Source organism: Bradyrhizobium sp. AUGA SZCCT0431, from assembly GCF_018131065.1.
GTDB lineage: Bacteria > Pseudomonadota > Alphaproteobacteria > Rhizobiales > Xanthobacteraceae > Bradyrhizobium.
This window is the reverse complement of the sequence record NZ_JAFCLR010000005.1, coordinates 55,854-171,196: the sequence shown is the minus strand read 5'-3', so window position 1 is coordinate 171,196 and position 115,343 is coordinate 55,854. Positions and strand designations below refer to the sequence as shown.

Genomic DNA, 115,343 nt, shown 5'->3' with positions numbered 1-115,343 from the left:
CGGTGCGGCAGAACGTGGTCTATCCGCTCAAGCATCGCAAGATTTCGCGCGCCGACGCCCGCCGCAAGGTCGGTGAAGCCCTCGAACTGGTCGGCCTGTCGGAATATGCCGAGCGCCCGGTGGTGGCGCTGTCCGGCGGCCAGATGCAGCGCGTCGCCTTGGCGCGCAGCATCGTCTACCGGCCGCAATTGCTGCTGCTCGACGAGCCGCTGTCGAACCTCGACGCCAAGCTGCGGCTACGTTTGCGCGACGATCTCCGCGTCATCCTGAAGCAGACCGGCATGACCGCGCTCTATGTCACCCATGACCAGGCCGAAGCCGTGGTGCTCGGCGATCGCATCGGCGTGATGCGCGACGGCAAATTGCTGCAGATGGATACGCCGGACGCGATCTATAACCGGCCGGCGGATTTGTTCGTCGCCAATTTCACCGGCGCCACCAACGAACTTCCGGGCACGTTGGTATCGCGCAACGGCGAATTTGGCACGGTCGATTTCGGCGACGGGCGCCGCGGCGAGGTGGCGTTGCTGCATTCGCTGGGCCCGGACGAGAAGGTGCGCATCGCGTTGCGGCCGGAGAACATCACCATCGGCCAGCACAACGGCGCCAACACCTTCCCGGCCCGCGTGCTCGATCGCCGCTACCAGGGCACGCAAACCGCCTATGGCATCGAATTGTTCGGCCGCCGGCTGGAGGTGGTCGAACTCGGCACCGCCGCACGGCATCAGGTCGGCATTGAGACCCCGGTGTCGCTGCCCCGCGAAAGCTGCTGGGCCTATCGTGACACCGGGCCGGTGTCGTATGAATAGCGGCCCGTCATTGCGAGCGAAGCGAAGCAATCCATAGTGCGGCATGCTGAGAGGTGGATTGCTTCGCGGAGCCTGTCATCGGGCGCGCATTCGCGCGATCCGTTGGCTCGCAATGACGGCTAAATCTACCCGCTCGGCCCCATCCCCAAACTCCCATAAATCCGGCGCGCATAGGCGCCAAACTCATCCGTGGTCTTGATCGGCAGATCGCGCGGAAACGGCAGGTCGATCGGGAAGTACTCCGCCATCCGCGCCGGGCCGGCGGTGAGCACCGCGCAATGCGAGGCGAGGAACACGGCTTCCTGGATGCTGTGGGTGACGAAGATGATGGTCTTGCCGCTCTCGCGCCAGATCCTCAGCATTTCCAGGTTCATCTGTTCGCGCGTCAGGGCGTCGAGTGCGCCGAACGGTTCGTCCATCAGGATCAGTTTGGGGTCGTGGATGAAGGCACGCGCGATCGCGGTGCGCTGCTGCATGCCGCCGGAGAGTTGCTGCGGATATTTGTCCTCGTAACCGGCAAGGCCCACGAGATTGAGCAGATCGCGGGCTCTGGTGCGCGCGGCCTTCATCGGCAGGCCGACGATTTCGGCCGGCAGCAGCACGTTGTCGAGAATGGTGCGCCACTTCAGCAGCAATGCCTGCTGGAACACCATGCCGATATCGCGCGCGGGGTCGAACGGCGTTTTGGTATTGCCGATCTTGATGGTGCCGCCGTCGGCTTCGTGCAGCCCGGCCAGAATCTTCAGCACCGTGGTCTTGCCGCAGCCGGATGGGCCGACCAATGACACCAGCTCGCCCTCGCTGACGTCCATTGTGACGTCGGAGACGGCCAGAAACTCCGTACCTTTCGAGCGGTAGACCTTGCGAACGTTGCGCAGGCTGATGAAGGGCTCCTCCGCCGTCATGCCAGCCATTTCTGTAAGTAGTCGGCGACGAAGGCGTCGTCGGAGAGATCGGAGTGCTCGCGGCAGACGCGGTCGATCTCCTGCATCTGGCCGGGGCTCAGCCCCTCGGCCGGATCGAGGCACCACAGCCCCCGCATCAGCCCCTGCCGCCGCAGGATTTCGTGGCAGCCGGCGATGCAGCCGTGGAAATTATTGGCAACGTCAAAGAACGCGCTGTTGCAATCGGTGACGCGGGCGTCGAGTGCCAATAGGTCCGCCGGCACGGCGTCCTTGCCCCGCGCGGACTTGCACATCTCGAACTGCTTGATCGCGGCTGCGGTCCACACCGACCAGTGGCCGAGCAGGCCGCCCTTGAAATAAGTGCGGGTGGTGACGCCCTTGTCGCGCAGGTCGAACGGCAGCATGAGATCGAGCAGGATATGGTCGTCATTGCCGGTATAGAGCGCGACGCGGTCGAGCGCGCCGGCCGCGGCCACGCCCCGGAGCACGTCGAGGGTGCGGTAGCGGTTGAACGGCGCGATCTTGATCGCGATGACATTGTCGATCGCCGCAAATCGCCGCCAGAAGTTCGCGCTCAGGATCACGCCGCCGACCGCGGGCTGAAGATAGAAGCCGACCAGCGGAATCTCGCGCGCCACCGCCTCGCAATGCGCGATGATCTCGTCCTCGGAGGCCGACTTCATCGCGGCGAGGCTGAGCAGGCCGGCGTGGTAGCCGATGCCACGCGCAATCTGCGCTTCCGCAACGGCTTGCTGCGTCGGACCGGCGAGGCCCGCGACCATCGCGAGCGGCCGCTTGGTCCAGTCGGCCGCGGTCTGCGCCGCCAGTTCCAGCACGGGCTTGTAGAGTCCGACATCGCGGATCGCGAACTGCGTGGTATGGACGCCCACCGCAAGGCCACCGGCGCCGGCATCGATGTAGTAGCGCGACAGCGCGCGCTGGTGCCTAGTGTCGAGCGTGCGGTTGGCATCGAGCGCCAGCGGATGCGCGGGGATCACCGTGCCGTCGGCAATCAGTTTTCGCACCTCGGATTTGATTTCGCTGTGGTGCATGAAAATCCCTATCCAAATTCCGGGCCGGCGACCGCGAACGGCAATTCCCCGGCCAGCATGGTGGCGCGGCCGAACCGCATGCGCTGGAACGGCCGCTCGATGGTCCAGCCGGTGTCGGTGAGGCCGCGCAGGAAATCTTCCTGCGAATGCACGGCGTCAAGCAGCCACGGGCCTTGCTCGGATCGCACGATGGTATCGACCAGCGTCAGCGCGCTGTCGTGGGCCTCGGCAAATACAGGGCCGATATGACGGGCAGTGCGGCCGTCGCGGACCAGCGCAACGGCGTTGCCTGATGATACCATGAGGGAACCGGCGCGGCCGCCGAACTCGGTCAGCAGCGGGCCGCGTTCGAACCCCATGGCGTTGACATCGCGCGCGATGAAATCGGCGACGCTGCAGGTCGACAGTGATTGCGCGGCGCTCACGCCTTTCGGAGCTTCCAGCCGCAGCCGCCGCAATTGCAGCGTCGGTGTGAAGCCGAGCGGCCCATAGACGTTGGCTCCATCAGGCGTCGCGTCGAGCCACGTCGTAAGGCCGAGCTTTGTCGCGGCGTTGAGGCAGGCGTCGACCAGCCGGGTCGCGACACCGCGGCGGCGCCAGCTCGCGGTCACCAGCACCATGCTGATCCAGGCGTTGCCGGCGGAGTAGGGCAATAGCGCCGCGGTCGCGACCAGTTGCTTGCCGTCACGCACCCCGAACACGATTCCCCTGCTCAGGAAAAACCGCCAGTCGGCCTCGTTCTGGTTCCAGTGCGCCTCCGTCGACAACAGCAATCCAGCCGGCGCATCGCCGACGCCGAGTTCGATGAGCTCGATGTGCTCAGTACCGGCCATCGCGCACCTCATATTTGGTGGGCTTGCCGAGGCTCGGCATCGACCGCGACACCCAGTCGGCGGTCCAGCGGATCAACTGATCGGTATCGACAACAGGCAGGCCGAACAAACTTACGGCTTGCGACGTGTTGGTCAGCCACGCCGTCGGTTCTTCCTTGCCGGTGATGACGGGCGCAATTCCAAACCGTTGGCCGAATTTGGCGGCGAGATCGCGCACGGCGAGAATTTCGTGGCCGCTGACATTGATCGGCGACGTTGGCGTGTCACAATGCGCGAGGCAGCGCAGCGCCTGCGAGGACGCATCGCCCTGCCAGATGAAATTGACATGGCCGAGGCTGACGTCGATCGGCTTGCCCTGCAAGACCTTGCTCGCAATGTCGTGCAGCACGCCGTAGCGCATGTCGATCGCGTAGTTGAGCCGGAACAGCCGGCCGGGCGTCGAATGCTTGCGCGAGAAATATTCGAACATGCGCTCGCGCCCGACGCAGGATTGCGCGTATTCGCCGGGCGGATTTGGCGCAAGGTCCTCGTCGGCGCCTTTGCCGCTCACAGGTACGAAGGGATAGACGCAGCCGGTCGAGAACGCCACGATCCGCGAATCCGCAAAAGCCTGCGCCACCAGTGCCGGGACGTGCGAATTCATCGCCCAGGTCAGCGACAAATCGCCTTCGGCACCGAATTTGCGGCCGGCCATGAAGATGATGTTCGGAATCTTGGGCAGCGCCTTGATGGCGGCCTCATCGAGCAGGTCGCAATTGATCGTTTCGACACCGCGGGCCTGCAGCCAGTCCTTGACATCAGGATCGCTGAAGCGTGCGACGCCGATAACCCGCCGGTCAGGTGCGGCGGCCTTGGCGAGCCCCGCCAGCGTCGGCCCCATCTTGCCCGCAACGCCCAAAACCATGATGTCGCCGTCGACTTTGCGCAGGTCGTCGATCAGCGCCTGGCTGGGACGGCACAGCAGTTCGTCGAGGGCGGCGATATCCGGAATCGTCTCCGGCAGGTGGTTGCGTGTCAGCAGCATGCCTGTTCCCTTGTCTTATTGCAGCCTGACGTCACGGACCACGAACAGCCGCTCGAGGCCGAGCACCAGCCCGTACAGCGCCACGCCGAGCAGAGTCAGAAGAATGACGGCCATCACCATCGCCGGCGTATCGAGCGAGGCCTGCACCTGAATCATGAGGTAGCCGAGCCCGCGCTCCGAGGCGATGAACTCGCCGACGATGGCGCCCGCGACCGCCAGAATGGCGCCGACCTTCATGCCTGAAAATACGTAAGGCAGCGCGCCCGGCAGCTGGATCTTCCGGAACAGCGTCCAGCGCGAGCCGCGCAGCGATTTCACGAGATCCAGCAGATCGGGCTCGACCTCGCTCAGCCCCCGCGCGGTCGTCAGCAGGATCGGGAAGAAGCAGATCGAAAACGCGATCAGGATGTTCGGAAAGATGCCGTAGGAGAACCAGACGATAAACAGCGGGCCCAGCGCCACCTTCGGGATCATGTTCAGTGTCACGAACAGCGGCAGCAGCAGCAGGCTGATCAGTGGCGACCAGGTGAACATGACAGCCAGCATGACGCCGACCAGCGCGCCGAGGCAGAAGCCGCCGAGGATTTCTGCCCCCGTCACCCAGAGGTTGGAGAGCCAGGCGTACTTGGCCGACGTCAGGGTCGAGAGTGCGGCCAGCGGCGAGGGCAGGATGAATTTTGGCACCTGGAAGGCGTCGACCAGCACCTGCCAGAGCACGATCACGGCCAGATGCGCGATCAGGATGATCGCCACCGTCCTCGCCGATCGCCCTGCATCGCCAGACACTGTGCATTCCTTGTTGGGGCGCGTCCGGTTCCCGGCCGCGCGGTGGCAGTCTATCCCGGGGTGTCCTAGGTTTCAACCATCTGGTTGATTAGGTCCCTCTGCTGTCGTCCCGGCCTTGAGCCGGGACCCATACGCCGCGGCCCATCGATTTAAAGCGCTGACGTCAGATACCTTCGGTAGCAACATCCGCCGCGGAGTATGGGTCCCCCGATGCGCAATTGCGCATCTGAGCTCTAGGCCGGGACGACAGACCCTCACGGCCGCAGCGACTGCATCACCAGGTCGACCACATGCTTGCGGCGGGCTTTCCGGGCCGTCGGGCTCGACAGGTCCTTGCCGAAGATCGCCGACAGGGTCGGCGTGTTCGAAAAGTAGAAATAGCTCAGCCCCGCGATCGAAATGTAGAGATGCACCGGATTGATGCCCTTGCGGAACACGCCGGCGCGGACACCCTCGCTGAGGATGGCCGACACAAGACTGACCAGCGGCGAGTGCATCGCCTCGAGCTTGCGGGAGCCGCGCACATGGCGGGCGCCGCCGCGGTTTTCGTCGTTGAGCAGCACGATGAAGTCGGGATGGGCGGCGAGGTGGTCGAACGAGGCCTCGATCAGCCGCTTGATGGCCTGCTGCGGCGGCAGGCCCTCGAGGTTGAGCTTGCGTTCCTGGGCGCGGATTTCCTCATAGACCCTCTCCAGCACCGCCAGATACAGCGCGTCCTTGTCGCCGAAGTAATGATAGACCAGCTGCTTGTTGACGCCGGCGCGGGCCGCGATCTCGTCGACCCGCGCGCCGGCGAGGCCACTATCGGCAAATTCACGGCGTGCGGCCGTCAGAAGCTTCTCCCGCGTCGCGGCCGGATCGCGCCGCTTTGGCCTGGTGCTATCAGCTCGTCTTATAGGCATTTCCAACCAAACAGTTGACAATTCGTCTCGTCCTTGTTGCATTGGTAGCGTCACGGGCGTGCAACGACAAGGTCGGCCTTGCGATCGACGACTTGTCGATGACCGGTCTGCAAACCAGGAGAGATGCCATGAAGGGCTTGAAGATTGCGTCACTGGCGCTTGCGCTTGCCGTCCAGGCGGCTCCCTCTCATGCCGGCGAGGCCGTCAACCTGATCCTGAACTGGGCGCCGACCGCGGACCATTCGCCGTTCTATTATGCCAAGGCGCAGGGCTGGTACGAGAAGGCCGGCATCGATCTCACCATCGAGACCGGCAAGGGTTCCGGCGTGTCGTCGCTGAAGGTCGGCTCCGGCGGTTCGCCGTTCGGCATCGCCGATCTCGCGACCATGCTGGTGGCGCGCAGCAAGGGCGCCGACGTCGTGGCGCTGATGAGCATCTACGCCAACACCGGGCAGACGTTTTACTGGCTGAAGAGCTACGGCGTGAACGGCGCCAAGGACTTTCCGGGCCACAAGATCGGCAATCCGCCCGGCGACGCGTCGCGGGTGATGTGGCCGGCGTTCGCCAAGGCCGCCGGCATCGCGCCCGACGCGGTCAGTTTCGTCAATGTCGGGCCTACCGCCAAGATCGCGGCGCTGAAGAGCCATACGGTCGATATCATCAGCGATTTTTACAACGAACACGATCTCAAGGTGATCGAGTTCGGTGCCGACCTCGGCTACGTCAACTGGAAGGACATCGGGCTCAACCCGTACGGCAACTCGCTGATCGTCAACGGCGCCTATCTGGAAAAGAATCCGAAAATTGCAGATGCGTTCGTCAAGGTCAGCCAGAAGGCGTTCGCCGCCTGCGTCGCCGACGTCGCGCCCTGTCTGAAGGCGCTGCTTGATGCCGCGTCGGGGCTCGACAAGGAGAACCAGGAACGCCAGTGGGAGCGCATCAAGTTCCTGATGACGGACGATTTCACCACCACCAAGGCGCTGGGCTGGATCGACGCCGAGCGGATGAAGAAGGACTATGAACTGGTGCAGACCTATCTCGGCATGGAGAAGCCGTTCGAGGTCGGCAGCGCTTTCTCGACCAAGATGCTCGACACGAGTATCAAGATGGATGCGAGCAAGGTGAAGAAGTGACGCGGAAGCGCCCGGTTCTCACCAATAGTCATTGCGAGCGAAGCGAAGCAATCCATAGCGCGGCAAGCTGATGCATGGATTGCTTCGTTGCTTCGCTTCTCGCAATGACGCGGTGGGCTTCTCAGGTATGCTCACTAGCGTCATCATTCAAACCTAATTCCAGCCGTTCGCATAACTCCGCAACCACCCTCTGCGTGGTCGCAAGATCCTTCAGGCTGACGCCTTCGGCGAGCGCATTCACCCACGGCACCTGAAGTTTTGTCGCAGCCTCAAACGCTTCCTTTCCCCGCTTTGTCAGCACGACCAGATGCGCGCGGCGGTGGTGCGGGTTGGGCTGCAGCTCGAGCAGGCCCTCATCCCGCATTTCGTTGACGATGCGCTGAACGCCCTGACGGTTGAGTCCCATGTTGCGCGCCAGCCACGCCACGGGCTGCGGCCGCTCGGCCAGCGCAATGGCGCCCAGCACCTGCCAGCGCGCGCTGGTGAGCTCGAGACCGGCGACGAGCCGGTCGCCGGCCAGCAGCAGCCGGCCGTTGAGCCGGAATATGGCCAGGATCAGCCCCGTCAGGGCCTGTCCGGCTGGCGTATGTGGCTTGCTTCTCATTGGCAATGAGTATACAAAATGACAACATATTGTCAATATGGGAGTGCGTAATCATGCTCATCGGACAACTGGCCACCGTCGTCGCCGCCGCCTTCGCCGGCGCAGCCTTCTTCATCAATTTCGCCGAACAGCCGGCGCGTCTGCTGCTTGATGACAGGAGCCTGCTGACGCAATGGAAACCCAGCTATGCGCGCGGCTTTGCGATGCAGGCGAGCTGCGCCGTGATATCGGGAATTTTGGGATTGACCGCGGCGTGGCAGACCGGCGATTGGCGTTGGACCGTCGGCGCGATTCTCATGCTGGCCAACTGGCCCTACACGTTGTTCGGCATCATGCCGACGAACCGCAGGCTGAATGCCATCGCCGCCGCCGATGCCGGCCCGGAATCGCGCCGACTGATCGTGCATTGGGGAGGGCTGCATGCCGTGAGAACCGCGCTCGGCTTCGCAGCGACCGCAGCCTATCTCTGGGCGCAGCACTGACGCCTTGTTGATCTCCTGGTTGATCTTTTCGCCGTGCGGACGCTTACTGCGTGTCGGCTACGGGGTATATCGGCAGCAGATCAGAGGCAATTTCGGATGACGGTCACGGACGAACCGCAAAACCTGCGCAGCCGCGCTTTCGACAAGGAGCAGCTGCGACGGAAGTATATGGAGGAGCGCAACAAGCGGCTCCGCGCCGACGGCAACGACCAGTACATCGAGGTCAAGGGACAGCTGGGGCATTATCTGGACGATCCCTATACGCCCGTCACCCAGCGCGATCCCAAGACCGATCACGTCACCTTCGCCTTCATCGGCGGCGGCTTTGCGGGCCTTGCCACCGCCGCGCGGCTGACGGAAGCCGGGATCAAGGATATCCGCATCATCGAGAAGGGCGGCGATTTCGGCGGCACCTGGTACTGGAACCGCTATCCCGGCGCGCAATGCGATACGGCCTCAATGGTCTATATGCCTTTGCTCGAAGAAACCGGGCACATGCCATCAGAGAAATACGCGCACGCGCCGGAAATCCTCGCGCACTGCCGGCGCATCGGAAGGCAATATAGCCTCTACGACAACGCGTTGTTCCATACAGAGGTCACCGATCTGAAATGGGATGAAGCGCATTCGCGCTGGATCATCACCACCAACCGCGGCGATGCCTTCACGGCGCAATTCGTCGGCATGGGCACGGGCCCGCTGCACGTGCCAAAACTTCCGGGCATTTCGGGCATCGTGGCCTTCAAGGGACATTCGTTCCACACCAGCCGCTGGGATTACGATTACACCGGCGGCGATCCCTCGGGCGCGCGCATGGACAAGCTCGCCGACAAGCGCGTCGGCATCATCGGTACCGGCGCCACCTCCGTGCAGTGCGTGCCGCATCTCGCCCGCGCAGCCAAAGAACTCTACGTGTTCCAGCGCACGCCGTCTTCCGTCGACGTCCGCGCCAACGCGCCGATCGATCCGGAATGGTTTTCGGGGATTGCCACGCCCGGCTGGCAGCAGCGGTGGCTGGAAAACTTCACGGCCAACCAGGCCGGCGGCAATGCCGAGGAGGATCTGGTCCAGGACGGCTGGACCGACCTGTCGCGGCGGATCCGGGCCAAAATCATGCAGCTGCCGCGCGAGCAGCGCATCCCCAAAAACATGCTGGCGGCGTTTGAGGATTCCGATTTCGAAAAGATGGAGGAGATCCGATCCAGGATTGACGCCATCGTGGGCGACCGCGAGACCGCGGCAAAGCTCAAGGCCTGGTACCGCCAGCTCTGCAAGCGGCCGTGCTTCCACGACGAATATCTGCAGGCGTTCAACACGCCGGGCACGCACCTGGTCGATACCGACGGCAAGGGCGTCGAGAAAATCACCGAGAAGGGCGTCGTCGTCGGGGGCAAGGAATACCAGCTCGACTGCATCATCTACGCCTCGGGCTTTGAGGTCGGCACCGAATACAGGCGGCGATCCGGGTTCGACATGGCGGGCCGGGGCGGCGTCAAGCTGTCGGAGCATTGGGCCGAGGGGATGCGATCCAAGCACGGTATCCACGTCCACGGTTTTCCGAACGCCTTCTTCGTGCAGCCGACGCAGGGCGCAAACCTGATCTCCAACGTGCCGCATAATTTGACCGAAGCCGCAAAGACTATCGCCGTCATGGTCAAGCACGCACAGCAAAACGGCTTCAGGCAGATCGAAGTCACCAGGGAGGCCGAGGACAAATGGGTCGAACTGCTGTTGACCGGCGCCGGGCGAATGATCGGCGCGCCCGACTGCACCCCCGGCTATTACAACAATGAGGGGCGCGAACCCGGTCCGGCGGCCAAACTGAATGTCGGCCATCCCGCAGGCCCGCTGGCCTATTTCAAACATATCGACACGTGGCGCAGCAATGGTGAGTTCGAAGGGTTGGAGTTCCGCTGAAGCTGTTCCCGGATTCTGTTACGACGCGAGGGAGTGAACGAGTATGACCCAAACAACAAGTGCGGAAGCACCGAAGGAAACTCCCAAGCAAGCTTCCGCGCCGGTCATTGCGCAGCACGCGGCGACGCTCAAGGCGCTGCCGTTTTCGGACACGCGCGATTTCGACGATGCGGCGCGGGGCTTCCTCGGCACGATCGAAAACGCGAAGGTGACCTCGCCGCAGGGCAGGGTGGTCTGGAGCCTCGAGCCCTATGGCTTCCTTTCGGCCGAAGAAGCGCCCGCGACCGTGGATCCGAGCCTGTGGCGGCAGTCGCGCCTCAACATGCATCACGGCCTGTTCGAGGTGGTTCCCGGCGTCTATCAGGTGCGCGGGCTCGACATCGCCAACATGACGCTGATCGAGGGCGACAGCGGCGTGATCGTTGTGGACACGCTGACCTCGATCGAGGGCGCCCGCGCCGCGATGGAATTGTACTTCCAGCATCGGGGCAAGCGTCCGGTCATGGCCGTGATCTTCACCCATACCCACACCGACCATTGGGGCGGGGCGCGCGGCGTGCTCGACGACGAAACGCTCTCACACGGCCGGGTGCCGATCATCGCGCCGAATTTCTTCATGGAGCACGCGGTCTCCGAAAACATCATCGCCGGGCCCGCGATGCTGCGCCGGGCGCAGTATCAGTTCGGGCCGCTGCTGGCCAAGGGCGTGCACGGGCAGGTCGATTGCGGTCTCGGCAAGTCGATGGCGGCGGGATCGGTTGCGCTGCTGCGCCCGACCGACCTGATTATCGCAACTGGCGACAAGCGCACCATCGACGGGCTTGAGTTTGAATTCCAGATGGCGCCGAACTCCGAGGCACCGGCGGAGATGCATTTCTTCATCCCGCGCTACAAGCTTTTGAATCTCGCGGAGAACTGCACGCATAATTTCCACAATTTGCTGCCGTTCCGCGGCGCCGACGTCCGCGACGCGCTGGCCTGGTCGAAATATCTCGGCGAGGCGCTGCAAATGTGGGGCGGCAAGGCCGATGCGATGTGCGGCCAGCACCATTGGCCGGTGTGGGGCCATGAGCGGATCGACACCATGATCCGCCAGCAGCGCGATCTCTACAAGTTCGCGCATGACCAGACCATCCGCCTGATGAACCACGGCCTCACCGCGGCCGAAATCGCCGAGACGATCAAACTGCCGGCGAGCCTCGACGGCGCCTGGCACGGGCGCGGTTACTACGGCCATATCAGGCACAATGTGAAGGCGATCTACCAGAAATATCTCGGCTGGTACGACGCCAATCCGGTCAATCTCGATCCGCTGCCGCCGGTCGAATCCGGCAGGAAATATGTCGAGTATATGGGCGGCGCGGACGCGATTCTGGCGCGGGCCGCGAAAGATTTCGCTAAAGGCGAGTTCCGCTTCGTGGCGCAGGCCGTCAGCCATCTGGTGTTCGCCGATCCCGACAATCAGGCCGCGCGCGCGATGCTGGCCGATACGTTCGAGCAGCTTGGCTATGCCTCGGAAAGCTCGACCTGGCGCAACGCCTATTTGTTCGGCGCGCAGGAATTGCGGCTGGGCATGCCGAAGGTGCCGGCACGCGCGGCGATGCCGCGCGAAACGCTGGCCGCGCTGCGCACCGAGCAGCTATGGGACGTGCTTGGCGTGCGCCTCAACGGCCCCAAGGCCGAAGGCAAGCGCATCGTGCTGAACTGGCATTTTACGGACACCAACGAAAACTTCGTGCTCAATCTGGAGAACAGCGCGCTGACTTACGTGGCGGGCGCACAGGCGGCGGGCGCCGATGCGACGTTCACGCTGGCGCGCAGCGTGCTCGACGGAGTCATCGCCAAGCTGACGACGTTTCCGGAAGCGGTCGGCAGCGGAGCCATCAAGGTCACCGGCAATCCGATGCGGCTTGGTGAACTGATGATGCTGATGGATGAATTTCCGCGCATGTTCGAGATCGTCGAACCAAAACGCGCGGCGGTGACCTGAGAGGCCCGCCGGCGCCGCGTTAAGTATCGGTCGAGGCGGCGTTCGCCCCGGCTTCGGGACTCGACGCGCCGCCGGGTCACCCCGGCGGCGACTTACTCAATCTGCGAAGTCAGTAGAGGGTTATCGGCCACCGCCGCCGCCACCACCACCGCCGCCACCACCGCCGCCTGCATTGAGCATGGCATCTTCGCGGCTACCGAAGGCATGGTGACGCGGGGGAGTTGGTTGTCGCTTGGAGCGTCCCTCCTCCTGGTAGAACGAGGTACTCCCACAACCCAGCTTCGGCGATGTTTCGTCACAAACCCGGAGCGAAAAAGCGCTGGCGCTGGTGGTTGCCAGGGCGCTGATTGCGACGAGGCCGGCGAGAGCGGCCAAAGATAATTTCGACTTCATCGACATCTAAAACTCTCCATTTCTCGGTTCGGCGAAACCGGAATGGTTCGCACATGAGTTCGACGATGCCGGATGGAAAGCGGTTCGAGCGCGCCACCTAAAAAAGTGCTTTGAACCATGTGAGGACCTGCTGCGACGGTGTCGCCGGCCCCCTCCGGGAAGCGGCGCGGCCGGGTGCAGGGTATGCGGCGGGAAGGTGCTTCCGGGGACCGACTATCGGGCGTCGGGGCTGATCACGCGCCGTGTGGTCAACAGCGCTGCCGGCAATCGCACTCAGGCGCTAGCGTGCGAGCCCACCGTCTTGCGATACAGCGCGTTATAGAGCGAGGCCGAAAGATCCCAGCTAAAGGACCGCGCCATGGCGCTGCGGCGCATCAGGTCGAGGCGGTCCTTCGCCATGAAGGCATCGAATGCGCGGCGCACGCCGCCGAGGAAGGACTCCGCCGAAGGCTGCGAGAACAGGAAGCCGGTCTCGCCGTCCTTGATGGTCTCCGCCAGCCCGCCGGTCTGGTGACCGATCGGCAGCGATCCAAACCGCTGCGCATACATCTGGCTCAGTCCGCACGGTTCGAACCGCGAAGGCATCAGCGTGAAATCGCTGCCGGCGAAAATTCGCCGCGCCTGTCCATCGTTGAAACCGATAACGACGCCGATCGCGTCCGGCCTGCGGCGATGCGCATCGACCAGCGCCTGTTCGATATACGGCTCGCCGCTGCCGGTGACGACGATTTGTCCGCCGGCCTCGACGATCGCGTCGGCGGCGGACAGAACGAGGTCGATGCCCTTTTGATGCACGAGGCGGGCGACCAGACCGAAGATCGGTCCGCGCGATACCGCAAGACCAAACTGCTTGCGGACGTAGTCGGCGTTGGCTTGCTTGCCTTGCCAATCGCCGGCGCCGAACTGCTGCGCCAGTTGCGCGCAGGCGCGCGGATCCCAGCTTTCGTCGATGCCGTTCAGGATGCCGGTCAATTCCGAAGCGTCCGAGCGTTGCCGCAGCAGGCCCTCTAGCCCGCAGCCAAGCTCGCGCGTCGTGATCTCTTTTGCGTAGGTCGCGCTGACCGTGGTCAGATGCGAGGCGTAAACGATGCCGCCCTTCAAGAACGACATCTGATCGTAGAATTCGAGACCGTCGATGTGGAAGGAGGCTTCGGGCGCGCCGATCCGCCGCAGCGACTCCCGCGGAAACAGTCCCTGATAGGCCAGGTTGTGAATGGTCAGGATCGAGGGGACCTTGACGCCTTTCCAGGCGAGGTAGGCCGGTGCCAATGCAGCCTGCCAGTCATTGGCGTGGACCAGATCCGCTGCCCAATTCTTGTCCAGACTGCCTGCGGCGAGTTCGGCCGCCGCAGATGCAAATCGCGCGAAACGGATGTCATTATCCGGCCAGTCGCGTCCGGATTCGTCGCCGTAGGGATTACCCGGCCGGTCGTAAAGTTGTGGGCACAACAGTACATAAACTGGCAGGCCGTCTCGCGTCGACGCCCGGCCGAGCGAGCAGGCCGGCATCTCGGCCAAAGGCGCGCATTGCCCAACGATTTCAATGTGGGTGAACTGTTCGAGGATGTCCCGGTAGCCGGGCAACATGATCCGGACGTCGCTCCACGGGCGCAGCGCCCGGGGCAGGGCGGCGGAAACGGCGGCAAGACCGCCCACCCGGACGAAGTCATCCATTTCCGTGGTTACGAACAAGACCTTCAAGGAACGCCCTCGTACCAACCTGAACTATGACTTATGCAAGAAAGGGTCCAATTTTGATCTACGGCAATGCGCCAGATAGCCGGTGGTTCCTAGAGAAACGCTTCCATGCCGTGGCCGCGCAATTTAGGGTCATGCCGCGCCAGGAAAACCAAAAGGCGAACGAGAAGCCGCAAGGCCGAGGGAGCTTTGAGTATGACCATAGATAATCCAGATGAGGGGAATTTGACAGGGAGCTTCGCCGGCCTGCGCGTTATAGATTTTTCAACCACGATCGCCGGACCCCACTGCACGCGGATGCTCGCCGACATGGGCGCCGAGGTCATCAAGATCGAAACCGTCGAAGGCGAGACGATGCGGACCCGCCCGCCGGTGCGGAATCTTTGCAGCACCGCGTTCGGGCAGCTCAATGTCGGCAAGAACAGCCTCGTGCTCGATCTGAAATCGCCCGAGGGAGTGGAGGCGGTGCGCCGGCTGGTGGCGAACGCGGACGTGCTGGTCGAGAATTTCCGCCCCGGTGTGATGCGGCGATTGAAGCTCGACTACGCTTCACTGCACGCCCTCAATCCGAAACTGATTTACTGCTCGATCTCCGGCTACGGCCAGACCGGGCCGTCGGCCGAACTGCCGGCCTATGCGCCGGTGATTCACGCGGCCTCCGGCTATGAGATGGCGCATCTGGCCTATCAGCCCGGGCGCACCCGGCCGGACTATTGCGGCATCTATCATGCCGATGTGCTCACAGGCGTCTACGCGTTCGGCGCGATCTCGTCGGCGCTGTATCAGCGCGCTGGAAGCGAAAAGGGCCAGCACATCGACGTTTCGATGCTGGAATCGATGCTGAGCCTGACGTTGAACGAATTGCAATGGTCGCAATTCGAGGTCAAGGCGACCCAGCGGCCGATGTTCGGGCCGATCGAAACCTCGGACGGTTATGTCATGGTCGCGATCGCCAGCGAAAAAACCTTCCAGAGCCTGATGAAGGTGATCGGTCATCCCGAGTGGGTCAGCGACCCGCGCTTTGCGAAATATTCCGATCGCCGTGAAAACTGGGCCAGCCTGATGGAGGGCGTCGAGGCGTGGTCGCGCGCGGTGACGACCGAGCAGTGTCTCGTCGCGCTCAATGAGCACGGCGTGCCGTCATCGGCCTATCGCACGGTGGCCGAGGCGCTGAAGGATCCGCAGATCGCCCATCGCGGCGCGTTGGCGGAGGTCCAGGATGGCGGCGGCAGCTTCAAGGTCCTCAATCTGCCGTTCCGCATGTCGGGCGCCAGGGTTTCTGCCGCGAAACGCATGTCGACGCTTGGCGAGCATACGCGTGCCTATCTGAAAGAGACCGGCCTGTCGGAAGATGAAATCGCGGCCTTTGCCGGCAAACCGCCGAAGTCGGCGCGCGGTTGAGGGAAATCGCGCTTCGGCGAAGAGGCTTGAGCCTGCGGCTTTTCATCCCGCCTCGCGAACGGTCTTGCCCGGGGCTGCGATTCCAGACAATCTTACCGTCAGCCATCGACGATCCGGAACACCGGACGGACGACACTTTGGGAGGGAGCATCCATGACAGCTGCGATCCGTTCGAGCGCGCTTGCGCGATTATTTCTTGTGGCGGGATTTGCGATCTCGCTCTGCGCTGTTCCCGCCAACGCGCAGAAGAAGGGCGGCAGCATCACGATGGGTCTCGAACTGGACATTGCCGGTTTCGATCCGCTGAAGGTCGGTGTGTTCGATACGGCCGCGAGCACCGCGGCGGCGGCGATTTTCGACACGCTTACCTATCTCGATGACCAGGGCAAAGCGCAGCCCAAGCTCGCGCTGTCCTGGAGTTCCTCCGAGGACTTCAAGACCTGGACCTTCAAGCTGCGGCCCGGGGTCAAGTTCCACGACGGCACACCGTTCAACGCCCAGGCGGTCAAGGAAAATTTCGACCGTCAGAAGGATCCGGCCAACAAGTGCCGTTGCGCGTTCTACATCTCTTTCATCAAGGATTTGCAGGCGCCTGACGAACTAACAGTCGTCTACAATCTGAACGATCCGTCGGTGAATCTGCCCGCGATCATATCGCCTCCAGGTGTGAACTTCGTGGTTCAATCGCCGACGGCGTGGAAGACCAAGGGCGACGACTACAATCGCAATCCTGTCGGCACCGGCCCCTATATCCCGAAATCATGGACGGCGGGCGACCGCATGGTGCTCGAAAAAAATCCGGATTACTGGGACAAGGGCAAGCCCTATCTCGATCGGATCATTTTGAAGCCGTTGCCGGATGCGCAGTCGCGCTTCGCCAGCCTGCAATCGGGTGAGGCCGACATTATCTGGGACGATGAAGCTGATGCGGACAACATTCAGAAGGCACAAAAAGATCCCAAGCTTACCGTCCATACCTTTGCCGGGTCCGGCGCCGCGGTCGCCGCCTTCAACACCAAGGTAGCGCCGTTCGACGACGTCCGCGTGCGCCAGGCGCTGGTGATGGCGCTCGATCGCAAGAAGATGTCGCAGGCGCTTACCAATGGCCTGGCGCGGCCGGCCACCAACCCCTACGGCGACGGCTCATGGGTGAAGTGCAAGGATGACGGCGCGCTTCCCGAAGACGCCGAGAAGGCCAAGGCGCTGATCAAGGAATATGGCAAGCCGGTCGAATTCAAGATGCTCGTCACGGCGACACCGCGCGGCCGCGCCACCGGCCAGGTGCTGCAGCAGTTCTGGAAACGGGTCGGCGCCAACATGGAAATTGAACAGGTTGACCAGGCCACGGTCCCGCCGCGCGCCTTCATGCGCCAGTTTCAGGTCACGCCATGGCGGATCGTCGATCTCGCCGATCCCGACGTCCAGATGTATGCCAATTTCCGCACCGGCAGCCCGCTCGCGCTTGCCAATTATTCGAACCCGGAACTCGACAAATTGCTCGAGCGCGCGCGGGTCACCGCCGACCAGGAAAAGCGCGCCGAGGATTACTGCGCCATCAGCCGGCTGATCAACAAAGAGGCAATCTGGTACTGGACATTCCAGAACACCTATTACGCGATGTCCAGCGCCAAGGTTAAGGGCTTGCCCAAGATGTACAGCGGAGTGGTGGACGTATCCCGCGTCTGGCTGGACTAGCAGCGCATGCTGGGTTTCGTCGCGCAAAGGCTCCTGTATCTCGTGCCGGTGCTGATCGCGGTCTCGCTGCTGACATTTCTGATTGCGGCGCTGCTGCCGGGCGATCTCGCCTACACGATCCTCGGCGATCAGGCGACTCCGGAAAAGGTCGCGGCGCTTCGCCACGACATGGGGCTGGATCGGCCGATCTGGGAGCGTTACTTCGGCTGGCTCGGCAATGTCCTGCAGGGCGATCTGGGGCGATCCTTCCGTACCGGGCAAACCGTGTTGCAGGCGGTGACCGAGCGGCTTCCGATCTCGCTGGAACTGATGATCCTGGCCCAGGTCATGGCGCTCGCGATCGGCGTTCCCCTGGCGATCATTTGTGCGGCGCGCAGCGGCGGCCCGTTCGACCGCTTCATGACCGGCACCGCGTTCGGCATGCTTTCGGTGCCGACTTTCCTGTCGGCGATCCTGCTGATCTATCTGTTCGCGGTGGAACTGCGCTGGCTGCCGGCGACCGGCTACGTACCGTTCGGTGAAGATCCTGCCAGGAACCTGCGGTTCATGGTGCTGCCCGCATTGACGCTGGCGCTCGCCGAATGGCCCGGGATCATGCGCGTGCTCCGCTCCGACATGATCGCAACCCTGCAGGAGGATTATATCGCGCTGGCCAAGGCCAAAGGGTTGAAGGCGTCGCGCATCCTGTTCGTGCATGCTCTGAAGCCTTCATCGCTCACGCTGGTCACGATCACCGGAATCAATATCGGGCGATTGATCGGCGGCGCCGTCATCGTCGAGACGGTTTTTGCGCTGCCGGGAATTGGCCGGCTCCTGGTCGGCGCCATCACCACGCGCGACCTCATCATCCTGCAGGGCGTGGTGCTGCTGGTCGGCGCAGGATTCGTGCTGATCAACTTCATCGTCGATATGCTCTACGCCATGCTCGATCCGAGGATCCGCCATGGCCACGCTTGAACTCGGCATCGACGCGTCAGTTGCGGAAGCCCCGGCGCGGCGTGGCCGCCGGCTCGGACCGCTGTTCTGGATGGCGATCGTCTGGATGATGTTCGTGTTTGCGGTGGCGATCTTCGCCGACGTTCTGCCGCTACCGAGCCCGACCGACATGGACATGCTGGAGAAGCGCGCGCCGTTCTCGGCAGAGCACTGGCTTGGCACCGACGGCCTTGGTCGTGACGAACTCGCCCGGGTGATCTACGGTGCGCGGATATCGCTCATTGTGGGGCTGTGCGCGCCGATCATCGGGCTTACCTTCGGCGGCGCGCTCGGCCTGCTGGCCGGCTATTTTCGCGGCAGGTTCGAGTCGGTGGTGGTCGGCAGCATGGATGTGCTGCTGGCGTTTCCACCGCTGATCCTGGCGCTGGCCGTGACCGCCTATCTCGGGCAATCGATCCTGCATTTGACCTTCATTCTCGGCTTGCTCGGCGTTCCCGCCTTCATGCGGGTGGCGCGGGCAACAACGCTGACATTGGCGCGCCGCGAATTCGTCATCGCGGCGCAGGCGCTTGGCGCGACGCATACGCGCATCCTGCTGCGCGAATTGCTGCCCAACGTCATGCTGCCCTTGTTTGCGTTCTTCCTGCTCGCCGTCGCCATCACCATCGTGGCCGAAGGTTCATTGTCGTTCCTGGGCCTCGGCGTGCCGCCGCCGATATCGAGCTGGGGCAGCATGATCGGGGAGGGGCGCGAGAGTCTGGAGATGGCGCCCCGGCTGGCCTTCATTCCCGCAATCGCGATGTTCCTGACCGTATTGTCCTTTAACCTGGTCGGCGACACGCTCCGGGCGCTCACCGATCCCCGTCAGGGCGCGCTGTGACCGAGGGTACCCTGCTTTCCGTCGAGGATGTCATCGTCGATTTGCCGACGCCGCGCGGCAATCTGCGCGCGGTGGACCATGTCGATCTCACCGTCGGCGCCGGGCGGACGCTCGGCGTGGTCGGCGAATCCGGTTGCGGCAAGACCATGCTGTCCCGCGCGATCCTGCAATTGCTGCCGAAAAAGGCAAAGCTCTCCGGCCGCGTGATGTTCGATGGGCAGGATCTGCTGCAGCTCTCACCGGAGAAACTGCGCAAGCTGCGCGGGCGCTCGCTGGCGGTCGTGTTCCAGGACCCGATGACCTCGCTCAATCCGGTGCTGACCATCGGCACCCAGCTGATCGAGACGCTGCAGGAGCACCTCGAGCTCGATATGCGGGCGGCGACCAAACGCAGCGTCGAGTTGCTCGCCGCGGTCGGCATTCCCGCGCCGGAGCAGCGGCTGACGCAGTATCCGCATCAGCTGTCGGGCGGCATGCGGCAGCGGGTGGCGATCGCGATCGCGCTGTCGTGCGAACCGAAGCTGCTGATCGCGGACGAGCCGACCACCGCGCTCGATGTCACGATCCAGGCGCAGATCCTCGATTTGCTGGCGCGCGAACAGCGCCGCCGCCATATGGCGATGATCCTGATCACCCATGACCTCGGCGTCGTCGCGGGCCGCACTGACGAAGTCGCGGTGATGTATGCCGGCCGCGTGGTGGAGCGTGCGCCGACGCCGGCCTTGTTCAAGAAAATGCGGATGCCCTATACCGAGGCGCTGCTTGCCGCGCTTCCAAAGATCGACGCCGCGCCACATACGCCGCTGCCGGCGATCTCGGGCCGTCCACCCGATCCGACCCGGCCGCTGAAAGGCTGTTCGTTCTCGCCGCGCTGCCGCTATGCGTGGGCCCAATGCCATGTCGAGAAGCCGCGGCTTGAGGAAGCGGACACGCCCGGTCACCAATTTGCCTGCTTCCGTCCGATCGACACCAGCGCGGGTGCCGGCGCATGATGCAGCAAGCCTCACCCGCCAACGGTCCGTTGCTCGACGTGAACAATCTCGTCGTCGAATATCCCGTCGGCAACAAGATCGTGCACGCGGTATCCGGCGTGTCCCTGCAGATCGCCCGCGGCGAAACGCTCGGGCTGGTCGGCGAATCCGGTTGCGGCAAGTCGACGCTCGGCCGCGCGGTGCTGCAACTGCGCCGGCCGGTTTCGGGCCGGGTGCTGTTCGACGGCCAGGACCTCACGGCGATGCAGGGCGATACGCTGCGCCTGATGCGCCGGCGCGTGCAGCTGATCTTCCAGGACCCGATCGCATCGCTGAACCCACGGCGGCGGATCGGCGATATCATCGCCGAGCCGCTGATCATTTCGGGCGTCAAGGATGCGGCCAAACGCCAACAGCTCGTCGACGAAGCGCTCAGCGCCGTTGGTCTTGATCCGGCGCTCGTGGTCGGACGGCTGCCGCATGAATTCTCCGGCGGGCAATGCCAGCGCATCTGCATTGCGCGCGCGCTGGTGCTCAATCCGGAATTCATCGTCTGCGACGAGCCGGTCTCCGCGCTCGACGTTTCGATTCGGGCGCAGATCCTCAATCTGCTGGAGGAGATGAAGGCGCGCTATGGCTTGACCCTGCTGTTCATCGCGCATGATCTGGCCGTGGTGAAGGCGGTGAGCGACCGCGTCGCGGTGATGTATCTCGGGCGGCTGTGCGAGGTCGGTCCGTCCGAGCAACTGTTCGCAAAACCGGCGCACCCCTATACCGCGCTGTTGATCGAGGCGATCCCGGTGCCAGATCCCGACGTGCGCCCCGCCGAGACCGTGCCGGTCGGCGAGCCGCCATCGCCGATTTCGCCGCCGTCAGGCTGCCGTTTCCGGACCCGCTGCCCCAGAGCGGATCAGCGATGCAGCGACGAGGTGCCGGAACTACGCGCCGTGGGATCGGGGCAGTTCGTGGCTTGCCATTATCCGCTGATCTGAATATCGGAAGGTCGCGTTTGTCTCGACTGGATGGACGTGGCAATGTCATCCCGAGAAAATGTCCGCCGGAAAATGCCTGTTCAAGAACAAGAATGACGGGAGAGAAACGATGAAGAGTTTCCAGGTCGCCGAGTTCAACGCCCCCCTGAAAGAGGTCGATCATCCGACGCCGGAGCCCTCGGGATCACAGGTGTTGATCAAGGTGAAGGCCGCCGGCGTCTGCCACAGCGATCTCCACATCTGGGAGGGCGGCTACGATCTCGGCCACGGGCGCAAGCCGCTGTCGCTGAAAGACCGCGGCGTCTCGCTGCCCCGGACCATGGGCCACGAGACCGTCGGCGAGATCCTGGCCTTCGGTCCTGACGCCAAGGCCGCGACCGGTGGTCTCAAGGTCGGCGACGTCACGCTGGTCTATCCCTGGCTCGGCTGCGGCAAATGCGAGACCTGTGTCGGCGGCGACGAGAACATGTGCGTCGTCAAGCCGAATTCACTCGGCGTCTATTGCGATGGCGGCTACGCCGATCACATGACGGTGCCGCACCCGAAATATCTGCTGAATCTCAACGGGCTCGATCCCGTCACCGCCGCGCCCTATGCCTGCTCCGGTGTCACCACCTACAGCGCGCTGAAAAAGGTCGAGAACGTCCTGCATACGCCGATCGTGATCTTCGGTGCCGGCGGCCTCGGCCTGATGGCGCTGTCGCTGCTGAAGGCGATGGGCGGCAAGGGCGCGATCATGGTTGATATCGACGCGCGCAAACGCGAAGCGGCCGAGGCGGCAGGCGCGCTTGCAACCGTCGACGGCAAGGCCGCTGATGCACTGGAGCAGCTGCAGAAAAAAGCGGGCGGGCCGATCCGCGCGGTGATCGACCTCGTCGGCAACGCCCAGACCACGCAACTCGGATTCGACTGCCTGACCAAGGGCGGAAAGCTCGTGATCGTCGGCCTGTTCGGCGGCGGGGCGACCTGGGCGCTGCCGCTGATTCCGATCAAGGCCATCACGATCCAGGGCAGCTATGTCGGCAATTTGCGCGAAACCCAGGAATTGCTCGATCTGGTCCGCACCAAGAAGATTGCGCCGATTCCGGTAACGACAATGCCGCTCGCGAAAGCCAACGAGGCACTGACCGATTTGCAGAAGGGCAAGTTGGTGGGCCGCGCGGTGCTGACACCGTAGGCCCCGAATTGCCCTTCGTCATTGCGAGGAGCGACGAAGCAATCCATCCTTCCCTTTGTGGCCCAATGGATTGCTTCGCTTTGCTCGCAATGACGCCAATACAGTAAGGAATTCCCATGTCCGCCAATAACGCACTCCACATCGCCGTACTCGGCGGCGATGGCATCGGCCCTGAAGTGATGGCCCCGGCGCTCGAAGTCTTGCGAAAGATCGAGGCGACAACGGATATAAAATTTCGCTTCACCGACACGCCGGCTGGCGCCAATAATTATCTGGCGACGGGAAAATCGATGCCGGACAGTACGGTGCGGCTGTGCGAAGAAGCCGACGCCATCCTGCTCGGCGCCTGTGGTCTGCCGTCGGTTCGCTACCCCGACAACACCGAGATCGCGCCGCAGATCGAACTGCGCATGCATTTCGATCTCTATGCCGGCGTGCGCCCGGCGCGGCTGATTCCAGGCGTGCCGAGCCCGATCGTCGGCGCCGATCAGAAGGGCATCGATCTTGTTCTGATCAGGGAGTCCACCGAAGGCCTGTTCGCGTCGATGGGCAAGGGCGTCGTGACCGATACCGAGGCGCGCGAGACGCTCGTCATCACCCGCAAGACCTCGGAACGGCTGTTCGAGTTTTCGTTCCGCCTCGCCGAACGCCGCAAGGCGCGCGGCCGTGCGAATGGCGGGCTAACCTGTGTCGACAAGGCAAATGTGTTCAGGGCGTTCGCGTTCTTCCGCGGGATGTTCGATGAGGCCGCCAAGCGCCACCCTGATGTCAGGGCCGAACGGGTTTACGTCGATGCCTGTTCGCTCATGATGGTGAAGCGTCCCTGGGATTTCGACGTCATGGTGACGGAGAACATGTTCGGCGATATTCTTTCCGACCTCGCTGCCGGCCTGATCGGCGGCCTCGGCATGGCGCCATCGGCGGATATCGGCGACCGCCACGCGGTGTTCCAGCCCTGCCACGGCACGGCGCCCGATATCATGGGGCAGGGCAAGGCCAATCCAACGGCCATGATCCTTTCGGCGGCGATGATGCTGGATTGGCTCGCCGACAAGCACGGTCTCGAGAACGTCGCCGAAGCCGGCGAGCGCATCGAGCGCGCGGTCGACAGGGCGTATGCGGATGGAATCAAGCCGATGGAATTCGGCGGCGGCAACGGCACCGCGGATATCACGAAGGCGGTGCTGGCGGCGCTTTAGGGAATTTCGTCATTGCCTGCAACAAATGCGAAGCGTTTGTGCAAGGGAGCGCAGCGATGAAGGAATCCATTCTTTTTTTTGCTGCGACATGGATTGCTTCGCTTCGCTCGCAATGACGGAATAGGGCGGCTGCCGCTCCCGTTACTTGCCCTTGAACTTCGGCTTGCGCTTTTCCATGAACGCAGTGCGGCCCTCGCGAAAATCCTCAGAGTCCATGCAGGCGGTGCCGATCTGCTTGATCGCGTCGATGTCGCGATGGCTTTCGTCTTTCAGCACCTCGGCGATGGTGACCTTGGCGGCCTTGATCGCGAGCGGCGCGTTGCCGGAAATCGTGCGCGCGATCTCCATGGTCGCGTCCCACAAATCAGGCCCGGGCAAGACGCGATCGACCAGGCCGATCCGCAGCGCTTCGGTGGAGTCGATCCGCATGCCCGTATACATGATGAGCCGCGCCCAGGACGGCCCGACCAGCGAGACCAGGTGCTTGAGCCCGTCATAGCCATAGGCGATGCCGAGTTTGGCGGCGGGAATGCCGAACTGGCTGTTGTCGGCCGCAAGGCGGATGTCCGCCAGCATCGCGACCTGCATGCCGCCGCCGAGGCAGAAGCCCCGGATGCAGGCGATCGTCGGCTTCGGATAGTCCGCCAGCAGCGCGCGTTGCGCGGCGCTGCGCCTGGAGTAAGCCTCGGACGCTTCGGCGTTGTGGCGGGTCTTTTCGAACTGGCTGATGTCGGCGCCCGAGACGAACGCCTTGTCGCCAGCGCCGGCCATGATCACGACGCGGGTTTCGGGATTGTCGCGCAATTCGATCAGCGCGCTGCCGAGCCCTTCCCACATCTCGAGCGACATCGCGTTGCGCTTCTCGGGATTGTTGAAGGTGATGACCCCGACGCCGTCGCTGACGCTCTGCAGGATCTTGCCGTCGGCGTAGGATTTCTCGGTGCTCTTGAGAACATCTAGCATCGGTTGGGTTCCACTTCGGGTCCAGGAATCGATGAAGCGGGCCGCGCTATGGCTTGGTCCGCCGGCCGTGGTGAAAAAAATCATCAGGTGCGCTCGGCTGTCGTGCCACGGTTCGGCGATCCCGGGCAAGGTCTGGAATCACGCCCAATCCTGCCATGCGTTTTCGCTGTGGCGTGATATGGTGGTTCGCAACAGACAAGAAGAACGACTCTCGGGAGGAATGCATGCCGTTGACGCGCCGTGAAGCGATTGCGGGATGCGGCGGCGGGCTGGCCTGGCTGGCCGTTTCGCAGGCGCAGGCTCAGGCGGCCTATCCCAACCGGACCATCAAAATGATCGTGCCCTATCCGCCGGGCGGCACCACCGACCTGCTTGGCCGGCTGGTCACCGACCAGCTCAGGAGCGGCCTGGATGCGACCGTCATTGTCGAGAACAAGCCGGGGGCCGGTACGACGCTGGGCGCGGACCTGGTCGCAAAGTCCGAGCCCGACGGCTACACGCTGTTGATGGCGACCTCGACCACGCTCGCCATCAACAAGACGCTGTACAGGAAATTACCCTATGACCCCACGAAGGACTTTGCGCCGATCGGCCTTGTGGCCGGCGTGCCCTTTGCGCTGATCATCAATCCGATGATCCCGGCCAAGACGCTGCCGGAGTTCATCGCCTACGCCAAATCAAAACCGGGCCTCAGCTACGGCTCGGCCGGCAATGGAAGTCCGCAACATCTCGGCGCCGAAATGCTGAAGTCATCAGCCGGAATCGATGTCCGCCACGTGCCGTATCGCGGCAGCGTACCGGCGATGCTCGATGTGATCGCGGGGCATATCCCCTTCATGGTGGTGGACCTGCAGCCGGCGCTGCAACAGATTCGCGAAGGCAAGGTCAGGGTGCTCGGCGTGACGACGCCCAAGCGCGTTTCGATTGCGCCTGATATTCCCACCCTTGCCGAGGCGGGCCTCGCCGGCTTTGAACTGGTGGCTTGGCAGGGCGTGGTCGCGCCGGCGGGCACGCCGCGGCCGATCGTCGATGCATTGGCGGCGCAACTCGCGAAGCTGATGGTTGACGCGCCAACGCGGGAGAGGTTGATAAAGCTTTCGCTGGAGCCGCTGCCGCCATCGACACCGGACAGTTTTGCCGCCTACATCGGCACCGAGGTCGAGCGCTGGGCCGTGATCGTCAAGAACTCCGGCGCCGAACTCGAATAACAAGAAGTTAACTGCCAAGAATTCCTCTGCCAAGAAGTCCTCTGTAATGGCTCCCTTGCAAGCGCACGGTCAGTGTCCGACATGAATGACACCAATGTGCTGATCGTTGGCGCCGGACCGGTCGGGCTCACGCTTGCGATCGATCTGGCGTGGCGGGGCATCGACGTGACGGTGGTGGAAACGCGGGCGCCCGCGGCGCCGCCGGAGCCGAAATGCAACCACGTCGCCGCCCGCACCATGGAGATCTTCCGCCGGCTGGGCCTCGCCGAAACAATCCGCAATGCCGGATTGCCCGCGGATTATCCGCACGACATCAGCTACCGCACCTCGTTTACCGGGCAGGAGCTGACGCGGATTCACATCCCCTGCCGGCGCGACCGCTTCACGGCAACCGATGGCCCGGACTGCAACTGGCCGACGCCGGAGCCGCCACACCGCATCAACCAGATTTTTCTGGAGCCGATCCTGTTTGCGCATGCGGCGGCGCAATCGCGCATCCGCATCATCAATCGGACCTCGGTCGAGGACGTCGTGGTGGAAGACACCGGCGCGCGCATGAGCTTGCGCGACCTCGACACCGGCGCCGTGAGAACGGTGAATTGCCGTTACCTGATCGGTTGCGACGGCGCGCGCTCGATCGTTCGCAAGGCGATCGGCGCCGAATTGTCCGGTGATGCCGTGATCCAGCGCGTGCAGTCGACCTACATTCGCGCACCCGGGCTGATCGATCGCCAGCAGAGCGAGCGGGCGTGGGGCACCGGTGCCATCAACCCGCGCCGCTCGGGCATGGTGTATGCGATCGACGGCCGCGAGCGCTGGCTCGTGCATAATTACATGAAGCCGGGCGAGGGCGGTTTCGACGAGGTCGACCGCGATGCCTGTCTGCGTATCATCCTCGGCGTGGACGATGATTTCAACTACGACATCCTCTCAAGGGAAGACTGGTACGGCCGCCGGCTGATCGCCAGCAAGTTTCGTGATCGCTGCGCCTTCATCGCCGGCGATGCCGCGCATGTCTGGGTGCCCTACGCCGGCTACGGCATGAACGCAGGGATTGCGGACGCCATGAATCTGTCGTGGCTGCTGGCGGCGCATCTCAACGGCTGGGCGCCACCCTCCATCCTCGACGCCTATGAGGCGGAACGCTGGCCGATCACCAGCCAGGTGTCACGGTTTGCGATGTCGCATGCGGAAGCCGAAATTCGCCGCCGAGGGGCTGTGCCAGCAGACATCGAGGCGGCGGGTCCGGAAGGCGAGCGCGTGCGCAAAGAAATCGGCCGGCTCACCTATGAGATCAACGTCCAGCAATATGCCTGCGCCGGCCTCAATTTCGGCACCTATTACGATCGCTCGCCGATCATCGCCTATGACGGCACTGAGGCGCCGGCCTACACGATGAGCCTCTATACACCCTCGACGGTCCCGGGCTGCCGCACGCCGCATTTCCGGCGCGCCGATGGCAGTTCGATTTACGACGCCATGGGCGAGGGGTTTACGCTGTTGAGGTTCGATTCAGCCGCAGACGTCGCGGCGCTCGAGGCGGCGGCTCGCGTGAGGGGTGTGCCGCTTGGGGTGCTCGATGTCGAGGGAGCGGACATTGCCACCGATGATGGCAACGGTCTGGTGCAGTCGGGTCTGGTGTTGTCGCGGCCGGACCAGCACGTGGCCTGGCGGGGCGTTCGGGTGCCGGACGATCCGCTTGGGCTGATCGATCGTGTGCGCGGCGCCGGAAGCTAGAGCCGTTTCGGTTCTGACGGAGTCGCAACCGGGCTCTATTGTCGAAGGCGTGGATTTGTCGACGGCGTGGTTGTTGGAGGCGTGGTTTTTCGCGGCGTATTTTTCTGACGCACACTTTTTTGACGCATACTTTTTTTCACGCGTGTTCGTCGCGCGAACCGGCCCCCGGTCCGCGCGAAAACACCAGGCAACCGATCAGTCTTCGTTCGCTGCGATCGATTCCATCAAGGACACCAGCTGACGTTGTACGGTCTGGTCCTTGATCTTGCTGTAGGCTCGCAACAACCGCAGGCTGAAAGCGCTGTCGAGGAACAGCAGGCTCTCGACCTCACGCGCCTTGCCGTCGCCGTCGTAGAAGAAGGTGACGGGCACATCGAGCGCGGTAGCGATCTGCTGAAGACGAGCTGCGCCGACACGGTTGACGCCCTTCTCGTACTTCTGGACCTGCTGGAAGCTGACGCCGAGCTTGTCGCCAAGCTCTGCTTGCGAGATCTTCTGCTCAACACGCCGCAGGCGAATCCGCTTGCCCAATTCAATGTCGGGTTTGCCGGCACTGCGCTGCTTCATCTTCTTTGCTGCTGATGTTTTCATTCTGGTTTTACCGTCCTTCGATCGGGAAACCCTGAGCGATTAGGCCAGGGGTTCATCCGCATTTACCGCGTTAAGTTCGTCTGGATCGTGAGTTCGTCGTTAGAACCACGGGATATCGAGTGATTGCGGGATGGCAGCCAACGCATTTGCGCATTGGAAACACCCTGATACCGGCGTCGTCGGCTGCCTCCAGCCATTGGCGCCCGGGGCATAATTTAGCAAAACCCCGCACCCCTACATTTGGCAAACTATTCGACAAACTACAACCACCGCGAGTTCACTTGCCACAGATTTTGGGAGCATACTTACCGTGTAGCGCCTGTGTACCCGGTACTTCTACGGATATTTGTGGCGGGTTGTGGGCCGATGAAATACCTCTTCAGGTCTACACGAGGACTTCCCGTGGCTTGTATCGCGCGCATGCCTCAACCGTGATATTTAGAAAAATACAGCACGGTCGATACGATTTTCAAATCGATAGCGCGCTGGACAATTGAGTAAAACTTCGGGATCATCAGGTCAGGCTCTCACACGATCCATTGCGTGACAGCGGCCGAATTATTTTGGGTGCCTTTTCGTGGAGAGGCTCATGAAGCGACGATCTGGACCGCCTCCAATCTACCTTGCAAGCTCGGGAACTGACAAAATGCCGGCGGCCCATTCAGAAGAACGATTGCTGTCGCTCCTCGCAACGCTGGAGGAATGTCGGGCGTTTCTGATGGATAAGGCCAGCGCGGAGACCGCGAGATTGCTGTCACTGGCCATTCTCGAGCTTCGGATGGAACTGCATCGGGTGACGGATTCCGAACTCAAGGCATTGTGCGACCTGATGGTGACGGATGCTCAGGCTGCGCAAAGCACCAAGGCCGCACCAGGCCCGCGGTTGCCGCCTTATCTGAAGCTCATCAAATAAGCGCTGCCTTCGGCCCGATAGGCCTGCGCAAAAATTCCCCGACCGGTCGAACTGCACTGCGCCTTGGCCGGTGCGACTCGTTGTCGCTCTTTGGTTGCGGGCAACCCCATCCCGGCTCCAGCCTGCGATGACATCCACCGGATAGGCCCTTTGAACACGCGCCGCGGCTTGTGGCGGTCGAAATCGCCGTCCGCTCAAGTCTCCTGCTCGAGCGCCGCGGTCACCGTGCAGACGACGCCGCGCGGCAGAAAGTCGACCGTGGCTTCGCCGCCGAGCTGGTCTCGCGCGCTGCGCTCGATCAGGCGCGAGCCGAAACCGCGCTGCACCGGCGCAGAAACGTGCGGACCGCCGGATTCGGTCCAGATCATCCGAAGTTCGCGGCCATCGCTTTGCTCGATGATCTCCCAATCCAGCGCAACGGTTCCACTGTCGTTCGACAGCGCACCGTATTTTGCGGGTTTGCGGAACAGCTCCGCATAGAGCGACGGCGATGCACGCTGGCTGATGGTATTCTGCAGGTTCGGCACACGCGCGAAATTGATGCCTTCGCCGTCAAAAATCGAGATCGTCCAGTCCTGGCCCGGAAGCTGCTGCTCGATCATGGCCTGAAAAATCTCGATCGGCGGGCTGAACGATATGTCGTAGAGCGCCTCGCCGTCGCGAATGACCGGCACTTCGACCGTCACGATCAGGCTTTTCTTGACCACGCCGGTGAACAGGTTCGAGTAGTGCGGAGGCTTGGTCGCGAAGACCTTCTCGACAATGTCGAGGTTGTTGCGCAGCTGAAGAGCGGCGGTGTCAGTCGTGACCGAGGAGAACAGCTGGCGCCCTTCGCGGTCCGCCACCAGCACCACGCCGTCCCTGCCGTATTGCTCGAGAAAGCCGGTGACGATGCGCCGGAAACCGTCGAAGTCGCGGTCCCGCAACGCGTTGGTCAGCGACAGCACCTGGAGCAGCGGAGCGGCGGCCTGCGTGGTGCGCCGCATCATTGCGTACGCTGCAGCACTATGCTGTTCGATCCGCGCATTGGAATTAGCTTCCATCACAGCGCTCTTTTGAATACGCTCGGAAAATTGCAAGCCGCAACGTCGGCAAAGCTCACGACCCGGTACAAGGGCGGAGCACAGGGAGGGACAACATGAAGCGCAGAACAGTATTGGCTGGGCTCGGTGCGACAGCGGCCGCGGGCGTTCTTGGAATGCCATCCATTTTGAAAGCGCAGGCGCCAGTCACGCTGAACGGCGCCGTGCAGTTCAACGACGACCACGCGTTTACCAAGGCGCTGGTTCGGTTCGAAGAGCTGGTGAAGAAGTATTACGGCAAGCCCGTCAATTTCACGCTGCACAAGAACTCGTCCCTCGGTCTCGAGAAGCAGTATTTCGAGTACATGTCGCAGGGCAAGGCGGTCGATTACGGCATCGTCTCGCCGGCCCACATGTCGACCTTCGCCAAGGCGGCGCCGTTCATCGATGCGCCCTTTGTGTTCAAGGGCATCGACCACATGAACAAGGTCGTTGAAGCGAATATCCTGGCGCCGATCGCCGACGAAGTCGCCGCGAAGGCCGAGGTGGTGCTGGTCGGCTACTCCGGAGGCGGCATCCGCAACATCTTCGCCAACAAGCCGCTCAGAAATCTGGCCGACATCAAGGGCCTCAAGGTGCGTGTACAGGGCGCGCCGATCTGGTCGAAGACGTTTGCCGCCGCCGGCATGTCTCCGACGGTCATCGCCTATAACGAGGTCTACAACGCCATCCAGAATGGCGTGATCTCCGCCGGTGAGAACGAAGCCGCCGGCGTCGAGGCGATGAAGTTCTATGAAGTGGCACCGCACCTCAATCTGACCCAGCACGCGGTGTCGATCCGCCCGATCTGCTTCTCGGTCAAAACGCTCAAGACCCTGCCCAAGGATCTGCAGGACGCCATCATGAAGGCGGGCAAGGAGGCCGGCGACTTCGGCCGCAAGCTCGAGTCGAGTGAGGAAGTCATCAAGCTCGACGCGCTGGAGAAGGCGGGCAAGCTCAAGCGCGTGCCGTTCGAGGAGCGCGACGCCATGAAGAAGCTCGCCGATCCCGTGATGGCGACCTACGCCAAGGAAATCGGCGCCGAGGGCATCTTCGAAAAAATCAACATCGCCTAGAGCATGATCCGGAAAAGTGGGTACCGGTTTTCCCTCGCGACAAACGCGGAACGCGTTTGCGCGGAGATCATGCTCAAATAAGACAGCTGCGCGTCGCAGACCGGAGTTTCGGGGCAAGCTTCACCGCTTGCCCCGTTTGATGAGTGTTACCGCGCGGGGGCGCCAATGACCGAACTGCCGATCGATTTCAACCCGTCGCTGTGGCGGCGGCTAACGCGCGCCTATGGCAAATTGCTGGAAATCCTGCTGGCGGCCTGCGTCGGAATCCTGGTCATTCCCGTCACGCTGCAGATCATCTCGCGCTATACGCCGTTCATCCCGTCCTACATCTGGACCGAGGAAATGGCGCGGTTCCTGTTCGTCTGGACCATCATGATCGGGGCCATGGTCGGCGTCAGGGAGGCGCAGCATTTCGAAGTCGATGTGTGGCCCGATTTGTCGCGGCGCTCCGAGGCTTTGGTACGGATCCTGGCGCGCCTCGGCATCCTGGCGCTGGCGCTGGTGTTCGTGTGGGCGGGCATCGAGTTCACGCGCTTCGCCTGGAACAGGACGTCGGAGCTGGCCGATCTGCCGCTCTGGCTGATTCACGTCGCATGGCCGGTGGCAGGCTTCACATGGATCGCGTTCGCGGGCGAACAGATCGTCGATGAAATGCGAATCCTGATGGGGGCTCAGCGATGAGCGGCAGTGTTCTCTCCTCCGGCGAGGCCGCGCTGGTATTGTTTGGCACCTTCATCGGGCTATTGATCATCCGCGTGCCGGTCGCGTTCGCGCTCGGGCTCGCCTGCCTGCCGGTCCTGCTGATCGAGCCGCGGCTGTCGATGATGATGCTCGCGCAGGAAACCTTCAACGCCTACAATTCCTTCATCCTGCTGTCGGTGCCGTTCTTCCTGCTGACGGCGAACCTGATGAGCATCGGAGGCATTACCGACCGCCTGGTGGCGCTTTCGCGCGCCATGGTCGGGCACTGGCCAGGCTCGCTGGCGCAGATCAACGTGGTGCTGTCGGTGTTCTTTGCCGGCATCTCCGGCTCCTCGACCGCGGATGCGGCGAGCCAGTCGAAGATCTTCATCGATGCCCAGACCAAGGAGGGCTACGACCTCTCGTTCTCGATCGCCATCACCGCGGTGTCGGCGGTGCTCGCGGTCATCATCCCGCCGTCGATCCTGATGATCGTGTGGGGCGGGCTGATCTCGACATCGATCGCGGCGATGTACCTGGCCGGTATCATCCCGGGACTGTTGATCGCGGGCGCGCAGATGGTGACCGTGCACGTCTATGCGGTGCGCCGCGGTTATCCGACCTATCCAAAATCGAGCTGGGTGGAGATGCGTTGTGCGCTCTGGCGCTCGATTCCAGCGCTGATCACGCCGTTCATCATCGTTGGCGGCATTCTGCTCGGCTGGTTCACCGCGACCGAGTCCGCCTGCGTCGCGGTGCTGTATTCGGTAGCGCTCTCGGCTTTCTTCTACCGGGAAACCGGCGCGAAGGAACTCTACAGGGCCTTGCTCGATACCGGGCGCCTCGCCGGAGTCGCGCTGTTCTGCGTCGGCACCGCCAGCGCGTTCGGCTGGCTGCTTGCCTATTACAAGATCCCGGAGGCGCTGCTCGCCAACGTTTCGACCTGGGGCATGGGACCGATCGCGGCGGGCTTCTTCATCGCCTTCTGTTTTCTGGTGGTCGGCTGCTTCCTCGATGCCATTCCGGCGATCGTGATCGTCGGTACCGTGCTGGAGCCGCTGGCGCGGTCGGTCGATCTGCACCCGGTGCAGTTCGCGATCATCTCGATCGTCTCACTGGCGTTCGGGCTGGTGACGCCGCCGTACGGGTTATGTCTGATGATCGCGTGTTCGATTGCCGGCGTAAGGCTGCGCTATGCGCTCAAGGACACCGTGATCATGCTGGTGCCGATGCTGCTGGTGCTGGCGGCGCTGATCATCTGGCCCAACGTATCGCTGTTCCTGCCGCGGCTGATCGTGCCGGAGATGCTGAAGTAGCCAGAAGTACCGCAGGGCCCTGACACAAAATATCGAAAACAACCCCATGCAAAGTAGAAATGGGGCCTCGCTCACGGCGCGCATACTACTGCTTGTATCCGGGGCACGAGAAGAAAGCTGGTCCGTCGCCGCGGTCCATCCCCCGCCGCGGCCGCGCGGCGGGGTCAAGCTTCCGCCTAGAGCCTTTTCCGTTCCGATTGAATCGGAACGGGGCTCTAGATTCATAATTTGACGCGTTTTCTTGACGCGAACCGGTGTCCACTTCGCTGGAAAACGCTTTAGAGATTGCTGTCGGTGATCGCCGAATACACCAAAGTGCGCAGCTCGCGCCGCAGCGGATAGGCGCTCGACGGCAGCACCTGCGTCATGAAGATCGTGATCAGTTCTTCCGCTGGATCGATGAAGAACGACGTCGTCGCCGCACCGCCCCAGTTGTATTCGCCGGGGCTGCCGGGAATCAGCGTCTGCGCCGGATGCATGGTGACGGCAAAGCCGAGACCAAAGCCGATGCCGTTATAGGCGGCTTCGCTGAACAGCGAACGCGACATCGCTGGCAGGTCCACGCCGCCGGGCAGATGGTTCGACGTCATCAGCTTGAGCGTCTTCGGGCCGAGCAGCCTGACGCCGCCAAGCTCGCCGCCATTGAGTAGCGCCCGGCAGAAGGTGAGATAGTCGGCCGCCGTCGAGCACAGGCCGCCGCCGCCGGAGATGAGGGAGGGCGGCGACAGGAATGAACTGGTCGCCGGATCGTCCTGCAGCGTCAGTGTGCCCTTGCGATCGCCAGCCAGCGGGTTGAAGCCGCCTTGCGGATCGGCGGAATAACAGGCCGCGAACCGATGTGCCTTGTCTGCCGGCACGAAGAAGTCGGTGTCGTTCATGCCGAGCGGATTGAAGATGCGTTCCTTCAGGAACTGCTCGAACGGCATGCCGCTGATCTTGCCGATCAGATAGCCGACCACGTCGGTGGCGACCGAATAGTTCCAGCCTTCGCCCGGCGAAAATTCCAGCGGGATTTTGGCGAGGTCCTCGATCATGCTTTGCAGCGTGCCGGCCTTGATGACCTCGCCGATCTTGTTCTCGCGATAGGCGGCGTCGACATTGGAGCGCTGCTGGAAGCCATAAGTAAGACCCGAGGTGTGCCGCAACAGGTCCACGATCAGCATCGGCCGCGACGGCGGCCTGGTCAGGAAGGCCGGGAAGGTGCCGGCCTGGAACACGCCGAGGTTCTTCCATTCCGGAATGTATTTATGGACGGGCTCGTCGAGCGCGACGCGGCCCTCTTCGAGCAGCATCATGAAGGCCACGCTCGTGATCGGCTTGGTCATCGAATAGATGCGGAAGATGGTGTCGTCCTTGACCGGAACCTTGCGCTCGATGTCGGCAAAGCCCTGCACGGTCGAGTGCACGACCTTGCCGCGGCGGTAGATCAGGACCTGCGTTCCCGGGAAGCGGCCGGCGTCGATGTAGCGCTGCTTGAGATGGTTCTCGAGACGGTCAAGCGCCGGCTTCGACATTCCGGCAGACTCGGGCGAGGCGGGGGTGGGGGCTAACATCGGGGCTGATCTCCGGCTGGCGAGGGAGCCTTGATAGCCGAAAAGTGTGCCCCGTTCCAACCGCCCCTGCTTACCCCGGCCGGAACCGTGGTGTAGGCTTTCGGCTGCCCATCGCGCACCCCGCAGGACAGCCAAAATGCCCCAATTCAACGAGACCGAACTAACCGCCGCCGTGATCCGCAGCTTCGAAGACACGCCGGATCCGCGGGCGAAATTCCTGCTGCAGGAACTGGTGAAATCGCTGCACGATTATGTCAGCCGAACCGATCTCACCTTCGAGGAGTGGGAATATGCGATCGATTTCCTGACCCGGACCGGTCAGAAGTGCACCCCGATCCGCCAGGAGTTCATCCTGCTCTCCGACGTGCTCGGGGTCTCGATGCTGGTCGACGCCGTCAACCACCGCGAACGCGAGGGCGCCACCGAGACCACCGTGCTCGGGCCGTTCTATGTCGGCGAACACAAGGTGATGCCGCACGGCACCGACGTCTCGGCCAATTTGCCGGGCGAGCGGATGTTCGTGCAGAGCCGCGTCACCGACCTCGCGGGCAAGCCGCTGGCGAATGTTCCTGTCGATATCTGGCACGCCGACGACGAGGGCTATTACGATTCACAGAAGGCGTCTTATGCCACGGAGGGACCCTCCTCGCGGGCGCGCTTCGTCACCGATGCGGACGGCCGGTTCTTCTTCCGCACCATTTTGCCGTGCAGCTATCCGATCCCGACCGACGGTCCGGTCGGCGAAATGATCATCCAGACCCGGCGGCACGCGATGCGGCCGGCGCATGTGCATTTCCTGGTCGATGCGCCCGGCTATCAGCCGCTGATCACCCATGTGTTCATGGAAGGCGACAAATATCTCGATTCCGACGTGGTGTTCGGCGTCAAGGACGAACTGGTCGCGAAGATCGAAAAACGCACCGACGCGGTCATGCCGGACGGCAAGCCCGCGGCCGCACCGTGGCACCTGATGACCTACGAATTCAGGATGAAACCGGGCGATGGCGCCGCCCCAAAACCGATGATGGCCAAGACGACTGACAAGGCCACCGAGCACGCCTGAAACCACTGTTTTTGTACCTGCTCAATTCTTGTGCGCCGCACAAGAATTGAGCGAATCGCAAATTTAGAATGCGACTAGCTATCCTTCGGCGTCACCTCGCCAAATCATCAATTAATTGAAATAATTAGGCTTTTTTCGCTGAAAAGGGCTTGGCACGAAGCTTGAATAGTTAGTGCCGACGCCATTGATGCCGTCCCTTGAGACCACTCATCCGAATTGTATCGCCGCCATTCCGGGGCCTCCCCGGAACGCGCCTTTTTGCGCCTCGCGCGGCGGCACCAATCGGACGGCCCCGTTCATACGCAAAGGAGCGCGATACAAATGACGAAGCCCACCCATCCGACCTCACGCGGCCTCAGCCGCCGCCGGCTCCTGAAAGCGACCGCTGGCACGGCGGCGTTGCTGGCCGCGGCCAGGCTGAATTTCCCGGCCGGCGCTTTCGCGCAAGGGGCGGGGCCCGAAGTGAAGGGGGCCAAGCTCGGCTTCATCGCGCTCAGCGATGCCGGCGCTTTGTTCGTGGCCAAGGACAAGGGCCTGTTCGCCAAACACGGCATGCCCGATGTCGACGTGCAGAAGCAGGCCTCCTGGGGCACCACGCGCGACAACCTCGTGCTGGGCTCGGAAGGCAACGGCATCGATGGCGCGCACATCCTGACCCCGATGCCGTATTTGATCTCGGCCGGCAAGGTGACGCAGAACAACCAGCCGACGCCGATGTACATCCTGGCGCGGCTCAATCTCGACGCGCAGTGCATCTCGGTCGCCGCCGAATACGCCGATCTCAAGGTCGGGATCGACGTCAAGTCGTTCAAGGAAGCACTGGAAAAGAAGAAGGCTGCCGGCAAGCCGATCAAGGCCGCGATGACGTTCCCGGGCGGCACGCACGATCTGTGGCTCCGTTACTGGCTCGCCGCCGGCGGCATCGATCCCGACAAGGACATCGAAACCATTACGGTGCCGCCGCCGCAGATGGTCGCCAACATGAAGGTCGGCACCATGGACTGCTTCTGTGTCGGCGAGCCCTGGCCCGGCCAGCTCGTGCATCAGAAGATCGGTTACACCGCGGTCAACACCGGCGAGATCTGGAACAAGCACCCCGAGAAGTCGTTCGCGATGCGTTCGGCCTGGGTCGACAAGAATCCGAAGGCTGCGCAGGCCATCACCATGGCGATCCAGGAGGCGCAGCAATGGTGCGACAAGATGGAGAACAAGGAAGAACTCGCCACCATCATGGGCAAGCGGCAGTGGATCAACTGCCCGGTTGAGGACATTCTCGATCGCGCCAAGGGCAAGTTCGACTATGGCACCGGCAAGGTGGTCGAGAACTCACCGCACATCATGAAGTACTGGCGCGACCACGCCTCCTATCCGTTCCAGAGCCACGATCTCTGGTTCATGACCGAGGACATTCGCTGGGGCAAATTCGAGCCCGGCTTCGACTCCAAGGGACTGATCGCCAAGGTCAACCGCGAAGACATCTGGCGCGATGCCGCCAAGGCGCTCGGCGTTGCGGCGGCGGATATTCCGACCTCGAAGTCACGCGGCAAGGAGACCTTCTTCGACGGCAAGGTGTTCGATCCGGAAGATCCGGCTGCGTACCTGAAGTCGCTGTCCATCAAGCGCGCTGATGTCTGATCCTGGTGAGGCCGCACGCCTTGGCGTGCGGCCTGCCATTTAAATACGGAGACGCATTTCCCATGAATATGCCTGCGATCAAGACCGAACCCGCCACCGCGATTGTTGCGCCCGCGGCAGCTCCGGTTGCCACCCCGGTCGTGACGATGACGCCGAAGCGTCCGCCGCGTGCCGAAAAATACAGCAAGATGGCAAAGGACACCGCGGTGCGCGTCGTGCCGCCGCTGATCGTGATCGCGCTCCTGATGCTGTTCTGGGAGCTGGTCTGCCGTCGCACCGGTTCGACCCTGCCGCCGCCCTCGCGCGTGTTCAAGGACACCAAGGAACTGATCTTCGATCCGTTCTTCGATCGTGGCGGCATCGACAAGGGCCTGTTCTGGCACCTGTCCGCAAGTCTGCAGCGGGTCGCGCTCGGCTATTCGATCGCTGCGATCGTCGGCGTCGCGCTCGGCACGCTGGTCGGCCAGTCGGTCTGGGCGATGCGCGGGCTCGATCCCCTGTTCCAGGTGCTGCGCACCATCCCGCCGCTGGCGTGGCTGCCGCTGTCGCTGGCCGCGTTCCGCGACGGCCAGCCCTCGGCGATCTTCGTCATCTTCATCACCTCGGTGTGGCCGATCATCATCAACACCGCGGTCGGCATCCGCAACATCCCGCAGGATTACCGCAACGTCGCCGCCGTGGTGCAGCTCAATCCGCTGGAGTTCTTCGGCAAGATCATGATCCCGGCCGCCGCGCCCTACATCTTCACGGGCCTGCGCATCGGCATCGGCCTGTCCTGGCTTGCGATCGTCGCGGCTGAAATGCTGATCGGCGGCGTCGGCATCGGCTTCTTCATCTGGGACGCCTGGAACTCCTCGCACATCAGCGAAATCATCCTGGCGCTGTTCTATGTCGGCATTATCGGCTTCGTGCTCGATCGATTGATCGCAGGACTGGGCAAGATCGTGACCCGCGGCACTTCCGCAGGCTGAAGGGAACATATCATGCAGGCCTATCTGAAGCTCGACCACATCGACAAGACCTTCACCCGCGGCAATGCCACGACCGAGGTGCTGAAGGAAATCAACCTGACGATCGACAAGGGCGAGTACGTCTCGATCATCGGTCATTCCGGATGCGGCAAGTCCACGCTGCTCAACATCGTGGCTGGCCTTACCGACTGCACCAATGGCTGCGTGCTGCTGGAAAACCGCGAAGTCAATTCGCCGGGACCGGATCGCGCAGTGGTGTTCCAGAACCACAGCCTGCTGCCCTGGCTGACCGTCTATGAAAACGTCCGCCTCGGCGTCGACAAGGTGTTCGCTTCGAGCAAGACCCGCAGCGAGCGCGATGCCTGGGTGATGCACAATCTCAACCTCGTGCAGATGGCCCATGCCAAGGACAAGCGCCCGTCGGAAATCTCCGGCGGCATGAAGCAGCGCGTCGGTATCGCGCGGGCGCTCGCGATGGAGCCGAAGGTCTTGCTGCTCGACGAGCCCTTTGGTGCGCTCGACGCGCTGACCCGCGCGCATCTGCAGGACTCGGTGATGGCGCTCCATCAGAAGCTCGGCAACACCATCCTGATGATCACCCACGACGTCGACGAGGCCGTGCTGCTGTCGGACCGCATCGTGATGATGACCAACGGGCCGAGCGCGCGGATCGGCGAAGTGCTGGAAGTGCCGCTGGCGCGTCCGCGCAAACGGCTCGAGCTCGCAACCAACCCCGGTTACCTCAAGTGCCGGCAGCGCGTGCTCGAATTCCTTTACGAGCGGCACCGCTTCGTCGAAGCGGCGTAGTTCTTGCTTTGCTCCCACAGGGGCGAAGGAATTCGCTCCCGCCGGGGCGAAGGATTTCGCTCCCGAACGGGGCAAAGCTTGGGAAGAGGCAGGAGAACGACATGACGCCAGAGCAAGTCAAACTCGTGCAGCAAAGTTTCGCCAAGGTCGCGCCGATTTCCGAGCAGGCGGCGGTTTTGTTCTACGGCCGCCTGTTTGAAGTGGCCCCCGGCGTCCGGGCGATGTTTCCGGACGACATGACCGAACAGCGCAAGAAGCTGATGGCGACGCTCGCCGTCGTCGTGGGCGGACTGACCAACCTCGAAGCCGTGCTCCCCGCCGCGAGCGCGCTCGCCAAGCGCCATGTCAATTACGGCGCAAAGGCCGAGCACTACCCCGTCGTTGGCGGCGCCCTGCTGTGGACCCTGGAAAAGGGGCTCGGCGACGCCTGGACGCCGGAAACGGCATCCGCCTGGACCGCCGCCTACGGCACGCTGTCCGGTTACATGATTTCGGAAGCCTACGGCAGCGCTCAAGCCGCCGAGTGAGGGTACGCCATGAGCGAGCCGCTGGTCATTGTGGGCAACGGAATGGCTGCCGCGCGTCTGGTCGACGAGCTGGCCAAGGTTGCGCTCGGGCGCTACGCCATTGCCGTGATCGGGGACGAACCGCGGCTTGCGTATAATCGCGTGCTGCTGTCGTCGGTTCTCGCCGGCGAGACCGCTTCGCACGATATCGAGCTCAGGCCCGCTTCATGGTGGCGCGACCGCGGCGTCACCCTGAAATATGGCTGCCGGGCCACCGAGGTCGATGTCGGTAGGCGCGAAGTCAAGATCGCGAACGAGGAAAGCATCCCGTTTTCAAAACTGATCCTGACCACGGGTTCGTCGCCGTTGCGGCTCAACGTGCCCGGCGCCGATCTTGCCGGGGTGCACACGTTTCGCGACAGCCGCGACGTCGATCTCCTGCTGACACTGGCTGCGCAGAAGAAGCGCGTGGTGGTGGTGGGTGGCGGTCTGCTCGGACTGGAGGCGGCTTACGGCCTCGCCAAGGCCGGCGCGCCGGTGACGCTGGTTCATTTGATGGACCGGCTGATGGAGCGCCAGCTCGATGCGCCCGCCGCGGAACTGTTGAAATCGCTGGTCGAGCGCAAGGGCATCGAGATCCTGCTCAACGCCAATACCGCGCACATCCATGGCGAAACCCGGGTCGAGGGCGTCGAACTGACGGACGGCCGCCGTATCGATGCCGATGCCGCGATCTTCGCGGCGGGCATCAGGCCGAACATCGCGTTGGCAAAAGAAGCCGGCATCGCCGTCAACCGGGGCGTCGTCGTCGATGACCATCTGCGAACCGGCGCGCCTGACATCTTTGCGATCGGCGAATGCGCCGAACACCGCGGCATCTGCTACGGCCTGGTCGAGCCGGCCTATGAGCAGGCGCGCGTGCTGGCGCGGCATCTCGCAGGCAGCGACGCCTCTTATAGCGGCAGCATCGTGGCGACCAATCTGAAGGTCTCCGGCGTCAGCGTGTTCTCTGCGGGTGATTTCGTGGGCACTGAGGGCTCCGAGACCATCGTGCTCAGCGATCTCAACTACGGCACCTACAAGAAGCTCGTGGTCGCGGACGGACGACTGACCGGCGCAGTGCTGATCGGCGACGTCAGCGACGCGCTCTGGTATCTCGAACTGATCCGCACCCGCCAGCCCACCGCGCGCATTCGCGCCGACATGATGTTCGGCCGCTCGCTCGCGATCCGTTCCGAGGCAGCATGAGCCGGTTGCCCGCATGACCGCCGTCGATCCCCATCTGCGCGCCACCCAGACCACCTGCGCTTATTGCGGCGTCGGTTGCGGTGTTCTGGCGACGCCCGACGGCCGGGGCGGGGCGGCGATCTCGGGCGATCCCGAGCACCCGGCGAATTTCGGCCGGCTGTGCTCGAAGGGCTCGGCGCTCGGCGAGACGCTGGGCCTTGAAAACCGCCTGCTGCATCCGATGATCCGCTGCGACAATGGGACCATGGAGCGCGTGGCCTGGAGCGACGCGCTCGACCATGTCGCGCACCGGTTTCAGCACATCATCGCGCGCGACGGCCCCGGCGCCGTCGCGTTCTATCTCTCCGGGCAGCTGCTGACCGAGGACTATTACGTCGCCAACAAGCTGATGAAGGGATTCGTCGGCAGCGCCAATGTCGACACCAATTCACGGCTGTGCATGGCGTCATCGGTCGCCGGCCATCGCCGCGCGTTCGGGGCGGATACGGTGCCGGGCTGTTACGAGGATCTCGACGAAGCCGATTTGCTGGTGCTGGTCGGCTCCAACGCGGCCTGGTGTCATCCGGTGCTGTACCAGCGCATGCTGGTCAACAAGCAGAGCCGCGGCGCCCGCATCGTGGTGATCGATCCGCGCCGGACCGATACGGTCGGCGACGACGACCTGTTTCTGGGGTTGAAGCCGGGCACCGACACCGCGCTGTTCAGCGGCTTGCTGGTGCACCTCGCCGACAACGGCGTGCTCGACCGCGATTACATCGAACGCCACACGTCAGGCTTCGACGACGCGATGGCGCGGGCGCGCAGCATGGCGGGCAGCCTCGGCGCAACCGCGCTGGCAACCGGCCTGTCCGAGCAGGACGTCGCGGCGTTCTTCCAGATGTTTGCCAATACGCCGCGCGTGGTCACGATGTATTCGCAAGGCGTCAACCAGTCGGCGCAGGGCACCGACAAGGTCAATGCGATCCTCAACTGCCATCTGGCGACGGGGCGGATCGGCAAGCCGGGCGCGTCGCCGTTCTCGCTGACCGGACAGCCCAATGCGATGGGCGGCCGCGAGGTCGGCGGGCTCGCCAACCAGCTGGCGGCCCATATGGGTTTCACGCCGCCGGACATCGACCGCGTGCGCCGGTTCTGGAAGGCGCCGCGGATCGCCACCCATGAAGGGCTGAAAGCGGTCCAGATGTTCGAGGCCATCGCGCGCGGCGAGATCAAGGCGCTGTGGGTGATCGGCACCAATCCGGCGGTGTCGCTGCCCAACGCGGATGCCGCCCGCGCGGCGCTGAAGAAGCTCGAATTGTTCGTCGTCTCCGAAAACGTGATCTCCAACGACACCGTCGATGCCGGGGCGCAGGTGCTGTTTCCGGCGCAGGCGTGGGGCGAGAAATCCGGCACCGTGACCAATTCGGAACGGCGCATCTCGCGGCAGCGCGCATTCCTGTCCTCGCCGGGCGAGGCGCGGCCGGATTGGTGGATCATCGGCGAGATCGCAAAACGGCTCGGCTTTGGCGCGGCATTCAATTTTGCATCAGCCGCCGACATTTTTCGCGAGCACGCCGCACTGTCGGCGTTCGAGAACGATGGTGGCCGCGATTTCGACATCGGCGGCTTGCAGGCGCTGTCGGACGAAGCGTTCGACGCGATGGCACCGGTGCAATGGCCGATCCGCCAAAATGCCGAGCCGCAGGCGCGGTTCTTTGCCGAAGGCGGCTTCTTCGCCAACGAACAGAAGGCCCGTTTCATCGCACCCGAGACTCCCGCGCTGCGGACCGAGACCACGGCCGCGCGCCCGCTGCGGCTGAACACCGGCCGCGTCCGCGACCAATGGCACACCATGACCCGCACCGGGATGAGCCCGCGGCTCGGCCAGCATCTGCCGGAGCCGTTCGTCGAGGTGCACCCGGACGACGCCGCCAGGCATGGCGTCGCCGATGGTGACTTCGCGCGGGTCACGACCGATTACGGACAATGCACGCTGCGGGTTGTCGTCAGCGAGCGCCAGCAGCGCGGCATGCTGTTCGCGCCGATCCACTGGAGTGCGGTCACGGCGACCGGCGCACGCGTCGGATCGCTGGTCGCACCGCTCACCGATCCGTTTTCCGGCCAGCCCGAGAACAAGGCGACGCCGGCCTCGATCACCCCTTACGAATATGTGTTCCGCGGCTTTGCATTGTCGCGCACGCCGCTCGAACTGCCCGATCATGCCTGGTGGGCGCGCGTCGCCGTCAATGGCGGGTTTGGCTATCTGCTCGCCGACAATGCCGATCTCAGGGGCTGGCAGTCCTGGCTCGGCGCCATCGCCGGCGACGATCTCGCCGAATACAAGGACTTTGGCGGCGGCGTCTATCGCGCGGCGTCCTTTGCCGCCGACCGTATCGAGACCTGCCTGTTCATCGGACCGGCACGGGACGCCGGCGACTGGAATGTGGTCAAGGGCCTGTTTGCCGCCGACACGCTCAGCAACGACCAGCGCCGCATGCTGCTGTCGGGCAAATCGATCGATGGCCTGGCCAATGCCGGCCCGATCGTCTGCGCCTGTTTTGGCGTCGGCCGCACCACCATCTGCGAGTCAATCGCAGCCGGCGCGCGCTCCGCGGCCGACATCGGCGCCAAGCTGAAGGCCGGCACCAATTGCGGCTCCTGCATTCCGGAGTTGAAGCGGCTGATCGCGCAAACCGTGCCGAACGCCGTGCCGCAGCAATTGGCCGTGGCGGCGAGCTAAAACAGGTCCCTCAACGTCATTGCGAGCGAAGCGAAGCAATCCATCGTGCGGCAAAGCAAGAATGGATTGCTTCGTCGCTACGCTCCTCGCAATGACGGGGAGGGCAATCGACGGGCTCCCTCATGTCATCTTTGGTGCACACTTGTACGTCGTCCTATTCCGACGGGAGCCGCGAGAATCGGAAATCGCAGTGGTTCGCGCCGCCAGCCAACGTTTGTGTCCGTTCCAGGTGGATGCCTCGCGTTGCATAGGCGTCGAAATCAAGCCCGCAAATGTGCGGCAAGATTTCCTTATCTCCATGGCGAGCCGCGAATTTGCAAAAGCCGCACGCCTTGTAGTTGATGCCGAATTCAAACTTGTCACCCGGGGCCGGCTCGACGAAATCGTAGACGAAATCTTCCGAAAATTCCTGTCGATGGCTTTTTGCAGCCTGCTCGCGCAGCAAAGTCTGATTCTCTGACGACATGAATTGACGCCCCGAGGCGAGGCGTTCGGCTTCGGGCACGGTGAGCAACTGCGCCTTGTAGGTTTCTCGCTCGATTTCGCCGATCACGGACAGCGACACGCCGTGTCGTCGGAGCACCCGGCTGATGGCCATAAAGCCCATGAGACGCATGAAGAAGTCGCTCATACGACTTGCCGCGCCTCCGACATAGGGCATTTGGGTGAGCACGATTTCGAATTCGTCCATCACCTCCTGCCTGATCCCGTTAATATTGGATAGACGCGCGCGCTCGCACAACATCGCTTCGGCAAGGTCGAGGCGATGGCGCATGGCGGCCTCCATTGCACCGCGATGCTGTTCGTAAAAGGGATGAATCTCAGCCATCGATTGCCCCCGGTTCGACGAACTCCAGCGCCAGGCCATGCGACGCGGCGGGCGAAATCAGCAATGCATGGTCGATGACCTCGAACGCGACACCGTTATTCTTCAAGACTCGCCGGGTCGCATCGAGATCGGTGACCGCCAGCCGCGCCGCGCAGAAGCGTGGCGAACCATCGCTGGCGCAAGGCGGCAACCGGCGCGCCATCTCGGACGGGCCGAGCACGGTGATCCGGTCGCCGCGCTCGCCGATCGTCAACCGCCCGGGCGCGAGCTCGGCGGCACTCTCCGTGAGGCGCTCGAGGAACGCGCGGTGCTGGGCCGGGTCCGGCGCCGACATCACGACCTCGATGACGCGCAGGGCGCCGTTGGGGTGATGCTGGTATTCCGCCTTCCAGAACAGTTCCGGCGGATGGCGTTGCTGGCAGGTGAAGAAGGCGATCCCGGGCATCGCGGGGTCGGTGGCAAACGCCAGTGAAAATCCGACGCGGGCCGTGCCGCCGCCCGGCAGCACCGCGTCACGGCCAAAATCGAACGGCGCATAGGCGCCAATGTGGGTAGCATTGAAGCGCGCCGCTTCGGCATGGGAGTCGGTGCTGTGCAAGGCCAGCATCGACATCCCTTCACCGGTGCGAAGAAAATCCTGGTTGTGGGCGGCGAAGCTGAAGTGGCCGGGCGCCGCTGGCGGCACCGCCCCAGCATCGGTGACACCAAGCAGTTCCAGAAAATTATTCCCGAACATCGCCAGGCGGTTGCTGGTTCCAAAGGGATGGACGCCGGTCGGCGTGAGAGAAAAGCCGAGCGTTTGCCAGTCCAGCGCGGCCTTTGCCAGATTGTGGACGCAAATAACGAGATGATCCAGTCGGCGAGGCATGGGATCTCCGGATGCTGCGAAGCGACCGTAACCGGGGACATCAAGTCAGCGCAAAGCATAGTTCCTTCGCTCAAGCACTAGAAAATCTATTGCAAGGCCAGGGCCTATCAGTGACAAACTGCAGCGCGATGACCTACACCCTTCCACCACTCAATGCGCTTCGCGCATTCGAAGCCGCTGCGCGACATCTCAGCTTCAAACTGGCCGCGCACGAGCTGCATGTCACACCTGCCGCCGTCGGGCAGCAGGTGAAAGCGCTGGAGGCGCGCCTCGGCGTACGCCTGTTCGAGCGGCTGCATAAGCAGCTCATCCTGACCGCGGCCGGCCAGGCCTATCTGCCCGAGATATCCGACGGCTTTCGTCGCATCGCGGACGCGACCTCGCAATTGAAACCGGCGGGCGCGGTGCTGCTGCAGTTGGGAGTCCACGGCAGCTTCGACCTGCGCCGGCTGGAGTTGGCGGCGTTTCGCAGCGCGCATGCGGAAATCGGCTTGCGGGTGCTGCAGCCCGCCGGCCTGCACGAGCTGGTCGAGGGCAAAGTCGACCTGCTGATCGCCCGCGGTCTTGGCCACCATCCGGGCTATCGCTGCGACCGCGTCGACGAGGGATCCGGTTTGGGCGATTGGCTGATTGCGCCTGAAGGCACCGTGGATTGTCCCGAGGTCGTCAGCTTCCGCGATTGGCTGCGCGCTCTGCCGGTCGAGAACCCGCTCGAAGTCCATCGCCGCCCTCGTCTGGTCGGCAACATCAGAAGTTGAGGCGATCGTGAAGCAGAAAAAATTCGGCGTCAAAGGCCCGGAAGTGTCCGTCATCGGGCAGGGCACCTGGTACATCGATCGCGGCGACCGCAAGAGCGCGGTCGCAGCACTATGCCGCGGCATCGAGCTCGGCATGACCCATGTCGACACCGCCGAAATGTATGGCGATGCCGAACTCGTGATCGCGGAGGCGATGGCCGCCGGCAAGCGCGAGGATCTCTATCTCGTCTCCAAGGTGTTGCCGAGCAACGCGTCGCGTCGCGGCACCATTGCCGCCTGCGAGCGATCGCTGAAGCGGCTGAAGACCGATCACCTCGATTGCTACCTGCTGCACTGGCGCGGATCCCATGAACTTGAAGACACCGTGGCGGCGTTCGATCAGTTGATATCAGCCGGAAAAATCCGCTCATGGGGTGTCAGCAATTTCGACACCGACGATCTCAACGAACTGCTGGCGGTCGCCGGTGAGGGCGGGATCGCCTGCAACCAGGTGCTCTATCATTTGCAGGAGCGCGCGATCGAGCATGCTGTCATCCCGTGGTGCGAACGGCACGGCGTTGCCGTCGTCGCCTATTCACCGTTCGGTCACAATGATTTTCCGTCGCCGCACAGCAGGCAAGGGCAGGTGTTGCAGGCGATTGCCGATGCGCGCCGCGTCACCGCGCGCCAGATCGCGCTCGCGTTTCTGACGCGCATTCCAGCGGTGTTTGCAATTCCGAAAGCCGCGAGCGCGGAGCATGCCGCGGATAATGCGGCGGCGGGGAAGTTGACGCTGAGCGCCAGCGAGATCGAAGCCCTCGACAACGCCTTTCCGCGTGGCCCGAAGCCGCGCGGTCTGCCGATGCTGTAGTGAACACGATTCACATTGCGTCATGCTCGGCCATGACGAAAGGGGATGAAGGCGGCGCTTCAGCGCAACACGGTTCTTAACAAAGTGTTGCAATCGCGCCCTCAGCGCATATCCGCATCCCGTTATCGGACCTTGTTGTTCCCCCTCAAATGGCGTTTTTTAAAGCCTCGCCCGATTCGATCATTATTGCCTTCGAGATTGCCGTGACACCGCCCCCCGCCGCAGCCGCCAGGCTGGACAGCGCGCCATTGCCGTTGCCCGAGAAGAAGTACTCCACCCCCAAAGCGCCCGCTCGTGCCGATCGTCCGTTCAAGGGCATCGCGCTGATCCTAGCGTCGACGGTCTTCCTCGGCATCTCGGACGTGACGGCGAAATATCTGTCCGCGACGCTGCCTTCGATCGAGATCGCCTGGATCCGGTTCGTGGTGTTCGCCATGATCATGATGCCGGCGATGCTGCCGGGCTCACCGCTGTTTGCGCTGCCGACCAGGCGGCCCGGCCTGCAGCTGATGCGCGGCGTGACGGTGCTGGCCTCGTCGCTGTTCTTCATCTCCGGCCTGCGGTACCTGCCGATCGCGGAAGCCTCCGCCACCGGCTTCGTCGCGCCGCTGCTCGTCACCGCACTGTCGATCGTGTTCCTCAACGAGAAGGTCGGCCTGCGGCGCTGGATCGCGACCGGCGTCGGCCTGATCGGCGTCATCATCATCCTGCGTCCCGGCACCGGTGCGTTTCACCCCGCCGCGTTCTTTCCGCTGGTCTCGGCGCTGGCGTGGGCCTGCACGCTGATCATGACGCGGATGATGAGCGGCACCGAGCGCGCCATCACCGTGATGACCTATTCGTCGATCGCGGGCGTCTGCATCCTCAGCGCATTGGTGCCGTTCGTCTGGGTGACGCCGACCTGGCACGACATCGCCTTCGGCATCTTCATCGGCGTCGCCTCGACCGCGGGACAGTGGATCGTGGTGCTGGCGTTCCGTTATGCTGATGCCTCGGTGCTGGCGCCGTTCTCCTACACGCAATTGCTCTGGGTCAGCATCCTCGGTTTCCTGATCTTCGGCGAAGTGCCTGACGTCTACACCGTGACCGGCGCCGGCTTCATCGTTGCCAGCGGCCTCTACACCGCGCATCGCGAACGGGTGCGCCGATCGCAACTTTTGACAGTCGCGGCCGAGTCGTCTCCCAACGCCTGAGCGGCCCAGCCGACGATCTTGCGCTGGATGAGAAGGACCGCGCCCTGAGCGTTGCCCGGGCACCACAGTGTGTCCGGAAAACGTCCATTTTCCGAAGCCAGAACAAGGGATTCCCAGCAAACCGTAATTGTACGGGGGAACCCCATGCTAGGTTGTGCCCCGGACGGCGCCGCAGAGCGCTGGGGGTAGTGGGGTTTGGGCGTGCATTTTCCATCGGCATCGGGCGTGAAAAAACGGCTGTGGCAACGCTTGGCCGCGTTGTTGTTTGGCATTGGCCTGGCGGTCGCGGTCGCGCCTGAGGCTCACGCCCAATCCACCTGGGGCGGCACCACGAACACGTCCGACTACAACCTCGGCACCAACTGGACTCCGGCTACCGCGCCGGTCGCAGCGGGGCAGCCGGCTGTTTTCGAGGCGACGGGGTCGGACACCATTATCGTGACAGGCGCCATTGCGCCCGATTCCTGGACGTTCAATGCCAGCTCGCGATCATTCTCGATCAGCGGCGGAGACGTCAACTTCAGCGTGGCGGGACCAGGCGGCGGCATCATGAACAACGCCAATGCCGGCCAGTTCATCGGCATTTCCAACAATATCGGGGAATCGGTTGCGGGCGTCGGGGTGTGGCAGCTGGGAGCGAGCACGCTGATCCTGTCCGGTGTCAACACCTATACCGGCGGCACGATGATCTTCGGCGGCACGGTGCAGGTCACCAACGCCAATTCGGTCGGCACTGGCCCTGTGTTTATGAACGGTGGCACGTTCCAGAGCAACGGTGCCGGCAACCTGACCTTCGCCAACGGCTTTTCCGTCGCCAGCGGCGGTGGCACCGTCGACGTCAACAACACGGTCCTGACGCTTTCGGGTGTCATCAACGACATTGGCGCGGGCGCTGTGTTGAACATCATCGATTCCAGCTTCAGTTTCGGCACCGCAGTGCTTTCCGGCAACAATACCTTCTCCGGCGTACTGAACGTGACCGGCGCCAGGGTGCAGGCGACCAACGCCAATTCGATCGGCAACGCCACGGTGACGCTCGACAATGGTGCGTTCCAGGCCGGAGCTGCCGGCCTGACCTTCTTCAATGATGTCAAGATCAACACCGGCGGCGGCATCATCGATGCCAACGGCGGCACGCTGTTCATGGCGGGCAACATCACCGACGGTAACGGCCCGGGCTCGTTGCAAATAACCGACTCCGCCGGGGGCGGCGGCGTCACGAGCCTGGCCGGCACCAATACCTATACCGGCGGAACGACGGTGACCAACACCACGCTGCAGGTCACCAACAGCAGTTCGGTCGGCACCGGAACGGTGACGCTCGATAACGCGGTGTTTCAGGCCGATGGTTTCGGCAACATCACCTTCACCAATAATTTCAGGATCAATAACTCCGGCGCAGGCGGTACGATCGACGCCAACGGCATCATACTGACCATTGCCGGCAACATCTCCGACGGCGCCGGCGCGGGCAAGCTGACGGTGGACAGTGCGGGCGGTGGCACCGTCGTCCTGCTCGGCAACAACACCTATACCGGCGGCACGGAAATCTGCAATTGCGTGACATTGCAGCTCGGCGATGCGACGCATACGGCGGCGCTCGTTGGCGATATCACCAATTTCGGGCGCCTCGATGTCGTCAACGCCAACACGTCCGGCATCACTTCGCTGACCAATGACGGCGCCGCGGCGAATTTTCTCAATGCGACCTCCGCCGGTAGCATGACCATCAACAACATCAATGGCGGCCAGCTCACCTTTGGCGTTTTCGGCGGTACCGATACGGCCACCGCGGGTAGTGCAACCATCATCAACGATGGCGGCAGCGCGGTCGGCTTCTTCGCCAACACCAACGCCGGCACCGCGAAGATCACCAATCAGAACGCTGCCCAGCTGCTTTTCGTCGACCGGGCCTCGGCCGGGTCCGCGACCATCAGCAACGACAATTTCGGCACGACGTCGTTCGGCCAGGCCTTCGGAACGGATACTGCGAGCGCCGGCAGCGCCACGATCACCAACAATAATTTGGGGTTGACCGAGTTCAACGCATCGTCCACCGCGGCCAACGCCACCATCATCACCAACAATGGCGGCGCTACCGGTTTCTTCGACAACAGCACCGCCGGCAACGCCAAAATCATCACCAATGACGGCGGCACCACCAGCTTCTTCGACAATGCCAATGGCGGCACCGCGCAGTTCATCACTAACGGCACCGGCTCTGTCGAATTCGGCGGCAGCGCTGGCCCGAACGGTGATGGGCGCATCACGGTGGGCTCGCTTGCCGGTTCCGGCAATTACTATATCGGCGGCGGCAATACCCTGGTCGTCGGTGGCAACAACCTCTCCACCGAAGTCAGCGGCGTGATCGCCGATGACTGCGGTTGCTTCCCGGGGCCCGGTTCGCTGGAGAAGGTAGGCAGCGGAAACCTGACCCTGTCCGACATCAACACGTACACCGGCAGCACGACGGTGAACGGCGGCATACTCACCGTCAACGGTTCGATCGTCTCGTCGAGCGGCGTGACCGTCAACGCCGGCGGCACGCTCGGTGGCAACGGCATCGTCGGCAACACCACCATCAACGGCGGCGCCCTGGCGCCCGGTAACTCGATCGGCCTGCTCACCGTGCAGGGCAGCCTCGTGTTCACGGCGGCGGCCAGTTACATGGTCGAAGTTTCGCCCGTTACGGCCGACCGCACCAATGTAACGGGTACCGCGACGCTCGGCGGCGCCACCGTCAATGTGAGCTTCGAGCCCGGCAACTACGTCGCCAGGCAGTACACCATCCTCAACGCTGCCGGCGGCATCAGTGGCGCGTTCAACCCGGCGGTCGGCAACGTTGCGCCGAATTTCAAGACGACCCTGAGCTACGACGCCAACAATGTTTATCTCAACCTCGCGCTCAGTTTCACCAATGGTCTCACGCCGAACCAGCAGAACGTCGCCAACGCGTTGACGAATGCCTTCAATTCCGGCGCCGGCGTTCCGCTGGCGGTCGGTTCTCTGACACCTGCGGGTCTGACGCAGATTTCGGGCGAACTGGCGACCGGCTCGCAGCAGGCGACCTTCGATGCGATGAACATCTTCCTCGGCCTGTTGACGGATCCCTTCATCGCCGGCCGCAGCGGCGGCGCGAGCGTCGGTGGCGGCAGCGCCACGCCGTTCACTGCAGAGAGTGGTTCATACGCCTACGCTGCGAAGAGCAAGGGCACGGCGCGCGACGCCTTCGCCAAATTCCCGACCAAGGCCGATGTCGCGCGCAACGATTTGTTCGATCAGCGCTGGAGCGTGTGGGGCTCGGCGTTTGGCGGCGGCAGCAACACCGACGGCAATGCCGTCATCGGATCTAACAACGCCACGGCGCGCGCGTTCGGTCTCGCCGCCGGTGCGGACTACCGGATCTCGCCGTCGACTTTGGTTGGCTTTGCGCTGGCCGGCGGCGGCACCAATTTCAGCGTCAATGGCTCGGGCTCCGGCCGTTCGGACCTGTTCCAGGCCGGCGCCTTCGTGCGCCACAATGTCGGCGCGGCCTATGTCACCGCCGCGGCGGTTTATGGCTGGCAGGATGTGACGACGGATCGCACCGTCACCGTGGCCGGCGTCGACCGCTTGCGCGCCGAGTTCAACGCCAATGCCTGGTCCGGACGCGCCGAAGGCGGCTATCGTTACGTCACGCCATGGATGGGCATCACGCCCTATACCGCCGGCCAGTTCACCACCTATCAATTGCCGGCCTATGCCGAACAGGTGCTGTCGGGTACGAATGCCTTTGCGCTGAACTATGCGGCAAAGGATGTCACGACAGGGCGCAGCGAACTTGGCGTCCGGCTCGACCGCTCCTTTGCGATGCAGAACGCGGTCCTCACGCTGCGCGGCCGCGCCGCCTGGGCGCATAATTTCAACACCGACCGCAGCATCACGGCGCTGTTCCAGTCGGTGCCCGGCGCCACCTTCCTCGTCAGCGGTGCGGCGCAGGCGCCGAACACCGCGTTGACCACGGCCTCTGCCGAAATGAAATGGCTGAACGGCTGGTCCGCTGCCGCCACCTTCGAGGGCGAGTTCTCCGACATCACCCGCTCTTACGCCGGCAAGGGCGTCATCCGCTACACTTGGTGACGCCGTCTTTCGGGGGTAAACCGCCGCCTGTTTTCGTTCTTTCCTTCCGCCCCCACCTGTGGGAGAGGAAAAGATAACGAATAACAGGAGAGAACGCCGATGCGGGCTGCAATCTTCCGGAACGGTGAGATCGTCGTCGACCAGATGCCCGAGCCCAAGCCGGGCCCCGGCATGGTGCTGGTCAAATCATTGGCCTGCGGCATTTGCGGCTCCGACCTGCACGCGCGCAAGCATGCCCACCGCATGGTCGAACTGGCAAAACATTTTCCCGGCCGCAAGCCGATGGACCTTTCGCGTGACGTCGTGTTCGGCCACGAATTCTGCTGCGAGATTCTCGACTACGGCCCGGGCACCACGCGAAAACTCAAGGCCGGCACCAGGGTATGCTCGCTGCCGGCGCTGCTGACCGCGGAAGGCCCGCAAGGCATCGGCTATTCCAACGACAATGTCGGCGCCTATGCCGAGCGCATGCTGCTCAGCGAAGCGCTGCTGCTGGAAGTCCCGAACGGATTGGCGGCCGAGCATGCGGCGCTGACCGAACCGCTGGCGGTCGGCGTTCACGCGGTGGCGAAAGCCAATATCAAAGGCAACGAAGTGCCGCTGGTGATCGGCTGCGGCCCGGTCGGGCTCGCCGTGATCGCCGCACTCAAGATCAGGGGATTGCACCCGATCGTGGCCGCGGATTATTCGCCGGCGCGCCGGGCGCTGGCCGAAAAGCTCGGCGCCGACATCGTCGTGGACCCTGCGCGCACGCAACCTTATACGACCTGGGCCGAACATGCCGCGATGTCGCCGGAGGAAAAAGCCGCGCGGCCGCCGCTGCAGGCCCTGTTGCCGGCGCTGAAGCCCGCGCTGATCTTCGAATGCGTCGGCATCCCCGGCGTGATCCAGCAGGTGTTCGAAGGCGCGCCGCGCGATGCGCGCATCGTCGTGGTCGGCGTCTGCATGGAGACCGACCGCTCCGAGCCGATGCTCGGCATTCTGAAGGAGCTCAACGTTCAATATGTGCTCGGCTACACGCCGGATGAATTCGCTTATTCCTTGCGCCTGATCGCGGAAGGCGAGGTCGATGCAGCCTCGCTGGTGACCGCAAGCGTCGGCATCGACGGCGTCGCGCAGGCGTTCGCGGATCTCGCCAATCCGGAGCGGCACACCAAGATCATCGTGGAGCCGTGGCGGTGATTCCGTCGTCCCGGACAAGCGAAGCGCGATCCGGGACCCATACGCCGCGGCAGTAATTATTGAGCACGCTGCTCGACGGCTATCTTTCAACAACAGATGACCGGGATTATGGGTCCCGGCGTTCGCCGGGACGACGACGTCGAAATATCCGTGTGCTAGGCAGGGGCGATGAACAGCACGCCAGCCCTGCCAAAGCCTCGTATCGGTGCAATCGCCGCCGCTATCGTCCTTGGCATCGTCATTCTCCTGCTATGGGGCCTGCAGCTGGTGACCGTGGCCGGTCTCGGCCAGAGCGATGCGGCGGGCAACGGCCTCGCGCAGGCCTACGCGGCGATCCAGATGATCGTGCTGTGGCTGCTGCTGATGGTCCTGACGATTCTCGCCGGCGCCACAGGGGCAGCGCCCCGAGCCGCCAAGCTTGCCGCGCTGGTCATCGTTCCGGCCTCGGGTCTCGTGGCGTCGCTTGCTACTGATTTGCTCGCGCGCCCTTTCGTTTCACCGTTTTTGTGGCCTATCGTTATTCCGGCGCTGGTTCCGCCGCTGATCGTTATGTGGGCTCTGTTCGCGCTGTCGGCCGCGCGGTTGCGCGCAGGCACTATCCGGATTGTGGGCGGTGTCCTGCTGGCGATGATCGTTGCGGTTTGCGTCTCGATCTGGCCGCTGTCGCAGATGCGCAAGGCTGTGGACGATCAGGAGGCCGCGCGGCTGCAAAAATACGACGCCGATCTCGCCCGCATGGCCGCCAAAGCGCCGCTGAGGCAGTGGACGCCGTTTCTCGAGACGCGGGACGGGACCAAGCAACAGAAGGTGCTCGACAGTATTCGCAAGCTCGACCAGCGCCAGATCCAGGCCGAGGCGATGCTTGAGCGTGGTGACTTTCCGCTCCGCTATCTCGGCTTCTTCGATCTCGATCCGACGCCGGCGCTGTGTGTGAAAGCCCGCGCGCTGCTCGGCAAGCGCGCTGAATCGCTGGTGCTTGATAGCGCCAAGCCCCAACCCTATGCCGCGATCGCCGACCAGGTATCCGGCGCGCTCGCCGCGATGGGCTGGCTGGTCGGATATGGCTGTTCCTGCGATGCGGAATCGAAGGCGTGGGAAACCATGGCGAAGGCGTATACCGATCCCAGCTACGACGTCCACCGGCTGGCCGAGCTTCGTGACCCCAAACAATTGGGACGAATTGCGCGGGAGCGTCCGGAGCGCTTCTCGATGTTGAACGCGCAGTCGCATTTGCGGGGATGGCTCAGGTTTGTCGATGAGGCGGGCCTGCAGGCGCAGGCGCTGGCCGGTGCCCGCCAGGCGGGCAGCCGCACCGCCGACGCCGTCGAAATATTGCGCGACAAATACGACGAGGAAAGCCGCTGGAAACTGCAGCGCTTCCTCGTCAGGCTCGACCTCGAGGCGACGCAGCCTCTGTGCATGAATGCGCTGAGCGAGTTGCACGCCCAGTTTGCAAAAATCTACCGCCCGGCGCCGGCCGACGAGCCTCGGCCCTATTCCGAACTGCTGCAACGGCTGGGGACCAGCGAGCAGCTGCCCAATCTGATATGGCTGGCGCGGCATGGCTGCTCCGCCGGGGCCGAGCTGGATGACGCCATCGCGCTGGTCAACGCATATCAGGACTCGGCCGATCGGGCGAAAATGCTGGCAACGCTGGCCGCGCTTCGATCGGCGCGTTAGCGTCGTGGCCGCCGCGCGTGTAGAGTGATAAAAAATCAGTCGCAAGGGGAGACGAGTAAATGATCACACTGACCGCAAAAGACGTTCTGCCGGAAGACGGCGCGAGCGGCACGCTGGTGGGGCGGGTCTGGATGCCTGGTCTGGCGGGCCCGGCAGTAGCGGCGGTTCGTCCTGACGGCGTCTTCGATGTCAGTGCACGGTTCTCCACCGTCAGTGCCCTGTGCGAGGAGGCCAACCCCGCGGAGGCGCTGCGCGGCACCGCGGGGACGCGGATTGGCGATCTCGAAAGCATCGTCGCCAACACGCCGCCCGATCGCCGCGACCGGGTAAAACCCTGGCTGCTGGCGCCGCTCGATCTTCAGGTCCTCAAAGCCGCCGGCGTCACGTTTGCGATCTCGATGCTGGAGCGCGTGATCGAGGAGCGGGCGCGCGGCAATCCGGCCTCGGCGGACGCGATCCGCACGGAAGTGGTGCGGCTGGTCGGCGACGATCTTTCAAAACTCAAGCCCGGGTCGGGCGAAGCGATGAAGCTGAAGGCGGTGCTGATCGAGCAAAACGCCTGGAGCCAGTATCTGGAAGTCGGCATCGGTCCCGACGCCGAAGTGTTCACCAAGGCGCCGACGATGTCTTCCGTCGGCACGGGCATGGATGCCGGCCTGCATCCGAAATCGACCTGGAACAATCCGGAGCCGGAAGTCGTACTGGTCGTGTCGAGCCGCGGCGCGATCATCGGCGCGATGCTCGGCAACGACGTCAATCTGCGCGACTTCGAGGGGCGCTCGGCGCTGCTGTTGTCGAAGGCCAAGGACAACAACGCCTCCTGCGCCGTCGGCCCGCTGCTGCGGCTGTTCGACAATGGTTTTTCGCTCGATGATGTGCGCAAAATGGATGTCGGGCTGACCGTGAAGGGACAGGACGGTTTTGTCCTCGACGGCCATTCCTCGATCAGCAAGATCAGCCGCGACCCCACCGACCTCGTCGCCCAGACCATCGGCCCGGTGCATCAATATCCCGATGGCTTTGCGCTGTTCCTCGGCACGATGTTCGCACCGGTGAAGGACCGCGATGCGCCGGGCGAGGGCTTTACCCACAAGCGCGACGACATCGTCACGATCTCGGCGCCCCAGCTAGGCAAGCTTGTCAACCGCATGCGCACCAGCGACGAATGCGAGCCTTGGACGTTCGGCATCGGCGAATTGATGCGGAACCTGGCGAAGCGGAAGGTGCTTTGATCGATGGGTGCCGCTTCGTAGGGTGGGAAAAGCGTAAGCGTGCCCACCATCTCGAACCACGCAGGTGATGGTGGGCACGGCGCAAGGGCGCCTTTGCCCACCCTACAATCGTCGCCTGTGATTACGGCATCACGAGCGTAATCACGCCGTCCTCGACCACCCCGTCCTTGATGCCGTCGCGCGCCATCGACTCGATGACAGGCCATTTCTCGCGGAACAGAACCGACGCCTCCTGCATGCTTGGCGCGTCGACCTTGACGCAACAGGCCCGACGTTCACCGTCATTCGCGATCTGAAAGAAGAAATTGTAGCCACCCGGTTCCCCATCGCCATTCATCCGATTTCGTTCATGTCGCATTCAGTTGTCCCCTGATTTGCGTCGATCGGGGACCAGTTGCGTTTTTAATTTGGATTTTCGTGCGGCGCGATTGTGTCGCCGGAAATTTTCGCCGCACCTGTTGCAAACATAAGACAATTGGAACCAGCGCAGCTCCGCGAACTGCTCATCTCATTGGCAGATGCCTGAGTGTTGTCCAGCGGACTAGAGCCTTTTCCGTTCCGATGGAATCGGAGCGGGGCTCTAGATTCTGCTTTGACGCGTTTTCTTGACGCGACCCGGTGTCCACTTCGCTGGAAAACGCTCTACCGCCACATCCCGCGCATGCGGGCACCGACGTCAATGCGCGGACCATTGCTTGCGGGCCGGGAAGCGGCTCCCGTCACCGCGAGCGGCCAGGTCGTCTTGTCGAACAAGGCGAGCAGGCGGTCGGGAATGAAACGGGTTCTCGACGCATAAACGTGGCGGTCGCCCTTCGCGTGCTGCCCGTGCGTGAAGAAACGCTGCGGGACGACAAGATGCAGATCATCCTTGGCCCGGGTCATGGCGACGTAGAGCAGCCGTCGTTCTTCTTCGATCTCGGCCGTCGTTCCGGTGCCGAGGTCCGAGGGCATGCAGCCGTCGACCACATTGAGCACGAACACCGACTTCCACTCCTGGCCCTTGGCAGAGTGGATCGTCGACAGGATCAAATAGTCCTCGTCGAGCAGGGGAACGCCGGCCTGGTCGCTGGTGGCGTCTGGCGGATCGAGCGTCAGTTCGGTGAGGAAGCGTTCACGGGAAGCATATCCGCTCGCAATTTGTTCAAGCTGGACGAGGTCGGCGCGGCGGGTTTCGGCATCCTCGTGAATTCGGTCCAGATGCGGGTCGTACCACAAACGCGCGCGTTCGAGATCTGCAGGCCACGTTGAACGGCGCAGGTCCGCAATGACGGCGGTGAATGTTTTCCAGTCCTCGCCGGCGCGCGGCGGGATGGGCGCCTGCGCAAGCGCTGCAATCGGATCGGGATCGTCAGCCATGTGGTCAAGCACGCGCTGCGCCGAGGCGGGGCCGACGCCCGGGATCAGGTGCATCAGGCGGAAGCCGGCCACGCGGTCTCGCGGGTTCTCGACGAAGCGCAGCAAGGCCAGCATGTCCTTGACGTGGGCGGCATCGAGGAATTTGAGACCGCCAAACTTGACGAATGGGATGTTGCGCCGGGTCAACTCGACTTCCAGCGAACCGCTGTGACTGGATGTCCGGAACAGAACGGCCTGCTCCTTCAGCCGCGCGCCGGACTCACGGTTCTCCAGAACGCGCTCCACGATGCAGCGCGCCTGGTCGGCTTCGTCGCGCACCGTGACAAGCTGGGGTTTTGTCCCTGAATTCCGGTCGGTCCAGAGATTCTTGGTGAAGCGCTCGCGGGCCAGATCGATCACGCCATTGGCCGCGGCCAGGATGGCCTGTGTCGACCGATAGTTGCGATCAAGCGTGATGATGCTGGCCGGCGGCGAGAATTGCGTGGGGAAGTCGAGGATGTTGCGCACGGTCGCGGCGCGGAATGAATAGATCGCCTGCGCATCGTCGCCGACGACCGTGAGGCCGTGGCCGCCGGGCTTGAGTGCGAGCAGAATGGACGACTGCAGCCGGTTGGTGTCCTGGTATTCATCGACCAGGACATGGTCGAAGCGGCCGCCGATATCGTCGGCGATGTCAGGCTCGTTCATGGTCTGCGCCCAGTAGAGCAGGAGGTCGTCATAATCGAGCACGTTCTGGCGCTGTTTGGCCTCGACATAGCCGGCGAACAATTCTTTCAGTTCGGCTGCCCATCCGGCGCACCAGGGGAATGAAGCCCCCAAAACCTGCTCGATCGGCGCCTCGGCGTTGACGCATCGCGAGTAGATCGCAAGGCACGTACCCTTGGTCGGGAAACGGTTTTCGGTTTTGGAGAAGCCGAGGTCATGCCGGACCAGATTCATGAGGTCGGCGGAGTCCTCGCGGTCGTGGATCGTGAAGGCGGGGTTGAGGCCGATCTGGTCGGAGTATTCACGAAGCAGACGCGCGCCGATACCGTGGAAGGTGCCCGCCCAGGCCAGGGCATCGGTCATGATGCCGGCATTGTCACCCATCACCTTCCGCGCGATCCGTTCAACGCGTTTGGTCATTTCGGATGCGGCACGGCGTGAAAACGTCATGAGAAGAATGCGGCGGGGGTCGGCACCGCTGACGATCAGATGGGCCACGCGATGCGCAAGCGTGTTGGTCTTGCCGGATCCAGCTCCGGCAATCACCAGCAGCGGCGCAAACGGGCCCGGTCCGATCGCGCCATGCTCGGCCGCACGGCGCTGTTCCGGATTGAGATGGTCGAGATAGGCAGCGGCAATTGACACGAATGGTTCGTCCCCAGGAGCGAATCAACGGTCACTGATTCTCGCTTTGTTCGCAATGATCCCTCGCCATTGCCGGGGAGGGAACTCAGCAAGTTCCCGGGCGTTTGAATGGGATATGTGTCCTCATTCCGCAGAGGTGACGACTGCTTCAACGTGCATCGATTCTCGTCCCTGGCCAGACCATCTGGAAAAAGGGCGAAGCAAGCCGGGTGGCGGTGCTGAACGACGCGGCCGAATACTTCGCGGCCCTGCGGGACGTGCTGCTCCGTGCGGAGCGGCAGGTCTATATCGTCGGCTGGGATATTCACAGCGAGACCGACCTGGTGGGGCCGTCAGGCCGTGCCGAAGATGGATTGCCGGTCAGGCTCGGCGCCTTCCTGAAGGCCTTGCTGCAGAGCAAGCCGGCGCTGCGCATCAACGTCCTGACCTGGGACTTCGCGGCGCTATATGCCTCGGAGCGCGAATGGAATTCCGCCAAAAAATTCACTTCCGGATGTGACGGACGACTTCGCTTTTGCCTGGATGCCTGTCTGCCGCTGGGTTCCGCCCAGCATCAGAAGATCGTCGTGGTCGACAACGCGATCGCCTTCGTCGGCGGCCTCGACCTCACGATCCGCAGGTGGGACACCAGCGAGCACCGTCTCGATCATCCATTGCGCCGCGATCCTGACGGCAAACCTTACCCGCCATTCCACGACGTCCAGTGCATGGTCGAGGGATCGGCGGCTGCCGCGCTCGGCGAAATCGCAATGGCGAGGTGGACGACGGCCGGCTGCACCAGCGAACCTTTGCTGCCCGTCGCAGGCGATCATTGGCCGGCATCCGTACCGGCGCAGGCGCAGGCGATTACGGCCGGCATCGCGAGAACCGAACCGAAAACCGAGACCTGCGAGGAAATAGATGAGGTCGCCCGGTTGTTCGAGGCCTCGATCAACGCGGCGAACCGCTTCATCTATATCGAGAACCAGTTCACCAGCGCCAACGAGATCGCGCGGTCGCTGGCGCGGCGGATGGTGGACGTTCCCGCGCTGCGTGTTCTCATCGTGACCCCGAAGGGGCATTCGTCATGGTTCGAATCCCAGGCGATGCAGGGCGGCCGGGGAGGCTTCCTCGATCCGTTCGCTGCCGCCGGCGTCACCGATCGTCTCCGCATCCTCTATCCCTCGGTCGCCGATGAGAAATCATCCGCGGCTGTCATGGTGCACAGCAAGGTCATGATCGTCGACGACGGCTTTCTCCGGGTCGGCTCCGCCAACATCAACAACCGCTCCATGGGGGCGGATACCGAATGCGACCTGGCGTTCGAGGCGACGTCCGAACGTCACCGTGATTTCATCCGCAGCCAGCGGCGCCGCTTGATCGGGCATTTTTGCGGGCTGGACGAAGCTGTCATCGCGGACAACGAGGAAGACCTGTTTGGATTTATCGACCGCCATGCGGCGAGTGGTGCGGGCAGGGCGCTGGTGCCGATCGATTTCGAACATGCGCCGGCGCTGATCGGCCTCGTCCAGCCGCTCGCGGATCCAAGGCATCCGCTCAACCTCCAGCGCGCCGCGCGGCGGATGTGGAACGGGCGTACCGTGATGGCGGCGGCCGGCACCGCGGCCGCGCTGGCCGGGCTGGCCCTTGCCTGGCGCTATACGCCGCTCAGCAGCTACACCGATCTCGGATACGTAGCCTCGCTGATTTCGCAGCACGCGCAATCGGCATTCGCGCCGCTCTATGCGGTTGCGCTGTTCGTGCTGGGCGGGCTGGTGGTATTTCCGGTGATCGTCCTGATTGCCGCGACGGCGGCGGCGTTGGGGCCCTGGATCGGCGCCCTCAGCGCCACGGCCGGGGTCCTCATGAGCTCACTGCTGCTGTTCATGATTGGCCGTCTAATGGGCCACAAACGCCTTCAGGCGGTACTCGGCGCCCGCGCCCTGCGGGTTCAGAACCGCATCGCCGGCCGGGGTGTTGTCGCGGTGGCGATGATCCGGATGGTCCCGATTGCTCCCTTTACGCTGGTCAACCTTCTGGCCGGCGCGAGCCAGCTCCGACTGAGCGACTTTCTGATCGGAACCCTGCTTGGAATGGCGCCGGGCATCATCACCATGGCCGCGCTGGGCGCGCAGATCGCGGATTTCGCCAGGAATGCCTCATGGTCGAACATCGTGCCGCTCGGCCTGACCATCGTGCTGTGGATCGCCGTTTGTCTCGCGGTCCAGTTCCTGGTGACCTGGCTCAGCGGTCGGCGAACGTGACGGGTACGCTGCGCGTCATGACATGGAACGTGCACGGCACGTTCAATCTCAATCCCGATTTCGACCTTGAAGGGGTCTGTTCGGTCATTGAGAAATGGTCGCCCGATGTCGTGGCCCTGCAGGAAGTCGACTCGCGCGGACGCCTCGACGATGTGTTCGGACGGCTGGCGGATGCCGTCGGCGAGCACCGTGTGGAAGCCCACTCGATCGTCACGCAGGACGGCCATTATGGCCAGGTCCTGCTGAGCCGATGGCCCTTCGCCTGCGAACCCACAGTGACCGACGTCTCCTATCAGGAGAGGGAACCGCGCCGGGCGATTTCCGCGCGCATCCTCGCACCGATCGGCGAGGTGAATGTGGTGGCGACCCATCTTGGTCTGAGCATGCACGAGCGTTACGCGCAGGCGCAGGCGCTCGCCGCGCTGGTGAATGCGCCCTGGACCATCGTCCTCGGTGACTTCAACGACTGGTTCTGGTTCAAGTCCGTGCGCCGGGCGCTGGCAGCGCGATGTCCGGTTCGAACGCGCCTGCGGACGTTCCCGTCGCGATTCCCGGTCCTGCGCCTCGACCGCATCTACGCCACCCCGAGCGGGACGATGGTGAAGGCGTGGACCGATCGCGAGGCCAGAAGTTGTTCCGATCATCTGCCGGTTATTGCGGACATCGCGTTTTCTCATGCTAATTTGTGATATCGGTTGATGACTGCATCTGAGCGATCGCCGCCATGGAAAGTTTGCGCATCCGGCCGATGCGGCCGGACGAAATCTCGATAGCCGTCGATTGGGCGGCGGCCGAAGGGTGGAACCCGGGCTTTGCCGACGACGCCTGCTTCGCAACCGTTGATCCCCAGGGCTTCTTCATCGGCGAGCTCGATGGCGCGCCGGCGGCGACGGTTTCCTGCGTCAATTACAGCGATCATTTTTCCTTCCTCGGTTTCTATATCGTGCGCGCGGATCTGCGCGGCCGCGGCTACGGTCTGCGGATATGGAACGCGGCCATCGCACATGCGGGCCCGCGCGTGATCGGGCTCGACGGCGTGGTCGCGCAGCAACAAAACTATCGGCGGTCCGGGTTCGAACTGGCTTATGCCAACGTCCGTTACGGCGGCACCGTCGCGGCTCCTTCTGTGCGACAGCAGGGTATCGTCGCGCTCGCCGAAATTCCGTTGGCGGCTGTGGAGGCCTACGACGCGACCGTGTTTCCGGCGCCGCGCCCCGGCTTCCTGCGCGCCTGGATCGGTTCTCCCGGGCATAGCGGCCGCGCGCTGCTGCGCGATGGCGCGCTTGCCGGATGGGGCGTGATCCGTCCATGCCGGCAGGGCCACAAGATCGGGCCTTTGGTCGCCGACGACCGCGCCGCCGCCGAGGTGGTTCTGTCGGCTTTGCTGGCCGATGTGGGCGGCGGCGAGATCTTCCTCGACGTTCCCGCGATCAACCGCGACGCCGTCGCGCTGGCGCAGGACCTCGGGCTCACGCCGGTGTTCGAGACGGCGCGGATGTATACCGGCACGATCCCGCCGTTGCGTCTGGAACGGGTGTTCGGCGTCACGACCTTTGAGCTCGGGTAGCGACGCTATTCCGCGGGCGCGAGCTGTCCGCCAGGGCGTGTCGCCGTGGTCTCGCGCACCCGGACCCGGGCACGGCGCTTGCGCCACCAGATCACGACGCCGGTCACCGACAGCGCCGCAACCACCAGCCCCATGATCGAGATCAGGATGCGGCCGGGCAGCCCGACGATACGGCCGGAATGCAACGGGAACTGCGCCTGCACGAAGATGTCGGCGGCGGTGCCGACCCACGGCAGTCGCGCGCCGATCGGGCGTCCGTCCTCGCTGTCGTAATAAAGCTGCGCCGGGCCGACGCCGCCGGTGCCATGATCGTCGCCGGGGTGGAAGAAGGCGGCGGCATACACGCCGTGCGCCGGGCCGTAGTTGATCGAGCCGACCGGCGTCGTCCAGCTGCGGCTCTTGCCGTCGGCCGCCGCCCGCGCGGCGATGTCGGCAAAGCTGACCTTGGGTTCGATCGGATCGTCAAGATGCCGGTAAGGACGTTGCTCATAGGGCGTCGGGGTGTAGTCCGACACCGTCTTCATCAACGGCGAGAACACCTCGAAATACAGATTGAGCGAGAACGCGGTGAAGGCGATCACGAACAGCAGCGCCCAGGTCCACAGGCTGAAGGCGCGGTGGATGTCGAAATTGATCCGGTAGGTGCTGCCCGAGGTCTTGATCTTCCAGGCCGGCGCCCAGCGCGCCCAAAAGCCACGGCCGAGCTCGCGCTCGACGGCAGGTGCGCGGCCCGCCCGGGCGCGGCGACGCGACGGCAGCGTCAGATAGAAACCGACGAAGCAATCGATGGTCCAGATGATGGCGATGACGCCGAGCACGCGCATGCCCCAGCGGTCGCTGCCCCAGAACTCCGGAATGTGCATGGTGTAGTGCAGCTTGTAGAGGAACGAGACGAAGTTCTCGCGCGTCACCGGCCACACCGCGCCCCAGTAGCGCCGCCCGAGCTCTGCGCCGGTGTTGGGATCGAGGAATATCTGATTGTAATCGAGGCTGAATCGCTTGCCGGTGACGGGATCGATCCGCGGCAGCACGAAGAACCACAGCGAGTGGTTTTTTTCCGGCGTCATGAACATGTGGATGACGCGTGCGCGGGGATCGCGCTGCTCGATCAGCTTGACGAGATCGACGGAGGGAATCGCCGGACCGCTGCTGGTCACGTCGAACAGCTGCTTGTTGAGCACGTCGTCGATCTCGTGATCCCACGAGATGATCGCGCCGGTAATGCCCGAGAAAAACAGAAAGCCGGCCGTGAGAAGGCCGGCCCAGCGATGCAGTCGCCCGAAGATCGATCTCATGGCGTTCGCCCGTGTTGGGGTTGCCTCACCATCGATAGGTTACCTTGCCGATCGCCTTGCGCCCCTCCGCGTAGAAGCATCCCGACAGGCTGTAGCAGGCGGCGACATAGCGCGTGTCGGCGAGATTGGTGACGTTCAGCGACAGGCGCCAATTGTCCTTGTTGTAGGCGAGCAGCGCATCCAGCACGGTGGCCGCTTCGACCTTGAAGGTGTTGGCGTCGTCACCCCAGGTCGCGCCGACATAGCGGATGCCGCCGCCGAACTGGACCCCGGCAAGCGGCCCGCTCCGCAGCGTGTAGTCGCTCCACAGCGAGGTGCGGTTGAGCGGCACCGTGGGCGGCGCCTTGCCGACATTTACCGGGTCCTGCGTGATGACGGCGTCGACATAGGCGTAGGCGGCGCGCAGGTTCCAGCCGTCGGCCAGCGACACCGTGCCTTCGAGCTCGATGCCGCGCGACTTCACCTGGCCGGTCTGTTCAGCGGTATAGAGCGGTGGCGGGTATGTAACGACGTTGGAGCGCGTCAGGTCGAACGCCGCGAACGTGAACAGGGCGTTCAGGCCGACCGGCTGGTACTTGACGCCGACCTCATACTGAACGCCGGTCTCGGGGTTGAGCAACTGGCCCGCCGCGTTGGTCGCCAGCACCGGCAGGAAAGATTCGGAATAGCTGAAATATGGCGCGATTCCATTGTCGAAATTGTACATGACCGCTGCGCGGCCGGTGAATGCCGAGGCGTCGGTCGTGGCCGAGGTGTTGAAGAGACCGCTGTCAACCTTCGTGGTGACGAAATCCTGGCGGCCGCCGAGCTGGAACGAGAGCCGGCCGAGCTTGATCTGGTCCTGCGCATAGAGCCCGACCTGCGATTGCTTGATGCCGGTGTTGTCGCTCATGGCCCCAATGGCCCAGTCGTAGCTGTAGACCGGGGCGAACACGTTGATCTCGGGGGCCGAGGTCGTCACGCCATAGGCGGTGTCGCGGAATGAGGTGTTGCGGTAGTCGATGCCCACCAGCGTCGTGTGGCTGAGGAAGCCGGTGGTGAACTTGCCCTGCAGTTGATTGTCGACCGCGAAGGAATTGATGTACGAGTTGCTCGTGCTGCCGTAGCGCGCAAGCAGACCTGCAGCCTCGTTGGTGTAGCCGCCGCCATAGAACACTTTTTCTTCGTTGTGCTGGTAGGCGTAGCGCAGGTTCTGCCGGAAGGTGACGGCGTCGCTGAAGTCGTGCGAGAGCTGGTAGCCGGCGGTCGCAATCTCGGTGTTGAAAGCGTCGAAACTGGGTACGCCCGCGAAAAACGAGACCGGGATGGTGCGACCGTTATTGGGCCACACCGTGCCCGAAGCCGGCAGGAACTGCAGTCCCCATCCGGCCCGATCCCTCTGATAGTTGGCCAGGAAGGTGATGGTCGTGTCCTCGTTCGGCTTGAAGGTGACCGCCGGCGCGATGAAGACGCGGTTATCCTTGGTGAAGTCGACCTGCGTCTCGCCATCGCGAACGACGCCGGTCAGCCGCCACAGCACGGTGCCTTCCTTGTTGGCGGGACCGCCCATGTCGAACTGGCCCTGATAGCGGTTGAAGCTGCCGCCCGAGATCGAGGCTTCACCGAACTGCTGCGCGGTCGGCAGCTTGGTAACGTAATTGAGGATGCCGCCGGTGCCGCTGCCGCCATACATCGCCGACGACGGCCCCTTGAGGACCTCCAGCCGCTCGGCACCGTATGGATCGAGACCGTTGAAATGTACGTAGTTGCTGGACGGCACCCGCAGGCCGTCGATGTAGAGACCCGGCATGGTCATGTCGAAGCCCCGGATCTGCAGGCCACCGAAGCGCGTGTCTGAACCGCCGTTGACATCGCCGCTAACGCCGGCGGTGTAGCGCAACGCCTCACCGATCGACACCGCGCCCTGGTTTCTGACCTGGTCGGTGGTGACGACGGAAATCGATTGCGGGGTTTCGATGAGCGGCGTGTCGGTCTTGGTCGCGGTGCCGGAGCGGGTCGCGACGAAGCCCTGCACCGGACCATTGGCGCGCTCGCCGGCGCCGGGACCCGATGGGATCGCAGCCGGCGCCGCTTGCGGCGCGCGGGCTGCGCGATTGGCGCGCGCGCCGCGCGTGGTTGCCGCGCGGCGGGACGGCTGGGCGGTGGCCGGGCGCGCCCGCTGCTGCGGCGATTCCACTGTGATTGGCGGCAGCGACGATTGCGCCAGCGCGGCGCCCGTCGGCAGGGCGAGGGCAAATCCGCTGACTGCCCCGAGGCAGATCATCCGTATCAGTTGAAGTCGAGTGGCGAAAGGCGAGTTTAGCTCTTTTGGTATCACGCTGCGATGTATCCTGAAGCCTGCCGGCTTGGCCGGTACGATTTTTTTGAGGCCTCGCTCTAACGCAGGCTTCTTCGCAGTGCGATGGGCGCTAACTAGAATCGCTCCAGATTGAGAAGTTCCGTTTGCGGGGGGCCGCAACTGACGTGTGCAGACCAACAACGCAAATGCGGGCTAGCGCGGGCAATACTTTAGCAATCGCACGTGCGGTGGGATGCGGTGGCCGCTGATGTTGCGACTGACGAGCGTGGCTGAAGCGGACCGGGAAGTCGTGTGGTCCTGACGCCGCGATGCTGGCAATTCCGCCGTTGCGGCTGGAACGGGTATTCGGCGTTATGACCTTTGAGTTGGGATAGCGGTCGGCGTTGCGGGAACGATCGGCCATATCAGCTGTTTATGAGATCACGAGCATCTTAGAGATGCAGCACGGTCGGCGATTGGCATCCGATGCTTGCAACGGAGCGGCAAAAAGCCCCGGCTGCTTTCAGGAGGAGCGAGATGGCCATCCATTTCAACCACACGATCTTGTCGACCCGCGACAGCAAGGCCTCGGCTAATTTCCTGGCCGAGATGCTGAATCTTCCGGCCCCGACGCGGTGGGGGCCATTTCAGATGGTCGCCACCGAAAACGGAGCCAATCTCGATTACATGGACACCGACGGCGAAATCACGCCGCAGCACTACGCCTTCCTGGTTAGCGAAGCCGAATTCGACGAGATTCTCGGCCGGATTACGGATCGAAAGCTGTCCTACTGGGCCGATCCCGGGCGGAGCCAATCAGGGGAGATCAATCGTCACGACGGCGGACGCGGGGTCTATTTCCAGGACCCGAACGGCCACCTGCTTGAACTTATCACCCGCCCGTATGGCAGCGGCGGGTGGAATCCTTGAGGTCCGGTCGTGCGACGTCCGCTCCACCTCCAGAGCAGACATCGCACGGCACTTGGACGTGATCATGGTTTACGATCGTCGAAGCACCGAGGCTCTCGGATATCGAAGAACCGCCGCTACCTCACCGCGACCGGCGACACCGTCGAGCCCGAGCCGCCCTGAATCTTGAGCGGCTGCATCACGAAGGCGAATTCTCCGACGCCCTTTTGCGCGAGGTCGTCAAGTTTGAGGTTCTCCAGCAAATGGATGCCGTTCACCACGAGCGCGACCTGATGCACCGGAAGCGACAATTGCTTGTCGGGGTTGGGCGAAACCTCGACCGGCCAGTTGTCGGCGCCGAGCAGCATCGGGTCTTTGGTGGCGAGCCAGAGCGCGGCCGGCACGCCGATACCCGGGCAGGATTTCACGTAGCGCGGGTTGTCCTTGCCGTAGAGCTTGCCCCAGCCGGTGTGGATGAGCACCGCGTCGCCGGGCTGCAGCGTCAGGTTTTGCTTCTTCAGCGCGCCCTCGAGATCCTCCACGGTGATTTCGTAATTGTCACCCAGCATCTCGACGCCCTTGAATCCCGCGACGTCGATCAGGACGCCGCGCGTGAACAGCGTGCCGACATTATGGATGCCGAACTTCTTGAAGCCGGTGCGATCGACGTTCTCATCGACCTTCTGGCAATTGTACCAGCTGTTGAGATGGGTCTGGTGCGCAAAGCCGTCGAACTGCGTGCCGACCTGGCCGAGCTCGGTGATGACGACCTCCTCGTTCGAGCCGCGCATGTTGGAGAACTGGTTCATGAAGGTGCGCTTGGTGTGCACGTCGAAGCGCCGCGTCCCGAAGAACGCCATGCTGGGACCGAGCACGTGCGCGAGCTCGATGACCTCGCCGCTCTTGATCAGCTTCGCCGCGTTCATCACGGCCGCGGGTTTCTGGTGATTGGCCGATCCGCGTTCGTCGGCCGCGCCCCATTTCGAAGGGCAGCGCTGGCTTTCCGCCGGAACGGTCCAGCTTGGCGCTTGCGCATAGGCGGCGGCGGAAAACGCAAGCGTGATCGCCGCACCCAAAGTGAATGCTTTCATCCCTGTTCCTCCCAAGAGCGGGTGCTCTGGAAAACGGCACCCCAGGATAGAGTATGCGGGTCCCGTCCGGGCGGTTCAAGGCATGACGACGTGCCTGAGACGATGTGCCATCCGGGCGAGGTAATCCATGATGCCAAAGCAAACCATGCACCGCAGCAAACAACATGGTGCTGCTTCCGACGAAAAACACGCTAGATTGAAGTCGCCACGTGCTTGCGATTCGGAGGAGCCATGTCAACACAGCGCCGGCGAGGCTTGCAGGGTGCGGGTCCAGCGAAGCGACCAACCGTCGATAAATATCCTGCTCGGCGATTTCCTATTCAGCATGGAATTCAGAAATTGGAAGAAGAACTGAACGCCTTCAACGAACGGATCGCAGAATTGGAAGATGAAGGTCACCGCGGGCATGCGATGAACGTGTTGAAGGAAAATGCGATAGATCTCGCGCGACGGATCGACGAGCTTCGCAGCTTGCTGGTCGAACCCGCAAAGAGAGGTCGGTCTCCGTAGGCTGCTCCAGGCGATGCCCTCGGGCTCAGTTTCTGATGCCCTCGGGCTCAGTTTGTGATGCCCTCAGGCTCAGTCTCCTAGAGCTTTCTCGTGAGCTTTCAGCGCGGCAGCCATCAGCTTCGGCAGGCTTCTGGCATAGGATTCAATGAATGCCGCATCGCCGCACGCTTGAGGGGCGCGGGCGGCCTGCTCGGCGATACGAGCCGCCTTTGCCTCGCACTTCGCGAAGATGTGCCAAAACCATTCCGGCTTTTTGGCCATCGCATGCTTATGCCTCTTGAGGACCGCGGCCCCAACGGCGCTCATCGCACTTACCGCACCCGCGCTCAGGGTACTGAGGGCTTGCGCGCTGATGATATCTTCGCGCGCTTGCGCGGGGCCGGCGGTTGCGGTTGCTCGAGCTTTGGTCGGCATGATCGGCTCCTGATGCGCCCCATCGGTTGCCCTGAGCATCAGCCCGCGAAGTTGAGGAACACTCAATTTAGATAGGTTGCGAACCGTTTTGGATTTCGCTCCGTTTTATGTATCTTTTTAGATGTTTCGAAGGCTTTGCTTCAAAGAAGGCTTTGCTTTCAAAGCAGTGCAGGCGCAAGACGCGGACGCGGCCGTTTGTGTCGCCACTTGCGTCGCCAGGCGCCTCATTTTTCCAGCCCTTTGGCGATCTTGCCCTTGATCTTCTTCGCTTCGGCTGGATCGGGCTTGAGCGACAACGCGTGCTCCCAGGATTTGCGCGCCTCGTCCTGGCGTCCCGCCCGCCAGTGCACATCGCCGAGATGGTCCCTTATTTCGCTAAACGTTGGTTCGAGAGCGGCCGCGCGCTCCAGGACCTTGATCGCCTCTGGGTAGTCGCCGAGGCGGTAGTGCGCCCAGCCGAGACTGTCGAGCATGTTGCCGTCATCCGGCCTGAGCTTGACGGCCTTCTCGAGCAGCGCGAGGCCTTCCCTGAGCTTGAGCTTCCGCTCGACCCAGTTATAGCCGAGTTGATTGAGCACGTCGGGCTGATCGGGATCGAGCTCCATCGCCTTGAGAAAATCCGCTTCGGCCTGCGGCCATTTGCCGAGGCGCTCAAAGCTCACGCCGCGGTAAAGCCAGTAGGTCCAGTGCGCCTTCTCCGGCTTGCCGGCCAGTTCGATCACCTTGCCGTAATCCCTGGCGGCGCGATCGAAATCGCTCTTGCCGCGGTAGGCATCGCCGCGACCGCTATATGCCCGCATATTTTTCGGATCGAGGCGGATCGCTTCGCTGAAATCCTTGATGGCGCGCTCGTTGTCGCTCTTGCTGGCGTAGACGCTGCCGCGATTGGCATAGGCCGCCGCATCGTTCGGCCTGAGGCGGATCGCCTCGTCGTACTCCTTGATGGCGCGGTCAGAATCGCCCGTGGCGACGAAAACAGCCGCGCGATTGAAATAGGCGGACACATATGTCGGGTCGAGGCGGATCGCCTCGCTGTAGTCAGCGATGGCGCGGTCGTTATCGCCCTTCTCCCTGTGGAGATTGCCGCGATTGTAATAGGCAATCACATACTTCGGATCGAGGCGAATGGCCTCGTCGAAATCCTTGATGGCCGGATCGTTATCGTGCTTGTTGGAGTAGACGACGCCGCGATTGTAGTAGGCCTTCGCATCGTTTGGATCGAGGCGGATCACCTCGTCATATTCCTTGATGGCGCTGTCGTAATCGCCCTTGGTGACGTAAACCACCCCGCGATTGAAATAGGCCGCCGCATATTTCGGGTCGAGGCGGATTGCCTCGTTGTAGTCCTTGATGGCGCGGTCGTGATCGCCCTTGTCCCTGTAGGCACTGCCGCGATTGAAATAGGCAACCCCAAATTTCGGGTCGAGGCGGATCGCCTCGTTGAGATCCTTGATGGCACGGTCGTTGTTGCCCTTGTTGGAGTAGGCGCCGCCCCGATTGCTGTAGGACGTCGCATTTTTCGGATCGAGCCGGATCGCCTCGGCGAAATCCTTGATGGCGCGGTCGTGATCGCCCTTTTCGGAGTAGGCGTGCCCGCGATCGTTATAGTCGTCGGCATTCTTTGGGGTCAGCGCCGTTTGCCCCGCTCTCGGCCGCAGCCGCGCCGCCTCGTCGAAATCCTTCCTGGCCCGGGCGGAGTCTCCCTTGTTTTCATAGGCCCGCCCGCGGATTTCATAGGCTAGCGCATATTTCGGATCGAGGCGGATCGCCTCGTCGTACTCCTTGACGGCGCGGTCGTAATCGCCTTTGAAGAAGTAGGCGCCGCCACGATGCAAATAGGCGCTCGCATCTTTCGGATTGAGGCGGATCGCCTCGCTGTAATCCTTGATGGCGCGGTCGTGATCGCGCTTGCTGGTGTAGGCAAGCCCGCGATTGAAATAGGCCTCCGCAAAATTCGGATCGAGGCGGATCGCCTCGTCGTGATCCCTGATGGCGCGGTCGTTGTCGCCCTTGTCGGAGTAGGCATTGCCGCGATTGCTATAGGCATCCGCCAATTTCGGATCGAGGCGGATCGCCTCGTCATGATCCCTGATGGCACGGTCGTTATCGCCCTTGCTGTGGTAGGCCTTGCCGCGGCTGGCATAAGCAAGCGCATATTTCGGATTGAGGCGGATCGCCTCGTCCAGATCCTTGATGGCGCGGTCGTAATCGCCCTTTATGAAGTACGAACGGCCGCGGGCGTTATAGGCACGCTCCGCTTTGGGATCGAGGCGGATTGCTTCGTCGTAATCCCTGATGGCGCGGTCGTGATCAACAGTGCCGTAGGCATAGCCGCGATTGACATAGGCGGTGACGCGGCCCGTCTCGCTCTCTGCCGCGCCGCGCGCCAACACCTGCGTGCATCCGGCGATCTTGCGATCCTGATCGGCGGTTTGACCGCAATCGTCCCACGCCTGGTCCGCCGCGCGGGCCGGCGGCGCGAGCAGGGGCAGGAACGCCGGAGCCAGGACCAGAGCCAGGAAAAGGGCCAGGAAACGGCAACGCCGGAACATCTCATCCTCCATCCAAAGCGCGTAGGGGGAAGGCGGCGCGGCGTATATTGTCGTCACGGCGTGGATCGCCCCCCGGGCATGGCCAGCATAGCCTGCGACGAGAATGAGGCCGCTCGCGCGATTGCGCAAGCCGAAGATGAAAGGCTCGTCCATGACCATATGCAGTGTCGTCCCGTTCGAGCGCGCGTGGCCATGGCGGGCAACGTCGTGAATTTCAAGTCCCACCGCTTCTTACCGGAAATAGCCGCCGCCCTCTCTCGAACGGCCGCTTCTGGCCGCAAAAGGAGACGTTAATGCGCAAACAAATGTATTTGAGCTCGTGGCTGATTGCGAATGAACAGGACCAATGTCGTTGTGCATGCCGATGCATCGATGCGCAGGGTTTGAAACGCCTCTCTCAAGATTTGACGAAATCGCGCGATGGCGTACTTCAAATATTGCCGATTGGCTCCAATGAGCATCGGGCGCGACTGTCTGATCCGGGATCTGGTGCTGTAAAGGGCGGAAAGGGATTGAAGCACTATGAGGTGGTGGACTTCTCCCCGTGACCTTTTCCGGTTTCTGCTAAGTTATCTGCGGGGCCTTCGGTCAGGTTGGACGGAGCAGGCCCCCTCGCGAAGGGCGTCGTCATGGCGTCGTAGTTACTCGCAAGACGCAACAGTCGTTTCTTGATGAAGGGGTCGGCTTCGTTGGCAAGTTGCCTGATTTGCCGGGCTCGGTCTTTATAAAACGCGTCGTCCATAAAGATCCCCAAATGCGGCACGTCCGGCATCCAGCGGCTAGTGGCTTAGAACGATTAGCAGAGCCCTGAAAACGCTCGTGTGAACGAGATCACAAGAGCATGCAAAATGAACGATCAGTGGAACTTTGGCGGCTCGGCACGAATGTTCGTCGCGCGAAATGGAGTTAGTAGCCTGATAGCAAAGTGCAACGGACCATCGGGGCAAACGGCCGCTTCTGGCGCGAATTCGGTCATTCGGCCAAATGCAGATGTCAGTGCCTTACGTCAAACGCGAATCGATCGGTGGCTGCAAACGACGACGACATCGCGCGACGCATAGCGCGCCGTATCGGATCAAAGCGCTGTTTCAGCACGAGACTTTGATGGACGTTGCATCGAAGGTTACCAGTCGTCGTCGTAGATCCACTCTCTTGGGGGTCGAGGCCGCACCCTTACGTGCGGCGACTGAAGCGTGCGCTCGGGCTTGCGCAAGGTCGGCGTCGGCTGCGCCGGAGGCGGTGACGTTTTGGGCGGGTTCTGCTCGGAAACCCTCGCTAGCACGCGTTTCATCTCTTCCTGGTTCGCCTTGAGCTCCTCAATGGCCTTTGAACTGTCGCGGACTATTTGTTGCTGGTTCGCCTTGAGCTGTTCGATGTTTCGCTCGAGAGTCGCGAGATCGCGCGCCATCGTTTGCAGCAACTCCGTGTGATCAGGAAGCGCTGCCGTGGTTGTCGGCGCGGCGTCTTGCGGCGCGGACTGGGGCAAGGGCGATGCTTGCGGTGGTGTTGCCTCCGCCGCGGCCACTTGAACGGTAGATGGCGCCGGCAGGGCGGGTACCGGCGGATTTTCCGACGGCAATGTTGAAACGAGCTGGGGGGCCCAACGGGCGACAACCAGCTTGGCCCCGGCTCCATAAGAGGACTGCAAAACCAGGGCAGCGACGACGATGCACGCCGCCAGCACCAAGCCGACGAGCGCCCGGCGCGCCGGTTTTCCAGGCGGTGATTGCGGGCGAGGTCCGGCCGAAGGAGGTCCGGCCGAAGGTGGGCGCTCGGCATCGTGCTCCATTTTTGCAACCCGTTCACTCACACGCGCAAGCTCTTCACCCGCGCGTGTGATCTGTCCGTAGGCGTGCGCGAGTCGTTCATCGGCGCGCGGGACCGGGGCATCGGAGGGGGCATTTGCCTGCGAAGTGGGTATGGAGTTCATTGGCGCTTCCCTTTTCCGTCCAACGTCATCCCAAGGTTGAGGTCGACTATTCGTCGGGTCGACCAGCCGCCGACACTGCGTTCAGTCTTGTTCAAAGAATGGCCGTAAGATGGAGAGAATGCTCGTATGATGGTCGGACATCAGCAGACCGGCCGGGCCGGCCTATAGGCGCCGTCTCCAGACCTGCTCAAAGCAATCGAATAGGCAATCAGCTCAGATGGTGGGCCTTCTGGAGGCCGTAAACCGGTGTGGGAATGTCTTCCATTCTCGCTTTCAACTGGAGGGACAGAAACTGGGAGTAGTGGCGTGACTGGTGCAGGTTACCGCCATGGAACCAAAGCCCCTCCTGCTGCGTCGGCTTCCACATATTTCGCTGTTCGCCTTCCCATGGGCCGGGGTCTTTGGTCGTATTCGAGCCTAGTCCCCAGACCTTACCTACCTTGTCGGCAACTTCCCTGGAGATCAGGTCCGCGGCGAAGCCGTTCATCGAACCGTACCCGGTGGCGTAAACGACGAGATCAGCCGGCAGCTCGGTCCCGTCGGTCAAGATGACGGAATGTTCCGTGAGCTTTTTGACATCGACGCCGCTTTTCAGCTTGATGCTGCCATTGGCTACCAATTCCGAAGCGCCGACGTCGATGTAGTATCCGGATCCACGCCGCAGGTATTTCATGAACAAACCGGAATCGTCGTCACCATAATCGAGCAGGAAGCCTGCCTTCTCGAGGCGCTTGTAGTAATCGGCATCGCGTTCCCTGATCGCGTTATAAACCGGGATCTGGAACTCGTGCAGAATCTTGTAAGGCAGTGACGCAAAGATCAGGTCGGCCTTGGCCGTCGTCATTCCAGACTGGACCGCCTGTTCGGAGTAAAGCGAGGCCAATCCGAGCTCCATCAGCGAGTCCGACTTCACAACGTGGGTCGTCGAGCGCTGAACCATGGTAACGTCCGCTCCGGCTTCCCAAAGCGCGGCACAAATATCGTGGGCGGAATTGTTCGAGCCGATCACCACGGCTTTCTTGTTTTTGTATTTGTCCGGTCCCGGATGCTGCGACGAATGGTGCTGATCGCCCTTGAAAATGTCCATGCCTTCGAAGTTCGGGATGTTGGCCTTGGCTGACATCCCCGTCGCAAGTACGAGCTGTCTTGGCTTGAGGACGACTTCCTTGCCGTCGCGCTGCACGATGACGGTCCATTCGCGGCTCTTCTCGTCGTAGGATGCCTTCTTGCATTCGGTGGCGCCCCAGTAGTTGAGCTCCATCACCTTTGCATACATTTCGAGCCAGTCCCCGATCTTGTCCTTCGGTGAGAAAACCGGCCAGTTCCGGGGAAACGGCAGATAGGGCAGATGATCATACCAAACCGGATCATGCAGGCAGAGGGACTTGTAACGTTTGCGCCAGCTGTCGCCAGGTCGTTCGTTCTTTTCGATGATGATTGTCGGCACATTGAGCTGGCGCAGCCGGGCTCCGAGTGCGATGCCGCCCTGACCGCCACCAACAATGACGCAATAGGGCTGACGCGAGTATCCGAGTTCGGCGGCTTCGGCCTCGCGTTCTTCCTTCCACGTTTTTCGATTGCGTTCGGCGCCGTGTTTTGCCCCCATCGGACGGTCGAAGCCCACTGCCTCTTCGTGTCCCTTGAGTTCGCTCATGGTCGTCAGCAACGTCCAGATCCGGCCGTCTTTCAGGCGGATGTGGCCAAAGCCACGCGCGACCTCCGTTTCGAATTGTATCCAGCTCTCTATTATTCCATCTGCTTCGGAAGCGTCCTCTCCGTCCGCAATTCTCCAGCTCGACGGCTTCGTATCGGAGAGCCGCGCCTTGAGCATGTCGTGAACCTGTTCCTTGCCCTCCATTGTCTTGATGTTCCAGGTGAAGGTCACGAGGTCGCGCCAGTAGCAGTCAGTCTGAAAGAGATCGACGGCGCGTTCCACCTCGCCAGCGGACAGCGCTTTGTCGAACGCGTTGAGCAGATCAGACATTTTTCCGTCCGGGGCCTTGTCGAGCATGATGTCCTCCCTTGTGCCGATGGCAGAGCTGCGCTCTTTTCTCGTTCCGGCGAACTGAAGCCGAGGCGCCGACGAAAGCGATGAGCTCGCGAAGTGTCATTCGGTCATTCAGGACATATCTAAATTCTAGCACTTTGCGGCGAAGAGGCGAGGGGGAATCAGCCAATTGGGGTCGGAATGCGGCCAGGCATCGGGATTGGGTCCGACACCTGATTTTCAGGGAACGTCCGGTTTTTTGACGCGCAAGCGACCACCACGAGCAGTGCATGCTGAGCCATCGAGAGATCTCCTCTCGTTCAGAAAGGCTGAGCGCCTGTTGGCACGGTGCCGATCCGGAGGACGAATGCCGCCGCTCGGCGAGATCACTGAGAAGACCGACGAGGACTCCCGGTCAAATCGGCGTCCGATCGAACTCATCGGCTCGCCGGCCTGCCAGCGATCCCAGATCTCGGATCGCTGGGCCGCCGAGTAGTAAATGCGACGTCGCTGCTTCATGTCCACACTCCATCTTTGCCAAAAGATTAGAGTGTTGCGCTGACCAATTGAGCCCACCCCCCATTTCGGACATTCGATTGCAATGCTAATGCGAACATCACCGCGACACGACGTTACTTCGGAGAATGGACCACCAGCGAATGCAGAGGAGGCCAGCATGACGATTTACATTTCTCAAGGTCGTTACACCGCAGCGGCCATCAAGGGGATGACTGCGAAGCCGGAGGACCGTTCCGAGGCGGTCGCGGAGCTGTTCGCCGCCGCCGGTGCTCGACTGATCAGTTGGTATCTGACTTTGGGACCCTACGATTGGCTAATCATAGCGGAAGCACCGGATGAACCCACGATGATTTCAGCGGTGCTTGCGGCCGCTGCGGGTGGAAGCCTTTCAGACATAACCACTACCGTGGCGCTCACGGCGAGTGATACGGCAATGGCCTTCCAGCGGGCAGGCGAGCTTACTCTGAAATTCAGATCGGCGGGCAGTGCTGATTACTACGGAGTAGGGATCGATTCGGGCCGTGAGATCGGCGAGGCTTGAACGCCAGATTCTGGGATCTGCGCTGCCGCCGACATGACGGAGCCAGCAGGGTCGTGGGCAATAGGCGTGCCCGCTGCTGCTTCGTCAGCCGAGCGTGGGCTGCCGGATCGCTAATGCAACTCGAACGCTTCTGGCGCAAAGCAGCCGCTTGTTGTTGCTGTTTGCAATTTGGCATCGTTCGGCCGCATTATGCGCGCTTGATGGCTTGCGGGGAATGACGCCCGCAGCGAAGCGAAGGGAGGACCGACATGACGGTTTCGACGGAACGCGCAGTCCTTGCCGGTGGCTGCTTCTGGGGTGTGCAGGATTTGCTGCGCCGCTATCCCGGCGTGATTTCAACGCGGGTGGGCTATACCGGCGGCGAGGTGCCGAACGCGACCTATCGCAACCACGGCAATCATGCGGAGGGCATCGAGATCATCTTCGATCCGAAAACCATCAGCTACCGCAAGCTGCTGGAGTTCTTTTTTCAGATCCATGATCCTTCGACGTTGAACCGCCAGGGCAATGATTTGGGCCCGAGCTACCGGTCGGCCATCTTCTATACCAATGATGAGCAGAAGCGGGTCGCGGAAGACACCATCGCTGACGTCGATGCATCCGGTCTTTGGCCCGGCAAGGTCGTCACCGAGGTGGCGCCGGCCGGCCCATTCTGGGAGGCGGAGCCCGAGCATCAGGACTATCTGGAGAAATATCCTGACGGTTACACCTGCCACTTCATCCGGCCGGACTGGACGCTGCCGCACCGGGCGGAGAAAGCGGAGCCGGGAGTGAGGGGAGCCGCGTGACAAAAGCCTCCGATCTCTTGGTGGCGGCCCTCGAAAACGAGGGCGTCGAATACATCTTCGCCATTCCCGGCGAGGAGAACCTCGACGTGCTGGAGTCGCTGCGGCGCTCGAAGATCAAGCTCGTGCTGACGCGGCACGAGCAGGCCGCCGGCTTCATGGCGGCCACCTACGGGCGGCTTACCGGACGGGCGGGCGTCTGTCTGACGACGCTCGGTCCCGGCGCGCTCAATCTGACGACATCAGCGGCCTACGCGCATCTCGGCGCGATGGCGATGGTGATGCTCACAGGGCAAAAGGCGATCCGGAGCAGCCGTCAGGCGCGCTTTCAGATCGTCGACATCGTCGCAACCATGCGGCCGCTGACCAAGATGGCGACGCAGATCGTGTCAGCACAGAGTATTCCGACCCTGGTTCGCGACGCCTTCCGTGTGGCTCAGCAGGAGCGGCCGGGCCCGGTGCATCTCGAACTGCCCGAGGACATCGCGGCCGACGACGCCATCGCCGATATGATTCCGCCGCACAGCGTCGAGCTGCCGGTGGCGCCATCAGCGGCGATCGATCGCGCCGCTGCCATGATCATGGCCGCCAAAAAGCCGCTCGTGATGCTGGGCGCCGCGGCGAGCCGCCCGCAACTCGCCGAGCCGCTGTCGGCGTTCGTGCGGCGATGCAAGATTCCGTTCTTCAACACCCAGATGGGCAAGGGCGCCGTCAATGCCGGCTCCAATCTCTACATGGGCACGGCGGCACTGTCGGAACGCGATTGGGTGCACGAGGCCATCGACCAGGCCGACCTGATCATTTCGATCGGCCATGACACCGTCGAGAAGCCGCCGTTCCTGATGGGCCATGACGGACCGCAGGTGATCCATGTCGGCGTCACGCCGGCGACGGTGGAGCAGGTCTACTTCCCGCAGGCCGAGATCGTCGGCGACGTCGGTGCCGGCCTTGCCGCGCTCGCCGATCGCCTCGAAGGCAAGCTCCCCAACGCCTCGGCATTGCTAAGTTTGCGCGAAGGGATTCTTGCCCACCTTGCCGAGCGGTCGACCGAGGACCGGTTTCCGCTGACGCCGCAGCGCATCGTGCACGACGTTCGCGGGGTCATCCCGCCGGATGGCATCGTGGCCCTCGACAACGGCATGTACAAGATCTGGTTCGCGCGCAACTATCGCACCAGCGTCGCCAATACGCTGCTGCTCGACAACGCACTCGCGACCATGGGGGCAGGGTTGCCTTCGGCGATCGCGGCGGCATTGATTCATCCGGACCGGCGCGTGCTCGCGGTCTGCGGCGACGGCGGCTTCATGATGAATTCGCAGGAGCTGGAAACGGCGGTGCGGCTCAAGCTGAACCTCGTCGTGCTGATACTGGAGGATCGCGCCTACGGCATGATCCGCTGGAAACAGGAAGTCGACGAATTTCCCGACTTCGGCCTCGAGTTCGGCAATCCTGATTTCGTCGCCTATGCCAAGTCATACGGCGCCAAGGGCGCGCGCGTCGGCAAGGTCTCGGAGCTCTCGACGATGCTGGAGGGAGCTTTCAGCGAAGGCGGCGTGCATCTCGTCGTGGTGCCCGTCGACTACAGCGAGAACATGCGTGTGCTCGTCAACGAACTGCACTCGGTAGCCCAGGCCGTGTGACAGCGCGCTTCTGACGCTTCGGGCTCGGTAGGCTAGTAGGGTGGGCAAAGGCGCTCTTGCGCCGTGCCCACCATCTACTTCGATGGCCTGAATGGTGGGCACGCTGCGCTTTGCCCACCCTACGAACTGCGGACCCGGCAGTGCGGCCCGTAGCCCGGATGAGCGCAGCGATATCTGCGTTTGCGAAGAATCCCGGATGTCGCGACGCTTCGCGTACACGCCTTGCGTTTTCGCCGGCAATCACTGCTACGTGCGACAAATTGGCCCGTCGGGCAAAATTTCGCTTTTCCAGAAGGGCAAATCAGGGGCACATAATAGCCATCCCGTCCCACTCAGAGGGCGTCGGCCGTCGTCACGGACGTTGGACGGGTTGCGGTGGACGCCGATGTTGCGAAGACGTAACGCGACAGAGGCGTACGGCGAAGGCGCGTGGTCCTGACACCCCGTTGCTGGTGTCAAGTTCCTGAGAGGCCAAACGCCGATCAGGGGCGACGGTGGCAAGAAAGCCCGTTCACCGGGGAGATCGCGTTATAAGCCGTAAAGCCATTGCGCAGGGAAGGCCGGGTGTTCTCCGCTGGCCTGTATGCTCGTGTGCACTTTGTTTTGTGCAAACCGCACGCGAGACCGCGGGTGCAGCGCGCACCCGGTCTTCCCTGCGCCCTCTTACGAGAGGGCGGGAAGTTTCTGGCAAAGCTCGGGCGCAATGCGTCGCGAGAATGCGAAGTCGCGTTTGGATCTTGGTGCAACAACAACCTCGCCGTCGTCCCGGCCTTGAGCTCAGATGCGCAATTGCGCATCGGGGGACCCATACGCCGCGGCCCATCGGTGAGAGCGCTGGCGTTAGAGACCTTCTGCAAACAGTGTCCGCCGCGGAGTATGGGTCCCGGCGTTCGCCGGGACGACGAATAGGGTTAGCTGTTGAAAATTGAATCAGAACATCTCGCAACGGACCTGTTTCGCGCCGTCGCGCGGGAAGGGGCGAACCGATCGCCCAACACAAAAATGCCGGCGATCGCTCGCCGGCATTTTAGCCGGATCAGGTCTTCTTCACCATCGGGCAGACGCTCTTGTCGAGCGGAATGAAAGCTTCGTCGGCGGGGATGGTGGTGACGAGGTTGTAATAGTCCCACGGATATTTCGAATCCGCCGGCTTCTTCACCTCGAACAGATGGGCCGGATGGATCTTGCGGCCGTCGGCGCGGACCGTACCCTTGCCGAACAGGTCGTCGTCGGTCGGCATTTCCTTCATCTTGGCGACCACCGCGCGGCCGTCATGCGGATTGCCGCCGAGCGCTTCCAGCGCCTTGAAGTAATGGATCAGCGAGGAATAGACGCCGGCCTGCACCATGGTGGGCGGGCCCTTCTTGTGCTTCTCGTTGAAGCGCTTGGTGAAGGCGCGGGTCTTGTCGTTGGCGTCCCAATAGAACGTCTCGGTGAAGTTCAGGCCCTGCGCGACCTTCAGCCCGAGCGCGTGAACGTCGGTGATGAACATCAGCATGCCCGCGAGCTTCTGCCCGCCGGAGACGATGCCGAACTCCGCCGCCTGCTTGATCGAGTTGGTGGTGTCGCCGCCGGCATTGGCAAGGCCGATGATCTTCGCCTTCGAGCTCTGCGCCTGCAGCAGGAAAGAGGAGAAGTCGGCATTGTTGAGCGGATGCTTGACGCCGCCGAGCACCTTGCCGCCATTGGCGGTGGCGACCGCAGCCGTATCGCGTTCGAGCGCGTGACCGAAGGCGTAGTCCGCCGTCAGGAAGAACCAGCTGTCGCCGCCGGACTTGACCAGCGCCTTGCCGGTGCCGTTGGCCAGCATCCAGGTGTCGTAGACCCAGTGAATCGTGTTCGGCGAGCACTGCGAGCCGGTCAGATCCGACGACGCCGAACCGGAGTTCAAATTGACGACGTTCTTGTCCTTGGCAAGGTTGGAAATCGCAAGGCCAACGCCGGAGCTGGCGAGATCGACGAACACATCGACCTTCTCGACGTCGATCCACTGCTTGCCGATGTTGACGCCGACATCAGGCTTGTTCTGGTGGTCCGCCGAGATCAGCTCGATCTTCCAGCCTTTCGCCAGCAAACCGGAATCATCGATCGCCATCTGCGCGGCGACGCTGGAGCCGGGGCCGCCGATGTCGGCATAAAGACCTGATTGATCTCCGAGGCTTCCGACCTTGACGACCTTGTCGAGCGTTTGCGCAAACGCTGCGCCTGCAAATACCAGGCTCGTGGTCATCACCAAAGCTGCAATGGATCGCTTCATTTCCCCTCCAAGGAATCTTTCAAGGATATTTTTGAATGTTTGGCTAAACTCGCAGCGCCATTATGCCCGGCATCGTGTTCGCCGCCTAGCTGCTGCGGTGGATCGTGCGTGCAGGGAATATTCCATCTCGCGGTCAATAAACGGGCGGGCTGAAATTAAATCACGCCCCCGGAGCGCCGCCGGCATTGCGCCGCGTTACTCCAGCACTTCGTCTGCACGGGCCAGCATGCCGGGCGGGATTGCAAGGCCGATAGCCTTCGCAGTCCTGAGATTGATCTTGAGGTCGAACTGGGTCGGGAGTTGTATCGGCAGATCGGCGGGGCGCGCGCCTTTCAAAATCTTGTCGACATACTGGGTGGCTCGCCGGAACTGGTCGGAACTGCGCCCCGCGTAGGACAGCAATCCGCCATCGCTGACGAAACCCTCTAGCGGTGACACCGCCGGCAAGCGCGCGGCCACAGCCAGTTCGGCGGCGCGTCTGACGGGAAGACTGGGCTGAACCAGTACTACATCCACCCCATCGCGGCTGACACGCGAAAACGATGATTCAAGATCGTCGGGACCCGGAATCATCACCGTCAGCAGCTCAAAGCCCGTTTTGGAAGAGGCCACCTCGATCTGTTCGAGGAACGGCTTGGTGTAAGAGTCGGTGGCGTTACATAACGCGGCCAGCTTCCTGGCGGAAGGCAGCAACTCCCGGATCAGTTCGACATTTTTTCCGATCAGATCCGTGATTCCACCCATTCCCGTGATGTTGCCGCCGGGGCGGACCAGGCTGGCAACGAGCCCCGTGGCAACCGGATCGCCTGCGCCTGCCATGACGATTGGAATTTGTGTCGTTGCCTGCTTGGCGGCGCGGACGGCCGGCGTCAACCAGGCAAGGATAACGTCGACCTTGCGTTCGACCAGTTCGCTCGCAAGCCGGGGCAGAGCTTCCGCTCTGCCTTGAGCGGATCGGAGATCGATCCGAATGTTTTGGCCTTCGAGATAACCGAGGCGCTGCATCTCGTCTTTGAAGACAGCCAGAAGCGGAGCGGGATCGCGATTGCCGGCAAGCAGGATGCCGACGGTCGGCACCCGTGGCTGGCTGTTAACTGCGCTTGACCACAGTGAGGTCCCAAGCAATCCGACGATAAATTCGCGCCGCTTCATTGCGCCTCGCATGTGCCTGCGTCCGATCGTAGCATGAGATCGGAACGGGCGGAGGTATTCGGCTTACTTGAGGTAGTACCGGATGCCGACATAGACGACGACGAGGCACGCAAAGATCAGCGCCACAGGCAGGGGCTGCTTCGCCTGTGGTCCTGACGCCGCGACCTTTGGCTTGGCAGGCGGCCGGCGAAAGGCGGTGACGTTGCCGGTGTCGGCCGCGGCGTCGCTGGCGCGCGCGGGAATTGCCGGTGCGGTCCCGGCGCCGCCCATCTCCGCATAATAGCTCTTGTACATGAGCTGGATGGTGGCCTCGGACGCATCGGGATCGCTCATCTTCTCGAGCAGCTGCTTGTAGCTGACGAGAAAACCTTGCGCCTCGGCGGGCAGGGCGGAAGCGCCGTTGAGCTTGGCGAGCATTCTCCAGGTGGCAAAATCCGCCCTCGCGCGGGTGTCGGCGCGTCGTGCAATCAACATATCGGCGGCTTTGATCACCATGGCCCCAAGCCAACTCCTCCTTGTCCGGCGTTCTCTATCTCAGGTTTATGCGTTGCCCGTGATAAAGAGAAGCGCGCGGATCACATAGCCGGTCAGTGTCCGTAGTATTGCCGAAATAACATCAAGATTTAGGCCGAGCTGGCTGCCCAGGATCGGCAGCAGGATCAGCAGGCCGATCAGGATCAGCATGCCATAGGGTTCCAGCCGCGACAGCGGGTAAGCCAGCACCCGCGGCAGCAGCCCCACCGCGACCCTTCCGCCGTCCAGCGGCGGGATCGGCAGCATGTTGAAGATCGCCAGCACGATATTGATCAGGAACGCATTTTTGAGGTTGTCCGCGGTCCATTGCGCCGCATTCGCGGGCACCAGGGGCATGATATGGAAGGCAAGGGCCACCAGCACGGCCAGGACGATGTTGGTAGCCGGGCCCGCCAGCGCCACCCAGACCATGTCGAGCCGGGGATGGTTCAAATTGCGGAAATTCACCGGCACCGGCTTGGCGTAGCCGAACAGGAACGGCGAATGCGAAAGCAGCAGCAATCCGGGGAGAATGACGGTCCCGAACGGGTCGATATGCTTGAAGGGGTTGAGGCTGACCCGGCCGAGTTGCCAGGCCGTGTTGTCGCCGAGGCGATAGGCGGCAAAGGCGTGGGCGGCCTCATGCAGGGTGATGGCGAGCAGGACCGGCAGTACCCAGACCGATACGGCGTACAATGAGATGTTTGAAAACAAGGGACTGTCCACTCAGTTCAGGCAACGCGAACAACGCTGTCAGGTGCGCGCCTTGATAACACCTCATCGCGACGGTTCGAGATGCCGGTGCGCAAATGATCGGCGAGAAGCGCGCCTGCCGGTGATAGGTCAGTGGCGCGATGCAGGCAAATGTCGGCAGCCGGCAGTCCCGGCAGGCCGTCATGGTCCGACAGCGCGCGCAATCGCGGCGGAAAGGTGCCGGCCTTCACGACGGTCACGGCCAGACCCAGCGCTGCGACCGCTTCCACCGCGGCAAGGCTGTGGCTGACGAAAGCCAGCCGCCATGGACGCCTGGCGGCATCAAGCGCGTCGATTGCCCATTTCCGGAACAGGCAGCCCTGCGGATACAGTGCCACCGGCAGCGGCTCCTGCTGTTCGACCGCGTGAGAAGCGCTGGTTGCCCATACGGCTTGTTCGCGGCGCAGGAATTCGCCTTCGCCGCGGCCTTCGGGATGCATCGCGATAACGAGGTCGTAGGCTTCGCCGAGCCTTGCCGGCATCGAGGCTGTGAGCCCGGTTTCCATCTCGACATGGATACGCGGATAGCCGGCGAGGAAACTCGCCAGCAAGGCGGGGACGACGCAGGTGCCGTAATCGTCCATCACGCCGAGTCTCACGACGCCCTCGATCTTGCGCTCGGCGAGCCTGCCGACAGCTTCCTCGTTGAGCGTGAGAATCTGCCGCGCATATCCAAGCAGGCCTTCGCCCGCGGCGCTCAAATCGACATTCGCCTTGGTCCGGTTGAACAGTTCTGCGCCGAGGCGATCCTCCAGGCGCTTGATCTGCATGCTCACGGCCGATTGGGTCCGGTTCAGCATGATAGCGGCACGCGTGAAGGAGCGGTGGTCCGCCACCGCGACAAATGCCTGCAACAGATCCGGATCAAGGTTGGGCTTGCTCATCACGATACGTTATTTCTGGCATCAATTAAATTCCATTTGTTGATTAGTACCCCTCCCTTATCCTCGCCCGCAAGCCGGAAAGGGGAGGATTTGACCGATGGGAGAAGTTTGGGGTGTGCTGGCGGCGGTATTATCCAGCGCGCTTGGCGGGACTTCGATCGGTGCCACCCGCTATCTCGTGAGCGCGATTGATCCCCTCGCCATCGGCTCGTTCCGGTTCGGCATCGGCTTCGTGTTGCTGCTGCCGGTGGCGCTGTGGCAGGGCGGCCGCTGGCCCGCACGCCGGGATTGGCCCGCCGTGGCCGGTTTGGGCGTGCTGTTCTTTGCCTTGTTCCCGCTGCTGTTCAACGCCTCCCTGATCTTCACTACAGCAGCGCGGGGTGCGCTTGCCTTGTCGACTCTTCCATTGCTGACAATGGTCGTCGGTGCGGCGCTCGGCAGCGAGGCGTTGACGTTGCGCAAATCGCTTGGGGTTGTCATCGCGATGCTCGGCGTCGCACTCGCGCTGCTGTCGGGCCTGGCCTTTGCGCCGCCTGGCGCCTGGCGCGGCGATCTTCTGATGGTCGGCGCCGCCTTGTGCATGGCGCTCTACAGCATCTGGTCGAAGCCATTCATCGCGCGCTCCGGGCCGATCTCCTTCACCACCATGGCGATGGGCGTGGGCGCGGCGTGGCTGATCGTGGTTTCGTGCTGGCGCGGCAGTTTCGCGCCGGTCGCCGATTTCGGGATGCCGCAATGGCTCGCCGCCACCTATCTCGGGGCCTTCGGCAGCGCGCTCACTTTCTATCTCTGGGCGTTCGCGCTGGCGCGCACCACGCCGACCCGCGTCGCCATCTCAGTCACCGTCAATCCGGTCGCAGCGTCGCTGGTGGGCGCGGTATTGCTCCATGAACCGCTCAGCTGGAACCTGGTCGGTGGCATCGTCACGGTTTTCGTCGGCATCTGGATCGCAACCACGTCAGGCCGATCGCTGAGACCGGTAACGCAGGTGTCCCGAACATACTAGAGCTTGCGGTTTTGGATGGACGTGAGGCCCCATATCTACTGTGCATGGGGTTGTTTTTGCATTTTTGTTAGTAGGTCGCCCGGCCGCCGGAGATGTCGAACACCGCGCCGGTCGAGAAGGCGCAGTCCTCCGACGCCAGCCAGGCCACCATGGCGGCGAGTTCTTCCACCAGCACGAAGCGGGCCTTCGGGATTTTCGACAGCATGAAGTCGATGTGCTGCTGCGTCAGCTGGTCGAAGATCGCGGTCTTGGCCGCCGCCGGCGTCACGGCGTTGACCAGGATGTCGTGCGCCGCCAGTTCCTTGCCGAGCGACTTGGTCAGCGCGATCAGGCCGGCCTTGGACGCCGAATAATGCGCGGCGTTGGGATTGCCTTCCTTGCCGGCGATCGAGGCGATGTTGATGATGCGGCCGTATTTGTTGGCGAGCATCGCCGGCACCACGGCCTTGCAGCAGATGAAGGGGCCGTCGAGATTGATGCGCATCACCTTGCGCCATTCGTCGAGGTCGGTTTCCCACACCGTCTTGTTGATACCGGCGATGCCGGCATTGTTGACCAGGATGTCGATCTTGCCGAACGCCTTCAGCGTCGCGTCGCGGGTGTTTTCGACGGCGGCGAGGTCGGAGACATCGACCTTGAACGCGGTGACATTCTCGCCGATTTCCCTGGCAGTCTTTTCCGCAAACGGCAGGTCATGGTCCCAGATCGCCACCTTGGCGCCGGACGCCACAAAGCGTTCGGCGATCGCGCGCCCAAAACCCTGCGCGCCGCCGGTGACGATGGCGCAGCGGCCGTTCAGATCGATCTTGTTCATGCTGGAATCCCTTGATCGCGTGGCCGTTAGAGCATGTAGCCGCCATCGACGACGAGGTCGACGCCGGTGGTGAATGCGCTTTCGTCGCTCCCAAGATAGATCGCCATGGCCGCGATTTCCTCTGCGGTACCCAGTCGGCCCATCTTCTGGCGGGCAACGAACTTCTCGCGTCCATCCGGGCCAGCGGCGGCCGCGCGATCGAGCATCGAAGGCGTCTCCACGGTGCCGGGGCAGATGCTGTTGCAGCGGATGCCCTGATTGATGAAGTCGAGCGCAACCGCGCGCGTGAGCAGCGAAACCGCCGCCTTGGACGCACTATAGACATAACGGTTGGCCGGTGGCCGGAGCGCCGCGCAGGACGAGATGTTGACGATGCTGCCGCCGCCGCCTGCCATCATGGCTGGCAAAAACGCCTTGATGGTCCGGTGCATCGATTTGACGTTGAGATCGAACGAGAAATCCCAGTCTTCCTCCGAGCACTCCATGATGGTTCCGTGGTGCACGAAGCCCGCCGCATTGAGCAGGATGTCGATCTTTCCAACGCGCTTGGCGAAGGCGTCGACGTCGGCGGTGCTGCGAACGTCGAGCCGAGCCATCTCGGCAACGCCTTCCTTGCCCAGGGTGGCGATGCCGCTTTCATTGATGTCGGTGGCGATGACAGTGGCGCCTTCGCGCGCGAATGCTATTGCGCAAGCACGCCCGATGCCCGCCGCCGCGGCGGTGACGACAGCGCGCTTTCCCTTCAGTCGATCAGACATTCATTTCTCCTGGAATTCGTCTCGGGTGTTTCCTTGCGTCATTGCGAGCGAAGCGACGCAATCCATTTCTCCACTGCGGGGTTATGGATTGCTTCGTCGCTACGCTCCTCGCAATGACGGTGTTGCGATTAATGATTATCCCGCGCCACGCCGACCGTGCCGGCGATATCCTGATAGCGCGTCGCGAACTCCATGCAGGCGCCGGTGGCCTGCTGGCCGACGGTCGAGCGATAGAGTTCCTGCCACGGCGTCTGGTTGGCCGGATATTTGAAACCGCCATTGGCCTTGAGATCGGCATGGCGCTGCTTCAGTTCGGCCTCCGGGATCAGGATATTGGCAGAGCCCTTGTTGAGGTCGATGCGCACCTTGTCGCCGGTCCGCAGCACCGCAAGCCCGCCATTGGCGGCGGCCTCCGGCGTGGCGTTGAGGATCGACGGCGAGCCCGAGGTGCCGGACTGCCGGCCGTCGCCGATGCAGGGCAGGGACAGGATGCCGCGTTTGATCAGCGCCGCCGGCGGCTGCATGTTCACGACCTCGGCGCCGCCGGGATAGCCGATCGGACCGGTGCCGCGCACGAACAGGACGCAGTGCTCGTCGATATTGAGCGCGGGATCGTCGATCCGGTCGTGATAGTCCTCCGGACCCTCGAACACGATGGCACGGCCTTCGAAGGCGTTGGGATCCTTCGGATTGACCAGATAGCGGTCGCGGAATTCCTTCGAGATCACGCTGGTCTTCATGATCGCGGAATCAAACAGATTGCCGCGCAGCACCAGGAAGCCGGCATCCTTCACCAGCGGCTTGTCGTAGCTCCAGATCACGTCGCCGTCGGGCTTGGCCGCCTCGCGGCAATTCTCGCCCATGGTGCGGCCGTTGACGGTCTTGGCGTCCTCGTGGATGCGCTTGTGCGCCATCAATTCGCGCACCACGGCGGGCAGGCCGCCGGCGCGGTGGTATTCCTCGCCGAGATAGAAGCCGGCCGGCTGCATGTTCACCATCAAGGGAACGTCGTGGCCATGCTTCTGCCAGTCGTCGATCGACAGATCGACGCCGATATGGCGCGCCAGTGCGTTGATATGGATCGGAGCGTTGGTCGAGCCGCCGATCGCCGAATTCACCACGATGCAGTTCTCGAACGCCTTGCGGGTCAGGATGTCGGACGGTTTGAGATCCTCCCAGACCATCTCGACGATGCGCTTGCCGGTCTCGTAGGCGATCTGGCCGCGCTCGCGGTAGGGCGCCGGGATCGCGGCACAGCCCGGCAGCGACATGCCGAGCGCTTCCGCCAGCGAATTCATGGTGGAGGCCGTGCCCATGGTGTTGCAATGGCCGACCGAGGGGGCGGAGGAGGCCACGATATTCATGAACTGCTCGTAGTCGATCTCGCCGGCGGCCAGTTCTTCGCGCGCCTTCCAGACCACGGTGCCCGAACCCGTGCGCTTGCCCTGATGCCAGCCGTTGAGCATCGGGCCGCCCGAGAGCACGATAGCGGGCAGATTGACGGTCGCGGCCGCCATCAGGCAGGCTGGCGTGGTCTTGTCGCAGCCGGTGGTCAGCACCACGCCATCGAGCGGATAGCCGAACAGGATTTCGACCAACCCGAGATAGGCGAGGTTGCGGTCGAGCGCCGCGGTCGGGCGCTTGCCGGTTTCCTGGATCGGATGCACCGGGAATTCCATCGCAATGCCGCCGGCCATACGGATGCCCTCGCGCACCCGGTGCGCCAGTTCGAGATGGTGGCGGTTGCACGGCGACAGATCATTACCGGTCTGCGCGATGCCGATGATCGGCTTGCCGGACTGCAATTCTTCCCGGGTCAGGCCGTAATTGAGATAGCGCTCCAGATAGAGCGCGGTCATCCCCGGATTGTGCGGGTTGTTAAACCACTCAAGGGAACGCAGCTTCCGTCCCTTGCCATTGCTGGCACCATTATTGTCATTTTTTTTCATTGGTTCCTCCCGCACTGCAAACTAGGCGGCTCAAATCACGGCAGCGGTTTCCACCATGCTCAAAATTTCATCCGCTGCAAACGCGGCCGCGCATCCAATTCCTGACTCTCTTGTTCGATCCTAGTTCGCGCCAAAAGACAGCGCTACCATTTTCTATGCAACCCCGCATGAGCCCTGCGAAACAAGGCTCAAGCCGTCTGCGGCGTCGAACTTTCGCGGATCATCAGTTGAAAACCAAGGTCGAGGACCGGTTCCCGCGGCCGGCGGCCCTCGATCGCGTCGATCACCATGGTGATGGCGTGACGGCCCATCTCATAGCGATTGGTGCGCACGCTGGTGAGGGAGGGGACGGCGGAGGCCATGAATTCCAGATCGTTGAAGCCGACAATCGCCATCTCGCCGGGAACCGATATCTGGCGGCGCTGGCATTCGAACAGCACGCCGAGCGCGAGGTCGTCATTGACGCAGAACACCGCGTCGATATCAGGCGTCTTCGCAATGAGATCGGCGAACAGCGTACCGCCGAGCGTCACGGTGGTCGGCACCGTCGTTGTGACGACGAGGTTTGGATCGAACAGCGAGGCCGCCTTCATGGCGTCGCGATAGCCGTCGAACCGCCGCTGGACGCGGGGATCCATCCGCGCGCCGAGGAAGCCGATGCGCCGGCGCCCTTGCTCGAGAATATGCGAAATGGCCGCGAAACCGGCATCATAATGCGAAAAGCCGATCATCATGTCGACCGGGCTGTCGCCGATCTCCATGATCTGCGCGACCGGGCAATCCATGGTCTCCAGGATGGCGCGGGATTCGGCGGTCTGGTTGATGCCGGTCACGATCAATCCGGCCGGCTTCTGCGCCCTGAACAGCCGCAGCATCTTCTCTTCCTGCAGGATGCTGTAGCGCGTATTGGTCAGCTGGATGCTGTAGCGGCTCTGCTCGGACGAATCGTAAATGCCACGCAAGACGTCGGCGAACACGCTGTTGGTCAAAGACGGAATCACGACGCCGATGACTTCGGTGCGATGCGAGGCCAGCGCGCGCGCCGCCAGATTGGGCACATAGCCCAGTTCCTTTACGGCGCTGTCGACGCGCTCGCGTTTGGCGAGCGACAGCGCATCCGGGTTTCTGAAGAAGCGGGATGCGGTGATTGGCGACACGCCAGCCAGCTTGGCGACCTCGGTGAGGCGGATTTTGCCAGACTTCGTCGGTTTTCGTGCCATTCCGCGCTCTTACCATAAGAAACTAGACAAATGAACAATTATTGACAGCGCTACCATCGCATTGCTAAAAACCGCCAAACTGCGGATGATAATGCTTGGCTGAATTCGGCTGGATGGCATTAGAGTCGAACAAGACAGCGTGGCGCCGGCCTCCGTCCGATGGCGTCAGAAAACAGAAAATGAGGGGAGAGAAGTCCGATGTCGTCGGTACAGATTCGCGACGTGCGAAAGTCGTTCGGTAATTTTGAGGTTTTGCACGGCGTTTCGATTCCGATCGAGGACGGCGAGTTCGTCGTGCTTGTCGGCCCCTCCGGTTGCGGCAAGTCGACCTTGCTGCGGATGCTCGCGGGCCTGGAAAACATCACCTCAGGCACGATTTCGATCGGCGACAAGGTGGTCAACAATGTCCAGCCGAAAGAGCGCGACATTGCGATGGTGTTCCAGAATTATGCGCTCTATCCGCATATGACGGTCGCCGACAATATGGGCTTCTCGCTCAAGCTGCGCGGCGCCAAGCCTGAGGAAATCTCCAACGGCGTCAAGCGCGCCGCGGAAATCCTGGCGCTGACCCCATTGCTCGAGCGTTATCCCCGGCAGTTGTCCGGCGGACAGCGTCAGCGCGTCGCGATGGGCCGCGCCATCGTGCGCGATCCGCAAGTGTTCCTGTTCGACGAGCCGCTGTCCAACCTCGACGCCAAGCTGCGGGTTGCGATGCGCACTGAAATCAAGGAACTGCACCAACGTCTGCGCACCACGACGGTCTACGTCACCCACGACCAGATCGAAGCCATGACAATGGCCGACAAGATCGTGGTGATGCATGACGGCATTGTCGAACAGATGGGCACGCCGCTCGAACTCTACGATACGCCGGCCAACCAGTTCGTGGCGGGCTTTATCGGTTCGCCGGCGATGAACTTCCTCAAAGGCAAGGTGAAGTCGAACGGTAGCGCCGGTTTCGAAGGCCCGAACGGTGTCAAGCTGCCGCTGATGTCGGCGCCCGCCAACTCCGAAGGCAAGCCGGCCGTCTACGGCGTCCGGCCCGAGCATTTCACCATCGCCGACGACGGCGCCGAAGCCGAGATCGTGGTGGTCGAACCGACCGGCTCGGAAACCCAGGTTTTCGCCAAGCTCGGCGGCGAACAGGTCGTCGCCGTGTTCCGCGAGCGACATCAATTCAATCCGGGCGACAAGATCCGGTTGAAGCCGGATCCGGCGCTCGTGCATCTTTTCGACGAGACGACGGGAAAGCGACTGAACGCCTAAAAACATAATCAAAATCAAATTCAAGGGGAGGACCTACGATGCACGATTTTACTCGCCGCTCTCTGCTTCAAGGCGGCACGGCGCTGGCTGCGGCTGGCGCATTGACCGGGCCTGCACTGCTGGATTTCGCCAAGGCCTGGGCGCAGGCCTCGCCGTGGAAGGCGGAGCCGGGCGCCAAGCTGACGGTGATGCGCTGGAAGCGTTTCGTGCCGGCGGAAGACGAAGCGTTCAACGCCATGGTCGCCGCCTTCAAAGCCGCGACAGGTACCGAGATGAACGTGTTCAGTGAGTCCTTTGAGGACGTGCAGCCGAAGGCGTCCGTCGCCGCAAATACCGGCTCCGGACTGGATGTCGTCTGGGGCCTGCACACGCTGCCGCAGCTGTTCCCAACCCAGGTGATGCCGCTGAACGACGTCGCCGATTATCTCGGCAAGAAATACGGCGGATGGACCGAAGCCGCCGCGATTACCTGCAAGCAGGGCAACAACTGGCTCGGCATTCCCGTCGCCACCATCGGTGGTTACATGACGTATCGGAAGTCGGCCGTCGAGAAAGCCGGATTCAAGGAATTCCCGACGGATTTTCCGGGTTTCCTCGCGTTGTGCACGGCGCTCAAGAAGAACAACACGCCAGCCGGCATGGCGCTCGGGCATGCCTCGGGCGATGCCAACGGTTGGCTGCACTGGATGCTGTGGGGCCATGGCGCCTACACGGTCGACAAGAGCGACAAGGTCATCATCAATTCGCCGGAGACCTTGAAGGCGCTGGAATACACCAAGGCGCTGACCGACACCTTCATTCCGGGCGTCGCGTCGTGGAACGACGGTTCCAATAACAAGGCGTTCCTTTCGGGTGAACTCTATTGCACCGCCAACGGCATCTCGATCTACGTCGCGGCCAAGGATGACGCGACCAAGAAGGAACTCACCGAGGACACCTATCACGCACTGTATCCGGTCGGTCCGATCGGCAAGCCGACCGAATTGCAACTCACGGTTCCGATCCTGGCGTTCAAATTCACCAAATACCCGAACGCCGCGAAAGCCTTCATCGCCTTCATGCTGGAGAAGGAAAACTACGACAAGTGGCTGACCGGCGCGCGCGGTTATCTGACCCACACGCTCAACGCCTATGACTCGTCGCCGGTGTGGACCGCGGATCCGAAGAACCAGGTGTTCAGCCAGGCCAGCAAGCGCGCGCTTCCCGCTTCCGGCATCGGTACGCCCGGCGAGAAGGCGGCGACCGCGATCGCCGACTTCCTGGTGGTCGACATGTTCGCGAACTATTGCACCGGCCGTGAGACCGCCGCCGGTGCGATCGCGATCGCCGAACGGCAGTTGAAGCGCATCTATCGCTGATGACAACAGCTGCGGGCGGCAAGCAATTGCCGCTCGCAGCTGCAGGATGCTTCGCTATCGAGGACGAGACGGCATCACGGCCGTTACACTTGCGGGATTTTGCCAATGGCTGACATCGCCCTCCAACCCCGGACTGCCAGACGGCCGATTCGTGAGGCGACCAGGTGGGACCTGATCAAGGCCAACCGCAACTATCTCGGTTTCTGGTTCATGCTGCCCGCAATGGTGTTCCTGGTTCTGTTCCTGGCTTATCCGCTGGGGTTGGGAGTCTGGATTTCCTTCACCGACGCGCGCATCGGCAGGCCCGGCGCGTTCGTCGGGCTGGAAAACTATGAGTGGCTGTGGGGCGACTCGATCTTCTGGCTGTCGGTATTCAATACGCTGCTCTACACGACCGTCGCCAGCGTCATCAAATTCGCGATCGGTCTATATCTCGCGCTGCTGTTGAACGAAAACATGCCGTTCAAGGCGATGCTGCGGGCATTGGTGCTGATCCCCTTCATCGTACCGACGGTGTTGTCGGCGCTGGCGTTCTGGTGGATCTTCGATTCGCAGTTCTCGATCATTTCCTGGTCGCTGAAGCAGATGGGGGTGATCACCGACAACATTAATTTCCTCGGTGATGTGACCTGGGCCCGGATCTGCGTGATCTTCGCCAACATCTGGCGCGGCGTTCCCTTCGTTGCGATCACGCTGCTGGCCGGCCTGCAGACGGTGTCGCCGTCGCTTTACGAAGCCGCGACGCTCGATGGCGCGACCAGCTGGCAACGGTTCCGGTTCATCACCTATCCGCTGCTGACGCCCATTATCGCCGTGGTGATGACGTTCTCGGTATTGTTCACGTTCACCGACTTCCAGCTGATCTGGGCGATGACGCGCGGCGGTCCGGTCAATGCCACCCACTTGATGGCGACGCTGTCCTATCAGCGGGCGATCATCGGCGGCGTTCTCGGTGAGGGGGCTGCGATTTCGAATGCGATGATTCCGTTCCTGCTGGCGGCCATCATGGTCTCCTGGTTTGGACTGCAGCGCCGTAAATGGCAGCAGGGTGAAAACAATGACTGATCTGCCCACACAGCGGCTCGACATCAAAGGAGTGTTGTCCGGATCGTCGCGAACGGCGGCTGTCGACGATCACACCGTTGGCATGAGCTATCTGGAGTCGCTGCCGCGGCGCCTGGTGACGCTCTATCTGCCGCTCGGGATCATCGTCGTCGTGCTGCTGTTCCCGTTCTACTGGATGGCGCTCACCGCCATCAAACCGGACGAGCAGTTGCTCGATCTCAACACGTATAATCCGTTCTGGACCTGGAATCCGACGTTCAAGCACATCCACAAGCTGTTGTTCGGAAGCTACTATCCGCTTTGGCTGTGGAATACGATGTATGTGGCGGTCTGCGCGACCGTGCTGTCGATCTTCGCCAGCGTGCTGGCGGCCTATGCCATCGTGCGGCTGCGCTATCGCGGCGCGCAATGGGTTGGCGGGCTGATCTTCCTGTCCTATCTGGTGCCGCCCTCGATCCTGTTCATTCCGCTCGCCACCGTGGTGTTCCAGTATGGGCTGTTCGATACGCCGTTCGCGCTGATCCTGACCTATCCGACCATCCTGATCCCGTTCTCGACCTGGCTCTTGATGGGCTATTTCAAGACCATCCCGTTCGAGCTGGAAGAGTGCGCGCTGATCGACGGCGCCAGCCGATGGCAGATTCTGACCAAGATCGTACTGCCGCTGGCGATCCCGGGATTGATCTCGGCGTTCATCTTCTGCTTCACGCTGTGCTGGAACGAGTTCATCTATGCGCTCACCTTCCTCACTTCGGTGCAGAACAAGACGGTGCCGGTCGCGATCGTCAACGAATTCGTCGATGGCGACGTCTATCGCTGGGGATCGCTGATGGCGGGGGCGCTGGCGGGCTCGCTGCCGCTGGTTATCCTTTACGCCTTCTTCGTCGAGCATTATGTGTCGGCCATGACGGGAGCCGTGAAAGAGTGAGCACGCAGGCCCGTATCTGAACCTTCGTTTTGACGCGTTTTCTTCACGCGAACCGGTTTCCACTTCGCTTGAAAACGCTATAAGCAAGAACAACAAAGGAGACGGGTCTTGCACATTCTTATTCTGGGTGCCGCCGGCATGGTCGGCTGCAAGCTGACCGAGCAACTGCTGCGCGACGGCCGGCTCGGCAAGCAAGACATCACCCGCATGACGCTGCAGGACGTGGTGGCGCCCGCCAAGCCGGCCAGCTCGATCCCGGTCAACGTCGTTGCCTCCGATTTTGCCGATGCCGGTGCCGCCGCACCGCTGATTGCCGAGCGGCCTGACGTGATCTTCCATCTCGCCGCCATCGTGTCGGGCGAGGCGGAGGCCGAATTCGACAAGGGCTACCGGATCAATCTCGAGGGCACGCGGTATCTGATCGACGCGATCCGCGCGATCGGCGGCGGCTACAAGCCGCGGCTGGTATTCACATCCTCGATCGCGGTGTTCGGCGCGCCATTCCCGGAGAAGATCGGCGACGAGTTCTTCCATACGCCATTGACGAGCTACGGCACCCAGAAGTCGATCTGCGAACTCCTGATCAACGACTACACCCGCAAGGGCCTGCTCGACGGCATCAGCATCCGCCTGCCGACGATCTGCGTGCGGCCGGGCAAGCCGAACAAGGCGGCGTCCGGGTTGTTCTCGAACATCATCCGCGAGCCGCTCGCGGGCGAGGAGGCGGTGCTGCCGGTGTCCGAAGACGTGCGGCACTGGCACGCCTCGCCGAAATCGGCGGTCGGCTTTCTCATGCACGCCGGCACCATGGACCTCAACGCGATGGGCGCGCGGCGCAATCTCAGCATGCCCGGAATGTCGGTAACCGTCGGCGAACAGATCGCAGCGCTTGATCGCGTCGCCGGCAAGAATGTCACCGCGCGCATCAAGCGGGTGCCCGATCCGACCATCATCAGCATCGTCAGCGGCTGGCCGCGCGATTTCGTCACCGATCGCGCGCTCAAGCTCGGCTTCACCACGGCCGAGAAGACTTTTGATGACATCATCCGGATTCACATCGCAGATGAACTCGGCGGCAAATTCGCCGGCTAGCGTGCGTCCTGGCGATCCCCTACAGATGCAGTCATGATCAGGGTAGCCTGCATCGGCGAATGCATGATCGAGCTGAAGCAGGCCGAGCACGGCCTGTTTTCGCGCGGCTATGGCGGCGACACGCTCAATACCGCCGTCTATCTGGCCCGGCTTGGTGCCGGCACCGATTACATTACCGCACTCGGCGACGACACGCTGAGCGATGAGATGATCGCGGGCTGGGCCGCGGAAGGCGTTGGCACGGCACGGGTGTCCCGGCTGCCGGGAAAATTGCCGGGCCTCTACATGATCCAGACTGACGACAGAGGCGAACGCCGGTTCTTTCACTGGCGCGAGAGCGCCGCCGCACGCAGCCTGATGGATTTGCCGGAGACGGCGGATATCCTGAATTCACTGGCGAGTTACGACATCGTTTATCTCTCGGCGATCACGCTGTCGCTTTACAATGACGTTGGTCGCGGGCGGTTGTTCTCGGGGATCAAGCGCGCGCGGGAAAGCGGCGCGCGTTTTGCCTTCGATACCAACTTCCGCGCCCGCGGCTGGCCGGATCTGGAGATAGCCCGCACCGTTTATCAGGATGCCTTCAATCTCGCCGATATCGTATTGGCCTCGACCGAGGATTTGCTGCCGCTCTATCCCAAAGCCACCAACGAAGACCTGCTGGCGCGCATTCCGGGCGGGGAGGTCGTGCTGAAGCTTTCCGAACCCGCGAGCATCCTTCGTCTCGATGGTGTTTTGCATCAGACCCAGGCCGAGCCGCTGACGAAACCCGTCATCGATACCACGGCGGCGGGCGACAGTTTTGCAGCCGCCTACATCGCCGCACGGCTTGCGGGTGCTGGGCCAGTTGAGGCCGCGCGGGCCGGGCACCGCCTCGCCGGCGTCGTGGTATGTCACCCCGGTGCGATTATTCCGCGCACGGCGATGCCGGCCTGATATCGTTGGCACACCCGTAACCTCTCGCAAGGCGTCCCTATGAGCGTGAATGTAACAGCAAGGCAGGAAAAGCTCGCGGCTTTGGTGAAGTCCGCCACCGTCATTCCAGTGCTGACCATCGAACGGCTGGAACATGCGGTGCCGCTCGCCAGGGCCCTCGTTGCCGGCGGCGTGCGCATGCTGGAAGTGACGTTGCGGACCCCCGTTGCGATCGAGGCCGCCAAGGCCATGATTGCGGAGGTGCCGGACGCCATCGTCGGGATCGGCACCATCCTGAATCCCGATGACCTCAAGCGGGCCGAGGCGCTCGGCGCCAAGTTCGGCATCAGCCCCGGGGCGACGCCTGAGCTGTTAAAGGCTGCGGCCGCGAGCGACCTGCCGTTTGCGCCGGGGATCGCAACCGCATCCGAACTGATGCAGGCGCTGGCGCACGGGTTCGACCTCGTCAAATTCTTTCCGGCGGAACAGTCCGGCGGTATCAAGGCACTGCGTGCGCTCGCAGGTCCGTTTCCGAATATCCTGATATGCCCGACCGGCGGCATTGGCGAGGCCAATGCCGCGGCGTGGCTGGCCGAGCCGAACGTGCTGGCCGTGGGCGGTTCCTGGCTGTGCCCGGCGGCGGATATACGGTCCGGCAACTGGGCCGGCATTTCAGCCATGTGCGCGCGGGCGATGAAAACGCTGAAACCGGCGTGAAGTATTTTTTCCGATAGGGTACAAAACCGTCCGAACCGGAACAGGGAGAACGACCATGACAGCCAGCATCGTGGGATGGGCGCATACGCCATTCGGCAAGTTCGACACGGAAACCGTGGAGAGCCTGGTGGTGAAGGTGACGACCGAAGCGCTGGCGGACGCCGGCATTTCCGCCGAAGACGTCGATGAAATCGTGCTCGGGCATTTCAATGCCGGCTTCTCGCCGCAGGATTTCACGGCCTCGCTGGTGCTGCAGGCCGACCCAAAGCTGCGCTTCAAGCCGACCACGCGGGTCGAGAACGCCTGCGCCACCGGTTCGGCCGCGGTGCATCAGGGCATCCGCGCGATTGCCGCGGGTGCGGCCAAGATCGTGCTCGTAGTGGGCGTCGAGCAGATGACGCGCACGCCCGGTCCGGAGATCGGCAAGTACCTGCTCAAGGCCTCCTATCTGCCTGAGGACGGCGACACCGTCGGCGGTTTCGCCGGGGTGTTCGGCAAGATCGCGCAGAGCTATTTCCAGAAATATGGCGACCAGTCCGATGCGCTGGCGATGATCGCGGCGAAGAACCACAAGAACGGTGTCGCCAATCCCTATGCGCAGATGCGCAAGGACTTTGGCTATGAGTTCTGCCGTGCCGAGAGCGAGAAGAACCCGTTCGTCGCGGGTCCCCTGAAGCGCACCGATTGCTCGCTGGTGTCGGATGGCGCAGCAGCGCTGGTGCTGACGGATTCGGAGACCGCCAAGACCATGGGCAAGGCGGTGAATTTCCGCGCCACCGCGCATGCGCAGGATTTCCTGCCGATGTCCAAGCGCGACATCCTGCAGTTCGAAGGCTGCACGGTCGCCTGGCAGCGCGCGTTGCAGCAGGCCGGCGTCAGCCTTTCCGATTTGTCGTTCGTCGAAACCCATGACTGCTTCACCGTCGCCGAGCTGATCGAATATGAAGCGATGGGCCTGACGCCGCGCGGGCAGGGCGCCCGTGCCATCAAGGAAGGCTGGACGCAGAAGGACGGCAAGCTGCCGGTCAATCCGTCCGGCGGCCTCAAGGCCAAGGGCCATCCGATCGGCGCCACCGGCGTCTCCATGCATGTGATGAGCGCGATGCAGCTGGTCGGCCAGGCGCCCGAGGGCATGCAGCTGAAGAATCCAAAACTCGCCGGCATCTTCAACATGGGCGGCGCCGCGGTGGCGAATTACGTTTCGGTGCTCGAGCCGACGAAGTAAGCGGTACAAGAATTCCGTGTCGTCCCGGCGCAGGCCGGGACCCATAACCACCGTCGTTCGTTGTTTTGCCGAGCCGTAGGCTCCGTCTTCCGATTGCGACTTCACGGCGTATGGGTCCCGGCCTGCGCCGGGACGACACTGAATGCGGGCCGCACGCATACGTCCATACGCCGGACGCCCTTGCTCTTCGTTTCACCCTGCCGTTACTAGGTCGCAACAACGACATCCGGGAGCGAATTCGGCATGGGACCGCTAAAAGGCATCAAGGTCGTCGACATGACGTCCGTGCTGATGGGGCCCTTTGCCACCCAGACGCTCGGCGATTACGGCGCCGACATCATCAAGGTGGAATCGCATGATGGCGACGTCACGCGGCAGATCGGGCCGACGCGGCATCCCGGCATGGGGCCGGTGTTCCTCAACACCAACCGCAACAAGCGCAGCATCTGCCTCGACCTGAAGAAGCCGGCCGGGCGCGACGCCGTGCTGCGGCTGATCGCGAAGGCCGACGTGCTGGTCTACAATGTGCGCCCGCAGGCGATGGCGCGGCTGCAGCTCGGCTACGACGTGGTCTCGAAGATCAACCCGCGCCTGATCTATGCCGGCGTGTTCGGTTTCGGCCAGGACGGGCCTTATGCGGCCAAACCCGCTTATGACGATCTGATCCAGGGCGCCACGGCGCTGCCGGCGCTGATGGCCCAGACCGGCGACGGCGTGCCGCGCTATGTTCCGAATGCTTTGGTCGACCGCATCGTCGGTCTCACCGCGGTCGGCGCGATCTGCGCCAGCATTGTGGATCGCGACCGCACCGGGCGCGGCCAGCGCGTCGACATCCCCATGTTCGAGACCATGGCGAGTTTTGTGATGGGCGACCACATGGGCGGGCTCACCTATGAGCCGCCGCTCGACAAGGGCGGCTACGCCCGGCATCTGTCGCCGGACCGGCGGCCCTACAAGACCTCCGACGGCTATATCTGCGTGATCGTCTACAACGACAAGCAGTGGGAGAATTTCTTCCACGCCACCGGCCGCGACGATCTGTGCAGCAATCCGAAATTTGCAACCTTTGCCGGCCGCGCCACCAATATCGACACCGTCTATGCCGAACTGGCGCGCATCCTTGAAACCAAGAGCACGGCCGAATGGACCGCCATCCTCGAGAAGGCCGACGTGCCTGTCATGCCGATGCATGATCTCGAAAGCCTGCTGCAGGACCCGCACATAACAGCGACTGATTTCGCTCCCGTGATCGATCACCCGACCGAGGGACGGATTCGCAACATGCGCTCGTCGGCGCGATGGTCGGAGACACCGGTGGAGATGACGCGGCTGGCGCCGCGCCTCAGCGAGCACAGCGCCGAGATTTTGCAGGAAGCAGGTTTTTCGACGGACGAGATTGCCGCCCTGGTTCGCGACGGCGTCACCAAGGCCGTATCAAACACCTAAGGACTGAGACCATGGATTTCGCGCTGTCGGCCAACCAGGAATCGATCCGCGACGCGATCGGGAAAATCTGTTCGCGCTTTGACGACGCCTATTGGCTGAAGAAGGACAAGGAAGGTGGCTATCCCGCCGATTTCCACCGCGCGCTGGCCGATGCCGGCTGGCTCGGCATCTGCATTCCCGAGGAGTATGGCGGATCGGGGCTCGGCATCACCGATGCCGCGATCATGATGCGGACGATTTCGGAGTCCGGCGCCGGCATGTCGGGCGCGTCGGCGGTGCACATGAACGTGTTCGGCCTCAATCCGGTGGTCGTGTTCGGCACCAAGGAGCAATGCACGCGCATGCTGCCGCCGATCATCGACGGGCGCGACAAATCCTGCTTTGCGGTGACCGAACCCAACACCGGGCTCAACACCACGCAGCTGAAAACCCGTGCCGTGCGCAAGGGCGACAAATATATCGTCAACGGACAGAAGGTCTGGATTTCGACAGCCCAGGTCGCCAACAAGATATTACTGCTGGCGCGCACCACGCCGCTGGAAGAGGTGAAGACACCGACGCAGGGCCTGAGCCTGTTCTATACGGATTTCGACAAGCAGCGCGTCGCCGTGCATGAGATCGGGAAGATGGGCCGCAAGCCCGTCGATTCCAACGAATTGTTCTTCGAGAACTTTGAAATTCCGGTCGAGGATCGCCTCGGCGAGGAAGGCCGCGGTTTCGAGTATATCCTGCACGGCATGAATCCCGAGCGCATCCTGATCGCAGCCGAAGCCGTCGGGCTCGGCCAGGTCGCGCTGTCGCGCGCTTCGGCCTATGCCAAAAACCGCATCGTGTTCAATCGTCCGATCGGGATGAACCAGGGCATCCAGCATCCGCTCGCCAAGAACTGGATGGAGCTGGAAGCGGCGTGGCTGATGGTGCTCTCCGCCGGCTGGCAATATGACCAGGGCATGCCATGCGGCCCGGCGGCCAATGCCGCCAAGTATCTCGCGGCCGAAGCCGGCTTCCATGCCTGCGAACAGGCCGTCATGACCCATGGCGGTTTCGGTTACGCCAAGGAATATCACGTCGAGCGTTACTTGCGGGAATCCCTGATCCCGCGCATCGCCCCGATCAGCCCGCAGCTTATTCTCAGCTTTATCGCCGAGAAGGTGCTGGGGTTGCCGAAGTCGTATTGAAGATGATGAGGTTCAAGACTTTCTCATCGTCATTCCGGGGCGCATCGAAGATGCGAACTATGGTGCGCAATTGCGCACCGGAGAATCTCGAGATTCCGGGTTCGCGACTTTCGTCGCGCCCCGGAATGACGGGCAGTGAGGAGGCCGCACCATGAGCTTCATCACCGGTGTCGGACTGACATCCTACGGCAAGCACGAAGGCTCGTCCTCGCTCGATCTCATGAGCAAGGCGGCCGAGATGGCGATTGTCGATGCCGGGCTGAAGCGCTCGGAAATTGACGGCATCCTGTGCGGCTACAGCACGGTGTCGCCGCATATCATGCTGGCGACCGTGTTCGCCGAGCATTTCGGCATCCGGCCGTCCTACGCCCACGCCGTGCAGGTCGGCGGCGCCACCGGGCTCGCGATGACCATGCTGGCGCATCATCTCGTCGATGCGGGAATCGCAAAACATGTGCTGGTGGTCGGCGGTGAAAACCGCCTCACCGGGCAGAGCCGTGACGCCTCGATCCAGGCGCTGGCGCAGGTCGGGCACCCCGACTACGAAGTGACGCTGGGACCCACGATCCCGGCCTATTACGGCCTCGTCGCGTCGCGCTACATGCACGAATACGGCGTTACCCAGCAAGACCTCGCCGAATTCGCCGTGCTGATGCGCGCGCACGCGCTGACTCATCCCGGCGCCCAGTTCCATGAGGCGATCACGGTCGCCGACGTGATGGCGTCGAAGCCGGTGGCGATGCCGCTTAAGCTGCTCGACTGCTGCCCGGTGTCCGATGGCGGCGCGGCGTTTGTGATCAGCCGCGAGCGCACAGGTTCAACCGGCGTCAAGGTGCGTGGCGCCGCCCAGGCGCATACCCATCAGCATGTCACGGCGGCGCCAGCCTTGAGCGAGCTCGGCGCCGAGATTTCGATCGCGAAAGCCAAAGCCGCATCCGGCCTTACGATCTCCGACGTGCGCTATGCGGCCGTCTACGACAGTTTCACCATCACGCTGGCGATGCTGCTGGAGGACCTCGGCCTTGCCAAACGCGGCGAGGCGGCAGCAAAGGTGCGGGCAGGGTACTTCGGCCGCGACGGCGAGATGCCGCTCAACACCCATGGCGGCCTCCTGAGTTACGGCCATTGCGGCGTCGGCGGCGCGATGGCGCATCTCGTCGAAACCCATCTGCAGATGACGGGGCGCGCTGAAAATCGCCAGGTTCGAGATGCCTCGATCGCGCTATTGCACGGCGACGGCGGTGTACTGTCGTCGCATGTCAGCATGTTCCTGGAGCGGGTGCGATGAGCGCGGATTGGACCAAGGGCGGCGAAGGCATCGTCTACCAATCCTGCGCCGCTTGTGGGAAGGTGCAATATTTCCGTCGCAGCTTTTGCGCGGCCTGTGGCGCGCCGGATCCGGTGGAGAAATCCGCAAGTGGAGCAGGGACGGTCTACGCGACCTCGCTGGTATGCCGCGCCGCAACGCCGGAGACCCGCGCGCACGTTCCCTACAATATTTTGCTGGTCGATACGCCGGAAGGTTTTCGCATGATGGCCCACGGCGACCACGATCTCGCCATCGGCGACGAGGTCACCGCGCGCTATCAGCCATTTGCCGGACGGCTGATTCCTTATTTCGCAAAGGCGAAGTGAAGCATAGAGCGAAGCATGCCCTCGGACTTGATCCGGGGGTGGACACCGGTTCGCGTTAAGAAAACGCGTCAAAATAAAATGCAAAGCTCCGAAGCAATCCAGAGTGACGCGGAACGGATGTTTTCTGGATTGCTTCGTGACGCTTTCACACACAAGCCGCGGTTTCACCGCGCGTAGAAGATGACGCTGGCGATGACGAGCATTGCCGTCACCGCCAGCATTTGCGCAAGCGCCTCCGAGGCCGCCCTTTTGGTGGCTTCCTTCATGCCTTCTCCCTAGACTTGGGCGTGAGTCATCGTTGCCCGCAAAGGCCTGATGTCTCAGTTATTTTTACTCGGAACACCCCGCGACGATCATTCGCTTCGATTGAGTCCCCACTCAGCGAATATCGACCGTGCCAAGTTTGAACAGCAATGCGGCGGCATTTTGGCTCACGCGCAGCCGGATTTTGCGCGCGTGATGGCGATTTCCGAGCATCGCCCGGTTGATCCGCAGGGAACCGCAAGGCATGATCCGCCTGCAAAATCAAAGAAAACAAGGTGAGAAATGGCCCGCATCGAATACAGCGATCCCGCTAAACACAACGATCGTACCCGCGAAATCCTCGGCAAGAACCGCAATGCCAATATTTTCAGAATGATGGCGCATTCGCCGAGCTATTTCGAGCAATATTGCCGGCTGGGCGGTGCAATCAGGCACAAGGGTGAGCTCGATCCGGTCGTGCGCGAACTTGCCATCACCCGCAGCGGCATCCTGTGCGAGGCGCCTTACGAGATCGTCGCGCACAAGCGTATCGGCAAGAACGTCGGCGTCAGCGACGAGCAGAACGAGGCGTTGGAAAACTGGCAGTCGGCCACATGCTTCAATGAGGTGCAGCGCGCCGCGCTCGCCTTCACCGATGAAATCGTCAAGCTGCACAAGCCGACGGACGCGACCTTCAACGCCATTGCCTCGAAACTGACGCCGGCCGCGCTGGTCGAGTTGCAGCTTTCGGTTGGCTTCTACATCATGACGTCGAAGTTTCTGGAAACTTTTGCCATCGACCTGCAGCCAGTCACGGAAGTGGTTTCCTGATTCCTCCAGGCACCCTCCAGTCTTTCACATGTGTGCGTTCTCATGAGCAACGGATGGGAGCTTTCAGCGCAAGCCTGGATCGACTCCATGGGCGAGCGCGGAGATTGGGGCCGCGAGCACGTGCTCGATCCGGTCATACTCAGCCGCGTGGCGGCAGGCCGGTTCGAGCGTGCGCTGGATGTGGGCTGCGGCGAGGGCCGCTTCTGCAGGATGCTGAAGGCCGCGGGCATCGCAGCGACTGGGATCGATCCGACCCGTCAATTGCTCGAGGTAGCAAGGCAGCGCGATCCATCCGGCGACTACCGGTCCGGCAATGCCAAGCAGCTTGAATTCGAGGCGGCAAGCTTCGATCTGGTTGTCAGCTACCTCACGCTGATCGATATCGTCGATTTCAGAACGGCGATCCGCGAGATGGCCAGGGTTCTGAAACCCGGCGGCTCGCTGCTGATCGCAAATCTCACCGGATTCACATCAGCCAGCGCCGATCGGGGGTGGGTGAAAGATGCGGAAGGACGCCATCTTCACTTTCCCGTCGATCGTTACCTCGAAGAGTTTCCATTCTGGTTCGAATGGGCGGGAATACGCATCCAGAACTGGCACCGGCCGCTTGCCGCCTACATGACGGCCTTGCTCGAAAGCGGCCTGCAGCTGACGTTTTTCGCGGAGCCCGGGCCCGTATCTGGCGACGCTGCGCATCAGGAGCGTTTTCGACGGGTGCCCTGGTTTGTCGTGATGGAGTGGCGGCGGCCATCCATGGGATGATTTCAGGCCCGCGGCCCGTACCGTCGCAGCGCCTCCAGCGTCAGTCCCTTGCCGACCGCGCCAAACGTGTCGCCTTCGACGAGGCGGGCCGCCGGCACCGCTTTCCTGATCGCATTGCGGACATGGGCGAGCTGCACCGAACCACCGGTCAGGAAGACAGCGTCGATATCCTCGGCGCCAAGCCCGGCCTGCGTGAGGCAGTTCTTGATGCGGGCGGCGATACGCTCGGCCAATTGCCCGGTATGGCTGACCAGATCGGGGCGGCTGATGCCAGCGTTGAGGCCGGGCATCACCCATTCCAGCGGAATGTCGGCGCGGCGCTTGTCCGACAGGGCGATCTTGGCTTCCTCGACCTCCATCAACAGCGTGTGGCCGCGCTGTTCCTCGACCACGCGCGCCAGCCGGTCGAGCAATTCAGGCTCGCTGGCCTCGCGCCGGACCTGGCGGATGTCCGCGAGCACGCGCGGCTCATACATGCGGTTGATGCTCGACCAGGTCGCGAGGTCGTGGAAATAGCTCGAGGGCACGTCGAGCCCGGCGCGGCTCATGGCGCTGCCGAAGCCGAACAGCGGCATCACCACGCCGAGGCTGAGCTGGCGGTCGAAATCGGTGCCGCCGATCCGCACGCCGTCATTGGCGAGAATGTCGCTTGAGCGGTTGGCCTTGGCGTGGCGTTCGGGCCCGAGCCGCACGATCGAAAAATCCGACGTGCCGCCGCCGATATCGGCGATCAGGGCAACTTCTTCGCTTTCGATCTGGCGCTCGTAATCCAGCGCCGCGGCGATCGGCTCGAATTGGAAGGTGACGTCGTCGAAGCCGACTTCTCGCGCGATCTGGCGCAGCGTCTCTTCCGCCTTGCGGTCGGCGTCCGGCGCATTGTCGACGAAATGCACGGGGCGGCCGTGCACGACATCGCGCAGTTCGAGGCCGGTAGCCTGTTCCGCGCGCCGCTTCACCGCGCCGAGGTAATAGGCGATCACGTCGCGAAAGCCGGTCCGCTGGCGCCCGAGCCGGGTGGTTTCGTCGATCAGCGAGGTTCCGAGCACCGATTTGAGGCTGCGCATCAGGCGGCCGGGGGCGCCGTCGACATAGGCGGCGATGGCCTTGCGGCCGATCAGGACCGCGCCGTCCACCTCATAGAAGATCGCGCTGGGAATCGTGGTGTAGCCGGCTTCCAACTCCGCCAGGACCGGCGCATCGCCTTCGATGGTGCCGAGCGTCGTATTCGACGTTCCGAAATCTAGACCGCAAATGGACATGGACGCTCCCCGGGGGAAGCGTCCGTCTACACATTACCGGGCCGACGATCCACACATATATTGGCCCGAAAATAGGGACTTGACCCGACGATTCCGGCAATCCGGCCACGCTGATCCACAGATCAATTTCTTTGCGTTTTCGCTGCCCTGGCGGGTTGATGAATCGATCCGTGGTAGTCCATAAGCGGCGTCCCGCGGCCATCATTCCGCCGCGGCCAGTCTGGAAAGAGGTTGCGTGGCAAACATCAATCGACAGATCGCAGAAGAGCTTGGCGTTCGCGAGCAGCAGATCGAGGCGACGGTCACGTTGCTCGACGGCGGCGCCACGGTCCCGTTCGTGGCGCGCTACCGCAAGGAAATCACCGGCGGGCTCGATGATGCGCAATTGCGCACCCTGGAAGAGCGCCTGACCTATCTGCGCGAGCTTGAAGAGCGCCGCGTCGCGATCCTCAATTCGGTCCGCGAACAAGGCAAGCTCGATGCCGCGCTGGAAGCCGCGATCATGGCCGCCGACAGCAAGGGGCGGCTGGAAGACATCTATCTGCCGTTCAAGCCGAAGCGTCGCACCAAGGCGGAGATTGCCAAGGAAGCCGGGCTTGAGCCGCTATCCGAACTGCTGCTGACGCAGCCGCAAAACGATCCGCAGGTGGTGGCCGCCAGTTTCGTCGATGCCGAAAAGCAGGTGGCCGATGTCGCGGCGGCGCTCGAGGGCGCGCGCGCGATTTTGGTGGAACGGTTCGCCGAGGACGCCGACCTGATCGGCAAGCTGCGCGAAGAAATGTGGTCGAATGGGGTAATGACCTCGACCGTGCGCAAGGGCAAGAAACTCGAAGGCGAGAAGTTCAAGGACTATTTCGAATACAATGGCGCGCTGCACAAGCTGCCGTCGCACCGCATCCTCGCGCTGTTCCGCGGTGAGAAGGAGGAAATCCTCGAGCTGCAGATCCTGCCCGACGCGCAAGTCCCGGTTGCCAACGTGCCGAGCGCCTATGAACTGAAGATCATGCAGCGCTTCCTGATTTCCGATCAGGGCCGGCCCGGCGACCGCTGGCTGGTCGAGACCGCGCGCTGGGCGTGGCGCACCAAGATCCAGGTGCATCTCAACATCGACCTGCGGATGCGGCTGTGGACAACGGCCGAAACCGAAGGCGTACGGGTGTTCGCTTCGAATTTGCGCGATTTATTGCTGGCGGCGCCCGCAGGCGCGCGCGTCACCATGGGGCTTGATCCCGGCTACCGGTCCGGTGTCAAGGTCGCGGTCGTCGACGCCACCGGCAAGGTGGTGGCCACCACGGCCGTCTATCCGCACGAGCCGCAGCGGCAGTGGGATGCGACGCTCGCCACGCTCGGCAAGCTCGCGGTCGCACACCGCGTCGATTTGATTGCGATTGGCAACGGCACCGCGTCGCGCGAGACCGACAAGCTCGCGACCGAGCTGGTCAAGCTGCTGCCGGACCTGAACATGTCGAAGATCGTGGTGTCGGAGGCCGGCGCGTCGGTTTATTCGGCCTCGGCCTTTGCGTCCGAGGAATTGCCCGAGCTCGACGTCACCCTGCGCGGCGCGGTCTCGATCGCGCGGCGGCTGCAGGATCCGCTGGCTGAGCTGGTGAAGATCGACCCCAAGGCGATCGGCGTCGGGCAATACCAGCACGATCTCGGCGAATCGAAGCTGGCGCGTTCGCTCGATGCCGTGGTCGAGGACTGCGTCAACGCGGTCGGCGTCGATGCCAACACGGCGTCCGCGCCGCTGCTGGCGCGGGTGTCCGGCATCGGCGCAGGTCTGGCGCAGAGCATCGTGCAGCACCGCGACGCCAACGGCCCGTTCAAGTCGCGCAAGGGGCTGAAGGAAGTGCCGCGGCTCGGCCCGAAGGCGTTCGAGCAGTGCGCCGGCTTCCTGCGCATCCAGGGCGGCGAGGATCCGCTCGATGCCTCCGGCGTGCATCCGGAAGCCTATCCGGTGGTGCGCAAGATTTTGACCGCCACCAAGAGCGACATCAAGGCGCTGATCGGCAATGCCGAGATCGTGCGCCAGTTGAAGCCGCAGAGTTTCGTCGACGACACGTTCGGTCTGCCAACGGTGACCGACATCCTGCGCGAGCTTGAAAAGCCCGGCCGGGATCCGCGCCCGGCGTTCAAGGCGGCGGTGTTCAAGGAGGGCGTCGAGGAGATCAAGGATCTCAAGCGCGGCATGATCCTCGAGGGCACGGTCACCAACGTCGCGGCGTTCGGCGCCTTCGTCGATATCGGCGTGCACCAGGACGGATTGGTGCACATCTCGGCGATGTCGAAAACCTTCATCAAGGATCCGCGCGAGGTGGTGAAGCCCGGCGACATCGTCAAGGTCAAGGTGCTGGAGGTCGAGGTCGCCCGCAAGCGCATCGCACTGACATTGCGTCTCGACGACGAGGTCGGCGACAAGGGCCCCAAGCTGTCGGACAGCAAGATGCGCGAATACTCGAAGGCATCGATGACGTCACAGGCGCCGCGCAAGCCACAGGATTCTGGCGGCGGCGGTGCGCTCGCCGAGGCGCTGCGCCGCGCCGCGGAGAAAAGCGGGCGGGGAAAGACTTAAGTCTCAAGTCCGTAGCGCTAGTTCGACGTCAGCAAATTCACCTTGGCGTTGGCGAGGATCAGGCGGTCGGCGAGCAGCTGCGCGAGGTTGCGCATGATCCGCTCGCCGGCGCGGGGATGCTGCTCACGAAAACGTTCGAAATCGCGGAGCGGGACCTCAAAGGCGGTCGCGGCCATGTCGGCGAGCACGTCTGCGGAGCGGCGTTGCTCCAGCAATGCCATCTCGCCGTACGGCATTCCCGCCGTCAGCGTCGCCAGCCGGATGCCGTCGGGCAGGGTGACGTGCACCACGCCACTCCTGAGGAAAAACACCGAGGAGGCGGGATCGCCGGCGGCGATGATCTTTTCGCCGGGTTGATAAGTCCTGATCGTGCAGAGCGAGTCCAGATCGGTCAGTTCCTCGTCGGTCAATCCCGCCAGCAGCGGCTGTTCGGACAATTCCGTCGTCTCGAAAAAATCGATCAAGCCGCCATGGCGAAACACCACCTGGTCTTCCGCCCATTCGATCGCGGCGTCGAGCAGGAAATAGTACCGCATGTTCGGCAGGGTGGCGGTCCGCTCCGCGATCGGCTGCCATTCGGCGTCGGCCCGCTTGATGCCGGACACGATCACGGTGACCTGATAGGCCGCCAGCTCGCGAAACTCCTCGGCGAGCAGCCGGGCGCCCGCCGGGGTCATCGACGTGACCCGGCGAAAATCAAAGATGACGAATTGCGGGCGCGGCTTGGCCACGAGCCGGCGCGCAATATAGTCGACGTTCGACAGCGACAGCGTGCCCATCAGCTCGATAACGCGAACATCCTGATAGTGCGCGGCGAGGATGGTTTGCTCGTGCGGGCGACGGCTGCGCCGTGACGGATTTTCGCCGATATCGTAATCGGCAATAATGGCATTGCGCGCATTGTCGCTGCGGTTGAGCATGTGCAGGTCGTAATGCGCCGACAGCGCCTCGCAGACCTTGATGCCACGGACGCTGTTGCCGTGCTTGTCGAGTTTGGGCGAATAGCTGCCGAGCCCGATCCGCGCCGGCAATGCGGCTAGAATGCCGCCGCCGACGCCGCTCTTGGCGGGGATGCCGACACGGTAGATCCATTCGCCGGCGTAGTCATACATGCCGGAGCTGGTCATGACCGACAGCGTCCGCGAAATCGCGTAGGGCGTCGTCACCTGTTCGCCGGTCACCGGATTGATGCCGCGATTGGCCAGGGTCGCCGCCATCACGGCGATGTCGCGGGCGTTGACCAGGATCGCGCATTGCCGGAAATAGACCTCCAGCACCGAGCCGACATTGTCCGTGATGACCGCGTTGGTGCGCAGGAGATAGCCGATCGCCCGGTTGCGGTCGCCGGTCAGGCTCTCGGAGGAATACACGGCGTCGTCAACATCAAGCTCGCGCCCGGCAAAGCGGCCCAAGGCCTGGCGGATGTACTCGAACGCGCCGTCGCCCTTGGCCTCATAGATGAGCCCGGAGCAGGCGATCGCACCGGCGTTGACCATCGGATTGAACGGGTGGTTCTCGGCGTTGAGGCGGATCGAGTTGAAGGGATCGCCCGAGGGTTCGACGCCGATCACGCTTTCGACGCGGGCGGCGCCCAGCGTGTCCAGCGCCAGCGCGAACACGAAGGGCTTTGACATCGACTGGATGGTGAAGGGGACTTGCGTGTCGCCGACCTCGTAGACGTGGCCGTCGAGGGTCGCGAGGCTGATGCCAAAATGGTCAGGGTCGGCCTTGCCGAGCTCTGGGATGTAGTCGGCGACCGCCCCGCTGGTCTCAGGCAGGTATTCGGCATGACAACCGTCGAGAAACCGCAGCAAAGGCGGTTTCGAACTGGTCCAGGCCGGGGCGCCGGTGGGCGATACTTTCATCGCCTACCGTTTTGCCGCGCAATCACGGGGCGCGCAACTGGTTCGGCACCAGACTTTGGCGGCGTATCAAGAACAGCGCAGCCAGGACCGTCGGCGCCAGGATAGCGAGACCGAGCAGCGTGATCTGGATTTGCGACAGCGGATTAATACCGCCGCCGGGCGTCGCGATCACAAAGCCGCCGATCACCAGCAGCACCCGCAACGGCCATTCCAGGGTGCCGGCGCCTCTGAGGTCGCCGACGAAGGCCTGATAACCCTGAATGCCGCCACAGATGAACAGCGTGCCAACCCCCGCCAGCGCCATCAGCCCGAGGCCTTCGAGGTACGGATTGGCGCCTTGCAACACCAGCGCGGGGTTCATCACGAAGAAGAACGGAATGAAATAGATGATGCTGCCGACCCACATCGATTCCCACCCCGTCTTCATCGCCGGTGAGCCGGCAATGCCGGCCGCGGCAAAGGAGGCGATCGCCACCGGCGGTGTGATCGACGACAACATGCCCCAATAGAAGATGAACATGTGCACGGCCATGCGGTTGAGGCCGACCTTTTCCAGCGCCGGCGCCACCAGGATGGCGAGGAAGATATAGCAGGCTGTCGTGGTTAGGCCGAGGCCGAGAACGAGGCTGGTGAAGGCGCACATGACGAGCAGCAGGAAGGCATTGTCACCGGCGATCCGCAACAGGTCGTTGGCGAGGCTGGAGACCACGCCGGTCATCGAGAATGCGCCGATCAGGAGCCCGCAGCCGGCGAGAATGCCGACCAGTTCGACAAAGGTGCGCCCGTTGACCTCGAGAAATTTATTGATCGTAGTGAATGTCCAGCGCGTATCTTTTGAGAACAGCTGGTTCAGCACCAGGAGCAGGGCGGTCGCATAGAACGGCGCATGGCTCTCGCGCTTGAAATACAGCAACATGACGATCAGCAGCGCGATAACGAAAACATAGTACCAGCCGTCCTTGATCGTATCCATGACCTTCGGCAGTTCCGAACGCGGAATGCCCTTCAGGCCGTGGCGGGCCGCGTAGGAGTCCACCTGCATGAACAGGCCGACATAATACAGCGTCGCCGGAATGATCGCGGCGACTGCGACCTCGGCATAACTGACGTTGAGGAACTGGGCGATCACGAAGGCGGTAGCGCCCATGACCGGCGGTGCCAGCACCGCGCCGGTCGAGGCACAAGCCTCGATCGCGGCGGCATAGGAGGCGCGGAAACCACTCTTCTTCATCACGGGGATGGTCATGGTGCCGGCGGTCAGCACGTTCGAAATGATCGAGCCGGACATCATGCCGAGCAGGCCGCTGGCGAAGATACAGACCTTCGCGGCGCCGCCACGAAAGGTGCCGCACATCGCAAACGATAGATTGATGAAGAATTTCCCGGCGCCGGTCATCATCAGCGCGGTACCGAACACCAGGAAGCCGATCACGGTATCGGCGAACGCCTGGATCGGAATACCGAGCAGGCTCTCACCTGACAGCACGTGATAGGAGGTCGCCTGCTCGAGCGTCGACTGCGTGCCCCTGAAGGGGCCAAGCCATTTGGCGTCCGCAAACAGCGGATAGACCGTGAACGGCAAGACGCTCAGCAGAAGGCTCCATCCGCCGGTGCGGCGCAGGGCCTCCATGAGCACGGCCCACATCACCAGTCCCGCAACGAAAACGATGGTCGGCGCGCCACCGAACTCCCAACCGGCCTCAGCCGCCTTGCGGACGCTGCGCATCAACACGATGGATGAGGCAAACGTCAGGATGAAGAGCAGGACATCATACCACGGGATCCGCTCGAGCGGAGAGCGTTCCGAACTCGGAAAGATCAGGAACGTGAACGGCAACATCAACGCGATCAGCAGATAGAAATATTCGGTGTTGAGTTGGGTGTATCCGATGAAGAATCTCAGCGTGAATTGCTGGTTGATGCACAGCAGGATCGTCACCGCGGTCGCGACGATCAGCGCCCACCGCCAAGCCCCGCGCAGCGTACGCACGCGCGAGACTTCGGCTTCTTGTAAGTTTCCGATACCGGCATGAGGATCGTCGAATTCGATCCTGGCGGGCGCAGCGGCCGCTGCGCTATTGGCTGCAGAAGGTGACATCATTAATCCCCAGTATGGTGTTCGCCTTCATCGGAAAGACGGTGGTTACTCGAATCCGTTCTGCATGCCGGCTTTGGCAAGCGCCGCGGCGCGCGCCTTCATCCAGGCATCGAGGAAAGCCTTCTCGTCCAAAGGCGGACTGGATTTGCCGAAGTCGGCCCAGGCTGCGGCCAGAACGGCCTGCCGCTTGATCAGCCCGTTGTTATGCGTCTCCTGGTCGTCGCTCCACTGGCCGGCTTCCTTCAGCGCCTTCACCGCGCCGGGATGAACGGGCACCGCCCACTTCTTGGTCTGACGGTCGGCCGCAAGGCCGGCCGCGCCGGCGGCGGCGTCCTTGTAGATGTCGTAGCCCGTGATCATTGCCTTGGTGATCGCGTAGACCTGGTCGGCCGGTTGCGTTCCGTAGGTGACAAAGATCGGGTACGGATAATTTCCGAGTTCGATCGGCTTATCCTTGGAAATGCCGGCGCCGCAGGTGGCGACATGGCGGAAGAAGAAGGACCCGACCTTCTGAACGCGTTCCCAGCCGGCGTTGTCGCTGTGCGGGAGCGGCGGCCAGACGATGCCGCGCGGCGACGTCTCGGCTTCCTTTGCCGGTCCGGTGATGGTGGTTGCAAAGGCGGCGTCGACGTCGTTGTTGATCAAGCCCTTCCACATCGCGCCGTAGCTGGAGAATTCCACCGTCTTGACGTCGCTCTGCTTGAGGTCGCCGAACGCGAGGATCGCTAGTGAGTTCTGGTTGAGCGCAGGCGAGCCGACGACAATCCCGACGCGCTTGCCCTTGAGGTCCTTGACGTCTTTCACCCCGGTGTCCTTCGCCACGCCGAGCGAAGCGCCATTGCAGTCAACCGACGACAGCACCAGTTGCAAGGCCTGCGGGCCCCATTCCTTGGTGCCGAATTCGAACACCCCTTCCTGCGCGAAGTAGCTGCCTGACCCCATCGCTGACGACGCGGCGCGGCCGGCGCGCAAGGGGGCGAGGCGCGCGACGTCGTTGCCTGCAGGCAGCACCCGCAGGTCCGTGCCGTATTTGTCCTTCATCATCTTGCCGACGGCGACCGCAATGTTGAATCCGGCGGTACCGGTGTCATAGGCGGTGAACGTCATGGTCGGCGGCAGCTTGACGTCCTGGGCCAGCGCCGGCGCAAACGCCATGAGCGAGATGCCTGCGAGCACGGCAGGCGCAAAGTTCGACAGTCGACGATTCATGTTTCCCCCAAATTGTTTCGCTAGATGAAACTTTTTCTGATTGGGATGATGTCATCGCAGCATTGCGATGGCAACGTCCGAGCACGTTCACGTCCGCCATTATGCCAGTTGCACTGGCGGACAGATCGTCACGCATCAAAAGTATGAGCGCGAAAGAGCTAAGCTTCGACGATCGCGACCACCTGTCCTTCAGCGATCACGTCGTCGAGTTTGACCAGAATTGCCTTGATTTTCCCGGCAATTGTCGAGGTTACCGGGATTTCCATTTTCATCGCTTCGACGAATGCAATCTCGTCGCCGTCACCGATATCAGCTCCGGCTTCGGCAGCCAGCGCGCACACGCGTCCGGCGACTTCAGTCACAATCTTGATCTCTGGCATGCCACCCTCCGGGACCGTGTGACGTGACAATTTCGTCCCGCGAACGGCTTTTTGTTGTGGCTGCAGATTGCCTGAGGTAGCTTGATCTGCAAGTGGAATTTTATTCCGCAGGACGGAATGGAGCCGACATATGGGAAGACGCTCGGAACGGCTTAGCAAACAGGGAATGCTCGCCAGCGATCTGGCGGGCGAGGGCGATGTGATCCAGGTGGTGTCGCGGGCCTTCGATGTCCTGCGCTGCTTCGAGGGTCACGAAGCCCGACTCGGCAATCTCGAAATTTCCAATCGCTGCGGCCTGCCGCGATCGACCGTGTCGCGGTTGACGCACACGCTGACGCGGATGGGTCAGCTGGTCTATCTGCCGCGCGACCAGAAGTACCGCATCGGCCCGAGCGCGGTAGCGATGAGCACTTCGATGATGAAGGGACTGCAGCTGCGCAACCTGATCCGGTTGCGGTTGCAGGATGTCGCCGAGCAATTGCCGGGCA

99 protein-coding genes (2 of these 99 cut by a window edge) are annotated in these 115,343 nt (G+C 62.8%); 60 read left to right on the top strand and 39 right to left on the bottom strand.

Features of this window, described 5'->3' with window-relative positions; genetic code table 11:
* Positions 1–809, top strand: the 3' portion of a protein-coding gene (locus JQ567_RS06575) for an ABC transporter ATP-binding protein (RefSeq protein ID WP_212438055.1). Its footprint begins 295 nt before the window's first position; only the last 809 of its 1,104 coding nucleotides appear in the window; its start codon lies off the left edge, out of view; it ends in the stop codon at positions 807–809.
* Between the two features lie 125 nt (positions 810–934).
* Here JQ567_RS06575 and JQ567_RS06570 read toward each other — a convergent pair whose 3' ends face one another.
* From JQ567_RS06570 to JQ567_RS06545, 6 genes are all read right to left on the bottom strand, one after another.
* Positions 935–1,723 carry an ABC transporter ATP-binding protein gene (locus JQ567_RS06570; RefSeq protein WP_212438054.1) on the bottom strand — a complete coding sequence of 263 codons (789 nt, stop codon included), beginning with the start codon at positions 1,721–1,723 and terminating at the stop codon, positions 935–937.
* Complete coding sequence (locus tag JQ567_RS06565; protein WP_212438053.1) at positions 1,711–2,766, bottom strand: dihydrodipicolinate synthase family protein; 1,056 nt, start codon at positions 2,764–2,766, stop codon at positions 1,711–1,713. The genes JQ567_RS06570 and JQ567_RS06565 overlap by 13 nt, the downstream gene beginning before the upstream one ends.
* An 8-nt stretch (positions 2,767–2,774) precedes the next feature.
* Positions 2,775–3,599, bottom strand: a complete 825-nt coding sequence (locus JQ567_RS06560) for a GNAT family N-acetyltransferase (protein WP_212438052.1) — start codon at positions 3,597–3,599, stop codon at positions 2,775–2,777.
* A complete protein-coding gene (locus JQ567_RS06555) occupies positions 3,586–4,623 on the bottom strand; it encodes an NAD(P)-dependent oxidoreductase (RefSeq protein WP_212438051.1) in 1,038 nt (345 codons plus the stop codon). The genes JQ567_RS06560 and JQ567_RS06555 overlap by 14 nt, the downstream gene beginning before the upstream one ends.
* 15 nt (positions 4,624–4,638) lie before the next feature.
* Positions 4,639–5,409, bottom strand: a complete 771-nt coding sequence (locus tag JQ567_RS06550) for an ABC transporter permease (RefSeq protein WP_212208475.1) — start codon at positions 5,407–5,409, stop codon at positions 4,639–4,641.
* Positions 5,410–5,663: 254 nt separating this feature from the next.
* Positions 5,664–6,311: a TetR/AcrR family transcriptional regulator gene (locus JQ567_RS06545; protein ID WP_212438050.1), complete on the bottom strand. Its 648-nt coding sequence runs from the start codon at positions 6,309–6,311 to the stop codon at positions 5,664–5,666.
* Between the two features lie 128 nt (positions 6,312–6,439).
* Between JQ567_RS06545 and JQ567_RS06540 the strand changes: the two genes are divergently transcribed.
* Complete coding sequence (locus JQ567_RS06540; protein WP_212438049.1) at positions 6,440–7,444, top strand: ABC transporter substrate-binding protein; 1,005 nt, start codon at positions 6,440–6,442, stop codon at positions 7,442–7,444.
* Positions 7,445–7,565: 121 nt separating this feature from the next.
* Here JQ567_RS06540 and JQ567_RS06535 read toward each other — a convergent pair whose 3' ends face one another.
* Entirely contained in the window at positions 7,566–8,048 is a 483-nt protein-coding gene (locus JQ567_RS06535; protein WP_212438048.1) for a MarR family winged helix-turn-helix transcriptional regulator, read from the bottom strand.
* A 53-nt stretch (positions 8,049–8,101) separates the two neighbouring features.
* Here JQ567_RS06535 and JQ567_RS06530 point away from each other — a divergent pair, with 53 nt between their 5' ends.
* The 3 genes from JQ567_RS06530 to JQ567_RS06520 all read left to right on the top strand — a co-directional run bounded on the left by JQ567_RS06530 (position 8,102) and on the right by JQ567_RS06520 (position 12,437).
* A complete protein-coding gene (locus tag JQ567_RS06530; protein WP_212265157.1) occupies positions 8,102–8,530 on the top strand; it encodes a DUF1772 domain-containing protein in 429 nt (142 codons plus the stop codon).
* A gap of 96 nt (positions 8,531–8,626) precedes the next feature.
* Positions 8,627–10,447, top strand: coding sequence for an NAD(P)/FAD-dependent oxidoreductase (locus JQ567_RS06525; protein ID WP_212438047.1), 1,821 nt, complete (start codon positions 8,627–8,629; stop codon positions 10,445–10,447).
* A 43-nt stretch (positions 10,448–10,490) separates the two neighbouring features.
* Positions 10,491–12,437 (top strand): alkyl/aryl-sulfatase, encoded by a 1,947-nt coding sequence (locus JQ567_RS06520; protein ID WP_212438046.1) that lies wholly within the window; start codon positions 10,491–10,493, stop codon positions 12,435–12,437.
* Between the two features lie 120 nt (positions 12,438–12,557).
* Here JQ567_RS06520 and JQ567_RS06515 read toward each other — a convergent pair whose 3' ends face one another.
* Entirely contained in the window at positions 12,558–12,836 is a 279-nt protein-coding gene (locus JQ567_RS06515; RefSeq protein WP_212276987.1) for a hypothetical protein, read from the bottom strand.
* A gap of 267 nt (positions 12,837–13,103) precedes the next feature.
* Positions 13,104–14,531: a glycogen synthase GlgA gene (gene glgA / locus JQ567_RS06510; protein ID WP_212438045.1), complete on the bottom strand. Its 1,428-nt coding sequence runs from the start codon at positions 14,529–14,531 to the stop codon at positions 13,104–13,106.
* A 192-nt stretch (positions 14,532–14,723) separates the two neighbouring features.
* On the opposite strand from glgA, the gene JQ567_RS06505 reads away from it, so the two are divergent.
* The 8 genes from JQ567_RS06505 to JQ567_RS06470 all read left to right on the top strand — a co-directional run bounded on the left by JQ567_RS06505 (position 14,724) and on the right by JQ567_RS06470 (position 23,779).
* Entirely contained in the window at positions 14,724–15,929 is a 1,206-nt protein-coding gene (locus tag JQ567_RS06505) for a CaiB/BaiF CoA-transferase family protein (protein ID WP_212438044.1), read from the top strand.
* 153 nt (positions 15,930–16,082) lie between these two features.
* Positions 16,083–17,624, top strand: a complete 1,542-nt coding sequence (locus tag JQ567_RS06500; RefSeq protein ID WP_212438043.1) for an ABC transporter substrate-binding protein — start codon at positions 16,083–16,085, stop codon at positions 17,622–17,624.
* Positions 17,625–17,630: 6 nt separating this feature from the next.
* A complete protein-coding gene (locus JQ567_RS06495; protein WP_212438042.1) occupies positions 17,631–18,581 on the top strand; it encodes an ABC transporter permease in 951 nt (316 codons plus the stop codon).
* Positions 18,568–19,440, top strand: coding sequence for an ABC transporter permease (locus JQ567_RS06490; RefSeq protein ID WP_212438041.1), 873 nt, complete (start codon positions 18,568–18,570; stop codon positions 19,438–19,440). Before JQ567_RS06495 ends, JQ567_RS06490 begins: the two co-directional genes overlap by 14 nt.
* Complete coding sequence (locus JQ567_RS06485; protein WP_212438040.1) at positions 19,437–20,432, top strand: ABC transporter ATP-binding protein; 996 nt, start codon at positions 19,437–19,439, stop codon at positions 20,430–20,432. Before JQ567_RS06490 ends, JQ567_RS06485 begins: the two co-directional genes overlap by 4 nt.
* Positions 20,429–21,403 (top strand): ABC transporter ATP-binding protein, encoded by a 975-nt coding sequence (locus tag JQ567_RS06480; protein WP_212438039.1) that lies wholly within the window; start codon positions 20,429–20,431, stop codon positions 21,401–21,403. The genes JQ567_RS06485 and JQ567_RS06480 overlap by 4 nt, the downstream gene beginning before the upstream one ends.
* A 109-nt stretch (positions 21,404–21,512) precedes the next feature.
* A complete protein-coding gene (locus JQ567_RS06475; protein ID WP_212265062.1) occupies positions 21,513–22,580 on the top strand; it encodes an alcohol dehydrogenase in 1,068 nt (355 codons plus the stop codon).
* Positions 22,581–22,696: 116 nt separating this feature from the next.
* A complete protein-coding gene (locus tag JQ567_RS06470) occupies positions 22,697–23,779 on the top strand; it encodes an isocitrate/isopropylmalate dehydrogenase family protein (RefSeq protein ID WP_212438038.1) in 1,083 nt (360 codons plus the stop codon).
* 141 nt (positions 23,780–23,920) lie between these two features.
* Here JQ567_RS06470 and JQ567_RS06465 read toward each other — a convergent pair whose 3' ends face one another.
* Positions 23,921–24,742 carry an enoyl-CoA hydratase gene (locus JQ567_RS06465; protein ID WP_212438037.1) on the bottom strand — a complete coding sequence of 274 codons (822 nt, stop codon included), beginning with the start codon at positions 24,740–24,742 and terminating at the stop codon, positions 23,921–23,923.
* A 224-nt stretch (positions 24,743–24,966) separates the two neighbouring features.
* On the opposite strand from JQ567_RS06465, the gene JQ567_RS06460 reads away from it, so the two are divergent.
* Together JQ567_RS06460 and JQ567_RS06455 are read left to right on the top strand one after the other, a co-directional pair.
* A complete protein-coding gene (locus JQ567_RS06460) occupies positions 24,967–25,950 on the top strand; it encodes a tripartite tricarboxylate transporter substrate binding protein (RefSeq protein WP_212438036.1) in 984 nt (327 codons plus the stop codon).
* 81 nt (positions 25,951–26,031) lie between these two features.
* The gene (locus JQ567_RS06455) at positions 26,032–27,687 is read left to right on the top strand and encodes an FAD-dependent oxidoreductase (RefSeq protein WP_212438035.1); all 1,656 of its coding nucleotides are present in this window, start codon (positions 26,032–26,034) and stop codon (positions 27,685–27,687) included.
* Between the two features lie 195 nt (positions 27,688–27,882).
* Here the strand turns inward: JQ567_RS06455 and JQ567_RS06450 are convergent, their stop codons facing one another.
* A complete protein-coding gene (locus tag JQ567_RS06450; RefSeq protein WP_192734827.1) occupies positions 27,883–28,278 on the bottom strand; it encodes a helix-turn-helix domain-containing protein in 396 nt (131 codons plus the stop codon).
* 646 nt (positions 28,279–28,924) lie between these two features.
* Between JQ567_RS06450 and JQ567_RS06445 the strand changes: the two genes are divergently transcribed.
* On the top strand, positions 28,925–29,191 hold the full coding sequence (locus tag JQ567_RS06445; RefSeq protein WP_212438034.1) for a hypothetical protein: 267 nt from the start codon (positions 28,925–28,927) through the stop codon (positions 29,189–29,191).
* A gap of 194 nt (positions 29,192–29,385) precedes the next feature.
* Here JQ567_RS06445 and JQ567_RS06440 read toward each other — a convergent pair whose 3' ends face one another.
* Complete coding sequence (locus tag JQ567_RS06440) at positions 29,386–30,180, bottom strand: sensor histidine kinase (protein ID WP_249165296.1); 795 nt, start codon at positions 30,178–30,180, stop codon at positions 29,386–29,388.
* A gap of 149 nt (positions 30,181–30,329) precedes the next feature.
* On the opposite strand from JQ567_RS06440, the gene JQ567_RS06435 reads away from it, so the two are divergent.
* The 3 genes from JQ567_RS06435 (at position 30,330) to JQ567_RS06425 (ending at position 33,325) form a co-directional block, all read left to right on the top strand.
* A complete protein-coding gene (locus tag JQ567_RS06435) occupies positions 30,330–31,328 on the top strand; it encodes a TRAP transporter substrate-binding protein (protein ID WP_212438033.1) in 999 nt (332 codons plus the stop codon).
* A 165-nt stretch (positions 31,329–31,493) separates the two neighbouring features.
* Positions 31,494–32,009 (top strand): TRAP transporter small permease, encoded by a 516-nt coding sequence (locus JQ567_RS06430; RefSeq protein ID WP_212438032.1) that lies wholly within the window; start codon positions 31,494–31,496, stop codon positions 32,007–32,009.
* Positions 32,006–33,325 carry a TRAP transporter large permease gene (locus tag JQ567_RS06425; protein ID WP_212438031.1) on the top strand — a complete coding sequence of 440 codons (1,320 nt, stop codon included), beginning with the start codon at positions 32,006–32,008 and terminating at the stop codon, positions 33,323–33,325. Before JQ567_RS06430 ends, JQ567_RS06425 begins: the two co-directional genes overlap by 4 nt.
* A 278-nt stretch (positions 33,326–33,603) precedes the next feature.
* Here JQ567_RS06425 and JQ567_RS06420 read toward each other — a convergent pair whose 3' ends face one another.
* Positions 33,604–34,878: a serine hydrolase gene (locus JQ567_RS06420; protein WP_212438030.1), complete on the bottom strand. Its 1,275-nt coding sequence runs from the start codon at positions 34,876–34,878 to the stop codon at positions 33,604–33,606.
* Positions 34,879–35,014: 136 nt separating this feature from the next.
* Between JQ567_RS06420 and JQ567_RS06415 the strand changes: the two genes are divergently transcribed.
* From JQ567_RS06415 to JQ567_RS06385, 7 genes are all read left to right on the top strand, one after another.
* A complete protein-coding gene (locus tag JQ567_RS06415) occupies positions 35,015–35,941 on the top strand; it encodes a dioxygenase (protein WP_212438029.1) in 927 nt (308 codons plus the stop codon).
* A gap of 321 nt (positions 35,942–36,262) precedes the next feature.
* The gene (locus JQ567_RS06410; protein WP_212438028.1) at positions 36,263–37,576 is read left to right on the top strand and encodes a CmpA/NrtA family ABC transporter substrate-binding protein; all 1,314 of its coding nucleotides are present in this window, start codon (positions 36,263–36,265) and stop codon (positions 37,574–37,576) included.
* A gap of 62 nt (positions 37,577–37,638) precedes the next feature.
* Entirely contained in the window at positions 37,639–38,547 is a 909-nt protein-coding gene (gene ntrB / locus JQ567_RS06405; protein ID WP_212438027.1) for a nitrate ABC transporter permease, read from the top strand.
* Between the two features lie 12 nt (positions 38,548–38,559).
* On the top strand, positions 38,560–39,354 hold the full coding sequence (locus JQ567_RS06400) for an ABC transporter ATP-binding protein (protein ID WP_192734817.1): 795 nt from the start codon (positions 38,560–38,562) through the stop codon (positions 39,352–39,354).
* Between the two features lie 101 nt (positions 39,355–39,455).
* A complete protein-coding gene (locus JQ567_RS06395; protein ID WP_212265047.1) occupies positions 39,456–39,881 on the top strand; it encodes a globin family protein in 426 nt (141 codons plus the stop codon).
* Positions 39,882–39,890: 9 nt separating this feature from the next.
* Complete coding sequence (locus JQ567_RS06390; RefSeq protein WP_212438026.1) at positions 39,891–41,108, top strand: NAD(P)/FAD-dependent oxidoreductase; 1,218 nt, start codon at positions 39,891–39,893, stop codon at positions 41,106–41,108.
* Between the two features lie 13 nt (positions 41,109–41,121).
* Positions 41,122–43,827 (top strand): nitrate reductase, encoded by a 2,706-nt coding sequence (locus JQ567_RS06385; protein ID WP_212438025.1) that lies wholly within the window; start codon positions 41,122–41,124, stop codon positions 43,825–43,827.
* Between the two features lie 154 nt (positions 43,828–43,981).
* Here the strand turns inward: JQ567_RS06385 and JQ567_RS06380 are convergent, their stop codons facing one another.
* Together JQ567_RS06380 and JQ567_RS06375 are read right to left on the bottom strand one after the other, a co-directional pair.
* Entirely contained in the window at positions 43,982–44,656 is a 675-nt protein-coding gene (locus tag JQ567_RS06380; RefSeq protein WP_212438024.1) for an L-2-amino-thiazoline-4-carboxylic acid hydrolase, read from the bottom strand.
* On the bottom strand, positions 44,649–45,524 hold the full coding sequence (locus JQ567_RS06375) for a VOC family protein (RefSeq protein ID WP_212438023.1): 876 nt from the start codon (positions 45,522–45,524) through the stop codon (positions 44,649–44,651). Before JQ567_RS06375 ends, JQ567_RS06380 begins: the two co-directional genes overlap by 8 nt.
* A 128-nt stretch (positions 45,525–45,652) precedes the next feature.
* Between JQ567_RS06375 and JQ567_RS06370 the strand changes: the two genes are divergently transcribed.
* The 7 genes from JQ567_RS06370 (at position 45,653) to JQ567_RS06340 (ending at position 56,538) form a co-directional block, all read left to right on the top strand.
* On the top strand, positions 45,653–46,282 hold the full coding sequence (locus JQ567_RS06370) for a LysR family transcriptional regulator (RefSeq protein ID WP_212438022.1): 630 nt from the start codon (positions 45,653–45,655) through the stop codon (positions 46,280–46,282).
* A 7-nt stretch (positions 46,283–46,289) separates the two neighbouring features.
* Positions 46,290–47,132: an aldo/keto reductase gene (locus JQ567_RS06365; protein ID WP_212438021.1), complete on the top strand. Its 843-nt coding sequence runs from the start codon at positions 46,290–46,292 to the stop codon at positions 47,130–47,132.
* A 248-nt stretch (positions 47,133–47,380) separates the two neighbouring features.
* Positions 47,381–48,325, top strand: a complete 945-nt coding sequence (locus tag JQ567_RS06360) for a DMT family transporter (protein ID WP_249165295.1) — start codon at positions 47,381–47,383, stop codon at positions 48,323–48,325.
* A 225-nt stretch (positions 48,326–48,550) separates the two neighbouring features.
* Positions 48,551–52,444, top strand: coding sequence for an autotransporter domain-containing protein (locus JQ567_RS06355; RefSeq protein WP_312017358.1), 3,894 nt, complete (start codon positions 48,551–48,553; stop codon positions 52,442–52,444).
* 99 nt (positions 52,445–52,543) lie between these two features.
* Positions 52,544–53,626 carry a zinc-binding dehydrogenase gene (locus JQ567_RS06350; protein ID WP_212438019.1) on the top strand — a complete coding sequence of 361 codons (1,083 nt, stop codon included), beginning with the start codon at positions 52,544–52,546 and terminating at the stop codon, positions 53,624–53,626.
* A gap of 168 nt (positions 53,627–53,794) precedes the next feature.
* Positions 53,795–55,306, top strand: a complete 1,512-nt coding sequence (locus JQ567_RS06345; RefSeq protein ID WP_212438018.1) for a hypothetical protein — start codon at positions 53,795–53,797, stop codon at positions 55,304–55,306.
* A 59-nt stretch (positions 55,307–55,365) separates the two neighbouring features.
* A complete protein-coding gene (locus JQ567_RS06340) occupies positions 55,366–56,538 on the top strand; it encodes a fumarylacetoacetate hydrolase family protein (protein WP_212438017.1) in 1,173 nt (390 codons plus the stop codon).
* Between the two features lie 121 nt (positions 56,539–56,659).
* On the opposite strand, the gene JQ567_RS06335 is transcribed toward JQ567_RS06340, so the two are convergent.
* Both JQ567_RS06335 and JQ567_RS06330 read right to left on the bottom strand, forming a co-directional pair.
* Positions 56,660–56,875 carry a hypothetical protein gene (locus JQ567_RS06335; protein ID WP_212438016.1) on the bottom strand — a complete coding sequence of 72 codons (216 nt, stop codon included), beginning with the start codon at positions 56,873–56,875 and terminating at the stop codon, positions 56,660–56,662.
* A gap of 305 nt (positions 56,876–57,180) precedes the next feature.
* On the bottom strand, positions 57,181–59,244 hold the full coding sequence (locus JQ567_RS06330; RefSeq protein WP_212438015.1) for an ATP-dependent helicase: 2,064 nt from the start codon (positions 59,242–59,244) through the stop codon (positions 57,181–57,183).
* A gap of 209 nt (positions 59,245–59,453) precedes the next feature.
* Here JQ567_RS06330 and JQ567_RS06325 point away from each other — a divergent pair, with 209 nt between their 5' ends.
* From JQ567_RS06325 to JQ567_RS06315, 3 genes are read left to right on the top strand one after another with little or no spacing between them, the layout of a single operon-like run.
* Entirely contained in the window at positions 59,454–61,487 is a 2,034-nt protein-coding gene (locus JQ567_RS06325) for a VTT domain-containing protein (protein ID WP_212438014.1), read from the top strand.
* Complete coding sequence (locus JQ567_RS06320) at positions 61,484–62,176, top strand: endonuclease/exonuclease/phosphatase family protein (protein WP_312017357.1); 693 nt, start codon at positions 61,484–61,486, stop codon at positions 62,174–62,176. Before JQ567_RS06325 ends, JQ567_RS06320 begins: the two co-directional genes overlap by 4 nt.
* Before the next feature lie 35 nt (positions 62,177–62,211).
* Entirely contained in the window at positions 62,212–63,054 is an 843-nt protein-coding gene (locus JQ567_RS06315; RefSeq protein WP_212438012.1) for a GNAT family N-acetyltransferase, read from the top strand.
* Positions 63,055–63,059: 5 nt separating this feature from the next.
* Here the strand turns inward: JQ567_RS06315 and fsrB are convergent, their stop codons facing one another.
* Both fsrB and JQ567_RS06305 read right to left on the bottom strand, forming a co-directional pair.
* A complete protein-coding gene (fsrB, locus tag JQ567_RS06310; RefSeq protein ID WP_212438011.1) occupies positions 63,060–64,349 on the bottom strand; it encodes a siderophore utilization protein FsrB in 1,290 nt (429 codons plus the stop codon).
* 25 nt (positions 64,350–64,374) lie between these two features.
* Positions 64,375–66,363, bottom strand: coding sequence for a TonB-dependent siderophore receptor (locus tag JQ567_RS06305; protein ID WP_212438129.1), 1,989 nt, complete (start codon positions 66,361–66,363; stop codon positions 64,375–64,377).
* A gap of 801 nt (positions 66,364–67,164) precedes the next feature.
* Here JQ567_RS06305 and JQ567_RS06300 point away from each other — a divergent pair.
* Positions 67,165–67,557, top strand: coding sequence for a VOC family protein (locus JQ567_RS06300; RefSeq protein WP_212265027.1), 393 nt, complete (start codon positions 67,165–67,167; stop codon positions 67,555–67,557).
* 116 nt (positions 67,558–67,673) lie between these two features.
* Here the strand turns inward: JQ567_RS06300 and JQ567_RS06295 are convergent, their stop codons facing one another.
* The gene (locus JQ567_RS06295; RefSeq protein WP_212438010.1) at positions 67,674–68,627 is read right to left on the bottom strand and encodes a cyclase family protein; all 954 of its coding nucleotides are present in this window, start codon (positions 68,625–68,627) and stop codon (positions 67,674–67,676) included.
* A 231-nt stretch (positions 68,628–68,858) separates the two neighbouring features.
* Between JQ567_RS06295 and JQ567_RS06290 the strand changes: the two genes are divergently transcribed.
* Positions 68,859–69,137, top strand: coding sequence for a hypothetical protein (locus JQ567_RS06290; protein WP_212438009.1), 279 nt, complete (start codon positions 68,859–68,861; stop codon positions 69,135–69,137).
* A gap of 69 nt (positions 69,138–69,206) precedes the next feature.
* Here the strand turns inward: JQ567_RS06290 and JQ567_RS06285 are convergent, their stop codons facing one another.
* The 5 genes from JQ567_RS06285 to JQ567_RS06265 form a co-directional block, all read right to left on the bottom strand.
* Positions 69,207–69,551: a hypothetical protein gene (locus JQ567_RS06285; RefSeq protein ID WP_212438008.1), complete on the bottom strand. Its 345-nt coding sequence runs from the start codon at positions 69,549–69,551 to the stop codon at positions 69,207–69,209.
* 224 nt (positions 69,552–69,775) lie between these two features.
* Positions 69,776–72,256: a tetratricopeptide repeat protein gene (locus JQ567_RS06280; protein WP_212438007.1), complete on the bottom strand. Its 2,481-nt coding sequence runs from the start codon at positions 72,254–72,256 to the stop codon at positions 69,776–69,778.
* Between the two features lie 367 nt (positions 72,257–72,623).
* Positions 72,624–72,845: a hypothetical protein gene (locus tag JQ567_RS06275; RefSeq protein WP_212438006.1), complete on the bottom strand. Its 222-nt coding sequence runs from the start codon at positions 72,843–72,845 to the stop codon at positions 72,624–72,626.
* 381 nt (positions 72,846–73,226) lie between these two features.
* A complete protein-coding gene (locus JQ567_RS06270) occupies positions 73,227–74,033 on the bottom strand; it encodes a hypothetical protein (RefSeq protein ID WP_212438005.1) in 807 nt (268 codons plus the stop codon).
* A 208-nt stretch (positions 74,034–74,241) separates the two neighbouring features.
* Entirely contained in the window at positions 74,242–76,044 is a 1,803-nt protein-coding gene (locus tag JQ567_RS06265) for an NAD(P)/FAD-dependent oxidoreductase (RefSeq protein ID WP_212438004.1), read from the bottom strand.
* A 343-nt stretch (positions 76,045–76,387) separates the two neighbouring features.
* Between JQ567_RS06265 and JQ567_RS38595 the strand changes: the two genes are divergently transcribed.
* The 4 genes from JQ567_RS38595 to JQ567_RS06250 all read left to right on the top strand — a co-directional run bounded on the left by JQ567_RS38595 (position 76,388) and on the right by JQ567_RS06250 (position 79,505).
* Positions 76,388–76,516, top strand: a complete 129-nt coding sequence (locus JQ567_RS38595) for a hypothetical protein (protein ID WP_283816465.1) — start codon at positions 76,388–76,390, stop codon at positions 76,514–76,516.
* A 180-nt stretch (positions 76,517–76,696) separates the two neighbouring features.
* Complete coding sequence (locus JQ567_RS06260; RefSeq protein WP_212438003.1) at positions 76,697–77,080, top strand: GYD domain-containing protein; 384 nt, start codon at positions 76,697–76,699, stop codon at positions 77,078–77,080.
* A gap of 248 nt (positions 77,081–77,328) precedes the next feature.
* Positions 77,329–77,868 (top strand): peptide-methionine (S)-S-oxide reductase MsrA, encoded by a 540-nt coding sequence (msrA, locus tag JQ567_RS06255; protein WP_212438002.1) that lies wholly within the window; start codon positions 77,329–77,331, stop codon positions 77,866–77,868.
* Positions 77,865–79,505 (top strand): acetolactate synthase large subunit, encoded by a 1,641-nt coding sequence (locus tag JQ567_RS06250; protein ID WP_212438001.1) that lies wholly within the window; start codon positions 77,865–77,867, stop codon positions 79,503–79,505. The genes msrA and JQ567_RS06250 overlap by 4 nt, the downstream gene beginning before the upstream one ends.
* A 1,036-nt stretch (positions 79,506–80,541) precedes the next feature.
* Here the strand turns inward: JQ567_RS06250 and JQ567_RS06245 are convergent.
* The 5 genes from JQ567_RS06245 to JQ567_RS06225 form a co-directional block, all read right to left on the bottom strand.
* Positions 80,542–81,762, bottom strand: a complete 1,221-nt coding sequence (locus JQ567_RS06245; RefSeq protein ID WP_212438000.1) for an ABC transporter substrate-binding protein — start codon at positions 81,760–81,762, stop codon at positions 80,542–80,544.
* Between the two features lie 195 nt (positions 81,763–81,957).
* Complete coding sequence (locus tag JQ567_RS06240; protein ID WP_212437999.1) at positions 81,958–82,914, bottom strand: ABC transporter substrate-binding protein; 957 nt, start codon at positions 82,912–82,914, stop codon at positions 81,958–81,960.
* A gap of 63 nt (positions 82,915–82,977) precedes the next feature.
* Positions 82,978–83,409 (bottom strand): hypothetical protein, encoded by a 432-nt coding sequence (locus JQ567_RS06235; protein ID WP_249165283.1) that lies wholly within the window; start codon positions 83,407–83,409, stop codon positions 82,978–82,980.
* A gap of 45 nt (positions 83,410–83,454) precedes the next feature.
* A complete protein-coding gene (locus JQ567_RS06230; RefSeq protein ID WP_212437998.1) occupies positions 83,455–84,141 on the bottom strand; it encodes a site-2 protease family protein in 687 nt (228 codons plus the stop codon).
* A 17-nt stretch (positions 84,142–84,158) separates the two neighbouring features.
* Positions 84,159–85,064, bottom strand: coding sequence for a LysR family transcriptional regulator (locus JQ567_RS06225; protein ID WP_212437997.1), 906 nt, complete (start codon positions 85,062–85,064; stop codon positions 84,159–84,161).
* Between the two features lie 97 nt (positions 85,065–85,161).
* On the opposite strand from JQ567_RS06225, the gene JQ567_RS06220 reads away from it, so the two are divergent.
* Entirely contained in the window at positions 85,162–86,070 is a 909-nt protein-coding gene (locus JQ567_RS06220) for a DMT family transporter (RefSeq protein ID WP_212437996.1), read from the top strand.
* 67 nt (positions 86,071–86,137) lie between these two features.
* Here the strand turns inward: JQ567_RS06220 and JQ567_RS06215 are convergent, their stop codons facing one another.
* The 4 genes from JQ567_RS06215 to JQ567_RS06200 all read right to left on the bottom strand — a co-directional run bounded on the left by JQ567_RS06215 (position 86,138) and on the right by JQ567_RS06200 (position 90,811).
* Positions 86,138–86,884 carry an SDR family NAD(P)-dependent oxidoreductase gene (locus JQ567_RS06215; protein ID WP_212437995.1) on the bottom strand — a complete coding sequence of 249 codons (747 nt, stop codon included), beginning with the start codon at positions 86,882–86,884 and terminating at the stop codon, positions 86,138–86,140.
* 26 nt (positions 86,885–86,910) lie between these two features.
* Positions 86,911–87,642 (bottom strand): SDR family oxidoreductase, encoded by a 732-nt coding sequence (locus tag JQ567_RS06210; RefSeq protein WP_212437994.1) that lies wholly within the window; start codon positions 87,640–87,642, stop codon positions 86,911–86,913.
* A gap of 128 nt (positions 87,643–87,770) precedes the next feature.
* On the bottom strand, positions 87,771–89,591 hold the full coding sequence (locus tag JQ567_RS06205; RefSeq protein ID WP_212437993.1) for an IlvD/Edd family dehydratase: 1,821 nt from the start codon (positions 89,589–89,591) through the stop codon (positions 87,771–87,773).
* A 188-nt stretch (positions 89,592–89,779) separates the two neighbouring features.
* Positions 89,780–90,811, bottom strand: coding sequence for a LacI family DNA-binding transcriptional regulator (locus JQ567_RS06200; RefSeq protein ID WP_212034179.1), 1,032 nt, complete (start codon positions 90,809–90,811; stop codon positions 89,780–89,782).
* Positions 90,812–91,009: 198 nt separating this feature from the next.
* Here JQ567_RS06200 and JQ567_RS06195 point away from each other — a divergent pair, with 198 nt between their 5' ends.
* The 15 genes from JQ567_RS06195 (at position 91,010) to JQ567_RS06125 (ending at position 105,472) form a co-directional block, all read left to right on the top strand.
* The gene (locus tag JQ567_RS06195; RefSeq protein WP_212034178.1) at positions 91,010–92,077 is read left to right on the top strand and encodes an ABC transporter ATP-binding protein; all 1,068 of its coding nucleotides are present in this window, start codon (positions 91,010–91,012) and stop codon (positions 92,075–92,077) included.
* A 38-nt stretch (positions 92,078–92,115) separates the two neighbouring features.
* Positions 92,116–93,435, top strand: a complete 1,320-nt coding sequence (locus JQ567_RS06190) for an ABC transporter substrate-binding protein (RefSeq protein WP_212437992.1) — start codon at positions 92,116–92,118, stop codon at positions 93,433–93,435.
* 105 nt (positions 93,436–93,540) lie between these two features.
* On the top strand, positions 93,541–94,500 hold the full coding sequence (locus tag JQ567_RS06185) for a carbohydrate ABC transporter permease (RefSeq protein WP_212437991.1): 960 nt from the start codon (positions 93,541–93,543) through the stop codon (positions 94,498–94,500).
* Positions 94,493–95,428 (top strand): carbohydrate ABC transporter permease, encoded by a 936-nt coding sequence (locus JQ567_RS06180; protein WP_212437990.1) that lies wholly within the window; start codon positions 94,493–94,495, stop codon positions 95,426–95,428. Before JQ567_RS06185 ends, JQ567_RS06180 begins: the two co-directional genes overlap by 8 nt.
* A gap of 108 nt (positions 95,429–95,536) precedes the next feature.
* Positions 95,537–96,520, top strand: a complete 984-nt coding sequence (denD, locus tag JQ567_RS06175; protein ID WP_212437989.1) for a D-erythronate dehydrogenase — start codon at positions 95,537–95,539, stop codon at positions 96,518–96,520.
* A 33-nt stretch (positions 96,521–96,553) separates the two neighbouring features.
* Positions 96,554–97,456, top strand: a complete 903-nt coding sequence (locus JQ567_RS06170; RefSeq protein WP_212437988.1) for a sugar kinase — start codon at positions 96,554–96,556, stop codon at positions 97,454–97,456.
* Positions 97,457–97,501: 45 nt separating this feature from the next.
* Positions 97,502–98,152: a bifunctional 4-hydroxy-2-oxoglutarate aldolase/2-dehydro-3-deoxy-phosphogluconate aldolase gene (gene eda / locus JQ567_RS06165; protein ID WP_312017361.1), complete on the top strand. Its 651-nt coding sequence runs from the start codon at positions 97,502–97,504 to the stop codon at positions 98,150–98,152.
* Between the two features lie 55 nt (positions 98,153–98,207).
* The gene (locus tag JQ567_RS06160) at positions 98,208–99,377 is read left to right on the top strand and encodes an acetyl-CoA acetyltransferase (protein WP_212437986.1); all 1,170 of its coding nucleotides are present in this window, start codon (positions 98,208–98,210) and stop codon (positions 99,375–99,377) included.
* A 243-nt stretch (positions 99,378–99,620) separates the two neighbouring features.
* A complete protein-coding gene (locus JQ567_RS06155) occupies positions 99,621–100,823 on the top strand; it encodes a CaiB/BaiF CoA-transferase family protein (RefSeq protein ID WP_212437985.1) in 1,203 nt (400 codons plus the stop codon).
* Between the two features lie 11 nt (positions 100,824–100,834).
* Positions 100,835–102,001, top strand: coding sequence for an acyl-CoA dehydrogenase family protein (locus JQ567_RS06150; RefSeq protein ID WP_212437984.1), 1,167 nt, complete (start codon positions 100,835–100,837; stop codon positions 101,999–102,001).
* Between the two features lie 151 nt (positions 102,002–102,152).
* Complete coding sequence (locus JQ567_RS06145) at positions 102,153–103,289, top strand: thiolase family protein (protein WP_212437983.1); 1,137 nt, start codon at positions 102,153–102,155, stop codon at positions 103,287–103,289.
* Positions 103,286–103,636: a Zn-ribbon domain-containing OB-fold protein gene (locus JQ567_RS06140; protein WP_212437982.1), complete on the top strand. Its 351-nt coding sequence runs from the start codon at positions 103,286–103,288 to the stop codon at positions 103,634–103,636. Before JQ567_RS06145 ends, JQ567_RS06140 begins: the two co-directional genes overlap by 4 nt.
* A 315-nt stretch (positions 103,637–103,951) precedes the next feature.
* Positions 103,952–104,179 (top strand): hypothetical protein, encoded by a 228-nt coding sequence (locus tag JQ567_RS06135; protein ID WP_212437981.1) that lies wholly within the window; start codon positions 103,952–103,954, stop codon positions 104,177–104,179.
* A 3-nt stretch (positions 104,180–104,182) separates the two neighbouring features.
* Positions 104,183–104,710 (top strand): carboxymuconolactone decarboxylase family protein, encoded by a 528-nt coding sequence (locus JQ567_RS06130; protein WP_212437980.1) that lies wholly within the window; start codon positions 104,183–104,185, stop codon positions 104,708–104,710.
* Positions 104,711–104,797: 87 nt separating this feature from the next.
* Complete coding sequence (locus JQ567_RS06125) at positions 104,798–105,472, top strand: class I SAM-dependent methyltransferase (RefSeq protein WP_249165282.1); 675 nt, start codon at positions 104,798–104,800, stop codon at positions 105,470–105,472.
* Between the two features lie 2 nt (positions 105,473–105,474).
* Here the strand turns inward: JQ567_RS06125 and JQ567_RS06120 are convergent, their stop codons facing one another.
* Complete coding sequence (locus JQ567_RS06120) at positions 105,475–106,731, bottom strand: Hsp70 family protein (RefSeq protein ID WP_212437978.1); 1,257 nt, start codon at positions 106,729–106,731, stop codon at positions 105,475–105,477.
* A gap of 235 nt (positions 106,732–106,966) precedes the next feature.
* Between JQ567_RS06120 and JQ567_RS06115 the strand changes: the two genes are divergently transcribed.
* Positions 106,967–109,303 carry a Tex family protein gene (locus JQ567_RS06115; RefSeq protein ID WP_212437977.1) on the top strand — a complete coding sequence of 779 codons (2,337 nt, stop codon included), beginning with the start codon at positions 106,967–106,969 and terminating at the stop codon, positions 109,301–109,303.
* Between the two features lie 17 nt (positions 109,304–109,320).
* On the opposite strand, the gene glsA is transcribed toward JQ567_RS06115, so the two are convergent.
* The 4 genes from glsA to JQ567_RS06095 form a co-directional block, all read right to left on the bottom strand.
* Complete coding sequence (gene glsA, locus JQ567_RS06110; RefSeq protein WP_212437976.1) at positions 109,321–111,168, bottom strand: glutaminase A; 1,848 nt, start codon at positions 111,166–111,168, stop codon at positions 109,321–109,323.
* Between the two features lie 22 nt (positions 111,169–111,190).
* Positions 111,191–113,266, bottom strand: coding sequence for a TRAP transporter permease (locus JQ567_RS06105; protein ID WP_212437975.1), 2,076 nt, complete (start codon positions 113,264–113,266; stop codon positions 111,191–111,193).
* A 45-nt stretch (positions 113,267–113,311) separates the two neighbouring features.
* Entirely contained in the window at positions 113,312–114,475 is a 1,164-nt protein-coding gene (locus tag JQ567_RS06100; RefSeq protein ID WP_212437974.1) for a TAXI family TRAP transporter solute-binding subunit, read from the bottom strand.
* A 158-nt stretch (positions 114,476–114,633) separates the two neighbouring features.
* Positions 114,634–114,855, bottom strand: a complete 222-nt coding sequence (locus JQ567_RS06095; protein WP_212437973.1) for an acetyl-CoA carboxylase biotin carboxyl carrier protein subunit — start codon at positions 114,853–114,855, stop codon at positions 114,634–114,636.
* A gap of 130 nt (positions 114,856–114,985) precedes the next feature.
* Between JQ567_RS06095 and JQ567_RS06090 the strand changes: the two genes are divergently transcribed.
* Positions 114,986–115,343: the start of an IclR family transcriptional regulator gene (locus JQ567_RS06090; RefSeq protein ID WP_212437972.1), read on the top strand. The gene runs 620 nt beyond the window's last position; 358 of the gene's 978 nt are visible here — the first part of the coding sequence; its start codon is at positions 114,986–114,988; its stop codon lies beyond the right edge, outside the window.

Excerpts from the sequence above, each read along its gene's own strand:
- JQ567_RS06475 (WP_212265062.1), top strand. The coding sequence starts at position 21,513 with ATGAAGAGTTTCCAGGTCGCCGAGTTCAACGCCCCCCTGAAAGAGGTC.
- JQ567_RS06515 (WP_212276987.1), bottom strand. The coding sequence starts at position 12,836 with ATGTCGATGAAGTCGAAATTATCTTTGGCCGCTCTCGCCGGCCTCGTC.
- JQ567_RS06410 (WP_212438028.1), top strand. The coding sequence starts at position 36,263 with ATGACGAAGCCCACCCATCCGACCTCACGCGGCCTCAGCCGCCGCCGG.
- JQ567_RS06340 (WP_212438017.1), top strand. The coding sequence starts at position 55,366 with ATGATCACACTGACCGCAAAAGACGTTCTGCCGGAAGACGGCGCGAGC.
- JQ567_RS06370 (WP_212438022.1), top strand. The coding sequence starts at position 45,653 with ATGACCTACACCCTTCCACCACTCAATGCGCTTCGCGCATTCGAAGCC.
- JQ567_RS06185 (WP_212437991.1), top strand. The coding sequence starts at position 93,541 with ATGGCTGACATCGCCCTCCAACCCCGGACTGCCAGACGGCCGATTCGT.
- JQ567_RS06395 (WP_212265047.1), top strand. The coding sequence starts at position 39,456 with ATGACGCCAGAGCAAGTCAAACTCGTGCAGCAAAGTTTCGCCAAGGTC.
- JQ567_RS06345 (WP_212438018.1), top strand. The coding sequence starts at position 53,795 with ATGAACAGCACGCCAGCCCTGCCAAAGCCTCGTATCGGTGCAATCGCC.
- JQ567_RS06225 (WP_212437997.1), bottom strand. The coding sequence starts at position 85,064 with ATGAGCAAGCCCAACCTTGATCCGGATCTGTTGCAGGCATTTGTCGCG.
- JQ567_RS06220 (WP_212437996.1), top strand. The coding sequence starts at position 85,162 with ATGGGAGAAGTTTGGGGTGTGCTGGCGGCGGTATTATCCAGCGCGCTT.
- JQ567_RS06555 (WP_212438051.1), bottom strand. The coding sequence starts at position 4,623 with ATGCTGCTGACACGCAACCACCTGCCGGAGACGATTCCGGATATCGCC.
- JQ567_RS06430 (WP_212438032.1), top strand. The coding sequence starts at position 31,494 with ATGACCGAACTGCCGATCGATTTCAACCCGTCGCTGTGGCGGCGGCTA.
- JQ567_RS06490 (WP_212438041.1), top strand. The coding sequence starts at position 18,568 with ATGGCCACGCTTGAACTCGGCATCGACGCGTCAGTTGCGGAAGCCCCG.
- JQ567_RS06275 (WP_212438006.1), bottom strand. The coding sequence starts at position 72,845 with ATGGACGACGCGTTTTATAAAGACCGAGCCCGGCAAATCAGGCAACTT.
- JQ567_RS38595 (WP_283816465.1), top strand. The coding sequence starts at position 76,388 with ATGCCGCCGCTCGGCGAGATCACTGAGAAGACCGACGAGGACTCCCGG.
- JQ567_RS06500 (WP_212438043.1), top strand. The coding sequence starts at position 16,083 with ATGACAGCTGCGATCCGTTCGAGCGCGCTTGCGCGATTATTTCTTGTG.
- JQ567_RS06215 (WP_212437995.1), bottom strand. The coding sequence starts at position 86,884 with ATGAACAAGATCGATCTGAACGGCCGCTGCGCCATCGTCACCGGCGGC.
- JQ567_RS06565 (WP_212438053.1), bottom strand. The coding sequence starts at position 2,766 with ATGCACCACAGCGAAATCAAATCCGAGGTGCGAAAACTGATTGCCGAC.
- JQ567_RS06150 (WP_212437984.1), top strand. The coding sequence starts at position 100,835 with ATGGATTTCGCGCTGTCGGCCAACCAGGAATCGATCCGCGACGCGATC.
- JQ567_RS06470 (WP_212438038.1), top strand. The coding sequence starts at position 22,697 with ATGTCCGCCAATAACGCACTCCACATCGCCGTACTCGGCGGCGATGGC.
- JQ567_RS06135 (WP_212437981.1), top strand. The coding sequence starts at position 103,952 with ATGTCTCAGTTATTTTTACTCGGAACACCCCGCGACGATCATTCGCTT.
- msrA (WP_212438002.1), top strand. The coding sequence starts at position 77,329 with ATGACGGTTTCGACGGAACGCGCAGTCCTTGCCGGTGGCTGCTTCTGG.
- JQ567_RS06495 (WP_212438042.1), top strand. The coding sequence starts at position 17,631 with ATGCTGGGTTTCGTCGCGCAAAGGCTCCTGTATCTCGTGCCGGTGCTG.
- JQ567_RS06520 (WP_212438046.1), top strand. The coding sequence starts at position 10,491 with ATGACCCAAACAACAAGTGCGGAAGCACCGAAGGAAACTCCCAAGCAA.
- JQ567_RS06235 (WP_249165283.1), bottom strand. The coding sequence starts at position 83,409 with ATGGTGATCAAAGCCGCCGATATGTTGATTGCACGACGCGCCGACACC.
- JQ567_RS06285 (WP_212438008.1), bottom strand. The coding sequence starts at position 69,551 with ATGCCGACCAAAGCTCGAGCAACCGCAACCGCCGGCCCCGCGCAAGCG.
- JQ567_RS06450 (WP_192734827.1), bottom strand. The coding sequence starts at position 28,278 with ATGAAAACATCAGCAGCAAAGAAGATGAAGCAGCGCAGTGCCGGCAAA.
- JQ567_RS06415 (WP_212438029.1), top strand. The coding sequence starts at position 35,015 with ATGCCCCAATTCAACGAGACCGAACTAACCGCCGCCGTGATCCGCAGC.
- JQ567_RS06180 (WP_212437990.1), top strand. The coding sequence starts at position 94,493 with ATGACTGATCTGCCCACACAGCGGCTCGACATCAAAGGAGTGTTGTCC.
- JQ567_RS06440 (WP_249165296.1), bottom strand. The coding sequence starts at position 30,180 with ATGATGCGGCGCACCACGCAGGCCGCCGCTCCGCTGCTCCAGGTGCTG.
- glsA (WP_212437976.1), bottom strand. The coding sequence starts at position 111,168 with ATGAAAGTATCGCCCACCGGCGCCCCGGCCTGGACCAGTTCGAAACCG.
- JQ567_RS06315 (WP_212438012.1), top strand. The coding sequence starts at position 62,212 with ATGGAAAGTTTGCGCATCCGGCCGATGCGGCCGGACGAAATCTCGATA.
- JQ567_RS06295 (WP_212438010.1), bottom strand. The coding sequence starts at position 68,627 with ATGAAAGCATTCACTTTGGGTGCGGCGATCACGCTTGCGTTTTCCGCC.
- ntrB (WP_212438027.1), top strand. The coding sequence starts at position 37,639 with ATGAATATGCCTGCGATCAAGACCGAACCCGCCACCGCGATTGTTGCG.
- JQ567_RS06385 (WP_212438025.1), top strand. The coding sequence starts at position 41,122 with ATGACCGCCGTCGATCCCCATCTGCGCGCCACCCAGACCACCTGCGCT.
- JQ567_RS06140 (WP_212437982.1), top strand. The coding sequence starts at position 103,286 with ATGAGCGCGGATTGGACCAAGGGCGGCGAAGGCATCGTCTACCAATCC.
- JQ567_RS06100 (WP_212437974.1), bottom strand. The coding sequence starts at position 114,475 with ATGAATCGTCGACTGTCGAACTTTGCGCCTGCCGTGCTCGCAGGCATC.
- JQ567_RS06195 (WP_212034178.1), top strand. The coding sequence starts at position 91,010 with ATGTCGTCGGTACAGATTCGCGACGTGCGAAAGTCGTTCGGTAATTTT.
- JQ567_RS06560 (WP_212438052.1), bottom strand. The coding sequence starts at position 3,599 with ATGGCCGGTACTGAGCACATCGAGCTCATCGAACTCGGCGTCGGCGAT.
- JQ567_RS06125 (WP_249165282.1), top strand. The coding sequence starts at position 104,798 with ATGGGCGAGCGCGGAGATTGGGGCCGCGAGCACGTGCTCGATCCGGTC.
- JQ567_RS06460 (WP_212438036.1), top strand. The coding sequence starts at position 24,967 with ATGCCGTTGACGCGCCGTGAAGCGATTGCGGGATGCGGCGGCGGGCTG.
- JQ567_RS06300 (WP_212265027.1), top strand. The coding sequence starts at position 67,165 with ATGGCCATCCATTTCAACCACACGATCTTGTCGACCCGCGACAGCAAG.
- JQ567_RS06160 (WP_212437986.1), top strand. The coding sequence starts at position 98,208 with ATGACAGCCAGCATCGTGGGATGGGCGCATACGCCATTCGGCAAGTTC.
- fsrB (WP_212438011.1), bottom strand. The coding sequence starts at position 64,349 with ATGAGATCGATCTTCGGGCGACTGCATCGCTGGGCCGGCCTTCTCACG.
- JQ567_RS06105 (WP_212437975.1), bottom strand. The coding sequence starts at position 113,266 with ATGTCACCTTCTGCAGCCAATAGCGCAGCGGCCGCTGCGCCCGCCAGG.
- JQ567_RS06170 (WP_212437988.1), top strand. The coding sequence starts at position 96,554 with ATGATCAGGGTAGCCTGCATCGGCGAATGCATGATCGAGCTGAAGCAG.
- JQ567_RS06375 (WP_212438023.1), bottom strand. The coding sequence starts at position 45,524 with ATGCCTCGCCGACTGGATCATCTCGTTATTTGCGTCCACAATCTGGCA.
- JQ567_RS06350 (WP_212438019.1), top strand. The coding sequence starts at position 52,544 with ATGCGGGCTGCAATCTTCCGGAACGGTGAGATCGTCGTCGACCAGATG.
- JQ567_RS06210 (WP_212437994.1), bottom strand. The coding sequence starts at position 87,642 with ATGTCTGATCGACTGAAGGGAAAGCGCGCTGTCGTCACCGCCGCGGCG.
- JQ567_RS06400 (WP_192734817.1), top strand. The coding sequence starts at position 38,560 with ATGCAGGCCTATCTGAAGCTCGACCACATCGACAAGACCTTCACCCGC.
- JQ567_RS06280 (WP_212438007.1), bottom strand. The coding sequence starts at position 72,256 with ATGGACGAGCCTTTCATCTTCGGCTTGCGCAATCGCGCGAGCGGCCTC.
- JQ567_RS06465 (WP_212438037.1), bottom strand. The coding sequence starts at position 24,742 with ATGCTAGATGTTCTCAAGAGCACCGAGAAATCCTACGCCGACGGCAAG.
- JQ567_RS06380 (WP_212438024.1), bottom strand. The coding sequence starts at position 44,656 with ATGGCTGAGATTCATCCCTTTTACGAACAGCATCGCGGTGCAATGGAG.
- JQ567_RS06145 (WP_212437983.1), top strand. The coding sequence starts at position 102,153 with ATGAGCTTCATCACCGGTGTCGGACTGACATCCTACGGCAAGCACGAA.
- JQ567_RS06480 (WP_212438039.1), top strand. The coding sequence starts at position 20,429 with ATGATGCAGCAAGCCTCACCCGCCAACGGTCCGTTGCTCGACGTGAAC.
- JQ567_RS06390 (WP_212438026.1), top strand. The coding sequence starts at position 39,891 with ATGAGCGAGCCGCTGGTCATTGTGGGCAACGGAATGGCTGCCGCGCGT.
- JQ567_RS06155 (WP_212437985.1), top strand. The coding sequence starts at position 99,621 with ATGGGACCGCTAAAAGGCATCAAGGTCGTCGACATGACGTCCGTGCTG.
- JQ567_RS06425 (WP_212438031.1), top strand. The coding sequence starts at position 32,006 with ATGAGCGGCAGTGTTCTCTCCTCCGGCGAGGCCGCGCTGGTATTGTTT.
- JQ567_RS06205 (WP_212437993.1), bottom strand. The coding sequence starts at position 89,591 with ATGAAAAAAAATGACAATAATGGTGCCAGCAATGGCAAGGGACGGAAG.
- JQ567_RS06120 (WP_212437978.1), bottom strand. The coding sequence starts at position 106,731 with ATGTCCATTTGCGGTCTAGATTTCGGAACGTCGAATACGACGCTCGGC.
- JQ567_RS06095 (WP_212437973.1), bottom strand. The coding sequence starts at position 114,855 with ATGCCAGAGATCAAGATTGTGACTGAAGTCGCCGGACGCGTGTGCGCG.
- JQ567_RS06530 (WP_212265157.1), top strand. The coding sequence starts at position 8,102 with ATGCTCATCGGACAACTGGCCACCGTCGTCGCCGCCGCCTTCGCCGGC.
- JQ567_RS06260 (WP_212438003.1), top strand. The coding sequence starts at position 76,697 with ATGACGATTTACATTTCTCAAGGTCGTTACACCGCAGCGGCCATCAAG.
- JQ567_RS06130 (WP_212437980.1), top strand. The coding sequence starts at position 104,183 with ATGGCCCGCATCGAATACAGCGATCCCGCTAAACACAACGATCGTACC.
- JQ567_RS06265 (WP_212438004.1), bottom strand. The coding sequence starts at position 76,044 with ATGCTCGACAAGGCCCCGGACGGAAAAATGTCTGATCTGCTCAACGCG.
- JQ567_RS06540 (WP_212438049.1), top strand. The coding sequence starts at position 6,440 with ATGAAGGGCTTGAAGATTGCGTCACTGGCGCTTGCGCTTGCCGTCCAG.
- JQ567_RS06190 (WP_212437992.1), top strand. The coding sequence starts at position 92,116 with ATGCACGATTTTACTCGCCGCTCTCTGCTTCAAGGCGGCACGGCGCTG.
- JQ567_RS06435 (WP_212438033.1), top strand. The coding sequence starts at position 30,330 with ATGAAGCGCAGAACAGTATTGGCTGGGCTCGGTGCGACAGCGGCCGCG.
- JQ567_RS06545 (WP_212438050.1), bottom strand. The coding sequence starts at position 6,311 with ATGCCTATAAGACGAGCTGATAGCACCAGGCCAAAGCGGCGCGATCCG.
- JQ567_RS06270 (WP_212438005.1), bottom strand. The coding sequence starts at position 74,033 with ATGAACTCCATACCCACTTCGCAGGCAAATGCCCCCTCCGATGCCCCG.
- JQ567_RS06445 (WP_212438034.1), top strand. The coding sequence starts at position 28,925 with ATGCCGGCGGCCCATTCAGAAGAACGATTGCTGTCGCTCCTCGCAACG.
- JQ567_RS06505 (WP_212438044.1), top strand. The coding sequence starts at position 14,724 with ATGACCATAGATAATCCAGATGAGGGGAATTTGACAGGGAGCTTCGCC.
- JQ567_RS06535 (WP_212438048.1), bottom strand. The coding sequence starts at position 8,048 with ATGAGAAGCAAGCCACATACGCCAGCCGGACAGGCCCTGACGGGGCTG.
- JQ567_RS06240 (WP_212437999.1), bottom strand. The coding sequence starts at position 82,914 with ATGAAGCGGCGCGAATTTATCGTCGGATTGCTTGGGACCTCACTGTGG.
- JQ567_RS06290 (WP_212438009.1), top strand. The coding sequence starts at position 68,859 with ATGTCAACACAGCGCCGGCGAGGCTTGCAGGGTGCGGGTCCAGCGAAG.
- JQ567_RS06570 (WP_212438054.1), bottom strand. The coding sequence starts at position 1,723 with ATGGCTGGCATGACGGCGGAGGAGCCCTTCATCAGCCTGCGCAACGTT.
- JQ567_RS06525 (WP_212438047.1), top strand. The coding sequence starts at position 8,627 with ATGACGGTCACGGACGAACCGCAAAACCTGCGCAGCCGCGCTTTCGAC.
- JQ567_RS06200 (WP_212034179.1), bottom strand. The coding sequence starts at position 90,811 with ATGGCACGAAAACCGACGAAGTCTGGCAAAATCCGCCTCACCGAGGTC.
- JQ567_RS06420 (WP_212438030.1), bottom strand. The coding sequence starts at position 34,878 with ATGTTAGCCCCCACCCCCGCCTCGCCCGAGTCTGCCGGAATGTCGAAG.
- JQ567_RS06335 (WP_212438016.1), bottom strand. The coding sequence starts at position 56,875 with ATGAATGGCGATGGGGAACCGGGTGGCTACAATTTCTTCTTTCAGATC.
- JQ567_RS06455 (WP_212438035.1), top strand. The coding sequence starts at position 26,032 with ATGAATGACACCAATGTGCTGATCGTTGGCGCCGGACCGGTCGGGCTC.
- JQ567_RS06245 (WP_212438000.1), bottom strand. The coding sequence starts at position 81,762 with ATGAAGCGATCCATTGCAGCTTTGGTGATGACCACGAGCCTGGTATTT.